We start from the raw sequence: 115,343 nt of genomic DNA on the forward strand, positions 1-115,343 counted from the left end.
CTCTCGCCCATAGGGGCAGAGTTTGCCAGAAAAGCCATGTCCCATCGATCATCCCTCGATCGGGGCCGGGCGCGGGGCCGGCAGTGGCGGCGGTCGCGGCTCACTGCTGCGGGCGCGCCGCTCCTTCACGGGCGAACATCGCCCGCCACGGCACTAGCCCCTGCTCAAGTCGGAGCCTGTCGCTCCGCACAGTGCGCCGGCAGTAGGTTCCAGGCCTCTTCCCGGTGGAGGGGGTGCGTCCCGGACCCGATCGAGGGATGATCGATGGGACATGGCTTTTCTGGCAAACTCTGCCCCTATGGGCGAGAGGACCGTTTCGACACAGGATGGCCGCGAACCGGCCGTTCCGAACACACTCGCGGCCGAAACGGAAAAGGGTTTTATACGCCGATCGCACACTCCACGCCGGCCCCGCCTCTGGTTCGAGATCCTGCTGATCGCGGTGAGCTACTGGACGTACTCACTGATCCGCAACGCGGTCCCGGAGCAGCGGGCCGAGGCGATGCGCAACGCCGACTGGATCTGGCGGGTCGAGCACGGCATGGGCACGGCCGTCGAGGAGTGGGTCAACCACACGGTGAACTCGGTGACCTGGCTCATCGTGGGGATGAACTACTACTACGCGACGCTGCACTTCGTGGTGACGCTCGGGGTACTGGTCTGGCTCTACCGCGGTCATCCCGGCCGCTACGCCGCGGCCCGTCTCGTGCTCTTCGCGACCACCGGGGTCGCCCTCGTCGGTTACTACCTGTATCCGCTGGCCCCGCCGCGCCTGATGAACGGCAGCCGGTTCGTCGACACCCTCATGGTCCACCAGACCTGGGGTTCGATGGCCTCCGGCGATCTGAAACACATGTCGAACCAGTACGCCGCGATGCCGTCGATGCACATCGGCTGGTCCGTGTGGTGCGGTCTGACGATCTTCGCGCTGGCGTCGGTGCCGTGGGTGCGGGTGCTGGGGCTGCTGTACCCGGCGGGCACGCTGGTGGTCATCGTCGCCACCGCCAACCACTTCTGGCTCGACGCGGTGGGCGGCATCCTCTGCCTGGCCTTCGGCTTCACGGTGGCGTGGCTCTGGTACGGCGCCCTGCCGTACGCGCTGCCGCGCCGGATCCCGCAGAGGCAGCCGGAAAAGGCGAAAGGGAAGGGAAACGGGAAGGAGTCGGACCGCCCCTTGCTGCCGACGAGAGTGTAGGCACCGCCCCGAGGGCGTCGGCTCAGCCGCCGTAGAACAGCTCCTCCACGACGCCCCGGGCCCGGCGTGCCGTCCGCCGGTAGTCGTCCAGCATGTCCCCGACGTGCCCCGGGCCGTACCCGAGGTATCGCCCCACGGCGGCCAGCTCTCGGGCCTCCGACGGGAACGTGTCGCCGGCCCGCCCCCGCACCAGCATCACCGCGTTGCGCACCCGGGTCGCCAGCACCCACGCCTCGTCGAGGGTCGCGGTGTCCTCCGCCGAGAGGAGGTCGGCGGTACGGGCGGCGGTGAGGGCGGCCCGGGTGCGGGGGGTCCGCAGTCCGGGCAGCTGTGCCCCGTGCCGCATCTGCAGCAGCTGCACGGTCCACTCGACGTCGGACAGCCCGCCGGGCCCGAGCTTGGTGTGCAGTTTGGGGTCGGCGCCGCGCGGCACCCGCTCCGACTCCATGCGTGCCTTCAGCCGCCGGATCTCGCGTACGGCGTCGTCGCCCAGCCCGGCCTCCGGGTACCGCAACGGATCGATCAGCTCGACGAACCGGCGCCCCAGCTCCGCGTCCCCGGCGACGTGCTCGGCCCGCAGCAGGGCCTGCGCCTCCCAGGCCAGGGCCCAGCGGCGGTAGTACGCCTCGTAGGACTTGAGCGTGCGGACCAGCGGCCCGGACTTGCCCTCCGGTCGCAGATCCGCGTCGATCAGCAACGGCGGGTCGGCGCTGGGCAGTTGCAGCAGCCGGCGCATCTCGGAGACGACCTTGTTGGCCGCGTCGGCGGCCTCGCGTTCCTCGACGCCCTCGCGGGGCTCGTGGACGAACAGCACGTCGGCGTCGGAGCCGTACCCCAGTTCGTGGCCGCCGAGGCGGCCCACGCCGATGATCGCGAACCGGGTGGGCAGGGCCTCCCCCCAGTTGTCCCGCACCACCGCGCGCAGGGTGCCCTCGAGAGTGGCCGCCGTCAGGTCGGACACCGCGCCGCCGACCCTGTCCACGAGGGCGCCCGGGTCGGCCTCGGCCTGCTGGGCCTCGGTGCCGTAGGAGCCGACGATGTCCGCGGCGGTCGTACGGAACAGCTCGCGGCGGCGGACCCCGCGGGCGGCCGTGACCGCCTGCACGGCCCCGTCCGCACGGCCGACCGCGGCGAGGATCTCCTGCTCCAAGTGGGCCCGCCCGCGCGGTTCGAGGCCGCCGCCGTCGCCGTCGCCGAGCAGGGCGACCGCCTCGGGCGCGCGCATCAGCAGGTCGGGGGCGAATCGGCCGGCGGACAACACGCGCGCCAGGTTCTCCGCCGCCGCGCCCTCGTCCCGCAGCAGCCGCAGATACCAGGGTGTCTTGCCCAACGCGTCCGACACCTTGCGGAAGTTGAGCAGTCCCGCGTCCGGGTCGGCGGAGTCGGCGAACCAACCCAGCATCACCGGCAGCAGAGTGCGCTGGATGGCGGCCTTCCGGGACACGCCGGAGGCCAGCGCCTCCAGGTGCCGCAGCGCCGCCGCCGGGTCCGCGTACCCGAGGGCGACCAGCCGCTCCCGGGCCGCCTCGGGGCTCAACCTGGCTTCTCCGGGGGCGAGTTGGGCGACCGCGTCGAGCAGTGGGCGGTAGAAGAGCTTCTCGTGCAGCCGGCGTACGACGCCGGTGTGCCGTTTCCACTCACGGGTCAGCTCGGTCACCGGGTCGGCGCGCAGGCCCAGGGAACGGCCCAGACGCCGCAGGTCGGCCTCGTCCTCGGGAACGAGGTGGGTGCGCCGCAGCCGGTAGAGCTGGATGCGGTGCTCCATGGAACGCAGGAAGCGGTAGGCGTCGTCGAGCTGTACGGCGTCGGAGCGGCCGACGTACCCTCCGGTCGCGAGCGCCTGGAGTGCCTTGAGGGTGGTGCCGCTGCGGACGGAGGCGTCGGCCCGTCCGTGCACCAACTGCAGGAGCTGCACGGCGAACTCGACGTCCCTGAGGCCGCCCGGACCGAGCTTCAGTTCGCGTTCGATCTCGGCGACGGGGATGTTCTCGACCACCCGTCGGCGCATCTTCTGCACGTCGGGGACGAAGTTCTCCCGCTCGGCGGCCTTCCAGACGAGGGGCTCGAGCGCGGCGACGTACTCCTCACCGAGCTCGATGTCACCGGCCACCGGGCGGGCCTTGAGCAGCGCCTGGAACTCCCAGGTCTTGGCCCAGCGCTGGTAGTAGGCGAGGTGGCTGGAGAGCGTGCGCACCAGCGGGCCGTTCCTGCCCTCGGGGCGGAGGTTGGCGTCGACGGGCCAGATGGATCCCTCGACGGTGGTCTCGGAGCAGATCCGCATCATGTGCGCGGCGAGCTTGGTGGCGGACCTGACGGCCTTGTCCTCGTCGGCGCCCTCGACCCCCTCGCCGACGAAGATGACGTCGACGTCGGAGACGTAGTTCAGCTCGTGGCCGCCGCACTTGCCCATCGCGATCACCGCGAGCCGGCACAGCGCGGCGTCCTCGGGCGCGGCGGCGCGGGCCAGGGCGAGGGCGGCGCGCAGGGTCGCGGTGGCCAGGTCGGCGAGCTCGGCCGCGGTCTCGGCGATGTCGGTGGTGCCGCAGACGTCCCGCGCGGCGATCGACAGCAGGCAGCGCCGGTAGGCGACGCGCAGGGCGACCGGGTCGGTGGCCTCGGCGAGACCGCGCTCGAAGTCCTCCACACCGGGGTGCAGGTCCCGCGGCTCGTACATGAAGAGGGCGTGCCAGTCGTTCGGATGCCGGGCCAGGTGGTCGGCGAGCGCGGCGGAGGCGCCGAGCACGCCGAGCAGCCGGTCGCGCAGCGGCTTGGCCGCTATCACCGTGTCGAGCAGTTCACGCCGGGCGGTGGGGTCGGGCTGGGCCTCCAGCAGTCGTGCGAGGCCGTGCAGCGCGAGATCGGGATCGGCGGTCGCGCCCAGCGCTTCCAGCAGCACCGGGTCGCGGCTGATGGGTGCGAGCTCGACGCTGTCGAGCATGCGTTCGGCGGCGGAGGGATCGGTGAAACCGTGCCGCAGCAGCCGCGTGAAGGTACTGCTCCTGCGCCCCGGCGCCGTCATCCCGGCCTCCTGTCCGATCAAGGTCGTACCCGCCCGAGCCTAACCGGAGAGGTCGCGAGAAGCGCCGGGGTGTGTGCCGACGACTTGTGACGGCTCGGCGGGTCTGTACCGGGGTGGCCGGGGAAGGCCTGAGGTGAGACATGTCTGGAGGGCCACTGATGACTGACAAGGACACGGCGACTGGTGCCGGTACCAGGACAGGGGCCGGCTCTGGCGCCGAGGCGGGTACGGGGGCGATTGCGGGCACAGGGACGGACGCCGGGCGGGCCCCCGCGTCCCGGCTCGATCCGCGCTACAGCGACGAGACGGCCGTCGCGATCCCCTGGCCGGACGCCGAGGCGCTGCTGGCCTCGGCCGAGCTGTTCTGGATCTCGACGGTACGACCGGACGGGCGGCCCCACGTGACCCCGCTGCCCGCGGTCTGGGCGCACGGCGCGCTGCACTTCTGCACCGGGCCGGACGAACGCAAGGCGAAGAACCTCGCGCACAACCCGAACGTCGTGCTGACGACCGGCACGAACATCTGGGACAAGGGCTACGACCTGGTGGTGGAGGGCGAGGCGGTACGGGTGTCGGACGACGGCCGGCTGCGGGAGCTGGCCGCCGCGTGGGAGACCAAGTACGGCGACTTCTGGCACTTCGAGGTACGGGAGGGGTATTTCCACCACGGTCCCGGACACGCCGTCGTCTATGCGGTGGCGCCCCACACGGTTTTCGGCTTCGGTAAGGGGGAGCCGTTCAGCCAGACGCGGTGGCGGTTCACCTGACCCATCGATCACCCCTTCCGTCTACGGCGACCTGGAGGACCCGCGATGGACTTCACGCTCGAAGTGATCCCGCTGCCCGTGACCGACATCGACCGAGCCCGGGACTTCTACCGGGACCGGGTCGGCTTCCACGTGGATATCGACCAGGAGGTCATGCCGGGGATGCGGATCGTCCAGCTGACCCCTCCGGGTTCCGGCTGTTCGATCGCCCTCGGTGACACCATCTGGGACATGGCGAAGGGCCCGAAGCCGGCGCCCGGCTCGTACCAGGGCCTCCAGCTGTGCGTGGCCGACATCAAGGCAGCCCGGGCCGAACTGGTCGAGCGCGGCCTGACTGTCTCCGAGCCGGTGCGGTACGCGCCCGACGACGGTGCCACGTTCATGTACTTCCAGGACCCGGACGGCAACGGCTGGGCGATCCAGGAGTACCGACGCCGGGAGAGCGAGCCGCTGCACAAGGTGCTGGCGGATCTACCCGCGCGGGGCGAGTGACGGCCGCCGGCATCAGACGCTCCCGCTCTGCGCGTACCGGCACCCTTCCAGCCTGCGGTACCACCAGATGTGAGGGCGCCACTCCCGGCGGACGGTGACGAACGGGTCCGGCAGGGTGCGGGCGAGATAGACGGCGTCCAACGCCGCGACCAGGCGCCCCAGCTCGGCACGGGCCCGCGGAGGCAGGTTCCGCAGCGCCGTGCCGAGCCGGTCGCGGGCGTGTCTGACGTCCCTGAGGGAGCAGCTCCGGCAGTCGCAGTCGTCCAGGTACGGATACCGGATCCCGCGCCCCGGCGGGCTCAGGAAGACCCGATAGCGCCGCAACGCGGCGTCGGTGATCCCGGGGAAGACGTAATAGTCGGCCGAGAGCGCCTCGTACCGGTGAATCGCGAGGCTGGTGCGGGCCGAGAGGCCATGGATGCGGTCCGGGGCAGGGACGTCCCAACCGCGTGGACGGTGTCGAAGCCGCTGCGTCCCGCGCAGCGCGCCGGGCCGGTTACGCGGCATCGGCCTTTCGGTACGGAGTCATGGGGTCATTGTGCCGGAGCCCAGTCCATGGCGGCGGCCTGAGGCGCTCTTCCACCTGGCCAAACGCCGGCGGCGCCTGGATCGGGGGCGGCCCTGGCCGCGCTGCGGGCCTCGGCGCGACATCGCCGGCCCTGGCCGGCGCGGCACCGGCGGCTCGGCCTGGCGGCGGCCGCCGCCCACGCGGTGGACCGGCGCCGCAAGACTCTGCCGGCCCCGCGCACCGCCCCGCCCGGCCCGCACCGCACCGCACCCGCCGAGCCGTCAGCCCTCCGACTCCGGCAGGTCGAAGCGGGCCAGGTCGCGTAGCCAGGCGTGGGCCGTGCTGTCGGACGGTGCGCGCCAGTCTCCGCGCGGGGAGAGCGAACCACCGGCCGAAACCTTCGGCCCGTTCGGCATGGCCGAGCGTTTGAACTGCGCGAACGCGAAGAAGCGACGGCAGAACACCTCCAGCCACTGCCGGATCTGAGGCAGGTCGTAGGCCACCCGCTTGTTCTCCGGGAAGCCGGGCGGCCAGGCGCCGGTCTCCGCGTCGTGCCAGGCGTGCCAGGCCAGGAAGGCGATCTTCGACGGCCTGAAGCCGTAGCGCAGCACGTGGAAGAGGGTGAAGTCGTGCAGCGCGTACGGGCCGATCTTGGACTCGGTGGACTGCATCTCCTCGCCCGGTACGAGTTCCGGGCTGATCTCGGTGTCGAGGATCGCGGCGAGCGTCTTCCCGGTGTCCTCGTCGAACTGGCCGCTGCCGATGACCCAGCGGATCAGATGCTGCATCAGGGTCTTCGGTACGCCCGAGTTGACGTTGTAGTGGCTCATCTGGTCGCCCACGCCGTACGTGGACCAGCCGAGCGCCAGCTCCGACAGGTCTCCCGTGCCGAGCACGATGCCGCCGCGCTGGTTGGCGAGCCGGAACAGGTAGTCGGTGCGCAGTCCGGCCTGCACGTTCTCGAAGGTGACGTCGTACACCGGCTCGCCGGAGGCGAACGGGTGGTCCATCTCCTTCAGCATCAGCCGTGCGGTCGGCGTGATGTCCAGCTCGGCCGCGGTGACGCCGAGGGAGCGCATCAGCTTGTGGGCGTTGTCCTTGGTGTGGTCGCTGGTGGCGAAGCCGGGCAGGGTGAAGGCCAGGATGTCGGTGCGCGGGCGGCCGGCGCGGTCCATCGCCTGGGCGGCGACGATCAGCGCGTGCGTGGAGTCGAGGCCGCCGGACACGCCGATGACCACCTTCGGGCCGCCGATCGCGGCGAGCCGCTGCTGCAGTCCGGCGACCTGGATGTTGTACGCCTCGTAGCAGTCCAGGGCGAGCCGGTCGGGGTCGGCGGGCACGAACGGGAACCGTTCCAGGCGGCGGCGCAGCCCCAGGTCCGTGGTCGGCGGGTCGATTTCGAAGGACACCGTCCGGAAGTCCCCGGTCCGCGCGGCGTGCGTACGGCGGTTGTCGTCGAACGTGCCCATCCGCATCCGCTCCTGCCGCAGCAGGTCGAGGTCCACGTCGGCCACCGCGTACTGGTCGCCCGTCGGGAAGCGGTCGGACTCCGCCAGCAGGGCCCCGTTCTCGTAGATCAAGGTCTGCCCGTCCCAGGACAGGTCGGTGGTCGACTCGCCGAGACCGGCCGCCGCGTAGACATACGCGGCGAGGCAGCGGGAGGACGCCGAGCGGCACAGCAGCTTGCGGTCCTCGGCCCGGCCGACCGTGATCGGGCTGCCGGAGAGATTGACGAGGACGGTCGCGCCGGCCAGGGCGGCCTCGGCGCTCGGCGGCACCGGGACCCACATGTCCTCGCAGACCTCCGCGTGCAGCACAAGGCCGGGGACGTCCGCCGCTTCGAAGAGCAGGTCCACGCCGAACGGCACGGTCTCACCGGCGACCCGGATCGTCCCGCCGCGCTCGTCGTCGCCCGCGGCGAGCTGCCGGCGCTCGTAGAACTCCCGGTAGTTCGGGGGGTACGACTTGGGCACGACGCCGAGGACCCGGCCGCGGTGCACGATCACCGCGCAGTTGTAGATCCGGTTGCGGTGGCGCAGCGGGGCGCCGACGACCAGGACCGGCAGCAGCTGGGCCGACCCCTCGACCACGGTTCGGACCGCCTGCTCGACCTCGTCCAGCAGCACGTCCTGCAGCAGCAGGTCCTCGATCGAGTAGCCGCACAGGCCCAGCTCGGGGAAGACGGCGACCGCGACCCCGTCCCGCGCGCACTCGCGCGCCTGGCGCAGGACCGCTTCGGCGTTGGCGGGCGGGTCCGCGATGACCGTGTGGCCCGTGCACGCGGCGATGCGGGCGAAGCCGTGCTGATAGACCGACCAGAAGTTCAAGGGTGCTTCCTCGGGAGAAGGGGACAGGCACGGAGGGCGGGCGCGGAGGATCTCGTCAGCACGAGTCCGGGTCGAGTCCAGGTCGAGACACACCGTCAGTGTAATCGTCAGAGCGACACGATGGGCTGGCGGCCCCCTCGCCCCCTCCGTATCGCCGGTACCACAGGCACACCCCGCCGTGGGCATATTCCGGGCGAATCAGAACAGGTGGCCCGCTTCTGCCCTACAACTGACGTACGACGCGATCGCGACGCACGTAGGACGCACGTAAGCCAGAGGTATGCAGGAGGAACTGTGGGCGACTGGCTGTTCGTCGCCGCCACCCTCACCGTCGGCGGCATCAGCAACGCCCTCTTCGCGCTCGCCCGCGCCCGCCGGTCGAGCGGGCGTACACGCGAACGCCCGCTTCCCGACGAACCCCGTCGGGAAGCGGGCGCCCAGGGCCCTGCCGCTGCCGTCAGCGGCGGCGGTACGACTCCACGTAACCGCCCGCGGGAGTGCCCACGCCGGTGACGTCGTCGTAGCCCTTCACGGCCTTGAGCGAGCTGTCCGCGCCCAGGGTGCGGACGGAGGTGAGCAGACCCTCCGACGCGTCGTAGCCGTTGGTGTAGTCGACGCGGGCCACCGCGAGGCCGGAGCCCGTGGGGTTGTCCGTGACGTCGTGGTACGCCTTCGTGCCGTACTTCGCGTAGATCGACGGGTTGGCGAAGCCGATCGCCTTGCCGCCGCGTGCCTGCTGGGCGAGCGCCTGAACCGCCGCGATCACCGGCGAGGCCAGCGAGGTGCCGCCGATGCGGTACTCGCTGTACTTCTCCGACCCGTCCGGGAAGGTCTGCGTCTGGCCCACCTTGAAGCCGGTGTTCGGGTCGGCGATCGCCGCGATGTCCGGGACGACGCGGTTGCCGGCGGCGCTGTTGGCCGTGGCGAGCGCGTTCGGGACGACACCCTTCTGGTAGAAGGGCTCGGCGACCGTCCTGCTGGTGCCGCCGCCCGCGCCCGAGGTGAACGCGCCGGGGAAGTCCGTCCAGCTCTTGCCGTCCGTGGACAGCGAGGCCTTCTCGGTGCCCCAGCCGGTCTCCCACAGGTACGTGTCGTTCTTGCCGACCGCCAGCGAGGTACCGCCGACCGCCGTCACCCACGCCGAGTTGGCCGGGGTGTCGACCTGCTTGGTCCCGGTGTTGGCGACCTCGTCGCCGTTGTCGCCTGAGGAGAAGTAGAAGCCGATGCCCTCGACCGCGCCCAGCTGGAAGACCTGGTCGTAGGCGGCCGCGAGGTCCGGCGTCTGGTTGGCCTCGATGTCGCCCCAGGAGTTGGTGACGATGTCGGCCAGGTGCTTGTCGACGACCTTGCCCAGCGAGTCGAGCAGGTCGTCGTCACCGCAGGAGGCGGCACCGACGTACGTGATGTTCGCGGCGGGCGCGACCGCGTGCACGGCCTCGACGTCGAGGGTCTCCTCGCCGTACCAGCCGGAGGCGTCGCAGGCCTCGGTGTTCGTGTACTTCTTGGGCAGGACCTGGCGCAGCTGTCCGCCGGCATAGGCCGCGTCGCCGTGCTTCTTCGCGTAGGTGGCCGCATCGTAGGCGATGGTCGGCGAGGCGTACGCGTCGGTGATGGCGACCCGCACCCCCTTGCCCGTGTATCCGCCCGCGCCGTACGCGGCGCGCAGCTGCTTGCCGGTGTAGCCCTGGACGGCGTAGGGGACCTTCCCGCCGTAGGCGTCCGGCAGGGTGCTCGCGGTGGTGGAGCCGTAGTACGAGGAGAACGGTCCGGCGTTCTTGAACACGGCGGCCGGTGACGGCAGTTGGTCCGAGTGCCGGACCACGTGCGGTGCGTTGTCCAGGCCGGTGACGGTGAGGACGGCGCCGTTCAGGCTGTCCGGCGCGGAGGCCGTCTTCGCGGGCGCGCGGTAGGTCTTGGAACCCTTGGCGTAGTTGTGCAGCTGGGTGCCGAAGGCCTTCTCGGCGGCGGCGACGTCACCGGAGACGGTGAGGTAGTGCCGGGTCGCCCCGGTGACCTTCAGACCGGCCGACGTCAGCCACGACCTGACCGCGGCGACCTGCGCCTCGGTCGCGCCGAAGAGGACCTGCGCCTGATGGGCGCTCAGGTACTTGCCGTACGACGCCGAGGTCGGGTCGGACACGGCCTTCGCGTACCTGGCGAGGCCGGCGGCGTTGCGGCCGGCGAGGTAGACCCGGGCGGTGACCTGGGAGGCGTCCACGGTGGCGCCCTTGTCGGCCTTGGCCGTGGCCCACGCGGGTCTGGTGCCCGCGAGCGTGTCCCGGCCCGAGTTGTCCGCGGCGTGCGCCGCGGGTATGCCGAGCGCCAGCGCACCGGCGAGCATGGGCAGTGTCGCTGCCATGCTCACCCCGGCGCGCACCTTGGCGCGGTTGGATCTCATGGAACCCCCTGTGCGGTTCGACGCGAGTGGATCACTCGACGCTGGCCACTCTCGCGATGAACCGTTCATGCCAGGGGAATGCGGGTGTCAAAAGGAGCCCAAGTAAGCTAATGACATGGCCATTTGAGGGTTAACACGGGACGAAGACCGAGGGTTAACCCGCTAGGAACGCGCTTTCGCGCCCCGCTCCTTCAACATGCCCGCCATCAGATCGATCTCCGACTGCTGCGCGTCCACCATGCCCTGCGCGAGTCGCTTCTCCACCCCGACCGCGCACTTGTCCGCGCAGCCCTCGGCCATGTGGATGCCGCCCTTGTGATGGTCCGTCATCAACTGGAGATAGAGCACCTCGGCCCGCTTGCCGCTCAGCGTGTTCAGCTTCTTCAGCTCGCTGTTGGTCGCCATGCCCGGCATCAGCGCCCCGTCCTTGCCGGTGGCCATGTCCCCCATGTCCATCCAGGTCATCGGCGGGTCCGCGGACACCTTCGGCAGCCCCCACAGGTCGAGCCAGCCCAGCAGCATGCCGCGCTGGTTGGCCTGCGTCTGCGCGATGTCGTACGCGAGACGGCGCACGTCCTCGTCGTCGGTGCGGTCGCGCACGATGTACGACATCTCGACGGCCTGCTGGTGGTGCACCGCCATGTCCCGGGCGAACCCGGCGTCGGCGGACTCGGCGGCGGGAGCGCCGTCCGAACTCCCGTCCTCGGCGACGGCGTAACTGATGGCGCCCGCCGCGACCAGCACCCCGGCCACGGCGACGGCCACTGAGGCGAGCCTCACTTGGCCAGACCCCCCGTGCACGCGGCACCCGGCTCCGGCGTCTGCTCGCCCTGCACGAACTTCTCGAAGAACTTGCCGACGTTCGGGTCGTCGGCGCTGGTCACCGTGCGCTGGTGCCCCCACGCGGTCAGCATGATCGGGTCCTTCTGCTCGTCGTCCGGGCTCATCAGCGTGTACGGCGTCTTCTTCACCTTCGCCGCCAGCGCGTCCACGTCCGCCTTCGAGGCCTTGCTGGTGTACGTCACCCACACCGATCCGTGCTCCAGGGAGTGCACGGCGTTCATGTTGTCGACTTCCTTGGTGTAGACGTCGCCGTTGCAGTTCATCCAGACCTGGTTGTGGTCGCCGCCGACCGGGGGCTCCGTCGGGTACTTCACCGTCTTGGTGACGTGGGTGCGGCCCAGCGTCCCCTTCCACGTCTTCACGCCGTCCGAGCCCGTGACGAAGTGGCCCTTGCTCTTTCCGTCGGCCGCCGTGCTGCCGCCGTCGTCGGACTGCGACTGCACGAGGACGACCGTCCCCACGACGAGACCGACGACGACCACCACGCTCGCCGCGATGGTCAGGACACGGTTGCGGCGCTCCCGGGACTGCTCGGTGCGCCGCATCTCCTCTATGCGCGCCTTGCGCGCCGTGCCACTGCCGTCTTTGGCGCTGCCGTCTTTGGCGCTGCTGTTCTTGGCGGAGCCCATGAGATGTCCTTCTGGGGGAAGAGGGGCCGGTCGGTCAGCTGATCGTAAGGGGGAGGGAAAGGGCTCTCGCAGCGAGGGCGCAGGATTGGCCGTGAGGGTGCGGGAATGGCCGAAGAAGGGTCTGCGGATCCCGGCATTACGGATGTGGGTGCGAGCAGGCAAGATGGGCAGCGGAGCAGTACACCTGCCGTATGGGAGGCGTACACACCGAGGTCGGTTTCTCGATCATGGTGCGCAATGCGCACGAAACGCGGTTGTGGTGGGATGCTCAGGTGCCCGACCGCCTCCCGTGGGACCGAAAACAGGCGGCCTGACCAGCAAGGATGGGGAAGCGGAAGATGGACAAGCAACAGGAGTTCGTGCTCCGGACGTTGGAGGAGCGGGACATCCGGTTCGTACGCCTGTGGTTCACGGACGTGCTGGGTTTCCTCAAGTCCGTCGCCGTGGCCCCGGCCGAACTCGAACAAGCCTTCGATGAGGGCATCGGTTTCGACGGCTCCGCGATCGAGGGCTTCGCCCGGGTCTACGAGTCCGACATGATCGCCAAGCCGGACCCCTCGTCCTTCCAGGTCCTGCCCTGGCGCGCGGAGGCCCCCGGCACCGCCCGGATGTTCTGCGACATCCTCATGCCGGACGGCTCCCCGTCCTTCGCGGATCCGCGGTACGTGCTCAAGCGCGCCCTGGCCCGCACCTCCGACCTGGGCTTCACCTTCTACACCCACCCGGAGATCGAGTTCTTCCTGCTGAAGGACCGCCCGCTGGACGGCTCGCGCCCGACACCGGCCGACAACTCGGGTTACTTCGACCACACCCCGCAGAACATCGGCATGGACTTCCGCCGTCAGGCGATCACCATGCTGGAGTCGATGGGCATCTCGGTCGAGTTCTCCCATCACGAGGGCGCCCCCGGCCAGCAGGAGATCGACCTCCGCTATGCCGACGCGCTCTCCACAGCCGACAACATCATGACGTTCCGCCTGGTCATGAAGCAGGTCGCGCTGGAGCAGGGGGTCCAGGCGACCTTCATGCCGAAGCCGTTCTCCGAGCACCCGGGCTCCGGCATGCACACGCACCTGTCGTTGTTCGAGGGTGACCGCAACGCGTTCTACGAGTCGGGCTCGGAGTACCAGCTCTCGAAGGTCGGGCGCTCCTTCATCGCCGGTCTGCTCCGGCACGCGGCGGAGATCTCGGCCGTCACCAACCAGTGGGTGAACTCCTACAAGCGCATCTGGGGCGGCACCGAGCGCACCGCGGGCGCCGGCGGCGAGGCCCCCTCGTACATCTGCTGGGGCCACAACAACCGCTCCGCCCTGGTCCGGGTCCCGATGTACAAGCCCGGCAAGACCGGCTCGGCCCGCATCGAGGTCCGCTCCATCGACTCCGGCGCCAACCCGTACCTGGCGTACGCGGTCCTCCTGGCCGCCGGCCTCAAGGGCGTCGAGGAGGGCTACGAGCTTCCCCCGGGCGCCGAGGACGACGTCTGGGCCCTCTCCGACGCCGAACGCCGCGCGATGGGCATCGAGCCGCTGCCCCAGAACCTGGGCGAGGCACTCTCCCTGATGGAACGCAGCGACCTGGTCGCCGAGACCCTCGGCGAGCACGTCTTCGACTTCTTCCTGCGCAACAAGCGGCAGGAGTGGGAGGAGTACCGGTCCGAGGTCACCGCGTTCGAGCTGCGGAAGAGCTTGCCGGTGCTGTAGGCGCAGGCCACGGCGGGTCTGCCGCTGACCACGGCGGGTCTGCCGCTGATCGCATGCGTCGCTGATCGAAACGCCTCGGGGCCGACAGTCGTTCGACTGTCGGCCCCGAGGCGTTTCACTGTCGGGTCGGCCGCCGTCGCGGCGCCGCCCGGCATGGATGGAACGTGCGGCTCAGTACCGCGCCGCCTCCAGGTCCTGCGGGACGTGGGAGGCGACCACGCGTTCCCGGCCGCTCACGGGGGTCCGGCGGCGGTCCACGGCGTACGCCGCGCCGGCCACCGCCAGTCCGAGCACGGCCAGGGCCGCGCCGGCCGTCGCCGGAGACGTCACGCCGAAGCCGGCGGCCAGTGCGACGCCGCCGATCCACGCGCCGCCGGCGTTCGCCATGTTGAACGCGGCCTGGTTGGCGGAGGACGCCAGGGACGGGGCCGCCGACGCCTTCTCCATGACCATCAGCTGGAGCGGGGAACCGGTGACGAACGCCGCCGAGCCGAGCAGCACGACCGCCACGGCCGCGCTCCACGCCGTGCTCATCAGCACCGGGAACACCGCCAGCACCACCACCAGCGACACCAGGCCTCCGAACAGCGTGCCCCGCAGCGAGTGGTCGGCCAGCCGGCCGCCCAGCAGGTTGCCCGCGGTCGCGCCGACACCGAACAGCGCCAGCAGCAGCGTCACGCTGGAGTCGGCGTACCCGGCGGCGTCGGTCAGCATCGGCGTGATGTAGCTGTACGCGGCGAAGAGGGCGCCGAAGCCGGCGACGGTCGTACCGAGCGCCAGCCAGACGGGGAGGGACTTCAGCGCCGCGAGTTCGCCGCGCAGGCCCGATTCGGCGGCCGCCGTCCGGTCGTGCGGGATCAGCAGGGCCAGCGAGGCTATCGCCACCAGACCGATCGAGCCGACCCCGAGGAACGTGGCCCGCCAGCCCAGGTGCTGCCCCATGAGCGTGGCCACGGGGACGCCCGCGACGTTGGCGACCGTCAGGCCCAGGAACATCAGGGACACCGAGCGGGCCTTGCGCTCCGGCGCCACCATGTTCGTGGCGACGACGGCGCCCACGCCGAAGAAGGCGCCGTGCGGAAGACCGCTGACGAAGCGCGCCGCCAGCAGCCAGTGGTAGTCGGGCGCGAACGCGGAGAGCACGCTGCCCGCCACGAACAGCGCCATCAGGCCGATCAGGACCTTGCGGCGGGGCATGCGCGAGGTGACCGCGGCCAGCAGCGGCGCGCCGATCACCACACCGAGCGCGTACGACGAGACCAGATGTCCGGCGACGGGGATCGAGATGTGCAGATCGTCCGCGACGTCGGGCAGCAGGCCCATCATCACGAACTCGGTCGTACCGATGCCGAAGGCGCCCACGGCAAGGGCGAGCAGGGCCAGGGGCATGAAGGGACCATTGCCTTTCAAAGGGAGAGCAGAGTTCCGTACGTCTTGCTGTTTCTTATGTTCAAGTACGGAACAAAGCCGCCCGGGCCCGCTATTCCAGTCGTCCCGGTCAGGACGACGTGTCGACGCTCACACGTGCCGCGACCGGCAGATGGTCGCTCCCGGTCGCCTGCAGCGTCCACGAGCTCTCGGGCTCGATCCCCTTGACCAGGATCTGGTCGATCCGCGCCATCGGGAACGAGGCCGGCCAGCTGAACCCGAACCCGCTGCCCGCCGCCCCCTGTGTGGAGCGCATCTGGGCGGTGACGCCGTTGAGCGCGCGGTCGTTCATCGTGCCGTTCAGGTCACCGAGCAGCACGACCTTCGCAAGCTTCTCGTGGGCGATGGCCTCGCCCAGCGCGTCCGCGCTCGTGTCCCGCTGCCGGGCCGTGAACCCGGCCTCGATCTTCACCCGCACCGACGGCATATGGGCGACGTACACCGCGACCTGCCCGTCGGGCGTTGTCACCGCGGCGCGCATGGCGCGCGTCCAGCCGAGCTTGATGTCGACGGCCCTGACACCGGTCATGGGGTACTTGCTCCACAGGCCCACCGTGCCCTGCACCGAGTGGTACCTGTACGTCGACGCCAGCGCCTTCTCGTACACCGGGACCGCCGAGGTCTTCAGCTCCTCCAGCGCCACCACGTCCGCGCCGGACGCGGCCACGTCACGGGCGGTGCCGGCGGGGTCCGGGTTGTCGGCGTTGACGTTGTGCGTGGCCACGGTGAGGTCGCCGCCGGTGCCCGCCTTGTCGCCGAGCAGCCCGCCGAAGAGGTTCAGCCAGACGATCGCCGGGAACAGCACGGCGATCAGCGCGATCACCGACCTGCGTACCACCGCGAGCACCAGCAGCACCGGGACGCACACGCCCAGCCAGGGCAGGAAGGTCTCGATGAGGCTGCCGAGGTTGCCGATCGCGTTCGGGATCTGCGCGTGCAGCAGCATGATCAGGGCGACCAGTATCGCGAGGGCGGTGAGCACCAGGCCCCGGCGCCAGATCCGCCGGTCGCCCCGCCAGCCGGCGAACAGACGGTTCACCAGCCGGTTCATCAGGCGCCGGATCCGGGTTCCCCGAGGCTCGGGCTCCGAGCCTTGGTTGTCCGTCTCCGTCATGTACGCCTGCTGCGCCATACCGTCGCCTCACTGCCCGCCGTGCACACCGTTCGCCCCTCGTGTCCTACGACCCTAGGGGATGATCGGCCCTTTCCCGTCCGTCCCCGGGACGGCCGTACGGGCACGATGACGTACAAGTCGGCAACGCCAGTTCCGGTCATGGGAGGGAAAGCGCGCTCTGTGACGAAACACGCACATGCGGACTACGTCGGCGAGGAACTGACGGGTGGTGAGCTCGTCGGCCGCAGTCCTTCGAGGAGCGTGTCGACGAGCTGCTCCGACAGGCCCTCCGGGAGGTCGGCGTCCGGGTGCATCACGGTACGCAGCAGCATGGGGCCGACGAACAGGTCGTTCATCAGCTCGACGTCCAGGTCGGCGCGCAGTTGGCCGCTCTCCTGCCCGCGGCGCAGGACCTCGACCTGGAGCCGGCGGCGCGGCTCGACGACCGTCGCGTGGTACGCGGCCCAGATCTTCGGGCTGCTCTTCATCTGGGCGTAGACGTTGTGCAGGACCGCGGACGAACGGGTCATCAGGCCACGCTGACGCAGTTGTTCCAGGAGGGCCACGAGGTCGTCGCGCATCGAGGTGCCGGGGAGTTCGAGGTCCGGCGGCTCGGCCGCGCGCATGACGTCGACGAAGAGCTCCTCCTTGCCGCTCCAGCGACGGTAGATGGTTGCCTTGCCCACACCCGCGGTACGGGCGATGCGCTCGATGGACAACTCCGCGAGCGGCACGCCTTCCTCCAGGAGCTTCACCACCCCTTCGAGGATGGCGCGCTCCACGGCCTCGCTCCGGGGGCGGCCCCGCGCCGGGCCCTCCTGCCGGTGTCGGCTGTCGGCGAGACCGCTCACGTCGCTCACGGGGCTCCATCCTTTCCTGGGCTGTGCTGATTCTCCCCGGTCGGCGCCGGCCCACCCGCCGGGCCGACCGGAACCGGCCGCGGTACCAGTGTCCTGCGCCGGACCTTCCTAGGCAGTTCCGGCTTAGCCGCGGACGGTCAACACGCCTGGTCGGCGGCGGGAATCCGACCGCCGAGACGAGACAGATCCACCGACGGATCTCAGGCGCAGGACACTAGTCCGCCGCCACCAACTCCTGCTCCTCCTCGCCCTTCTGAGGGGCGGGCGGCTTCCCTGGAAGGTATACGGCCACCACGATCGCGCCGACCACCGCGACCCCCGCTCCCCACAGCGCGGTGACGTGCATCGCGTGCAGGAACGCGTCGTTGGCCGGGTCGATGAGGGCCTGGCCCCGCGGGCCGAGCTTGGCGGCGACTCCCAGGGTCGCCTCGATGGACTCGCCCGCGGTGTGCCGCAGGTCCGCGGGCAGCGAGCCGAGCCTGTCCTCGATGCCGCCGCGGTACGCCGTGGACAGGACCGAACCGAGGACGGCGATACCGAGGGCGCCGCCGACCTGGCGGAAGGTGTTGCTGAGCGCGGAGGCGGAGCCGGCCTTCTCGCGAGGCAGCGCCTGCATGATGACGACGCTGACCGGGGTCATGATGTGCGCCATGCCGGTGCCCATGAAGAAGAAGACCACCTCCAGGAGCCAGATCGGCGTGTCCGCCTCCAGGGTGGCGAACGCGGCCAGCATCGCGGCGATGACCAGCATGCCGGCCGTGGTGGTGGCCCGGTATCCGAAGCGGTCCACCACCAGCCGGGCACGCGGCGCGAAGATCAGCTGGGCGGCGGCCAGCGGCAGCATCAGCAGACCGGTCTGCAGCGGGGAGTAGCCGCGCACGCTCTGGGTGTAGAAGACCGAGAAGAAGGTCACGCCCATCAGCGCGAAGAAGACCAGCGCGATCGCGGCGATCGCGGCCGAGAACACCTTGTCCTTGAAGTAGGTGACATCGATGGACGGGTGGTCGCTGCGCTTCTCGAACACGACGAAGGCGACGAGGACGGCCAGACCGGCGCCGATGGTCGCGAGGACGGTCGCGTCGGTGAAGTCGGCGAGCTGGCCGCCCTTGATGATGCCGTAGACGAGCAGGACCAGGCCGACGACGGACAGCACCACGCCGACGGGGTCGATCCGGCCCGGGTTCGGGTCGCGGGAGTCGGGCACCAGCCACAGCATCAGCGCGAGGGCGGCGATGACGATCGGCACGTTGATGAGGAAGACCGAGCCCCACCAGAAGTGGTCGAGCAGGACGCCGCCGGTGATCGGGCCGATGGCGATGGCCAGTCCGACCCCGCCCGCCCAGATGCCGATGGCCTTGGGCTGCTCCTCGCGCTCGAAGACGTTCATGAGGACGGCGAGGGTGGCGGGCATGACGAAGGCGGCGCCGAGACCCATCACCGCGCGGAAGGCGATCAGCTCGCCCGGCGAGCCGGAGGTGGCGGCGAGGGCGGAGCCGATGCCGAAGACGAGGAGGCCGCCGAGCAGGACCCGCTTGCGGCCGAGCCGGTCGCCGAGGAGGCCCGCACTGAAGAGGAGCCCCGCGAAGACCAGGGTGTAGGCGTTGATCGCCCACTCCAGCTCACTCTGGGTGGCGCCCAGGCCGGTGGGGGCGGGGGTCGAGATCGTCTTGATCGCGACGTTCAGGATCGAGTTGTCGAGCACCACGATCAACAGGCTCAGCATCAGCACACCGAGGATCGCCCAGCGGCGCCGGTGTACCGCTTCCGGTATGCGGGAGTCAGGGACTGCGGTTGTCATACGGTCGAGACTAAGGCAATTTCGATACGGAACCGTCTCGTATTGTAAATCTTTTACCCAGCTCTTACGTGCCGGAACGGTCACACCGACCCCCTCTGGCCCTCCCTGGCACGAGGTGCCACCATGGAGACGATCCGGGGACGCCGTCAGGGCGCCTCGAGATGACTGAAGGAGCCGTTGCCATGACGCAGCTCTCGGCTGCCCAGCCTGCCCCGAACAGCACCCCCGACAGCAGCGGCAAGACGCTGTACGGGGGCAAGGGCACCCGCCGCATCACCATTCGCGACCTCTCCGCCGCCAAGGAGCGGGGCGAGAAGTGGCCCATGCTCACCGCGTACGACGCGACGACCGCGTCCGTGTTCGACGAGGCCGGCATCCCGGTCATGCTGGTCGGCGACTCCGCGGGCAACTGTCACCTGGGGTACGAGACCACCGTGCCCGTCACCCTCGACGAGATGACCATGCTCTCCGCGGCGGTCGTACGGGGCACCCGGCGCGCCCTGATCGTCGGCGACCTGCCCTTCGGCTCCTACCAGGAGGGTCCGGTGCAGGCGCTGCGCTCGGCGACCCGGCTGGTCAAGGAGGCCGGGGTCGGGGCGGTCAAGCTGGAGGGCGGCGAGCGCTCGCACCGGCAGATCGAGCTGCTGGTGGAGTCCGGGATCCCGGTGATGGCCCACATCGGGCTCACCCCCCAGTCCGTCAACGCCATGGGCTACCGCGTCCAGGGGCGCGGCGAGGAGGCGGCCCAGCAGCTGCTGCGGGACGCGAAGGCCGTACAGGACGCCGGGGCGTTCGCGGTGGTCCTGGAGCTGGTTCCGGCGGAGCTGGCGGCCGAGGTGACCCGGGTGCTGCACATCCCGACGGTGGGCATCGGCGCCGGCCCCGAGACCGACGCCCAGGTACTGGTGTGGACGGACATGCTCGGGCTGACGGGTGGCCGGGTGCCGAAGTTCGTGAAGCAGTACGCGAACCTGCGTGAGGTCATGGGGAACGCGGTGAAGGCGTTCGCGGAGGACGTGGTCGGCGGAACGTTCCCGCTGGAGGAGCACTCCGTCCACTGAGCGTTGCGGCCTGAGGCCCGAGTTTTGAGGCCTGAGGCCCACTGAGCCACTGCGGCACCACGGCAGCCCGCCGATCTTCCCCCGTCGGCGGGCTGCCTGCTGTCGGCGGCCTGTAGGCGCCCGCACAGCCCTGTCGGTGGTCTGTCGGTGGTTTGTCGACGGTGCCTGACACCGTCCTTGGCATGACGCGAATCGACAAGAACCGCAGCGGCGGGAACAACGCCGTCACCGTGCGGGGGATGGTGAAGCACTACGGCGAGACCAAGGCGCTGGACGGCGTCGACCTGGACGTGCGCGAGGGCACCGTGATGGGTGTGCTCGGTCCGAACGGCGCCGGCAAGACCACCCTCGTACGCATCCTGTCCACCCTGCTCGCCCCCGACGCCGGCCGGGCGACCGTCGCCGGATACGACGTCGTGCGGCAGCCGAGGCAGCTGCGCCGGGTGATCGGGCTCACCGGGCAGTACGCCTCGGTCGACGAGAAGCTCCCCGGGTGGGAGAACCTCTACATGATCGGGCGGCTGCTCGACCTGCCCCGCAAGGACGCTCGCACGCGCGCCGACGAACTGCTGGAGCGGTTCTCGCTGACCGATGCCGCCAAGCGGCCCGCGAGCACGTACTCGGGCGGTATGCGGCGGCGGCTCGACCTCGCCGCCTCCATGATCGGGCGCCCGCAGGTGCTGTTCCTCGACGAACCGACCACCGGGCTCGACCCGCGTACCCGCAAAGAGGTGTGGACCGAGGTCAAGGCCATGGTCGGCGACGGGGTGACGGTCCTGCTGACCACGCAGTACATGGAGGAGGCCGAGCAGCTCGCCTCCGAGCTGACCGTCGTGGACCGCGGCAAGGTCATCGCGAACGGCGCCATCGACGAGCTGAAGGCGACGGTCGGCGGCCGGACGCTGCGGGTCCGGCCCGCCGATCCGGTACAACTGCGTCCGCTCGCCGCCGCGTTGGACGACCTCGGCATCACGGGCCTGGCGACCACCACCGTGGACGCCGACAGCGGGACCGTCCTGGTGCCGATCCTCAACGACGAGCAACTGACCGCCGTGGTCGGCGCGGTCACCGCGCGCGGTATCACCCTCTCCTCCATCAGCACCGAACTCCCCAGCCTGGACGAGGTGTTCCTGTCCCTCACCGGCCACCGCGCCAGTGCCCCGCAGGACACCATGCCCACCGAGACCCGCGAGGAGGTCGCCGTATGAGCGCCGCGACCGCCACCCCGACAACCGACGCCGACGCCCGTATCCCGCTGCGTGGCCACCTGCGCCACACGGGCGCGCTGATCCGCCGCAACCTGCTGTGGATCCGCCAGGATCCCGAGTCGATGTTCGACGCGCTGCTGATGCCCATCGTCTTCACCCTGCTGTTCGTGTACGTCTTCGGCGGCTCGATCGGGCAGGCCCTGGGCGGCGGACAGGACGGGTACGTGCAGTACGTGATCCCCGGCATGATCGCGATGATGAGCATGACGCTGTCCCAGGGCGTCGGCACCGGGTTCAGCCAGGACTTCAACTCCGGTGTCATGGACCGCTTCCGCTCCCTGCCGATCGGGCGCGGCTCGGTGCTGTTCGCGAAGATCTCGGTGGAGCTGACGCGGATGCTGTTCGCGACCGCCGTGCTGATGATCGTCGCCGTCCTGGTCGGTTTCGACATCAACCACTGGGGCGGTCTCCTGGCCGCCGTGGGCCTGTCCGCGGTGTTCGCCTCGTCGATCATGTGGGTGTTTCTCACCCTGGGCGTGATCCTGAAGAACGCGCAGTCCGTGCAGGCGATGGGCTTCCTGGTGCTGTTCCCGCTGCAGTTCGGCTCGTCGATCTTCGCGCCGACGCAGTCGATGCCGGGCTGGCTGCAGGCCTTCACCGACTACAACCCGCTGTCCACGCTCGCGGACGCGTCGCGCGGACTGATGGTGGGCGGCCCGGTCGCGCACGATCTGTGGGTGACGCTGGGCTGGTCGGTGGCGATCACGGCGGTGATGGCGCCGGTCGCGATCTACAAATTCCGCACCAAGAGCTGACCGCGGGCTCCGTGACCGGGGCGGGTCGGACCAGGGCGTCCCAGACCAGGACGCGTCAGACCAGAGCGTGTCAGACCAGGGCGGTGGCCTCCGCGGCGGAGAGGCCACCGCCTTCGGCGTATCCCGCGTCGTACGCCTCGTCGCCGAGTGCGGCGCGGGCCGCCTCGACAGCCCGCCGATACGCCTCGCGCTCCATGGACGAGGCGACATGGCGCGGCGGCAGCAGCGCGTCGGCGGCACCAAGACAACGGGCGGCGTCGCGGGCGCGGCGGCCGCCGTCGACGCCGGACAGGGCGGTCGCGGCGATGGTGAGGAACCCGGAGCGCATGGACGGGGCGATGGTCTCGGACAGCGGGTCGCCCGCCTGCTCCAGCGCCTTCCGCACCGCTTCCAGAGACTTGTCGTAACGGCCGTCGACCGCCTCCAGCCAGGCCTCCGCGCCGAGGAGGAAGGCGTCGAAGACGGCGAAGTGGGAGATGCTGAACTCCTCGCGCAGCAACCGTAGTTGTTCGCGCGCCTCGGGAACCCGGTCGGTCATGCCGAGCCTGCCCACGAGGAAGAGCCGGGCGGCGGGCATCGCCTCGTTGCCGGTGCCGTTCTTGAGTTCGATCACGTCACGCAGCAGGCGCTCGCCGCGCTCGAACTCGCCCCCCTCCACCAACGCACTGCCCAGCCGGGCGTTCAGCACCGCCACCTGGGCATGTGCGCCGAGCCCTTCGGCGTGCTCGATCGCCGCCTCGTAGTCGGCCGCGGCCCGCTGGTAATCGCCCTGCTTCTCGTGTGCCTCGCCGCGCGCGGCGAGCGCCTCGGCAATACCCCACACGTCACCGATGCCCCGGTAGATCTCCAGCGCCTCTTGGGCGTCGCGGGACGCCTCGCCCGCCATGTCGCTGCGGTTCGCGAGCAGGTTGGCGCGCATCTGCAGGGCGGCGGCGAGCTCCCACTCATAGCCGGGCGTCGCCCGGCAGGTGCGGACGGTGGCGTCAATGACCTCGAACAGCCGGTCCGTGTCACCGGAGAGCATGACGGCGAAGAACCAGAGGGAACCGGGACTGCGGCAGGTCTGCGGAAGTCCGGGCTCATAGGTCTGGGCGATGGCACGCAGCTTCGCCTGCGCCCGCGGGGTCTGCCAGGCGCCCAACTCGGTGTCCATACAGGCCAGATGGACGAGATGAATACCGCGCCGGGCCTCGGCGAGGACCTCGCCGGTCCACGGGGGCGGGGTGTCCGTGCAGCGTTCCCACAGCGGGGCGGCGGGGCGGACGGGCTCGGCGAAGGGGTCAGGGCCGAGGGTCTGCACCTCCCGGGACCAGTTGCGGGCCTCTATGCGCGCGTCGCGCATCTGCCAGTACCTGGCCAGCGACAGGATCAGACATATGCTCTCCTGCTCGTCACGGAGGGCGACGGCGTGGCGCAGGGCGGTGCGCAGGTTCTCGTACTCGAGCTCCAGCCGCTCGATGGCGGCGAGTTGACCGGGGCCGCGCAGCAACGGGTCGGTGGTGCGGGCGAGTTCGCGGTAGTAGGTCAGATGGACGTGCTCGGTCCGCTCCCGTGCGCCGGCCTCGTCGAGCCGTTCACCCGCGTACTCGGCGACGGTCTCCAGGAGCCGGTAGCGCATCTCGCCCGTGCCCGAAGGCGCCGCCACGACCAGGGACTTGTCGACGAGTGAGCCGAGCGCCTCGAAGGCGTCCGGGCCGCAGACCACCTCGGCGGCGGCGAGATCGCAGCCGCCCGCGAAGACGGACAGCCGGCACAGTACGTCCCGTTCGGCCTCGTCCAACAGGCCCCAGGACCAGTCGACGACGGCCCTGAGGGTCTGCTGGCGGGGCAGGACGGTGCGGCTGCCGGAGGTGAGCAGACGGAAGCGGTCGTCGAGCCGGTCGGCGATCTGACGTGGCGTCAACATGCGGAGGCGGGCAGCCGCGAGCTCGATGGCGAGGGGCAGTCCGTCCAGGCGCCGGCAGATCTCCGCGCCGGCGTCCGGATCGTCCTCGACACGGAAGCCGGGCCGGGCCGCAGCGCCCCGCTCGGCGAGCAGCCTCAGCGCGACCGGCTCGGGCAGGGGCTCCACCGGTCGCAGCAACTCCCCCGGTACGCCGAGGGGTTCACGGCTGGTGGCCAGGATCGTCAGGCCAGGGCAGCGCTCCAGCAGCTCTCCGGCGAGCCGGGCCGCCGCCTCGACGACGTGCTCACAGTTGTCGAGGATGATCAGCATGTGCCGCCTGCCGCAGTGCTCGGCCAGCCGGTCGACGGGGTCGTCGTGCCGCTCCGCCCCGGCCCGCATCGCCTCGGCGCCGGCGCCGTACAGCACGGTCTCGCGCGCTCCCACGGCGGTGAGTACGGCCTCCGGTACGGCGTCCGGGTCGTCCACGGGCGCCAGCTCGGCCAGCCACACCCCGTCCCGAGCCGCGTCCCGGACGGTCTCGGCGACCTCCTGCGACAGCCGCGTCTTCCCCGCCCCACCAGGCCCGAGCAGAGTGACGAGCCGGGCCCCCGCGAGGTCCCCCCGAACGTCCGCGATATCCCCCTCCCTGCCGACGAAGGAGGTGAGGCGGGCGCGGAGGTTACCGGGGGGCGGGGGCGCGGGGGCGCCGACGGCGGTGGCGTGAGGGCCGGGGCTGTGGCTACGACTGCCGGTGCCGGTGCCGCCGGCGGTGGTGGCGGCCGACCCGACTGAACCCGGCCCGGCGGGACCGGGGCCGCGAGGACCGGAGACTGGGGCTCCCGGGGCGTAGGAGGAGCTGTCCCCGTCGGCGGCGGGGGCCGTGGCGCCCGGCCACGGGCCAGCCGAACCATGCACGCCGGACGCTTGCTGACCCCGGTCGTGCGGGTCCTGGTCCGGCGAGCCCTGGTCATGCGGGTCACGGTCATGCGGGCCCTGGTCATGCGGGCCCTGGTCATGCGGGCCCTGGTCATGCGGGCCCTGGTCATGCGAGCCCTGCTCGTGCGGAGCCGACGCTGCGGTGCCCGGGGCGCGGGAGCCGAAGGCCCGGGCGGGTATGCCGGAGCCGGGCACGCTCCCGCCGTCTCCGCCGTGGCCGTCTCCGCCGTGGCCGTCTCCGCCGTGGCCGTCTCCGCCGTGGCCGTCTCCGTCGTGGCCGGGGCCACCGTGCGCGGAGCCATCTCCGCCATGCGCGGGCCGTCCCCCGACGTGCCCGGGATGCCCCCCGCCGCGCCCGGGCTCTCCACCGTGCATGGGGTCTCCTCCGCCGCGTCCCGATTCCCGCCCGTCGCGTCCGGGTTGGGCGCTCTCGTCGGAGCGGAGCAACTCGCCGTGCAGGGAGCGGAGTTCCGGTCCCGGGTCGGTCCCGAGTTGGTCGGCAAGGAGTTGTCGTACGTCCTCGTAGGCGGCCAGGGCCTCCGCCCTGCGGCCGGCGTCGCGCAGGGCGCGCAGGCGGAGGGTCTGGAGGGACTCGTCCAGGGGGTGGCTGTCGCACAGCGCGGTCAGTTCGGGCAGGGACTGGTCGGCGTGGCCGAGGGCGAGGGCGGCGGTGTGGCGGGCGCGCAGCACGTCGAGACGCCGGGTCTCCCAGCGGGCGGCCTCGGCGGTGCGGTCGGGGAGGTCGGCGAGGGCGGGGCCGCGCCACAGGGCGAGGGCGTCGTCGAGGACGACGGCCGCCTTGGCGGGGTCGTCGTCGGCCAGCGCCCGGGTGCCGTCGCCGGCCAGCCGCTCGAAACGGTGCAGGTCGATGTCGTCCGGTGGGGCGGTGAGTCGGTAGCCGCCGTCCACCGAGGCGACCGCCTCCGCGCCGATCGACCGGCGCAGCCGGCCCACCAGCGCCTGCAGCGCGCCGGTCGCGTCGGCGGGCGGGTCGCCGTCCCACACCTCGTCCACCAGAAGGCTCGCGGGTACGGTGCGGCCGGGCCGCAGGGCGAGAACGGTCAGCAGCGCGCGAAGCCGCGCCCCGCCGACCGGGACGGAGGTGCCGTCGGGGCGAAGTATCTGGGTGGTGCCGAGAATGCGGTAGCGCACGGGGTCCATTGTCTCCGGTGGCGTCGCGGCCGGTCACGGGGTTTCCGCGGCGCGGCGGGTACAGAGGTGGTCAAGCGGCAGGGGACGCGGCAGGCGTGGTCGGGCGGGAAGGGGTGGGACCGGGTGGGACCGGCTCTTCCGGAACCCCGGGGGGACTCCGAGACGTTCTCCCCGTACGCCCGGTACGGTCGGGCAGTCCCACTGCGTGCACGACTGTCCAGGGAGCCCCATGACCACCGCCACCACCCGCCACAGCGACCGGCGGATCAGCCCCGTCTTCCTCGGGATCCTAGCCGTCACGGCGGTGACCGGCTGGGCCACCTGGACCGGCTTCGCGGAGCAGCCTGGTGTGGCCGTGTTCCTGTTCGTGACAGCCGCGTGGATCGTTTCCCTGTGCCTGCACGAATACGCGCACGCCCGCACCGCCCTGCACAGCGGTGACATCTCAGTGGGCGCGAAGGGCTATCTCACGCTGAACCCACTGAAGTACACGCACGCCCTGCTCAGCATCGTGCTCCCGGTGATCTTCGTGATCATGGGCGGTATCGGGCTGCCCGGTGGTGCCGTCTTCATCGAGCGGGGGCGGATCCGGGGGCGCTGGCGGCACAGCCTGATCTCGGCGGCCGGTCCGCTGACCAACGTCCTGTTCGCGATCGTGTGCACGGCCCCGTTCTGGCTGGACGCGCTGGACGGGGTGCCGTCGGACTTCCGGTTCGCGCTGGCCTTCCTCGCCCTGCTCCAGGTCTCGGCCGCGCTCCTGAACTTCCTGCCGGTGCCGGGCCTGGACGGCTACGGGGTCATCGAGCCCTGGCTGTCGTACAAGATCAAGCGTCAGGTGGAGCCGTTCGCGCCGTTCGGCCTGCTGTTCGTGTTCGCGCTGCTGTGGCTGCCGGCGGTCAACAGCGCGTTCTTCGACGTGATCGACGCGATCCTGAAGAGCCTCGGGATCAGCGACCTGGACACGTACTGCGGGCAGGAGTCCTACCGCTTCTGGCAGGGCACGAACGAGTTCTGTTCGGTCAGCCGGTGACGGACTTCCGGTCCTTCTCACGCTTCAGGTAGTACCAGCACATGTTGGACGAGAGACCCGCGATCAGCACCCACACGATCCCGAGGAGGTTGCCCCGCGCGAAGGAGACGACCGCCGCGGCGACGGCGAGCACGCAGACGACAAGGGCGTAGAGGGCCAGGCGGGGCATGCGGGGATTCTCCTGTCGGGGGACACGGGCCGGGTTCGACCAGTGTCCCCCATCGCCTCACACGTCCGTGACCCGCAGCCCCGCGTGCGCCTTGTAGCGGCGGTTCACCGAGATCAGGTTCGCGACCAGCGACTCGACCTGGTGGGCGTTGCGCAGGCGGCCGGCGAAGACACCGCGCATGCCGGGGATCCGGCCGGCCAGTGCCTGGACGATCTCCACGTCGGCGCGCTCCTCGCCCAGGACCATGACGTCCGTGTCGATCTCGTCGATCTCCGGGTCCTGGAGGAGGACCGCCGACAGGTGGTGGAAGGCGGCGGCGACCCGGGAGTCGGGCAGCAGGGCGGCGGCCTGCTCGGCGGCGCTGCCCTCCTCCGGCTTGAGCGCGTAGGCGCCCTTCTTGTCGAAACCGAGCGGGTTGACACAGTCCACGACGAGCTTGCCGGCCAGTTCCTCGCGCAGGGACTCCAGGGTCTTGGCGTGGCCGTCCCAGGGCACGGCGACGATCACGATGTCGCTGCGGCGGGCGGTGTCGGCGTTGTCGGCGCCCTCGACGCCGTACCCGAGTTCCCCGGCGGCCGCCTCGGCGCGGTCGGCGGCGCGCGAGCCGATGATCACCTTCTGGCCGGCCCTGGCGAGCCGGTAGGCGAGGCCCTTGCCCTGCGGGCCGGTGCCGCCGAGCACGCCGACGACGAGCCCTGAGACGTCGGGAAGGTCCCAGGGGTCCTTGGCGGGGGCCTTCTGTGCACTGTCGGTGTCGGTAGAGGTCATGGCCCGACTTTACGTCCGCCCCGCTCGCCTCGATCGGTCAGGTGAGCCGCGTCACGGGGACCCGCCGGAGGACGCTCCTCACGGTCTTCCCCAAGGGGGCGAATTCGGGGTGAACCGGGGGTCACGAACGGTCGATTGCGGCAGGATGCGGTCGTATGGATGCCGTACGGGTCGCATTGCTGCGCGAAGTGCTCGCCGGGACCGAGTGGTTGGGGGCCACACGGCGGTTCGCGGGGGCGCTGCGCGGGTCCGTGGTGTCGCACGGCGGGGGGCTGCTGCTCGTGGGCGGTCCGGAGTACGAGCCGTGGCATCTCGCGGCCCATCTGGTCGACGAGGCGGCGTGGTCGGGGACGCCGGAGCTGGCCCCGACTCTCGTACGACATGACGCGCGCCCCTCGGATCCGGCCCATCTGGCGGTCGGGCCCGGGAGACTGGCCGCGGCACGGCGGGGTGAGACGCTGCTCGTGGTGTCCCCGACGGAACCGGGGGCTTCGCTGCTCGAGGGGATCAACGACGCCCGCCGGGCCGGTGCGACGGTACTGGCGCTGGGCGGCGGGGGCGAGGGTGGCGGCGCGGGCGAGCTGGCGGCGATGGCGCACGAGGCGCTGGCCGTGCCGGACGGGGCGGAGCTGGACCTGGACACCGTGCAGCACCTGGTGAGCGCGGCGGCCGGGGAGAACGCGGTGCCGTCTCCCGCACGGGGGCGCCGGCGTTTTAGGGACAGGTTGTCCCGGCTGGCGGACGAACTGACGGCACCACCTCCGGCCCGCTGGTGACCCGCGCCCGCCACCCCGAAGTGCGGTGCCGCGAAAAGCAGTTGCCCGTCCGTAGCCCGCGTCCGACCATGACCCCTCGTGACCGATGACTCCCCCACGCCTCCCGTTCCCGTCGACGCCCCGCCTTCCGGGCTCCGCGCCTTCCTCCCCGATCTCGCTCCCTGGCGGGCGTCCATCGACTTCCGGCGGCTGTGGTTCTCGGGGCTGATCTCGAACTTCGGGACGTTCCTGACGTTCGTCGCGCTTCCGGTGCAGCTGAAGGAGCTGACCGGGTCGGCCGCCGCGGTGGGGGCGATCGGGGCGGTGGAGTTGGTGCCGCTGGTGGTGTTCGGGCTGTACGGCGGGGCTCTCGCGGACGCCTGGGACAAGCGGAAGCTGATCGTGTGGACGGAGGCCGGGCAAGGCCTGCTCTCCGCCGTACTCCTGCTGAACGCCCTGATGCCGGCGCCCGCCGTCTGGCCGGTGTATGTCGTCGCCGCGCTGTCCTCCGCCCTCTTCTCCGTGCAGCGGCCCGCGCTCGACTCGCTGTGGCCGCGGATCGTGGCCCATGACCAGATGCCGGCGGCGGCCTCGCTGAACTCCCTGCGCTGGACGGTCGGCGGGGTCGCGGGTCCGGCCGTGGCGGGTGTGGTCGTCGCGTACGCGGGTCTCGGCTGGGCGTACGCGGCCGACGTCGCCACCTTCGTCGTCTCCGTGTTCCTGGTCGTGCGCATCGCCGCCTCCCCCGCCTCCCACGAGGCGGCGAAGCCCTCGCTCCGGGCCATCGCCGAGGGTGCCCGCTACGCGTGGGGCCGCAAGGAGCTGCTCGGCACCTATGCCGTCGACCTCGCGGCGATGTTCCTGGCGATGCCGCTCGCCGTACTGCCGTTCCTCGCCGACGAGTTGGACGCCGAGTGGTCGCTCGGCCTGATGTACGCGGCGGTCCCGGCCGGGGCGATGCTGGTGAGCCTGACCAGCGGCTGGACCTCGCGGATCCAGCGGCACGGGCGGATGGTGGTGTTGTCGGCCGCGCTGTGGGGCCTGGCGATCGCGGCCGCCGGGCTGGTCGGCAACGTATGGCTGGTGCTGCTGTTCCTGACCCTCGCCGGCGGCTGCGACATGGTCAGCGGCATCTTCCGCGCGGCCATGTGGAACCAGACGATCCCGGACGAGCTACGCGGCCGGCTCGCCGGTATCGAGCTGCTGTCGTACTCGGTGGGGCCGACGCTCGGCCAGGCGCGGACCGGTGGTTTCGCGGCCTGGCTGGGGGTGCGGTCGGCCATCTGGTCGGGCGGGCTGCTCTGTGTGGGCGCGGTCGGGCTGCTGGCCCTGTGCCTGCCGAAGCTGATGACGTACGACGTGCGGACGAACGAGCACGCGGTGCGGCTGCGTGAACAGCGCGGGGCAGCCGCACCGGCCGAGGCCGCCTAGCCGGAAGGGTCAGTCGTCGTCCCGGCCCGCCGCCGGGGCGTCGTGCCACTTGGGGTCGTTCTCCCACTCCAGGTTGCGCTCCCGGGCGGTCCGCATCGCGTGCTCGGCCTCCTGACGGGAGGCGTACGGCCCGAAACGGTCCTTGGCGGGGCACTCCGGCCCCTCCTCGACCTTCTGGTGCTCCAGGCAGTAGTACCACTCGCCGGGCTTTCCGACCGTGCGCTTCTTGAACAAGGGCATGACCTGCTCCTCTCGCCATCGACATGTTCCCCCATGCCCGCTGGTTAGACTCGCTGGCATGTCTGGCCAGTCGCTGCTCGTACCAGGGGAGCTGTCTCCCACCCGTTCCGTACCCGGAAACATCCGCCGGCCCGAGTACGTCGGCAAGCCGGCGCCGACGCCGTACACCGGACCGGAGGTGCAGACGCCCGAGACGATCGAGGCGATGCGCCTCGCGGGCCGGATCGCCGCCCGGGCGATGGCCGAGGCCGCGAAGCTGATCGCGCCGGGGGTCACCACCGACGAGCTGGACAAGGTGGCGCACGACTACATGTGCGACCACGGTGCCTACCCCTCCACGTTGGGCTACCGCGGCTTCCCGAAGTCCCTGTGCACCAGCGTCAACGAGGTGATCTGCCACGGCATCCCGGACTCGACGGTGCTGCGGGACGGCGACATCGTCAACCTGGACGTGACGGCGTACATCGGTGGGGTGCACGGCGACAACAACGCCACGTACCTGGTCGGTGATGTCGACGAGGAGAGCCGGCTGCTGGTGGAGCGGACCCGGGAGTCCCTCGACCGGGCGATCAAGGCGGTCCGGCCCGGCCGCCAGATCAACATCATCGGCCGGGTCATCGAGTCGTACGCGAAGCGGTTCGGGTACGGCGTGGTCCGGGACTTCACCGGCCACGGGATCAACTCGTCCTTCCACTCGGGCCTGATCGTCCCGCACTACGACAGCCCGCACGCGACGACCGTGATCCGCACCGGGATGACCTTCACGATCGAGCCGATGCTGACGCTCGGGACGCACGAGTACGACATGTGGGACGACGGCTGGACGGTCGTGACGAGGGACCGCCGGCGGACGGCCCAGTTCGAGCACACGCTGGTGGTGACGGAGTCAGGGGCGGAGATCCTCACACTGCCGTAGCCCTGCCGTAGCCCTGTCACGTCCTGCCGAGCCCGCTCTCTTCGGAGGGCGGGCTTCTTTTCCTGTCCGCCACCGCCCGCCGCCCCGGTCACCGCTCCAGGCGCACGCGACCGCCGACCTCCACCCATCCCCCGGGCTGCGGGGCGGTGAGGATCTGCGAACCCGCGCCCTGCGTGATGTTCAGGGCGCGGCCCAGCCGGTCGGTGAGGAGCAGGGCCGCCGCGCCGGTCGCCTCGTCCTCGTCGATGCCGTCGTCGCGGCCCGGGAAGCCACGGGCCCGGACCCTTCCGGCGGACTCGTCCTCCCAGGCCCAGGCGTACACCCACTCCCCCGGCGGCGGGACGGTCAGGTCGTCTACTTCGGCGGCCGTGGCGTACTGGCGCAGGGTGCGCGGCGGGGCCCACTCGGCCCGCGCCTCGATCCAGCTGAACTCACCGTCCAGGCGGGTGCCCACGACTCCGGCCGGGGTGACCAGTTCGGGCACGTCGAGCAGCCAGGCGGTGCCGACGCAGGGGTGGCCGGCGAACGGCAGGCGCAGGGTCGGCGTGTAGATGTCGATCACCCCGCGCTCGGGGTCGTCCACGAACACGGTCTCGCTGAAGCCGAGTTTCGCGGCGAGCTCCTGCCGCTCGGCCGGGTCGGGCAGGACGGAGCCCTCGCGGACGACACCGAGTTCGTTGCCGTATCCGCCGTTCGCTCCGCAGAAGACGCGGAGTACGTCGTAGTCAGTCACGCGGAAAATTGTGCCCTGAGCGGCGCGTGCGCGAGCACGCTTCCGCTGCCCGCGAAGCGGAATCTTTGAATCTCCTTTGACTTTCCCTTGACGTCTGTTTTGAGCCTCCGTGATCGAGTCGTGCCCTTACAGCGTCTATGAGAGCTGAATCACGGCACATGGGGGTATCACGCAGGTAAGGCTCGGTTAAGTTAGGTGAGCCTCACCAATCCTTGTGAGCCCCGTCACGTGATTTTTCAGCCAGACACCGGGAGCCCGAATGCGCGCCGCCAGACTCTCCGTCGTCACCGCCACCGCCGCCGTGGCGGCTCTGACCGCCGTCACGGGGTGCACCGAGAAGGGTAGCTCCGAGGGTGACCGCGTGATCAACGTGACCGCCACCGACAGCAAGTGCGAGGTCTCCAAGAAGGAGTTCCCGGCCGGGCACGTCGAGATCGCCATCGAGAACAAGGGCTCCAAGGTCACCGAGGTCTACGTCCTCTTCCCGGACGACCGGATCGTCACCGAGCGGGAGAACATCGGCCCCGGCACCAAGCAGAAGGTCACCGCGGAGGTGAAGGCGGGCGACTACCGGATCGCCTGCAAGCCCGGCATGAAGGGCACCGGCATCCGCCAGGACGTCAAGGCCACCGGCGGCAAGGCCGTCAAGCGCGACCCCCGCCTGGACAAGGCCGTCGCCGCCTACCGCACCTACGCGCAGGACCAGGCCGACGAGACCCTGCCCAAGGCCGAGGCGTTCGCCAAGGCGGTCAAGGACGGCGATGTCGAGGCCGCGAAGAAGGCCTACGCGCCCTCCCGGATCGGCTGGGAGCGCACCGAGCCGGTCGCGGAGTCCTTCGGCGACATCGACCCGAAGGTCGACGTCCGCGCGGACGGCCTGGAGGACGGCCAGAAGTGGACCGGCTGGCACCGGCTGGAGAAGGCCCTGTGGCAGGACAAGAAGATCGGCGCCACCGAGAAGACCCTCGCCGGCCAGCTCATCACCGACCTGACGGACTGGCAGAAGCGGGTCGGCAAGGCCGACATCACGCCGACCTCCATGGCCAACGGCGCCAAGGAACTCCTCGACGAGGTCGCCACCGGCAAGGTCACGGGCGAGGAGGAGCGCTACTCGCACACCGACCTCGTCGACTTCAAGGCCAACGTCGAGGGCGCCGAGAAGTCGTACGAGCTGCTGAAGCCGGTCGCCAAGGAGAACGACGCGACGCTGGTCACCTCGCTGGACAAGCAGTTCGCCGCGCTGAACACGCTGCTGGACAAGTACCGCGCGGACCCGTCGTCCTACGACTTCGTCTCGTACGACAAGGTCGCCGAGGCGGACCGCAAGAAGCTGTCGGACGCGGTGAACGCGCTCGCCGAGCCGCTGTCCAAGCTGGCCGCCGCCGTCGCGAAGTAGGGAGCAGGAACAGTGGAGCAGGGGACACCGGCATGACGGACGACACCCAGGAAACCGCCGCGCCCTCCCGGCGCGCGCTGATCGGCTGGGGTGGTGCCGGGCTCGCGCTCGGCGCCGTCACGGCCGGTGGCGCGGTGGCGATGACGCGCACCGGCGAGTCCACCGACGACGCGGACCCGGTCGGCGCCGAGACGGGCGCCGCGGTCCCCTTCCACGGCGCCCACCAGGCCGGCATCGCCACGCCGGTGCAGGACCGACTGCACTTCGCCGCGTTCGACGTGACCACCGAGGACCGCGCCGAGTTCGTCCAGATGCTGAAGGACTGGACCGAGGCCGCGCGGAGGATGACCGCCGGACACGCGGTCGGCGAGGGCGCGTACGGCGGGCTCGCCGAGGCTCCGCCGGACGACACCGGGGAGGCGCTGGGGCTGAAGCCGTCACGGCTGACCCTGACGATCGGCTTCGGGCCCAGCCTGTTCGACAGGTTCGACCTCGCTGACCGACGGCCGAAGGCCCTGGTGGACCTGCCCCAGTTCGCCGGCGACAACCTCGACAAGAACCGCAGCGGCGGCGACCTGTGCGTGCAGGCCTGCGCGGACGATCCGCAGGTCGCCGTGCACGCGATCCGCAACCTGGCCCGGATCGGCTTCGGCAAGGTCGTCATCCGCTGGTCGCAGCTCGGCTTCGGCAAGACGTCCTCGACCACGCCGGACGCGCAGACCCCGCGCAACCTGATGGGCTTCAAGGACGGCACCCGCAACATCGCGGGCACGGAGACCGACCGGCTGAAGAAGTTCGTGTGGGTGGACTCCGCCGACGGCCCCGAGTGGATGAACGGCGGCTCCTACCTGGTCGCCCGCCGTATCCGGATGCACATCGAGACATGGGACCGCACCTCGCTGCAGGAGCAGGAGGACATCTTCGGGCGCGACAAGGGCGAGGGTGCCCCGGTCGGCAAGGCCAAGGAGCGTGACAAGCCGTTCCTTAAGGCGATGATGCCCGACGCGCACGTCCGGCTCGCCCACCCCGAGTCCAACCACGGGGCGACGATCCTGCGCCGCGGCTACTCCTTCACCGACGGTACGGACGGTCTGGGCCGGCTGGATGCGGGGCTGTTCTTCCTCGCGTACCAGCGAGACGTCCGCGAGGGGTTCGTCCGGATTCAGCGCAACCTGGCCAAGGACGCGCTCAACGAGTACATCCAGCACGTGGGTTCGGCGCTGTTCGCCGTCCCGCCGGGCGTTCGCGGCGCGGACGACTGGTGGGGCAGCACGCTGTTCTCCAAGGAGGCGTAGCCCGTGTTCTCCAACTACCTGATCGGTCTGCGCGAGGGGCTGGAAGCCAGCCTCGTCGTCTGCATCCTCATCGCGTACCTGGTCAAGACGGGCCGCAGGGACGCCCTCAGGCCCATCTGGATGGGCATCGCGGTCGCGATCGTGCTCGCGCTCGGTTTCGGCTGCGCGCTCGAATTCGGCTCGCAGGAGCTGACGTTCGAGGCGCAGGAGGCGCTCGGTGGGTCGCTGTCGATCGTCGCGGTGGTCCTGGTGACGTGGATGGTCTTCTGGATGCGCCGCACCGCCCGGCATCTCAAGTCGGAGCTGCACGGCAAGCTGGACGCGGCCCTCGCGATGGGTACGGGCGCGCTGGTCGCCACCGCGTTCCTCGCGGTCGGCCGGGAGGGCCTGGAGACCGCTCTGTTCGTGTGGGCGTCGGTGCACGCGGCCAGCGACGGCACCCCGCGCCCGCTGGTCGGCGTGGCCCTCGGCATCGCGACGGCGGTGTTGCTCGGTTGGCTGTTCTACCGGGGCGCGTTGCGCATCAACCTCGCCAAGTTCTTCACCTGGACCGGCGGCATGCTGGTCGTGGTGGCCGCGGGCGTGCTGGCGTACGGCTTCCACGACCTCCAGGAGGCGGACTGGCTGCCGGGCCTGAACGACAGGGCCTTCGACATCAGCGACACCATCCCTCCGGACAGCTGGTACGGCACCCTCCTCAAGGGAGTCCTCAACTTCCAGCCCGACCCGACGGTCCTCCAGGTCACGGTGTGGCTGCTGTACCTGGTCCCGACGCTCGCGCTGTTCCTGGTCCCGGTAGGGTTCGCCTCCGGGAAGGGGAAGGTGAAGGAACCTGATGAGCAGGGATCGCGGCCCTCAAAGGCTCCGCAGGCTTGACCGGAGCGCACTGATAGCGGCCTCACTGACCGCTTTGTCGTTGACAGCGAGCGGCTGTGTGGTGGTCCACGGGGAACGGGAGGTACTTCCCGGGGCGACCCGCGCGGAGGCCGCCAAGGCTCTGCGGCAGTTCACAACCGCGTACAACGCGGCCGACAAGGCGTACGACAGTTCGCTGGACGCCGACCATGTGACCGGCGCCCTCTCCGACATCGACAAGGCCCGGTTGAAGGCCGGCGCGACGACCAACCCGGACGGCAACCCGGCGCACACGCCGCTGAAGCTGTCGGACGCGAAGTACACGATCCCGAAGAAGGCGGGCTGGCCACGCTGGTTCGTCGCGGACGCGGCCGGCAACAAGGGCGGCAGCGCGCGCTGGCTGATCGTGTTCACCCGGGGCGGCCTGGACGAACCGTGGCAGGCCGCCTATCTGACGCTGGTCGCGCCGGACAAGGTGCCGGAGTTCAAGAAGGACGCGGACGGCTGGGCCGAGGCGGTGCCCGTGAACTCGGCCGAACTCGCCGTCGCGCCCAAGGACTTGAGCAAGGACTACACGACGTATCTGAAGAGCGGCGGGACGTCCTTCGCGGCCGGTCCGCACACCGACCAGTGGCGTGCGCAGCGCGCGAAGAACGCAAAGCGGCCCGGCCTGGCCACCCAGTACATCGACGAGCCGCTGACCCGTGGCGACTACGCGCCGCTCGCACTGCGCACGTCCGACGGCGGTTCGCTGGTGTTCTTCACCACGCACCACTACGAGAAGCAGACGGCCGCCCCGAACGCCTCGGTGCCCAGCCCGGGCGAGGCCGTACTGGCCCTGACGACCGGTGAGATCAAGCAGTCGCTCACCATGGAGTTCGTCTCCAACGAGGTGGCTCTGGACCCGGCGAAGGGCGCGGGCGACCCGCGGGTGACCCTGTTGGGTCGGATCCAGGGTCTGACCTCGGGGCAGGGGTCGTAGCGGATCCGACGCCGGCTCAACGGCGGGAGGGCCAGGCCGCGTTCGCGTGGTCGGACTCCTCGCCGACGTGGCGGGCGCAGGCGTCGGTGAGGACTTCCAGGAGGGTCAGCGGGTCCGGCAGCGGGTGTTCGAGACCGCGGACCCAGCCCACGCCCTGGCCGCCGGGGAGCCGGGCGGGCGGGACGAGGACGTAGGAGCCGCGGCAGTGCCAGCGCAGGCCCGGGTGTTCGTCCATCGTCTCGGGGTGGCAGTCCAGTTCGCAGGGCCACCACTCGTCCTCGACCTCGGGGGTGCCGCGGGTGAGGGTGAAGAAGAGCAGCCGTCCGTCGTCGCTCTCGGCCACCGGGCCGACGTCGATACCGGCGTCGAGCAACCGCTCCAGGGCCTCAGCACCGGCATCCAGCGGCACGTCGAGGACGTCGTGCACCATGCCGGTCGCGGTGATGAAGTTGGCCTGCGGCTGATGGCGGGCCCAGCGCTCGATCTGCCCGCGGTCGGTGGTCGACTGGGTCTGCCAGGCGAACGACACCGGGTGCCGGGCGGGGGTGGGACAGCCGACGCGGTCGCAGGAACATCGGTAGCCGGGGGCGGGATACGCGGCGGGAGCGAGCGGCAGGCCCGCTCCGGCGGCGGCGAGCAGCAGAGCCTCACGGTCGCCCTCGTCGGCGGCGACCTCCTTCGGGCGGCGTCCGCGCAGCCATTGGGAGAGTTTGCCCTGCCGGTTGGTACGGCCACCGAACTCCGCGCTCATCTATCCCCTTCGCCTCGCTGTCGTGCGAACCACCATGCCCTATGGTCCCACCTTCCTCTGCTCCGGGGGGCCGGGAACTGACATGAGGGGTAGGGACTGCCTCACACCGCGATCATGTGTCATCACAGGCTTTGTCAGGACTTTCCCGCCTGCCCGTCGACCCTGCCCGTCGACAAGGGGGTCAGCGGGGCCCGATGCCGTGGAGGGCGTAGTCGACGAGGGTGTCGGTGTACTCGTAGGAGATCGGGCCCGTGTACTGGAGCCAGCGCTGGGCGAGGGGTGAGACCCAGAGTTCGAGGGCGATGCGCGGGTCGATGTCCTGACGGACCTGGCCGGCCTCCTGCGCGGCGCGCACCCGGTCGACGTACAGCTGGAGCGACGGGGCGAGGAGCTTGGCCATGAAGATCCGCCCGAGCTCCTCGTTGACGACCCCCTCGGCGGCCAGCGCGCGGGAGGGGACCTCGAACCGGGGGTCCTTGAGCTGATCGACGGTGAGCCGCAGCACGGCCTTGAGGTCGGCGGCGAGGTCACCGGTGTCCGGGATCGTGAACTCGTACTCGGGCCCCGCCTCACGCGAAGCCTGTTCGGAGAGGTCGAGGAAGGCCTCCAGCAGGACGTCGGCCTTCGACGACCACCACCGATAGATCGTCTGTTTGCCGACGCCGGCGCGAGCGGCGATGCCCTCGATCGTCGTCCTGGGATAGCCGACCTCCCCGACGAGGGCGAGGGCGGCGTCGTAGATCGCGCGACGGGACCGCTCGCTGCGACGGGTGCTGTCGGGCACGGGCTGGGCGGACTTCTTGACGGCCATGGGGCGAATTTATCACTTGACAAGACGGACCGTCTCGCCAGACTCTAAGTAAGAAGCCAACCGAGACGATACGTATCGTCACTACCAAAAGGGAACCAGGAGGAGACCTCATGTCCCGTGGTGGATCAGGAAACATGCTGGGAGTCGGCGGCACACGAAGCAACCTCGGCCGCAGGGCCCTGCGGGGCGGTGGGCGCGGCGGGGGTATCGGCGGCGGCCTGGACCCTCAGGCCCAGAAGCGGGAGCTGCTGCGCAGGCTCCAGGAGAAGCGCCAGGAGGAGGCCGAGAGCAAAAAGACGTCGTGACCGGAGTCACGACTACCGGTCCGCGGGGGGCCAGGCGTCGCCCCAGTCCGCATCGCGGGCCGCTTTGTAGAGGTCGCCGTGGCGCTTGGTGACCGTGCGGCGGCTCAGCCGCTCGTCGGTCTCACACAGGTCGAGCAGGACCTGGCCCTTGCGGATCTGGGGGCGCCGGACCACCCGGGAGGGGGCCGGCGCCACCGGGAAGCGAGCGGCGGCGACATAGGCGAACTTCTCGTCCTCGTAAGCAAGTGAACCGCCCTTGACCTGGCGGTGCAGGGAGGAACGGCTGACCCGGGCCGAGAAGTGACACCAGTCCTGGCCGGGGACGATCGGACAGGCGGCGCTGTGCGGACAGGGCGCGGCGATCTGGAACCCGGCGGCGACGAGTCGGTCCCGGGCCTCGATCACGCGGGCGTAGCCGTCGGGGGTACCTGGTTCGACGATCACCACGGCCCGCGCGGCGGTAGCGGCGGCGTCGACGAGGGCGGCGCGATCGGGGCCGGTGAGTTCGTTGAGGACGTAGGAGACAGTGACGAGATCGGTCGCCTCAAGAGTGAGCGCCGTTCCGATCCGGGAGCGCTGCCAACGGGTGTTCCGCAGGCCCGGGTTGGCGGCGGCGACCTCGCGACCGAGGGCGAGGGCGGGCTCGGACCAGTCGATCACGGTGACGGGTCGCTCGCCGTCCCAGGTGGCGCTGACCGCCCAGGTAGCCGCGCCGGTGCCGCCGCCGACGTCGACATGGTCCCCGGGAGCCCACTCGGGGACGGCCGCCGCGAACGCGTCCAGAGCCGACCGTACGGCCTCGAAGGTGGCGGGCATGCGATACGCGGCGTAAGCGGCGACGTCCGCGCGGTCACGAAGAATCGGAGTGTCAGTCGGAGTGGTGCCCCGATAGTTGGCGATCAGTCGCTCCACCGCCTGACCGGCCTGCCGGGCCGGAAGCCCATCAAGCAGAGCGGCAAGAGCGGCACGCAGGGTCTCGGCCGGAGCTACAGGGGCATTCACCCGGCGATTCTACGGCCGCCCACCCGCAGACAAGTACGGCGCCAGGGGGCTGCCCGCAGACGAGTACGGCGCCAAGGGGACGCGTCGGGGGGTGTCCGCCCGCAGCGGTTGGCGCGTCAACACGGGCCCCTTTCCAAGTAACCGATTCCGCGCCGTTCCGAGGACGGACACCCCCCGACGCGGCCCCGACCCCCCACCCGCACAAGCCGCCGCAGACACCCGCCCCCCACGCCCCACGCCCCCCCCCACACGCCCTACGCCCCCCGCACAGCCCGAGCCATCCAAGTCCCCACAGCCGCCCTGGGCCCACTGTCCGGCGACCGTCTCCGCGGATGGACCGTGTTCGCGAGCAGAACCAGAAACGTGTCCGTAGCCCGGTCCAGCACCAGCGAGGTACCCGTGAAGCCGGTGTGCCCGGCCGCTCCCCGACCCGCCAGTTCGCCCATGAACCAAGGCTGGTCGAGGGCGAAGCCCAGCCCCGGCGGGGTGAGCAGCAGTTCGACGAAGTCCGGGCCGAGGATGCGGGCCGGCCCGTACGAGCCGCCCGCGAGCAGAGTGCGGCAGAACACCGCAAGGTCCCGGCCGGTAGAGAACAGGCCCGCGTGACCGGCCACCCCGCCCAGCGCCCAGGCGTTCTCGTCGTGGACCTCGCCCCGCACCATCCCCCGGTCGGTCTTGGCCCAGGGCCGCCGCTGGTCCTCCGTGGCCGCCGCGCCGGGACAGGGCCCGAAGCGGGTCGCCGTCATGCCCAACGGGCGGGTGATGCCGGCGTGGACGAGGTCGTCGAGGGTGCGGCCGGTGACACGTTCGAGGACGTGCTGAAGCAGGAGCGGATTCAGGTCGGAGTAGGTGTACGTGCCGGACTCCCCCACCGGACGCTCCGCGCGCAGCAGCGCCAGGCGTTCCCCGGCGTCCACGCAGGCGTACAGCGGGAGTTCGGGACGCAGCCCGGAGGTGTGGGTGAGCAGTTCCCGCACGGTGATGCCATATGAGGCGGCGGCACGGAAGTCCGGCAGGAACGCCCCGACCCGCGTGTCGATGCCCAGTGTGCCCCGCTCGATCTGCTGAACGGCGGCGACGGCGGTGAACAGCTTGGTGAGGGACGCCAGGTCGAAGGGAGTGTCGACGGTCATCGGGACGCGGCCGTCGACCGGGAGCTCCACGCCGGTGTCCGACTCGGGATCGTAGGACGCGTACCGGACGGCCCAGCCCGCCGCCTCCTCCACGGCGATCACGGGGCCGCGCCCGGCGACCACCACGGCGCCGGGCGCCCAGGGGCGCTCGCCGGTGGTGAGTTCGTGGACGTCCTCGACGAGGTGACGCAGTTGCCGCGGGTCGAGTCCGGCCCGTTCAGGTGTGTCGTGGCGCAGTCTCGGTGCGCTCAGCTCTCCTCCCCCACTTTCGGCTCCGGTCGAGCAGGAGGAGCACCCTCCGCGACCGCACGCGTCTGCCAGGGACGGCACATTCCCACGAAGCAGGCACCCGCCACCAGTACGGCGGCCAGTTGGACGACCGCCATCGGTACGGCGGTGTCCTCGCCGGCGATCCCGACGAGGGGCGCGGCGAGCGCGCCGACGAGGAAGGACGAGGTGCCCAGCAGCGCGGAGGCCGCACCGGCGGAGTGCTCGACCCGCATCAGGGCGAGCGCTTGGGCGTTGGGCATGGTCGCGGCGATCGCGGACATCACCACGAACAGCCCGACCGCGATCGGAGCGAGCCCCACCTTCCCGAAGACGCCCGTCGTCATCAGCAGCAGCGCGACCGCGGCGAGCCCGAGGACGACGAGGCCGGCGGCGAGCACCTTGTCCAGGCTGACCCGGCCGACCAGCAGCTTGCCGTTGATCTGGCCCATGAGCACCAGCCCGACGGAGTTGGCGCCGAACAGCAGGCTGAAGGTCTGCGGGGAGGCACCGTAGATCTCCTGGATGACGAACGGGGACGCGGAGATGTAGGCGAAGACGACGACGAAGGCGAAGCTGCCGGTGAGGACGTAGCCGCTGAAGACGCGGTCGGCGAGCAGCGCGCGCATGGAGCGCAGGGCTTCTCCGACGCCGCCGCCGTGCCGGTCGGCCGGGGCGAGGGTCTCGGGCAGCCGGGTCCACACGAGGGCGGTGAGCGCGATCCCGACGACGGTCAGGACGACGAACACGCCCCGCCAGTCGGTCACCCGCAGGATCTGCCCGCCGACGAGCGGCGCGAGGATCGGGGCGACCCCGGAGATCAGCATGAGGTTGGAGAAGAAGCGGGCCATGGCCACGCCTTGGTAGAGGTCGCGTACGACGGCCCGTGCGATCACTATCCCGGCGGCGCCCGCGAGGCCCTGTGCCAGCCGGAAGACGACGAGGAGTTCGACGGTGGGCGCGAGGGCGCACACGGCGGTGGCGATGACGTAGATCATGAGGCCGATGAGCAGGGGGCGCCGACGGCCCCATCTGTCGCTCATCGGGCCGACCACGATCTGCCCGAGGGCCATGCCGACCAGGCAGGCGGTGAGGGTGAGCTGGACGGTCGCGGCGGGCGCGGCGAGGGACTCGGTGACCGCCGGGAGCGACGGGAGGTACATGTCCATCGCCAGCGGGGGCGTGGCGGTGAGGCCGCCGAGGACGAGGGTGACGAGGAAGCCGGTGCGGCGGAGGCCGGGCGGCGGACCGGCGGGGGCTGTCGCGCCGGGTAGGGCCGACGGGTTCGGGTCCGGGCCGGAGTGCGCCACGGTCGACTGCGATTCGTGCGGTGTCGACGCCCCACGCTCGGGCATGTGCCCCTCCCTCTCCCTGTGATCCGCCACCTATGCTCTCAGCTCGTACGGAGTGCCGAGGGTCACGTGAGCGAAGGTGGGGCCGGGATGACGGAGCGGAGCGTGCGCTGGGGGATCCTGGCGACGGGCGGAATCGCGGCGGCGTTCACCGCGGACCTGGTGGATCTGCCGGACGCGGAGGTCGTGGCGGTGGCCTCGCGGACCGAGGAGTCGGCGAAGGCGTTCGCGGAGCGGTTCGGGGTCCCGCGGGCCTACGGCGGCTGGGAGGAACTCGCGCAGGACGAGGACGTCGACGTCGTGTACGTCGCCACCCCGCACTCGGCGCACCGGGCGGCGGCCGGGATGTGTCTTTCGGCCGGGCGGAACGTGCTGTGCGAGAAGACGTTCACGCTGAACGCGCGGGAGGCCGAGGAGCTGGTCGCGCTGGCGAAGGAGCGCGGGAGCTTCCTGATGGAGGCCATGTGGATGTACTGCAACCCGCTGATCCGGCGTCTCAGCGACCTGGTGCGGGACGGCGCGATCGGCGAAGTGCGCAGTGTGCAGGCCGACTTCGGCCTGGTGGGGCCCTTCCCGCCCACGCACCGGCTGCGCGACCCGGCGCAGGGCGGCGGCGCGCTACTCGACCTCGGGGTGTACCCGGTGTCGTTCGCACAGCTGCTGCTCGGTGAGCCGGCGGACGTCTCGGCGCGGGCGGTGCTCTCCGAGGAGGGCGTCGACCTCCAGACGGCCGCGCTGCTGTCCTGGGAGAGCGGCGCGCTCGCCTCGGTGCACTGCTCCATCGTCGGCGGTACGGCCACCACCGCCTCGGTCACCGGCTCGCAGGGCCGTATCGACATCCCGTACGGCTTCTTCCACACCGACCGTTTCGTGCTGCACCGGGACGGCCGTGACCCGGAGGAGTTCGTGGCGGGCCCGGCGGGCCTGCGACACGAGGCGGTCGAGGTGATGCGGGCGCTGCGGGCGGGCGAGACCGAGTCCCCGCTGGTGCCGCTCGACGGCACGCTCGCGGTGATGCGGACGCTCGACGCGATCCGGGACCGGGTCGGCGTCCGCTACCCGAGCGAGACGGGTGAGCCGGAACTCACCCCGGCCTGATCCGTACGCTGCTGGCCCATGAATGCCATGCGAACGAATTCCACGCGAACCATGAAGAACTCGAAGATCGCGGTGGTGACCGGCGCGGGTTCCGGCATCGGCCGCGCGGTCGCACTCGAACTGCTGGGAGCAGGCTGGTCGGTGGCGCTGGCGGGCCGTCGCCCGCAGCCCCTGGAGGAGACGTCAAGGCTGGCCCCCCAAGCCCCTGAGGGCTCCGCCGACTCGCAGGGGACGGGCGCCTCGATCGCCGTCCCCACGGACGTGTCACAGCCGGACGAGGTGGCCGCACTGTTCGCCGCCACCGTGGCCCGCTTCGGGCGGGTGGACCTGCTGTTCAACAACGCGGGGACGTTCGGTCCGGGTGGAGTGCCGGTCGAGGAGCTGCCCTACGACGCCTGGCGGCACGTGGTGGACACCAACCTGAACGGGGCGTTCCTGTGCGCGCAGGCCGCGTACCGGCAGATGAAGGAGCAGGACCCGCGGGGCGGCCGGATCATCAACAACGGGTCGGTCTCGGCGCACGCGCCCCGGCCGCACTCGGTGGCCTACACGGCGACCAAACACGCGCTGACCGGCCTGACCAAATCGCTGTCCTTGGACGGGCGGCCGTACAACATCGCGGTCGGGCAGATCGACATCGGCAACGCGGCCACCGACATGACCGAGCGGATGCGGACCGGGGCCCTCCAGGCGAGCGGGGAGCTCGTGCCGGAGCCCGTGATGGACGTGGCCGACGTGGCGCGCACGGTGCGGCACATGGCCGAGCTGCCGCTGGAGGCGAATGTGCAGTTCGCGACGGTGTTGGCGACGGCGATGCCGTACGTGGGACGCGGCTGAGCCAAACACTCAGGTCGTCGCGGGCTCAACTTCCACAAATGGAATTGAGCATTCCACACCCATTCCGGCCGGTCGTGCGCATATGCTCTCCATGTCCTCCACGAGAGCTTCACACTTGGAGGACGCGGCTTCCGTTGACCGCACCCGAGGGGGGACGCGGCAGCCGTTCCACCGCACCGGGTGGGGGTGGACCTCGCGTGGGACCGCGAGGTGCGCACCGGTGCGGAGGAACGGCTGCCGCATTCATTCAACTCTTCGGTGTTTCTTATCCCCTACACATCCCGTACCCAGCGTGACGCAAAGGTTCCTCCCTAGCTTGTGGCAGCGCCCACAGCGGGCGCCAAGAACCTGCGAGGAACGGGATGTTTGGCATCTATCTCAAGCGCGAGCTGAGCCGGCGCAAGAAAGCGGCTCTGGTCGTCGCCCTGGGTCTGGCGCTCGGTATCGCACTGGTCATCACCGTCAACTCGGTGTCGGCGGGCATGCAGCAGGCGCAGGACAAAGTCCTGCAGTCGCTGTACGGCCTCGGCACCGACATGACGGTGGCCAAGGCCAGAACGGCGCCCACCGGCAACAGTTCGGGCAGACCGAACTTCGAGTTCGACGCCAAGTCGGACGACGACGAGGAGCAGAGCTCCGACCGGGTGACGACACAGGGGGGTCAGGCCCTGAAGTCCTCGCTCGTCGCGAAGGTCTCCGCGCAGCAGGGCGTGGCGAGCGCGGTCGGCGCGCTCACCCTGAACGTCACCAAGGTCGACGGCTCCTTCACCCAGGGCAAGGCGCAGAGCACGACCGGCGACAGCCAGTCCCAGGGGCAGGGCCAGGGCGGCCCCGGCGGCGGCAACAGCGGCAGCACCGCCGCGCCACGGGTGCAGGGCGGCGGCGCCTCCTTCGACGTGAACTCCTACTCCGTCGCCGGCGTCGACGTCACCGACCAGACCCTCGGCCCGCTGGCGAGCTCGAAGATCACCTCGGGCAAGACGTTCACCGCGTCGCAGACCAGTGCGAAGGTCGCGGTGCTCAGCAAGTCGTACGCCAAGGAGAACAAGTACAAGGTCGGCTCGACCTTCAAGATCTCCGGCACCAAGTACACGGTCATCGGCATCGCGACCCCCGACAGCAGCGAGGCCACCACGGACGTCTACCTGCCGCTGAAGCAGGCACAGACGCTGGCCGACGCGAAGAACCAGGTCACCACGATCTATGTGAAGGCGACCGACTCGAAGCAGATCGCGACCGTCAAGTCGACGATCCAGAAGAACATCTCCGGTACGACGGTGACGACCTCCGCCGATCTCGCCGACACCGTCTCCGGGTCCCTGTCCACGGCCTCGAACCTGGCGGCCGGTGTCGGCAAGTGGCTGTCGGTCGCGGTGCTGATCGCCGCCTTCCTGGTGGCCGCGCTGCTGACCTCCTCCGCGGTGTCCCGGCGGGTGCGTGAGTTCGGCACGCTGAAGGCGCTCGGTTGGCCGAGCCGCCGGGTCACCCGGCAGGTGGTCGGCGAGTCGATCGTGAACGGCCTGCTCGGCGGCGCCCTCGGGATCGCGCTGGGCCTGGGGGCCGCGTACACGGTCACCGCGATCAGCCCGAAGCTCACCGCCCAGCTCGGCAACACCGGCGGTGGCGGCGGTGGCGGTATGGGCGGCGGCCCCGGAGGCGGTGGCGGCCCGGGTCAGCAGGCCACGCAGAACACCCTGGAGATCGCCCTGACCGCACCGGTCTCGCTGACCACCATCGCGCTCGCGGTGGGCCTGGCGGTCGCCGGCGGTCTGATCGCCGGTGCCATGGGCGGCTGGCGCGCCTCGCGGATGCGGCCCGCGGACGCCCTGCGCAGCGTCTCGTAACCGCCCCTTCTCCTCCGCTCTTCCTCTCTCCAAGCTACGGAGCATCCATGTACAGACTCACCGGCGTCACCAAGCGCTATACGCGCGGCAAGGAGACGGTGGAGGCACTGCGTGGCGTCGACCTCACCATCGAGGACGGCGACCAGCTCGTCATCCAGGGCCCCACCGGCGGCGGCAAGTCGACGCTGCTGCAGATGATCGGCGGCCTGGACCGTCCGTCCGAGGGCAGCGTCGAGCTGGACGGCGTCGACCTCGGCACGATCAGCGAGGCCAAGCTGACCCGGCTGCGCGCCGAGAAGATCGGGATCATCTTCCAGGCGTTCAACCTGATCCCGACGCTGACCGCGCAGGAGAACGTCGAGACCGCGCTCGTCCCGCTCGGCGTGAAGCCGGCCGAGCGGCGCGAGCGGTCCGCGGAGGCACTGCGGTCCGTGGGCCTCGGCGAGCGCCTCAGCCATGTCCCGACCGAACTGTCCGGCGGTCAGCAGCAGCGTGTCGCGATCGCCCGCGCGCTGGTCAAGCAGCCGCGGGTGCTGCTCGCCGACGAGCCCACGGGCAACCTCGACGAGGGCACCCGGGACGACATCATGGCCCTGCTCGAAGGGCTGTGGCGGGAGCACGGGCTGACGTTCGTCCTGGTGACCCATGACTCGTCGATCGCCCGCCGGGCACCGCGCGTGGCCACCATCAAGGCCGGGCAGATCAGCCTGACCGAACAGGCCGTCCGCATCTGATGCCCACCCAGGGGCCGCTCACCACCCTCACCGCCCGAGGACCCGGTCGACCTCGGCCAGTTGCTCCGCGGTGAGCGGCCCCTTCTCCAGCGCGCCCGCGTTCTGTTCGGCCTGCGCGACCGAACGGAAGCCGGGAATCGGGACCGTGCGCGGGCTGCGCGCCCACAACCAGGCAAGGGAGCCCTGGGCGAGCGTACGGCCGTCGCTGGTGAGGATCTCCCGGAGCGCGTCGACACGGGCGAGCCAGTCGGGGGCCGCACCGGAGCCCTCGTCGAAGCCCTGGAGCCAGACCGGCGGACGGCTGCGGATGTCCCCGGCCTCCAGCGCGCCCTGGCGTTTCCCGGCCAGCAGCCCCATCGCGAGCGGACTGCGGTTGATGCTCGCCAGGTTCGACTGCTCGCACAGGGCGAGCATTTCGGGCGCGTCCTGCAACACGTTGATCGCGTGCTGTACGGCCGTACAGTGCTCGCCCGTCGCGAAGACGGCGGCGCGGGCCGGGTCGTCGGTGCTCCAGGCGTAGCCGCGGATCAGGCCCTCGCGTACGAACTCCTCGCAGGTATCGCGGAGTTCGGCGGCCCGCTCGGGGTCGGCGTCGGAGAGGTGCAGTTGGTAGAGGTCGACGTGGTCGGTGCCGAGGCGGGTGAGGGATGCCGTCAGGGCGCGGCGGGCGTGGGCGGGGGTGTCGTCGGCGCCGGTGCGGGTGCGGGTCTCCTCGTCGAAGACGTTGCCCCACTTGGTGGCGACGACCACGTCGTCCCGGCGCTTGCCGAGGGCCCGGCCGAGGACGCGTTCGCTGTGGCCGGCGCCGTAGGTGTCCGCCGTGTCGAAGAACGTGACGCCCAGGTCGAGGGCGCGCCGGACCGCCCGTACGGACTCCTCGTCGTCGACCTTGCCCCAGCCCAGCGGCTGTCCGTCAGGCGACTGCCATTCGCCGCCGATCGCCCAGCAGCCGAAGCCGAGGGCGCTGACCTCGATGCCGCCGCGTCCCAGTGTCCTGGTGGTCCCCGTGGTCCCCGTGGTCCTGGTGGTCCCGTTGGTCTCCATACCCGCGCACGCTAGAAGTTGGAGTGCACACCAACGCAAGCCCCGTGCCGCGGTTTTTCAGGCCTGCCCGGTCTCGAAGCGGGAGATCCTGCCGTCGTCCGCCACCGTGAACGTCCACTTGGTGCGCATCTCGCCCCAGGTGTCGTTGCTGTAGCGGGCGAGGAGGGCGCGGCCGCCCTGGGACTCGTTGTCGACCTCGAGGTGGCCGTGGGAGGAGAAGATCTCCCGGTCGGTCCAGTCGTCGAGGTCGCGGTCGGAGCCGTCGTCCGCCATGGTCGCGCCGGGGGCGAGGAGCGCCTGGAAGGCGTCGCGGTCATGGGCGTTGACGGCGGCGACGAAGGCCCGGACGGCCGGGTCCCTCAGTCTGGCGGTCTGAATCGTCATGCCAGTCAGACTCACACCGCTCCCCCGGCCCCGCCACCCGAACGGCAACCCGGGCACACCCGGGAGGTGTGAGGGGTGGGACGGTGGACACGCGGAGGGGACTGACCCTGCTGTCTGTTCCAGGAGACATCGTGACCTCATACGACCGACGTGATCTGGGCCTGCTGCTGCTCCGGCTGGGGACCGGCGGGGTGCTGGCCGCGCACGGCGCGCAGAAGCTGTTCGGGTGGTTCGGCGGACACGGGCTGGAGGGGACCGGCCAGTTCTTCGAGTCCGTCGGATACGAGCCGGGCAAGGAGAGCGCGGCGGCCGCGGGACTGGCCGAGGCCGGCGGCGGCACACTGCTGGCGCTGGGCCTCGCGACCCCGGCGGCCGGCGCGGCGGCGGCCGGCGCCATGACGGGCGCGGCCGCGGTGCACAAGCCGAACGGGTTCTTCAACCAGGGCGGCGGCTACGAGTACGCGGCGTCCCTGGGGCTGATGGCCGCCGGTCTCGCCGTCACCGGGCCCGGCCGGCTCTCCCTGGACCACGCGCTCGGCCATGCCGTCAACCGGAACTGGATGGTCCCGGCGGCGTTCGGGGCGACCGGGCTGGTGACGGCGCTGGTGGTGGGCGCACGCAACCGGCGGCTGCGGAAGCGGGAGGACGGCGAGCAGGAGGCGTTGTTCGAGGAGACGTTCGACGAGTAGCGGCGACGGGTGAAGGCGGCCGGGCGGCGGGTGAGAACCGCTGTCGTGGCGGCCGGGCCGCGTGACAAGCTGCCCGCATGACTGATCAGGCCGCCCCGCCGGACGTCCCCGCCGACCTCTGGTCCACCATCGACGACCTGTACGCCTGGCTCGAGACCAACCGTCCGGTCGACGGTCAGTCGGGCCTGCTGCTGCGCCTGCTGAAGCTGTCGGAGGAGGTCGGAGAGGTCTCCGAGGCGGTGATCGGGACACTCGGCCAGAACCCGCGCAAGGGCGTCTCGCATACCTGGGAGGACGTCCAGGGAGAGCTGTGCGACGTGGTGGTCACCGCCTTGGTGGCTCTGCGCACGCTCACCCCGGACACCCGTGATGTCTTCACCCGGCACTTGGCCGGGGTGCGGGAACGCTCGCTGGGCTCCGCGTCCGCAGCCTGAGCACCGTGCCCTCGCCGTTGGCCGACAGCAGCAGGGAGCCGTCCCGGTCGGCGGCGAGGCCGGCGAAGCGGCGGGCCCAGCCTGGCATACCGCCCGCGAACAGGGCGGGCTCGGTGATGGGGACGACTCCCGGGGGCGGGCCGACCGGCAGGTCCTCGGCCTCGGTCCGGCGCTCCCCCGTGGCCAGGGAGACGGACGTCAGCCTGCGGTGCGCGGTCTCCACCGTGAACAGCTCCCCGTCCAGGACCGCGAGTCCCTGCGGTGCGCCGAGCCCGTCCGCGAGGACCGTCGTCGTTCCGTCCTCCTCGATCCGCAGCACCGCCCCGCGCCGCTCGTCGCTCACATAGCAGCGCCCCTCCGCGTCGAAGGCCACGTCCACGGGGTGGTCGAGCCCGTCGGCCCGCACGGTGAGGGTGTCGGTGTCGTCGAGGGCCACCACGCGGCCGGCGTCCGCCTCGGCGACGACGAGGGCTCCGTCCGGCGCCACCGCGATACCGAGGGGCCGGCGCAGCCCCCGGGCCCGTTGCCGGGTGGTTCCGGTGGCGGGGTCGTGGGTGCGGACCTCGCCGTACTGCGAGGTGTGGTGCAACAGGCCGCCGTCGGCGGCGACACCGTGGGCGAAGGGCAGCAGGGAGAGGGTGGTCACGCCGGCCGGTTCGGTGCCGTCGGTGCCGCTGCTCGGTTCGCCCTCGTGGGAGAGCGCCGGGCTCGCCAGCCGGTAGTGGTCGGCGGCGCACACCGTCCCGCCGAGGTCGACCGTGACACCGTAGGGGCCGTCGAAGCCGCGGGGGACGATCTCGCGGGTGCGGCCGTCGGGGTGCAGTTCGGTGATGCCGCCGCCCGCGTAGCTGGAGACGAACATGCGGTTCTCGGTGTCGAAGGCCGCGTTGTCCAGGCCCTTCAGGCCGCTGGTGACGAGGCTGCGGGTTCCGGAGCCGTGCAGGTCGACACGGGTGACGATGCCCTCCACGCCCCGGGACAGGACGTGCAGGACACCGCCCTGGTCGAAGCGGACGGCGACCGGCTGGTGCACGTCCTCGGCGACCACCTCGGGCGCGCCGCCGTCCGGGGGGATCCGCCAGACCTGGCCGGTGAGCATGTGCGGGTAGTACAGGTGGCCGTCCGGGCCGCGCTGCATCGCGTTGCCGAGAGCGAGGCCCTCGGTGAGGACGACCGGATCGCCGCCGTCCGGGAAGAGCTCGAGGAGCCGTCCGTCGGGCTTCATCTCGTTGACGAAGAGCCGGTCGCCCACGCAGGTGATGCCGTTGGGGTTGATGACGTCGTCGCTGACGAGGGTGTACGTCCCGGCAGGGGTGCGGCGCCACACCCGGCCGGGGACCAGGTCGGCGATGTACATCGAGCCGTCCGCGCCGAAGGCGAGGTCGTCCGGCGACTGGACCGGGCCGTCCATCGGTACGATCACGTCGAGGTCCCCGGTGGCGAGGTCGAGGACGCTGATCCGTCCGGCCAGGAACTCGGCGACGTACAGGCGCCCGTCGGGGCCGAAGGCGACGCCGTTGGAACCCCACAGCCGGTTCGGCGGGCCGAGCCGGCTCGCCCGCCAACGGGCGCTGGTGGGGCGGTGGGTGCCGGTGTCGTCGAAGCGGCTGGGGTGCGCGGCCGGGGCGCTCATTCGGTGCCGGCCAGGACGTCGTCCATGCCGCCGTCCCGGCGCCAGCGGGCCAGCAGTTCGTGGAAGACGACCGGTCCGTCGCCGAACTGCTCGCTGCGCTCCCGGGGCCGGCCCTCGTTGTTGTAGTAGCCGGGGGTGCACTCGGCGTGGAACCGGTAGAGGTCCGGCGCCTTTTGACGGATCGTCGCCACCCACTCGCCCTCGGCCTCGGCGCTCGGTTCGACGTACCCGGCTCCCCGTTCCTGTGCCTCGGCGACGACCGCGGCGACGTGCGTGGCCTGTTCGTCGAGAATGTGGACGTAGTTGACGGCGGACGCGTTCTGCATCGGGCCGAGCTGGAAGAGGTTGGGGAAGCCGTGGGTGTAGAGGCCGTGCAGGGTGCGCGGGCCGCCCTGCCGCCAGGCGTCCCGCAGCGCGAGTCCGCCGCGGCCGTACGCGGGCAGCTGTCCGGAGATCAGGCCCGAGACGCCGACCTCGAACCCGGTCGCGAAGATGACGCAGTCCACCTCGTACTCCACCCCGCCCACCACGACGGCGGTCTCGGTGATCCGCTCGACGCCGTGAGTGTCGGCGGTGTCGACGAGGGTGACGTCGGGCCGGTTGAAGGTCTGGAGGTAGTGGTCGCTGAAGGCGGGCCGCTTGCACATGTAGCGGTACCAGGGCTTCAGCTTCTCGGCGGTCTCCGGGTCCTCGACGACGTCCGCCACGCGGTCGCGGATCTCGTTCATCTTCTGGAAGTCGGCGATCTCGTAGGCGCGTTCGCGTTCCTCGGCCGGGACGTCGGCGTAGGCGTTGGTCGGGATGAGCTTCTCCTGGAGCCGGGAGCTGCTGGTCCAGGAGTCGTTCACCAGGTCCTGGTCCGTGCGGACTCCGGTGACCACCTTGAGGAAGTTGTCGCGGCGCTCACGCTGCCAGCCCGGTTTCAGGGAGCCGGCCCACTCCGGGTCGGTGGGGCGGTTGTCGCGTACGTCGACGGAGGAGGGCGTGCGCTGGAACACGTACAGGTGCCGGGAGTCGGCGGCGAGGTGGGGCACCACCTGGATGGCGGTGGCGCCGGTCCCGATGAGGGCGACGCGCTTGTCGGCGAGCCCGGTCAGTCCGCCGTCGGCGTCGCCGCCGGTGTAGGCGTAGTCCCAGCGGCTGGTGTGGAAGGTGTGGCCCTTGAAGGTCTCGATCCCGGGGATGCCGGGCAGCTTGGGCTGGCTGAGGGTGCCGCTGGAGACCACGACATAGCGGGCCCGGATCCGGTCGCCGCGGTCGGTGGCGACCAGCCACTCCGACTCGGCCTCGTCCCAGCGCAGTTCGGTCGCGCGGGTCTGGAAGCATGCCTCCTCGTAGAGCCCGAAGTGACGGCCGATCGCCCGCGCGTGCTGCCGGATCTCCTCCCCCGGCGCGTAGCGCCACTTCGGGACGTAGCCGACCTCCTCCAGGAGAGGCAGGTAGATGTACGACTCGATGTCGCAGTGGATGCCCGGGTAGCGGTTCCAGTACCAAGTGCCGCCGAAGTCGCCGCCCTTGTCGATCACCCGGATCGACTCCACACCGGCCTGGCGCAGCCGGGCGGCGGCGAGCAGACCACCGAAACCGCCGCCGACGATCACCGCTTCCACCCGGTCGTGCCGGGGCTCGCGGGTGAACTCCCGGTCGGCGTGGGGGTCTTCGTCGTAGGACTCGAACTCGTCGGCGAAGCCCTGGTATTGGGTGCTGCCGTCGGGGCGGATACGACGGTCGCGTTCGGCGCGGTACCTGGCGCGCAGGGTGTCGGGGTCGAAGCCCAGGCCACTCGGGTCGGGGAGGGAGGGGGGTGGGGGAACCGGCATGTCTCTCCTCGGTCGTGGGAGTCTCCACTCTACTTACTGCTTGCCTGACTCAAGTAACCGTATTTTCCGCCGTGTTGGGCCGGAATCGACTCGTCCGGCCCATGCGGCCCGCCCTGTTCGTGCGGCTCGACCGGCTCGACCGGCTCGTGCGGCGGCTTCGCGGGGTCAAGCCGGTGTCCAGCGGGCGTTGCCAGACTCGGGGCGGCGCGGCGGCTGCGGATGCCGTCGGCGATCCGGAGTGATGCAGATGTCTCCGTCACCGGACGCGGCGACCGAAGCCGAGACGCCGACGCGGGCGGCCCGGCGCTGGCCGCTCACCGTGCTGCGGACGTCCACCTGCGTCCTGCTGCTGCTGACGCTGGCGCAGCCCGTGCTGGCCGGGATGTTCATCACCGGCGACACCGATCTGCTGGACCTGCACGCGCTCAACGCCACCCTCGTCTCCGTCATGAGCTGGCTCACGGTCGCCGCGGCCGTGACGCTGTGGCGCCCCGGTGGCGGCCCCGCGTGGCCGATCGGGCTGACGCTGCTGATCGCCGGACTCGTCGAGGCGCAGAGCGGGTTCGGCTACGCCCGGCAGCTGTACCTGCACATTCCGCTGGGCGTCGCGCTGGTCGCCGGACTGACCGCGCAGACGTACTGGGTGTTCGCCCACCGGCCCAGGGCCCTTCTGATGGATCAGAGGGGCCCTGACAGCCGTACGGAGCACGGGAGTCGATGACCATGCGGCCGAGCCGACGGACCCTGTTGAAGGCGGCCACCGCCACCGGGCTGGCCGCGGCGGGCCTCGGCACCGCGGGGTGCGGGGCGCTGACCCGGGAGGTGTCGGGAGAGCAACTGCGCAGCCGGGCGCGGCTGCCCGCCCCGTTCCGGGTGCCGCTGCCGGTGCCGGTGCCGGCGACCCCCACCCGGGGGCCGGACGGCGGCGACCACTACGAACTGGTGCAGCGTGCGGCCCGGACGGAGATCCTGCCGGGCCTGCGGACCGAGGTGTGGGGCTACGACGGCCGGTTCCCGGGGACCACCCTGGTGGGCCGGTCGGGGCGTACGACGACGGTACGGGTGCGCAACGAGCTTCCCGTGCCGACCTCCACCCATCTGCACGGCGGAGTGCAGGCTCCGGAATCGGACGGCTCCCCGCTGGACCTCGTCCTCCCGCCGGGGTACGCCTCGGGCGCGGGCGCTTCGGCGCACGGTGGGCACGGTTCTCACGAGGCGCACGCCGGGCACATGCGGACGCGGCCGGGTGACTGGACGTACACGTCGGGAGCCAAGACGTACACGTATCCGCTGGAGCAGCCGGCCGCGACGCTCTGGTACCACGACCACCGGATGGACTTCAGCGCGCCGCAGGTGTGGCGCGGGCTGGCCGGGATGTTCCTCGTGCACGACGACGTGGAGGACGCCCTGCCGCTCCCCCGGGGCGAGAAGGACATCCCGCTGATGATCTGCGACCGGGCCTTCGAGGAGGACGGCGCGCTGCTCTACCCCTCCCTGGACCCCTCGCTCACCGGTGAACCGGGGGTCGAGGACGCGTACATGGAGGGTGTGACGGGGGACGTGGTGCTCGTCAACGGGGCGCCCTGGCCCGAGTTGGAGGTCTCCGGCTGCCGGTACCGGTTCCGGATCCTCAACGCCTCCAACGCCCGCCGCTACCGGCTGGCCCTGGAGCCCGGTCCGCGCGAGGGCACCGCGTTCGTGCAAGTGGGCAGCGACGCGGGGCTGTTGCGGCGGCCGGTCACGCACGACACGCTGCCGGTGGCGCCCGGGGAACGCTTCGACGTGGTCGTCGACTTCGCCGCGTATCCGGTCGGCTCGACCGTCACCCTGGTCAACACCCTGGGGGCGGGAGGCACGCGATCGGTGATGCGGTTCCGGATCGTCCGCCGGGAGCGGGAGGCCAGCCGGGTTCCGGAGCGGCTCGCCGGCGTGGCGGCGGCCCGGGCCGAACGGGCGGTGGCCGAGCGGCGGTTCGACTTCCGGCTCACGTCCGGAAGCGGCGGGGAGCTGTGGACCATCAACGGCCGGCCCTTCGACAGTGCGCGGATGCTCGCGCGGCCCCGGCTCGGCACCGTCGAGCGGTGGCGGTTCAGCAGCGACTTCCACCATCCGGTCCATCTGCACCTGGCGCACTTCCTGGTGGTCGCCCGGGGCGGCGGGGCCCCACTGCCGAGTGACGCGGGCTGGAAGGACACGGTGGACGTGCGGCCGTACGAAGTGGTGGATGTGCTGGTGCGGTTCCGCGGGCACCGGGGGCGGTACATGGTGCACTGCCACAACCTGGAGCACGAGGACATGGCGATGATGGCGAACTTCGAGGTCGTCTGACCCGACCGAGCTGGTCGAGCGGTTCCGGCCGACCGAGCCGACCGAGCCGACCGGTGGCGGGGGCGACGGCTCGTGGCGAAGTCCGGGTGGGGCCGGACCTCCCACGGCCGTCGGCTCACGCGGCGAACATGTCCAGCACCCTGCGGCCCGGCCCGCGCTGCGGGTGGTCGAGCAGCAGGTCCCCGCCGAGGATGGCCCGCTGGAGCCGCTGGAGCCGGGGCGAGGGATCCAGGCCCAGGTCCTCCACCAGGCGGTGGCGCAGCTTGGTGAAGGTCGCGAGCGCCTCGGAGGGGCGTCCGGAGCGGTAGAGGGCGATCATGTGCTGGGCGTGCAGACCCTCGTGGAGGGGCTGACGAGCCGTCAGTACCACTAATTCGGTGAGGAGTTCGGCGTGCCGGCCCAGGTACAGCTCGGCGTCGATTCGGCGCTCCAGCACACCGAGCCGGCTCTCCTCCAGGCGCACCCGCTCGATCTCCAGCACGGCGCCGCAGCGGATGTCCGCGAGGGCCGGGCCGCGCCACAGGTCGAGCGCCTCGGTGTACACCTTGACCGCGGCCTCGTCCTCGCCGGTGTCGAAGAGACGCTGGCCGTTGGCCGCGAGGCGGTCGTACTCCAGTACGTCCACGCAGTCGGTGGGCGCGATGAGGCAGTAGCCGCCGTGCCGGTAGACCAGGATCTCCTTGGCGTTGCAGCGCCCGCGGACCGAGGCGTCGATCAGCCGGCGCAGTCGCAGGATGTAGGTCTGGAGGGTGGTGGACCCGGTGCGCGGAGGGTTGTAGCCCCAGAGCTCCTCCATGATCATCGACACCGGAACCACTCGGTTGGCGTGCAAGGCCAACAGGGCCAGGATCTGGCGCATCTTGGCTGCGGACGGCAGGACCGGGGCGCCGTCCTTGTCCGCGTTGAGCGGCCCCAGCAGGGTGATATCCATCTGGTCCCCAGGTGGCTAGGAAGGGACGTACGAGCGCTCGGTGCCCCCGTACTTTGCGTAGTACATCGACAGTCCCATGGGCGGGACCTCGGCCAACAGTGCAGGCATCCCCGGTCCGCGGTGACCCCGTCAGGGGGCCGACTATGAAGGATTCACGGCTGGTTCCGGAGACAGGACGGGCGAGTCGGCACGGATGCGGTGACCGTTCGAATACCATGCGTGCGGGTACGTGCGCGGCATCACGGCCGTCGGGCGGGGGAGGTCTGGCTTGATCCGCATCGTTATCGCTGAGGACATGCACATGGTGCGCGGTGCACTGGTGGCACTGCTGGAGATGGAACCCGATCTCAAGGTGGTCGCGCAGTTCGATTCCGGGGACCGGTTGGTGCCGACCGCCTTGGAGTTGCTGCCGGACGTCGCGATCGTGGACATCGACCTGCCGGGGCTGGACGGGCTCAGTGCGGCCGACCAGTTGCGTACGGCGGTGCCGACGTGCCGGGTGCTGATCCTGACGAGTCTCGGGCGTCCGGGTACCTTCCGGCGGGCCATGGCGGCGAAGGTGTCCGGGTTCCTGCTGAAGGACGCGCCGCCGGACCAACTGGCGGACGCGGTACGGAGGGTGGCGGCGGGGGGCCGGGTGATCGACCCCCAACTGGCGCTGGCCGCCTGGGAGGTGGAGGAGAACCCACTGACGCGGCGCGAGGTCGAGGTGATGAAACTGGCCGCCGACGGAGCGGAGGCGATGGAGATCGCCACCCGTCTCTTCCTCTCCATCGGCACCGTCCGCAACTACCTCACCAGCGCGGTCACCAAGCTCAACGCCCGCAACAGAGTGGACGCGATCAGAATCGCCGAGGACAACGGGTGGCTGACGTGAGGGGGGTGGGCGGCGCGGACGTCTGATCCGTCGCCGACCCGAACAGCGGGCAGCTGCCGTGTGAGCTACGACGGGTTCCGACACCGGTGCGCTGCGGCGGCTGCGGGCTGCGGGCTGCGGGCTGCGGGCTGCGGGCTGCGGGCTGCGGGCTGCGGGCTGCGGGCTGCGGGCTGCGGGCTGCGGGCTGCGGGGGCGCGTGAACCAGCCGGGGCGACCGAAACCAGCCTGTGCGACCGGGCGTGGGGGGGGCCGCGCCGCCCGGACCGACCGGGCTCCAGGGCGGCCGAGCCGCCAACGCACCTCTCCAACCGCCAGCCCACCAACGGCCGTTCGGACCCGATGGTCCATCAGCCCCAGCGGGTCAAGCCGGGCCGTGCGGCCGGGGCACGCGGCCGTGCGGCCGGGGCACGCGGCCGAGCCGTGCGGCTTGCCGCTGGGTGACGCGCGTCGACCTGGTCGGGTTCAGGAGTGTGAGGGGTTCGGCTGGGGGGCGGACGCCGGGGTGCGGGGGACCTCGGCGGTCAGGCGGAACCAGCCGGCGTCATCCGCTCCCGCCGTGAGCCGGCCGCCTATCTCCTCGACGCGGGTGCGGAGGTTGCCGAGGCCGCTGCCGCCGTCCTGGGAACCGGTGCGGCGGGTTTCGTCGGCGCCGTCGTTGGCCACGACCAGACGGACCAGGGGGCCGTCCGGGCCGCTGGCCGGGTGGGCCTCGATGACGCAGTTCTGGGCCTTGCTGTGCCGCAGGACGTTGGTGACGCCCTCACGGATCACCGTGGCCAGCACCGTCCCGGCCCGCGCGGACACCGGACCGCAGTCCAGGTCGATGCGGGCCTCGATCTCGGCCGCGGTCAGCACGTCCTCCGCGGAGGCGGCCTCGGCGTCCAGGGACATCTCGCGGTAGCCGCGGGCCACCGACCGCACATCGGCGAGAGCCTGCCGGGAGATCTGCAGGATGGCGACCAGTTCCTCGCGGGCGCGCTCGGGCCGGGTGGCCACCAGACGGAACGTCAGCTCGCTCTTGAGAGTGATCGCGGACAGCCCGAAGCCCAGCAGGTCGTGCAGGTCCCGGGCGAAGCGGAGGCGCTCGCGGGCCACCGCCATCTCCGCCAACTCCTCGCGCGCGCGGTGCACTTCGGCCACCAGGTTGGACAGCCGGGTGAGCCCGTAGACGATGAGACCGGTGAGCACGGTGGAGACGACGAGGTAGGAGGAGTCCACCCACCCGGTGCCCTCCGCCACCGCGGCCAGCCCCGTCACCGCCACGATCACACCGAACGCCACCCAGCAGGCCGGCGCCGTGATGATCAGCAGGGACGATCCTGCAAGGAACCCGCCCATACCGCCCCAGGTGACGCTGAAGAACAGCATGGGGACGTACGTCAGGACGGCCTGGCCGAGCAGCGTCCAGAGGCCGTACCGCTCACGGAACCGCTCGGTGCCCGGGTAACTGTGCACGGTCTGGATGGCGAACAGCGCGACGCTGGAGAAGAGACAGGCCGCCAGCAGCCAGGGCCCCGGATCACTGCCGATCACATTGAGCACGGCGATCAGCACGAACCCGCACAGCACCACCAGGACTATGGCGAAGGCCAGTTGCGGAGGGAGGGTGTCGCGCTGCTGTCTATCGGAACGCAGAAATCCGCGCGGCATCCACACACTCCCCCGTTGATGCTCACAACCGTGCCGTCATAGTAGACGGCCCCGGGCCGCGGTGGTGGTCCCGGCCCGGTCCTTCTCCTGCCGTTCAGCCGCGGCTCGCCGCAGCGGAACGTTCCGGCCAGTCGGAGCCGTTGACGGGGACCCGCTCGTCGAGATGGTGAGCGTGGCACCGCCGCTGCTCGTCGGGCAGCGGCCCGAGGACGAAGGACCCGACCGGCGACTCGGTCCGCCAGTCCAGCCCGAGCGCCCCGGCGCCCACGGTGACGTCCTCGCTGCACACCGCGCAGCAGGCCAGCCCCATCGCGGAACCGACCAGGTAGAACGTCTGGATGAGCGCCCCCACGTGCTTGAGCACCAGCGCGTACGCCAGCCCGCTGTACTTCCACGACAGCCGCTGGAAGCGCGAGGTCATGGTGATCAGCACGGGCGGCGGCGTGGCCAGCGCCGCGGCCGCCATCGCTCCCGCGGACAGTTCGCCGGCCGCCGCCGGGTCCTCGTTGACCAGCACCAGACAATGGTCCTGCGGGTCGTAGTAGTGGATGCCCGAAGGTACTTCAGGGCAGTCCCGGACGGTGAGATAGAGCTCCAGGTCGTAGGCGGCGCCCCCGGTCGGGTACGGGCGGTCGCTGGCCGGGTAGGCGGTCTCGCCCTCGCCGGCCACGCCGATCGAGCGGACCCGTGCCGTCCGGTACAGGAACTCGCCGAGGGTGCGCAGGCTCAGGGCGGACGTCCCGTACGCGCGCACCGAACGCCGTCCCTCCAGCGCGGCCGTGAACGGCGGGTCCCGGTCCAGGAGTTCGTCGAGGTCGGGCCTCGGCAGCACGGTCACCGGGCCGCTCGGCGGGTTCTTGACGGCGGGCTGCGGTTTGATCTGCGCGGCGTGCGCGAAGGTCGCCCCGTAGTCGCCGTCGTCGCGGCCCATGACCGAGCGGGTGTGGAAGAGCATGTCGTGGGCGGACCAGGTGCGCAGTACCGGGTCCTGGTCCTCCTCGAAGTCCCCGTCGGCGGTCGGGGACACCAGCACCATCCCGGTGCCGATGAGGTAGCCGAGGATCTCCCGCACCACCGCACGGGCCAGCGGGATGTCATCGCCGGCCTTCGCCGCCGAGACGGGCCGGCCGAGCGCCGCGACCACCCACTGGGCCTCGGGCCGGTGCAGCAGCACCCGGTGCAGCGACAGCGGGGACTCCAGCTGGAACAGGTCCCCCTCGCGGCGCATCACCGCGAACCGGGACAGCTTCAACAGGGCGCCCTCGGGCGGGGGTTCGGGGCTGAAGCGGGCGGCGTGGGTGAGGGGGACGGCGGACAGCAGCACCTGACCGTTGTCGGCGAAGGCGAGGGAGCGTACGACCAGGTCCTGGAGCCGCAGCAGGGCGCGCTGCCAGGACAGGTGGCCGGCGCCGGGGGCGACGTTGTCCAGGCTGACCGGCCCCAGGCTCATCCGGCGCAGGGTCTCCACCAGGCCGGGTTCCGGGTCGCGGACCCGCAGGTCCGACCAGCGGCCGTGGAGTTCCACCGCGTTGCCGTCCTCGGCCGTTTCGACACGGACGTCCTCGCGCAGGGACCACAGCGTCGTGATCGTCTCCGGATGGTCGTGGTCGTCGATGCGGGGTGACTGCAGCACGGTCGGCTCCTGGGGGGGGAAGAGGGGCGGATCAGACGAACAGCGGCACAGGGTTCAGGTCGGCGCGGGCGACGGGCTCCGGCAGCCGTCCCAGGCTGACGGGGACGTCGTAGAGCCTGCCGGGGGCGAACCGGGTCCAGAACGAACGCAGTCCGGGGACCAGGACCTTGACGACGGGCAGCCCGACGTCGGGGCGGGTCTGGTCGAGGACGAGCAGGTCGAGTCCGCGTGCCCGCACCGCCTCGGTGACGGCGGTGAGGTCGTCGCGCAGATCGGTGCCCGTGGGGAAGGAGAAGTCGGCGAGGGTGCTCGCGGCCGTGGCGGCCGGCCGGAGGTAGGGCTGGTTGCGCGTCGTCGCGCCCCGCCACCAGTGCAGCAGTTCGGGGTCGTCCAGGGCGTAGCCGCCGCCGTCCGCGCGGGCGTCGACGGCGGCCGGGAGCAGCTGGTTGAGCTCGGTCAGGGCCCGCCGCAGGGCGATCCTCGCGTCGAGGTGCGCGCCGAAGCCGAAGACGATGTCCTCGGCCGCCTTGTCGGTACGGCGGGACAGCGCGGCGAACACGGGGATGCCGAAGTCCGAGGTGAGGTCGAGCGCCCACACCTCACGGCCGAGACCGCGGTGGACGTCGATGAGTTCCTCGGTCCACAGGTCGGCTCCGGCACGCAGGTCCAGGGCGGGCCGGGGGGTGCGGTTGTACCACCACAGGGCGACGGCGTCGCGCTCGACGAGTTCCAGGAAGCCCTGCAGGACGGCGTCCTCCAGGCTGCTGCCGGCCGCGTTGCCGTTGGAGTCGGCGTGCACGAACCGGCGGCCCGCGACGGGGTCGTGGCGTTCGGCGGCGGTGGTGAAGTAGAGCAGTGCGGTGGGCAGCAGCCGGTGGCGCTGCCCGGTGAGCGACCAGACGGGGGTCCAGTCGACCGCCGCGTCCTCGTCGAAGCGTTCGGGGACGTGGTGGAACCCGGAGTGGGTGGCGTTCCACGCGTCGCGGCCGGCGTACTGCTCGTCGGCGTACAGCTGGCAGGTGTCCGGGTGTACGGCGAGACCGTCGAGGTCCCGGTAGCTGGCCCGGATGCGGTACTCGTCGCCGTGCAGACAGCCGGAGTAGCGCTCGACGGCTTCGCACAACGCGCTGACCTCCGCGTCCAGCGCGGTGACGCCCTTGCCGCCGTTGACCTGTCTCAGGCCGCCCAGCAGCCCGGTCAGGCCGGGGGCGCCGGAGACCGGGTTGGGGCCGGAGTTGAAGCTGTTGAGGAACGACGGGCCGCCCTCGATCCGGGTGATGTCGGCGACGACACCGGTGACCGGGCTGACGAGGTGGCCGTATGTGTCGAGCATCTGCTGCGCCGAACGGGAGCGGTGGCCCCCGCCGCCGCCCGGCGCCTTGGGCCTGGAGCGCGGGACGACGGGGGCCAGGGCGCGCTGGGCGGCGAGGCCCGGGTCGCCGCAGTCGGGGCACTGCGGCCGACGGCGTACCACGTGGTGGCGGGAGCCCAGGGTCAGGGTGTCGAAGGTGAGCAGCCGGTCCTGGGCGGAGTGGTGGCCTGCCAGCCACTTGGCGGCCTCGATCGCGGCGAGGTGCAGACCGGCGCCGAGGGTGCAGGGGATGCCCGCGGCGGGGCCGGGCACCGGGCCGGTGCGGCCGAGGGCGGCCCCGACCTGGGACTCGACGCCGCGGTGCAGACGTACCGGGTGGGCCAGGCAGGACCAGCAGGCGCCGGTGCCCGGGCGGAAGACGGGGCCGACCCAGATGGTGGTGCCGCTGGGCTTGACCAGCAGCCACGGCCGGCCGCTCGCACGGTGTTCGGCGTCCAGGACGGCCAGTTCAGGGGCGAGGTAGTCGTCGCAGATGACGACGGTGAGGGCGGCGCCGGGCGCCGGCTCGGTGGTGACGGCGAGACCGGAGGCCCGGAGCGCGCGGACGGCGTGCGCGGCGTCGAAGTCACCGACGGTGCGCAGTTCCACGACGGTGGACGCGGTCCGCAGTCGGGTCCGGTGTCCTTCGAGGCCCGCGAGTTCCCAGTAGGCCTCGGCGCTGTGGTCGGCCGGCTCGGAGCAGTGGTGCTCCCGGTACTCGATGAAGCCGGCGTCGGCGAGTTGGGCGAGAAGGGCGGTGAGCCGCTCGGCGGGCAGCGGTTCCGGGCTGTCCCGCAGCAGTGCGGGCAGGTCCCGGCTGCCGTCGAGGAGCGGCACGACCGCTTCCAGATGGGGTGCCCTGAGGGCGGTGATCCCGTGTTCGGAAATCAGATAGGTGGCGTCGTCCGGCACCACCTCCGCACGGAGGTGGCGCCGGAACCCGATCAACGTCCGGTTCATGAGGCGTTGTTGCTCGCATAGCAGAGGGTGAACAGGGCGGGCCTGGTATTGGGTGCCGTCAGCACTTCGATCACCAGGTCCATGGGCTCGTCCTGCCCGGCATACGGGAGGAACGTCTCCTGGTGCTGCTGCGGGGTGACCGTGGAGCGGCTTTCCTGCGTGACGACCTGACTGATGTGCGTCATGGGGAAGCTCCTGTTTAGAAGGTGTGGTGCCCGGTGCGGACAACAACCAGCATGCGGGGCGGGCGAATCCGGGCACAGTCAAGGCATCACCGGCCCCTTGTGAGGAATTCACACGTCCTCACGACCACTGTTCGGTCCACCGACGGTCCACCCGCCTGCCAGGCCCTGCCTGCATGGTCGTCGCAAAGGCTCCAGCCCCAGGACGGCTTCAGCCCCGAGAACCGCAGAAGGAGGGAGGACCCATGGTGGCCGCGGACCTGAGAAACGATGCGGAACGGTCTCTCGACCAGCTATTCGACTGGTGCTGCGCGGGTACGGGGGCCCGGCCGCCCGGCCGGCCCGGTGTGTTCCGCTTCGTCGTGGAGACCCCGACCGGCACCCGTACCCGCTATGTGACCAGCACGGACGAGGGCACGTCGGTGCTGAGGAGCGCGCCGTACCCGCCCAACTCCACCGTGACGGTGAGCCAGGAGGACCTGACCCGGCTGGTGCTCGGTGACCTGCGCGGCTCGCTGGCTTTCGCCACCGGCGCCCTGCAGATCGAGGGGGACGTGTTCCTCGCGATGACCTGGATCGACCAGCTGAGGAGGGGACTGTGACCGTCCTGTCCCAGGAGAGCGTCCCGGGCACGGGCGAGGCGGGGGCGGCTCAAGTCCCCGCGGAGCCCGCCCAGTTGACCAACGGTAGCGGACGGCTGGCGGAGCTGCGGCATGTGCGGCAGCAGGCGCTGGCCGGTCCCGACCCCAAGGCCACCGAGCGGCAGCACGCCCGCGGCAAACTGACCGCGCGCGAGCGCATCGGGCTGCTGCTGGACGAGGGCTCGTTCACCGAGATCGAGGGACTGCGCCGGCACCGCGCGACCGGCTTCGGCCTGGAGGCGAAGAAGCCGTACTCGGACGGTGTGATCACCGGCTGGGGCACGGTCCACGGCCGTACGGTCTTCGTCTACGCGCATGACTTCCGCATCTTCGGCGGCGCGCTCGGCGAGGCGCACGCCCAGAAGATCCACAAGGTGATGGACCTCGCCGCCTCCGCCGGCGCCCCGCTGGTCAGCCTCAACGACGGGGCGGGCGCCCGGATCCAGGAGGGGGTGACGGCGCTGGCCGGATACGGCGGCATCTTCAGCCGCAACACCCGCTCCTCCGGCGTCATCCCGCAGATCAGCGTGATGCTCGGCCCGTGCGCGGGCGGCGCGGCCTACTCCCCCGCCCTGACCGACTACGTGTTCATGGTCCGTGAGACCTCGCAGATGTTCATCACGGGCCCGGACGTGGTCCGCGCGGTGACGGGGGAGGAGATCAGCCAGAACGGGCTCGGCGGTGCCGACACCCACGCCACGATCTCGGGCGTGGCGCACTTCGTGTACGACGACGAGCCCTCGTGTCTCGAAGAGGTGCGCTATCTGCTGTCGTTGCTGCCGCAGAACAACCGGGAGCTGCCGCCCGTCGACGCGGGCGACGACCCCGACGACCGGGTCTGCGAGGCGCTGCTCGACCTGGTCCCGGAGGACCCGTCGCGGCCGTACGACATCCGGAAGGTGATCGAGGAGATCACCGACAACGGTGAGCATTTCGAGGTGCAGGCCGGGTGGGCCGGCAGCGTGGTGTGCACGCTGGCCCGGCTCGGCGGGCAGGTCGTGGGCATCGTCGGAAACCAGCCGCAGGCCCAGGCCGGGGTGCTGGACATCCACTCCTCGGAGAAGGCCGCGCGGTTCGTGCAGACCTGCGACGCCTTCAACATCCCGCTGGTGACGCTGCTGGACGTGCCGGGCTTCCTGCCCGGGGTCGACCAGGAGCACGGCGGCATCATCCGGCACGGCGCCAAGCTGCTGTACGCGTACTGCAACGCCACGGTGCCGCGGATCCAGGTGATCCTGCGCAAGGCGTACGGCGGCGCGTACATCGTCATGGACTCCCGGTCGATCGGCTCAGACCTGTCGTTCGCGTGGCCCACCAACGAGATCGCGGTGATGGGCGCGGAGGGCGCGGCCAACGTGGTCTTCCGTCGGGAGATAGCCGCCGCGGACGACCCGGAGGCGGAGCGGGCCCGCCTGATCGCGTCCTACAAGGACGAGCTGATGCACCCGTACTACGCGGCCGAACGGGGCCTGGTGGACGACGTGATCGACCCCCGGGACACCCGCCGGCTGCTGATCACCTCCCTGCGGATGCTGCGCGCGAAGCACGCCGAGGTACCGGCCCGTAAGCACGGAAACCCGCCGATGTAGGGGCGGTTCGGGTGGGCGGCGCACCGGATGGGTAGGTCCGGTGCGCTGTCCGTTCGGCACCACGTCCTCCGTATCACCACACTCGATCCACACGCGAAGAGGAGTTCCGATGAGTCACACCCTCCCCTGGTCCAACGGGCCGGCGGCCGGGGCCGGAGGCGGTCAGGTCGTCGTCATGGCATCCCGGTTGAAACTGAAGTCGCTCCTGCGTGTGCCGCGTTTCTTCGTCCTGTCCGGGGGCGTCTACAAGCAGGCGCAGAGGTCCCCCGGGAACGTGGGGGTCTCGCTGCGGGCCGACCCCTGGCACAAGACGTTCTGGACGCTCTCGTCCTGGGAGAGCCGGGAGGCGCTGCAGTCGTACATCGGCACCGAACCGCACCTGTCGGTGATGTCGAAGCTGAAACCGGCCATGCGCGATTCGCTGTTCACCTCCTGGAAGCAGGACGCCGCGTTACCGCCGAGCTGGGAGGAGGCCGACCGGCGACTGGCCGAGCAGGAGGCGCGCCGCGCCGCCGCCGATCCGCAGCGCGGCTGACGCGGCGCACCCGCCGGCCCGCACGCCGGCCCGCGCACATGGAGGTACGGGTACGACGGCAGGGGACGCCGTCGTACCCGTACCTCTGTGCTCACACGTACCGCGGTCGGGGCGCCGGCCCGAACAGGTGGCCCACGATGTCGGCCAGCCGGCCCGCGCCGATGCCGTGCCGCTGGGTGCGCAGGGCGAACCTCAGGTGCGGCCGGGCCGGATCGAACTCGTCGGTCAGCAGCGGCGGCAGCAGCGCGGCCGGGGTCCTGCGCACCAACTCGGCGCCGGTGCGCAGGAATTCGACGCCGGGGCGGCGCAACGTGCCGGGCAGCCAGTCGAGGACCGGGATACGGACGTCGACGGGCTCGTCCGGGTAGGGGGCGAGCCCGGGCACCGACGGGTCGGGGGCGCGCACCAGCCGGCGTACGGACGGGGGCGCCGCGGCTAGTTCCTCGGCCAGCAGACTGACGGTGTGTTCCGCCCCGTCGAGGACGACCAGCACGTTGCGCCGGGCGGCGAGATGGGCGGTGAGTGCGGCGGCGTCGGCGGCCTGGGGCCAGATGCCCACGGGACGCCAACGGCCGGGTCCGGGCCTGGTCCACAGCATGCGGCGGCTGCCCTCGAAGACGACCAGGGTGCCGCCGTGGCGTTCGGTGGCGACGGTCTGCACCAGCTGTGCCGCCTGCTCGGTGTGTGCCAACTCCCGGACATCTTCGGTCTGTTCGGTCTGTTCGGTCTGTTCGGTCTGTTCGATCTGTGCGGCCGTCATGGTCACACCGACTTCGCGACGAGGGCGAGCGGCAGATGCCGCAGCACGGCGCCGGCCGGCGCCCACGGCCACGCGGGCACATAGGCCTTGGCCGGTTCGCGTTCCATCGCGCGCACCAGGAGTGCGCAGCCCTTGTCGGTGTCCATGATGAACGGCGTCTTCTCCAGGTGCTCGTTCATCTCGGTGCGGATGTAGCCGGGGAACAGCGCGGTGACCTTCAGCGGGGTGCCGAGGACATCGGCGCGGATACCGTCGGCGAGGATGGCGAGGCCGGCCTTCGAGGCGGCGTACGCCGTCAGGTGCCGGGGCATACCGCGGGCCGCGCTGACCGAGGACACCACCACGAGGTGGCCGGACCCCTGGTCCCGGAAGGTCTCCATGGCGGCCTCGCACTGGGCCAGGCCCGCGAGGAAGTTGGTCTCGGCGGTGGCCCGGTTGACCTCGAACCGCCCGGTGCCGACGGAGGCGCCCGAGCCGAGGCCGGCGTTGACGACGATCCGGTCCAGGCTGCCGAACTCCCGCCGTACGGAACGGAAGGCGGCCGCGGTGGCCTCGTAGTCGCGTACGTCGAGTTGACGCACCGTCACCTGGATGCCCGGGTAGGCGCGGGTGAGTTCCTCGCGCACCTCCTCCAGCTTGTCCGCGCGGCGGGCGCACAGGGCCAGGTTCCGTCCCCGCGCCGCCAGTTGGCGGGCCATGCCGCGGCCGAGACCCGAACTCGCCCCGGTGATCAGGATGTTCTTGCGCATGTCTCCTCGTTCCTCGGGCCGGGATCAGCCCGTCGCTGCGGCGGGTGCGGGTGCGGGAGCGTCGAGGGCCGGCTGCGGGCGGAGGGCGGCCGAGGCCCGGGCGAGGCTGTGCAGGACGGCGATCCGGCGCCGTTCGGTGCGGTCGAGGCCATGTCCTCGTACGCAGGCCGCGACGGCGATCTCGTCGGCGCGGCGCCGGATGAGGCGGGCGCTCTCCTCGTCGGGGCGGCCGTAGGTCCGGCGGGCCCGTTCGCCGAGCTGCTCCATGCGGGCCCGGGCCCGGCCGCGCAGGTCGGCGATCTGGGCGCTGCGGGCGCGTCCGCCGGGCGCGCTGGTCAGCCGGGCGCCGAACACCAGGCGCGCGGTGGCCCGGTGGGGCACGACCTCGCCCTTGGGCAGGATCCGGTCGGCGCCGTGGATCATCACGGGGACGACCGGGATGCCGGTGCGGACGGCGAAGTAGAACGGGCCGTCGTTGAACGGGGCCAGGCCGCCGCCGGTCCAGCGGGTGCCCTCCGGGTACATGCACAGCACGTCGCCGCCGTCGAGGACCTCCGTCATGGCGGCCAGGGCGTTGCGGTCCGGCTTGTCGCTGTCGAGCGGGATGCAGCCGACGCTGAGCCGGACCAGCCGTTTGACGGGGTGGTTGAAGTTCGCGGCCTTGGCCGGGAAGTAGACGTGTTCGCCGCGGGCGCCGTAGAGAACGGTCTCCAGCAGGTAGTGGTCGAAGAAGCTCAGATGGTTGGAGACCACGATGAACGGTCCCTCGGCGGGGATGTGGCCGATGCCCTCCACCCCGTCGACGTGGTTTCTGGCGACCCAGTGGCGGAACGACGTGGACAGCGTGTCGTTGATCTTGAAGCTTCCCTTGTGCGGGTCCATCGACGGGTCATCCCTTCCCTCGGGCCCCTGGGGCGATCGCTCCGTGCGGGGCCTGTTCCTGCTGGAGGGCGCGGCTCATCCGGATCGCGGACTGGCGGCGCCGCTGGGTGCGCGGGTGGTCGGCGGGGGCCTCGATGACGCGTTCCAGGGCGGACAGCGCGGCGGTGGGCCGGTCGGCGGCCAGCAGGGCTTCCGCGTGGCCGAGGACATAGCGGGTGTCGCCCCGGCCGAGCCGGTCGGCGGCCTCCAGGTGGGCGACGGCGAGCTCGCGGCGGCCGCCCAGCACGCCGGGTGCGGACAGATGCCAGCGGCCGAGGAGGTAGTTGGCCATGAGGTGGTCCGGGTCCCGGCGCAGCGCCTCCTCGGTGCCGGCCCGCAGCCGCCACAGCGCGGCGACTTTCACGGGCAGCGGACGGGTCTCGTTGCGCAGCGCGGTCAGCCGCAGCCGTCCGACCCGCAGGTCGATGTTGTGCGGGTCGCCGAGCCGCCCCAGGTCGAGCAGCAGCGCGGCCTGCGCGTACAGGGTGCCATCGGGCAGCGGGTCGGTGCGGCTGAGGAGCGCCTCGAAGACCCGGTCGAGATGGCGGGCGGCGGCCCGTGCGGAGCAGGGTCCGGCGGACCACTCGGGGTTCCTGGCCCGCCCGACGAGGGTGGTGAGGGCGGCGTGCCCGGCCCTGACCCGGTCCCGGACCGAGTGCTCGATCGGGTCCTGGGGCAGCACGGGCCCGAAGACGACCCGGGTGCGGCGGCCGTCCGGCCACAGCGCGACGGGCAGGACGGGCGCCCCGGCCCGGTCCCCCGCCGCCACGGCCTGGGCCACACCCCGGACCACCACGGTCTCGTCGTAGGCGAGGGCGTTCAGCGCGTCGGTGCCGTCGAGCCGGCGGGTGGGCTTGCCGCGCACCGCGAACAGAGCGGTGTCCAGCGGGCGTTCGCCGTCGCCGCCGGCCAGCACCACGAGGGGGCCGTGCGCGGGGACGTGCTCGAGGCCCTCGACGGCCGCCGGTAAGCCTCGTACAGCGTGCTTGTTCTGCTTGAGCATGGCCGACCTCCCTGGTCCGCGCGGTCCTACGGATTGAAGTGCGGGTGGGTGTGGTGCGGTGCGTCGGCCGCCGGGGCCTGCTCCGGGCCCCGGCGGCCGGGCCGTCAGGCGCGTGCGGGCTCCTCCTCACGCGCCTTCCGCTCCGCCTCAAGCGCCTCCGGCAGCGCCATGTAGCGGCCCGTGAGGCCGGCCACCAGCAGGCCGACCAGCACGACGATGTAGACCCAGGTGAGCGCGTTGCCCCAGCGGACGTCGTCGGCGTACAGGCCGAGCGCGGCCATCGACAGGATGCTGAGCGTGACGTCCGTCATGAAGCCGGCCCGCATGCGGTGCAGGTCGTGCTCCCACAGGGCCTGCCAGGCGCCGGCGCCGAAGGCGAAGAACCAGGCGCCGAGCATCCGGGCGTCCAGCGGCTCCAGCTGCCAGGCCCAGGCGTCGCCGACGGCCTCGGGGGCGATCCACAGGGCGAACGCGAGGCCCCACAGGACGGCGCCCATGATCGCCGTCGGGATGCTGACGTCGGCCCTCATCGGGGCCGGGCCGCGCGGGTCGGCGACCTTGGGGCCGGTGTTGTGGACCTTGTAGACGAGGAAGCAGGTCACCTGGAACACCGCGAGGGAGGCCAGCCACAGCCAGGCGAAGGCACGGGCGAGTGCCGGGCCCTCGGTGAAGTGGAACTGGTCGGCGTACACGCCGGCCAGCACCAGGGCCGACAGCAGCAGGGTGATCGGGGCGAAGACGGTGCCGCGGGCGCTCGTCCAGTCCTTCTCCGGCAGGGTCAGCAGGAACATCGTGCAGGCTCCCGCGTAGCCGGCGCCCAGTGCGGCGGCGCTCAGCGAGGAGCCCGTCTCCCAGGCGAAGAAGTCACCGGTGCGGGAGCTGAGGAAGTACAGCGGGACGAAGGAGAGCGCGCAGTGGATGAGGACCGGCCAGAAGAACAGGCTGCGCAGCCAGGGGTGGACGGGCCGGGCGATCCGCTCCTCGGAGCGGACCGGCTCGATGATGGTTGCCATGGGAAAGGTCACCTCGTGACGGTGGGAGGGGTGGACGGGGTGGCGGAGCTGTCGGGACGGAGCAGACGCAGGGTCAGCTGGGCCTTGCGCGCGAGGTCGACCCACGACGCGTAGCTGAACCCGAGCCGGTAGCCGTCCGACATCGGGGAGTTGATGCGGTCGAGCGGGACGAGTTCGCCTCGCGCGAGCTGCTCCAGCTGGGCCAGCAGCCGCTCGTAGGTGGGGGCGGTGAGGAAGCCGGTGCCGGGGTCGTCGGGCGACGCGGCGACGGGCTGCGCGGTCTGCTCGTGCTCCTCGGGTACGGCGGGCTCGTCGTCGTCGACGACCGAGTCGTCCCGGCGGATACGCAGCGAGTAGCCCCAACCGCTCTCGATCTGCGGGAGCTTGACCCGGACCAGGTCCAGCCGGGCGGCGGCCTCGTTCTCCTGCTCCGCGGCCTCGGCCCGCATCCGGGCGATCACCTCGACGGAGCGGATCGCGCCGTCTGCGCCGTAGAAGAAGGGGACGCCGGGCCGGGCGACCGGGATGTCGGCGTCGGCGCAGCCGACCCCGTCGATCACCGCGAGGACCTTCTCGTCCTCGGTGACCTTGTCGAGCGGCTTGACGACCAGGAAGGCGGCGCCCTCCGCGGGTGTCAGACCGTCGACCTCGTGGCCGGCCTCCTTGAGCCTGCGCTCGAAGAGATGGGTGAACTCGGGGGTGAGGTTGGCGTGGACGCCGCCGACGAGGGCGACATCGCACTCCCCCTGTTCGAGGTTGCGCTTGGCGAGACCGAGGGCGGTGCCGAAGGAGCACAGGTCGTCGTCGATGACGACACCCGGGCCGCGCAGGTCGAAGATGTTCTGGATGCGGCCCGCGGTGATGTTGTCCATGTACCCGGGCAGCGCGTTCTCCCGGGTGAGCGGGATGTAGCGGTGCACCTCGCGGGTGTAGCTCTCGACCAGCTCGGCGCGGGTCTTCTCGTCGAGCGCCCGGTACTCCGGTACGTCCTCCAGGGCCCGCTCGAACTCCACCAGCCGGATCCGGAAGTTGCGGGTCAGGCCGGATTCGAGGCCGCAGGTCGCGCCGACGAAGACGCCCGCGTTGACCCGGTCGGCGGCGGGCGCCCCGTACTCCTCCAGGGCCTGTCCCGCCGCCATCACCGACAGCAGCTGCGCCCGGTCCAGGTCCTCCAGGACGTTGGGCGGGATGCGGTACGTCTTCCACGGGAAGTCCAGGTCGGTGACGACTCCGCCGCGCCAGGTGCCCTCGGGGTCGTAGATCTCGGCGGCGTCCGGGTGCCAGCGGTCCTCGGGGAAGCCGGTGACGCCGGCGCCCGGCGCCCGGTCGCCGACCAGGCCCTCGGTGTCCCGGGAGAACGGGGCGACGCAGCCGATGCCGAGCACCGCGAGCGGGGCGTTGGCCGTGCTGCGGCTGCTGTCGGTGTGGCCCTGCTGCTCCAGGGCGGCGTCGGCGTGGTGCACGGGGTCGTACTGCTCCACAATGACGCTGGTGTTGACGCCGCCGAACCCGAAGGCGTTGGTCAGCGCCCGGCGCGGCCGGCACTCCTCGGGCGCCTGCCACGACTCGGAGGCGACCGGCACCCGGAACGGCGAGCCATCCAGTTTCATCGCCTCGGGTGCCCGGGTGAAGGCGTGCGTGGGCGGCACGGTCTCGTGCTGGAAGGCGAGCAGGATCTTCAGCAGGTTGGCCATGCCGGCCGCCGAGAAGGTGTGCCCGATCTGGGCCTTGACCGAGCCGAGCCGGATCGAGCCGGGCTCCGCCCCGCTGTCCGCGTACAGCTGCTGGAGGGAGCTGACCTCGACGAGGTCGCCGGTGGAGGTGGCGGTGGCGTGGGTCTCGATGTAGTCGAGCTCCCCCGGCTGCGCGTCGGCGAGTTCGAGGGCGCGGCGCATCGCGGCGACCTGGCCGCGCGAGGACGGCGCGTAGATCGCCTTGCCCTTGCCGTCGCAGCGGGTGGCGACGCCGCGGATCACTCCGGCGATGGTGTCGCCGTCACGGACCGCGTCGCTGAGGCGCTTCAGCAGGACGGTGCCGGAGCCCTCGCCGTTGATCAGGCCGCTGGCGCCCTCGTCGAGCGGGGTGCTGCGGGTGGCGGACAGGCCGCCGATCTTGGCGAAGCAGACGTTGCCGGTGATGTTCATGTTGCCCTGCACACCGGTCGCCAGGACCATGTCGTGGCTGCCGTCCTGGAGGTACTTGACGGCGGTGTCGATCACGGTGAGGCCGGAGGCGCAGGCCGCGTCGCCGATCGCCGCCGGGCCGGGCAGCCCGATCACCCGGGCGACCGCCTTGGCGACGCTGACCTGGAAGACATGGGCGGCGGGCCCGGAGTCGGCGTCGTAGAGCCGGTTCTTCACCGCGGCCGGGAAGCCGCTCTCCAGGGCCGTCCGCTGCCCGCTCTCCAGCGCCTGGAACGCCTCGCTGTTGCGCAGGTGGTGCAGCACCTCGGTGGCGCGGAAGGTGAGCGAGGACTCCATGACCTGTTCGTCGCCCAGCATGTTGCCGACGAACAGCGCGGTGTCGGTGGTGCTCAGCCGGCTCGGGCTGTACCCGGACATCCTGAGGGTCTGCAGGACGGTGTCGAGCACCATCAGCTGGGTGCGGTTGAGTTCGCCGACGGCCTCCCGGCCGATCCGGGTCAGTTCCTCCAGGCCCGAGGGGCCCGCGTAGTCGTCGAGGAAGCCGCCCCAGCGGCAGTACGTCTTGTCGACGACGCCCTTGTCCTCGTTGTGGTAGTCCTCCCAGTCCCAGCGGTTTTTCGGCGGCGAGTCGATGCCGATCCGGCCGCCCAGGATGTTCTGCCAGAACGTGTCGGCGTCGTACGAGTTCGGTGGGAAGACGCAGCCGTATCCCACCACGGCGATCGGGTCGAAGCCCTCGAAGTCAGTCCCAGGCACGGAGCTGCCCTTTCTGCTGGTGGCCGTCCGGCGGCCGGGGGGCCACGGAGGCGATGGCGAAGATGTGGTCGGTGACCCGGCCGTAGCGGACGGCGACCCGGTCGCCCGGATCCGCCCCCTCGGGGAGGGTGATGTCGAACACTCCGGCGGCGGTGTCGGCCGCGCGCAGCCGGGCGGTTCCCCAGCCGTACGCGAAGCCGATGCCGTACGCCTTGAGCAGTGCTTCCTTGACCACCCACAGCGCGGTGCCGCGGTGGCCGGTGTCGAAGGCCTGGAACGCGGTCTCGGCCAGGGCGACCTCGTGGTCGGTGAAGACCGTGCGCCGCAGCGCGGGGCTGAAGCTGCGCAGCGGTTCCACGTCGACGCCGACCCGGCCCCCGTGGGCCAGGGCGCACACCGCGAACCGGAGGGTGTGCGCGAGCGAGATGTCCGTGACGTGCCGGCCGACGGTGCCGGCCAACTCGGGGGTACGGGAGGACAGTTCGGGTTTTCCCGCCCGGCCTCCCGGCTTGTTGCCGAGGACGGCGAGTTCGCTGGGCGTGACGGGCAGTCCGGCCCGTTCCAGGACCAGGCACACCAGGCGCTTGGCCGCGACCCTCCCGGCCAGCCACTCCACCCGCCGTTTCGGTACGGCGATGCGGGTGAGGACCGGGAGTTCGGCCGGAGCCAGGTAGTGCGCCTGGTAGGCCGCGGGGGCCGCCGCGTAGTCCCCGCGGACCTGTGCGATGGGGAGCCACTCGATGGTCACGGCGCCGCCCCCGGGCAGCGGGGTTCCGCTGCCCGGCAGGGCGGTCTCAGTCCAGGAGACGCGTATCGCCCTCATCACGTCCCACCTGTGTCACGACTAGGTCCTGGATCTCGCAGAGCGGGTGGCCCGCCGCGTCGAGGATCCGGGTGCTGATGCGCAGGTCTGAGGGTTTTCCTCCTTGATCGGGTCCGACGGGTCCGACGGTCGAATCGGTGTGCACGGTCTCGCCGGGCAGCGGGACGCGGTGGAAGCGCATCGCCGCGATGGAGACCGGCACCACATGGCTGCCGAGGTGGTGGTAGGCCCACAGCAGGGTGGAGCGCCAGGCGTTGTCGATGACGATGGGCAGGGTCCGCAGCCGGGGCGTCGGGGCGGCGGAGAACAGTCCGCGGCCGGCGTCGACCACGATCTCGCTCACCATCCGCCCGTCCTCGATGTCCCCGACGAACCCGATCCGCCGCACCTGGCGGAAGCGCGGGCCGAAGGTGATCTGCCGGGCGGCCCGCTCGTAGAACCGGTCGATGTCCAACTCGGTGGATTTCTCGACGAGTTCGGCGAGTTCCGGGTCGGGTGCGGGCGTGCTGCCCGGTTGCCGTGCTTGCTGTGCTTGCTGTGCGAAGACGTACGTGCCGCGCGAGTGCACCCGGTCAGCCTCCAGGACCCGGCCGTCGGCGGTGACCAGGTCGGAGCGGATCTCGGCGCGGACCCGGCGGGTCCCGTCCGCCCGCTGTCCGTCCGCCCGGTCCCCGTCTGCCTCGACCTCCGCCTCGGCCTCGAATCGCAGGTCGAGGGGGAAGTTCGGCAGGTGTTTGACGAACTTCAGGAACTCGATGTTCTCCGCCGCGACGACCGTGTGTCCGGGGACCAGGAGCCCGGACGCCTGCACCTGGCCCTCGATGTGCAGCACTCCGGGGAAGGTGCCCGCTCCCTTGACCCGGTGGTCGTCGAGGTAGCGGTCGGCTCGGGGATCGAGCCGTTTGACGGCCCGCACCCTCGTGTCGGTCACCTCCAACACCCGGTCGAGCAGGGGCAGTTCGAAGCGGTCCCGGACGCTGCCGTCGGGGCCGACGGGGACGGCGACCTGGGTGTGCGTGGCGTCCATCGAGGCGTCCTGGCCGCCGTAGCTGTTCTTGCCGATCTCGCCGAAGACCAGTACCTCGGGGTCGTCGCCGCCCTGGAAGACCTCCCGGGCGAAGTGCTGCACACCCTCCTCGACACCCAGGTAGCGCAGTCCGCGCACCTCCTCCTGGACCCGCCGTACCGCCTCGGTGGCGGCCATGCCGACGTCGGACCAGCCGGTCCAGCACAGGGTGAAGACCCGCATGGCGGGGTTGCGGCGGGCGAGCAGCGCGGACAGCTTGGACACGAGGTCGGCGCCGGCGGTGTAGTCGACCTGGCCGTCCATGCCGAACCGGCCGAGGAAGGAGCCGAAGAAGCCGAAGAACTTCAGCTGGTCCTGCTTGACGGCGTGCCACAGGTGGTGGGAGCCGTCGGCCTTGACGCGGACCACGTGCCGGGCGTGGTCCAGGGACTTCTTCGGCACGGTGGCGACCGAGTCCAGACCGGCGGCGTGCACGACCCCGTCGATCCGCCCGTACCGCTGCCGTACCGCGTCGATCGCCGCGGTGACCTGCTCGCCGTCCGAGACGTCACAGACCTCGTAGACCGACAGCGGGTTGATGGCGTGCAGTTCCTCGATGTTCCGGTACAGCTCACGGGCGTTGGCGAGGGCCGCGAACTGCTTCTTCGCCTCGACCGGGGTGATGGCCGGGTTCTTCTTCTTGGCCTGCGGGAACCAGCCCTTGCCCAGGCGGGCGAAGGCCTCGTCGTCCAGCGCCATCCAGTCCTCGGTGCCCTTGGCCGGGCGGGTGCGGCCGAGGATGACCACGCGCACGCCCTCCAGCCGGGCGAGTTCCTTCGCGCATTCGTACGTGATCCCGCGCGATCCCCCGGAGAAGACGACGACGCTGCCCGGGTCGAGTTGGAGGGGCTGTTGCCGCTCGTTGGTGGTGATCTCGTGCGGGACCACCTGGACGATCTTGCGCAGTCCCCGGAGGTGGCCCACCTCGACGGTGCGTTCCGCGTCGGTGGTGATCTCCGCGAGCAGGATGTCCGCCGCGCCGGCCGCGTCGCCCTCGGTGAAGTCGACGACCTTGACGCGGGTGTCCGGGAGTTCGAGGTCGAGGCTCTTGGCGAAGCCCGCGGTGAGGCCGCCCAGGGGGTCCATCGCGCCGTCGGACTCCAGGCCGAACACCCCGCCGACCGCGGTGGCCGCGAAGTAGGCGCCGTCACCGCCGGCCTGGGTGAGGTCGGCGAAGTAGGCCTTGGCGGCAAGGAGGTTGACGGTGAAGTGCTGGTCGGCAGCGGAGCTCCAGTCGGCCGCGGGCCGGTCGAAGGAGGTGGTCGCGGCGGCCGGGTCGGGACCGGTGCCGTAGGGGTGCAGATTGACGACGACCTGGACTCCGCTGTCCGTACGGGCGGTCGCGAGTGCCCGGGCCAGCGATTCGGGGTCGGTGAAGTCGGCGCGGGCCGTGGGCCATTCGTCCAGACCGGTGCTCGCGGAGCTTCTGATGGGCCCGGCGCCGTCCGGTGCGACGACGTACGGCCGTGCGCCGCGCTCGGTGAGGCGCGGGAGCACCTCACGGGCGAGGGCCGTGTCCTGTCCGGTGATCACCACGACCGCCTTGCCGTCCAGGGAGAACGGTGTGGCGTCGGGGTGATCGAGAGGGCTCTCGACCGCGAGGGGGACGTACCGTCCGGCGATGCGGTCGATCGTGCGCTCCAGGACAGGCGGCAGCACCGGCCGGGCGGGTGCCGCCTCGGGTATGTGGCTGTCGTCGGAGCCGTCGCCGCCCGTGCCGGAGGTGCCGCCGCCGCGCGGGCTGCGTCCGCTGGCGGCCTGGAGGCCGGCCACGAACTCGGCGATCCGGTTGAGGGTGTTCAGCGACGACGAGTCGATGTCCTCCACCACCGGAAGCCCCAACACCTCCCGCACCTCACCGAGGATCTCGGCCTGCTTCACCGAGTCGATCCCCAGATCCGCCTCCAGATCCAGATCCGCCTCCAACAGATCAGCCGGATAACCCGTCTTGGCCTCCGCCACCTCCCACACCACACGCTCCGCCTCAGCCAACTCCTCAGCCGTCGCCTCGGCGGGCTCTTCCGATGCGGAGGCTTCTTGTACGGGGGTTTCCTGAGCCGGTGCCGTTTGCGCGGGTGCCGCCGGTGCGGGTGCCGTCGGTGCGGGCCGGGTGGCGGCCTGGAGGCCGGCGACGAACTCGGCGATCCGGTTGAGGGTGTTCAGCGACGAGGAGTCGATGTCCTCCACCACCGGAAGCCCCAACACCTCCCGCACCTCACCGAGGATCTCGGCCTGCTTCACCGAGTCGATCCCCAGATCAGCCTCCAGATCCAGATCCGCCTCCAACAGATCAGCCGGATACCCCGTCTTGGCCTCCGCCACCTCCCACACCACACGCTCCGCCTCAGCCAGCTCCTGGGCCGTCGCCTCGGCGGGCTCGGTCGGCTGCGCGGCCTCCGGGGCCGTGCCGGGCTCGGGCCCCGCGGCGGTCTCCCGTGCCGTCGCGGCAGCGGTGCCGGTGCCGGTGTCGGTGTCGGTGCCACGGGAGGCGTCCACGAGCTGGTCGAGCAGGTGGCCGAGCGGGGCGTCCGACTCGGTGGAGACGGTCGTGTCCGTCAGGCCCAGGTGCGCGGCGAGCGCGGCCGCCAGCTCCTCGCGGACCCGGGTGCTCAGTCCGAGGCCCGCGCCCATCAGCTGGGCGGGGTCGAGGAGTCGTACCGGATAACCGGTGTAGCGGGCGGCGACCTTGAGGAGGTCCTCGCGCAGTTGTGCGGTGGTCGGGGCGCTTTCGGCGGCCGGCTCCTGCGCGGCGGCGGGCTGCTCCTCCGGCTCGACGCCGGTCAGTCCGTGCACCTCGGCGAAGGCGGTGAAGCGGCGCATGCTCTCCACCGCGCCCAGCGACTGGATGTTGGTCGGGGTGACCAGCGCTTCCTTGTCGGAGTCGGCGAGGATCCGCTCGGTCAGCCCGGACAGGATCGACTTGGGGCCGACCTCGACAAAGCTGTTGTGGCCGTCCGCGTGCAGCCGGCCGACCAGCTGCTGGAAGCTGAACGGTGTGACCAGCTGGCGGGCCAGCAGCAGCGGCAGGTCCTGGACGTCCTGCTCGGTGTAGTAGTCGCCGATCACCGTGGACAGGACGGGAACCTTCGGGGCGTGCCAGTCGAGCGCGGCGAGGGTGCGCTCCAGATGCGGTACGGCCTCCTCCAGGAGGTCGGAGTGGAATCCGTGCGAGACCCTGAGCCGGGTGGCCTTGATACCGCGTTCGAGGCACAGCGCGGCGGCCCTGTCGATGGCGTCGGAGTCACCCGAAAGCACCGTCTGGTCAGGCGAGTTGACCAGACTCTGGACGAGGTAGCCGCCCTGACCCCCGCGCAGCAACAGCAGCAGTCGGGAGAGCTGTTCACGGCTGCGGTCGCTGTCGGTCTGCAGGCTCAGCATGCCGCCGCGCCGGGCCTCGGGGATGACCTTGACGGCCATGCCCCGCCCGTACACCGCGCGGACACCGTCCTCCAGCGAGAGCGCCCCGGCCGCGACGAGGGCGCTGATCTCGCCCAGGCTGTGCCCGATGTGGGTCTCGGCGGTGATGCCCCGGCTCTCCAGCAGCCGGTGCGCGACCATGCTGCCGGCGAAGATCGCGGGCTGCATGACGACCGGGTCCTGGAGTTCCTTCGCCGGGTCGTTGCCGCCGGAGCTGAACATCCGGCTGGTCAGGGTGTGCCCGGCCAGCGAGCGGTAGGTCTCGTCGATCCGCTCGAACGTCTCCGCGGCGACCGGGTTCTCGGCGGCGAGGTCGGCGAACATGTCGGGGTACTGCGCCCCGTGGCCGGGGAACAGGAAGGCGGTGCGCAGGTCGACACCCGTGGTGCCCAGATAGACACCCTGGGCCTGAAGGGCCCGTCGGCTGGCGGCGGAGACCTTCTCCCCGTTGCGGGCTTCGGTCTGTGTGATGGTCACTTTTCTCTACGTCCCCTCAGGCCAGTACGTTGTGCCGCCGGGCGGCGTCAGCCAGCAGTTCGACGGCGCGGTCCACGTCCTCGGTGGTCATGGCGGCGGTGACGGTCGCCCGGAAGCGGGCCCGGCCCTTGGGCACGGCCGGGAAGATCGCGCCGGAGATGTAGAGACCCTCCGCCACCAGTTCCTTGGACATGCGCAGCGCGGCGATGTCGTCACCGACGAGGATCGGGATGACGGGCGTGACACTGCCCAGCACCTCGAAGCCGGCGCGGATGAGCCCGGAGCGGAAGCGCATGGTGTTCTCCCAGAGCTTCTCGGTGCGCCACGGCTCGCGGCGCATCAGCTCCAGGGCCTTGAGCACGCCGGCCACCGTCGGCGCGGGCAGGCTCGCGTTGAACATGTAGGCGTGCGACGAGTGGCGCAGGAACTCGACGATGTCGTGGCTGGCGGTGACGAATCCGCCCACCCCGCCGAGGGTCTTACTGAAGGTGCCCATGGTGATGTCGGGGATGATCCCGTAGTGCTCCCCGGCACCCCGGCCCCTCTCGCCGAGGAAGCCGGTGCCGTGCGCCTCGTCGACCATCAGCATCGCGCCGTACTGCTCGGTGAGCCGGTGGATGTCGTCCAGCGGCGCGATCTCGCCGTCCATGGAGTAGACGCCGTCGACGACGACGAACTTCTTCTTGGCGTCGGCGTTGCGCTTGAGGACGTACTCCAGTTTCTCCATGGAGTTGTGGGCGAAGATCTTCACGGCGCCCTCGGCCAGCCGGCAGCCGTCGAGGATGCTCATGTGGTTGATCTGGTCCGTGATGACGATCGTGTCGCTGTCGCACAGCGCGGAGATCGTGCCGAGGTTGGCCATGTATCCCGAGCTGTAGGTGATGGCCGCCTCGGTGCCCATCCACTCGGCGAGCTTCTCCTCCAGCTCCAGGTGGAGCACGGTGGTGCCGTTGTTGAGGCGGGCACCGCAGGCTCCGGAACCGTAGGTGTCCAGGGCGTCCTTGACCGCCTTGTTGATCTCCGGGTGTCCGGCCAGACCGAGGTAGTTGCCGCTGGTCAGCATGATGACCTCGCGGTGGTCTATCTCCGACCGGCCGCCGGGAGCGGCGGTGAAGGGCATTTCGAAGGTGTAGAAGCCGCTGTCCTTGAGGTCCCGGATCCGGTCGTTGACGGACGCGAGGGTCCGGGCGTACTCATCCGTGATCATTAGTGATTCCCCTCTCGGTGCGTCGCGCGCCACCTCCGGCCGAGCCGGACGGGCGGGGCGACCGTCACCCGACAGAGGGCCAAAAACGGCGTGCGGATACCGGCCATACGCGCCGGTTCACTCCCACCCGCCGGGCCGCTACCCCGGATGCAGAGCCCGGCGACCAGGGGTCCAGTGGCCTGCGACTCAGGTGTGGGACAAGAGAGTTCAACAGGTCCCTAGGCCCTGTCGTCACCTTCCCGTCGTCCGCCCGCAGGGCGGGCCGTGCGGCGTCTGGTGCGTGCGATCGCAAGGCGCCGGAGCGCTCTCGTGGCGGAGCCACGTGGGCGGTTCGGCAACGCGGCGAGCGTGCGTGCCAGGCGTCGCACGGCAGGCGGGAAGGTGACGACAGGGCCTGTGGGGGAGGACCGAAGGAGGTTTCGACGTGGCCGGTACGACCGTCCGGGCCCAAGTGCCCGAGTCCGCCGTTCAGTTGGTGGAAGCCTGCCGCGCGGGCGACCAGGCGGCCTGGGGGCGCCTCATCCAGAGGTACCGCCCGATCGTCTGGACGGTCGCCCGTTCGCACGGACTGCGCCCCGCCGACTGCGAGGACGTCTGCCAGGTCACCTGGCTGCGCGTCATCGAGAACATCGGCGCGCTCAACGACCCGGCCAGGCTCGGCGCCTGGATCGTCACCACGGCCCGCCGTGAGGCGCTCAAGGTGTCGGGCAACGGCGTCAAGTACCACCTGGTCGACGACCTCTCGGAGTTCACCCATGAGACCGGGCACCACCAGGCCACTCCGGAGGAGACCGTCCTCAGCAGGGCGGAGGGCGATCTCGCCCGGAAGGCCATCCGGCACCTGCCGGCGCAGCACCAGGCACTGCTGGGATTGCTGCTCCGCGATCCCCCCATGAGCTACGACGCGATCAGCGCGGCTCTCGCGATGCCGCGCGGCTCCATAGGCCCCACCCGCAACCGCATTCTCCGGCAAGCCAGGGATTTCCTGCGCGACATGTGAGAGGACGAACCATGAGTGCCCAGACACAGGGCCATCCCGTCCGTACGTTCGTCATCGCCGCCGTGGCGATGTTCATCACCTCCCTCGACAACCTCGTCGTCACCACCGCGCTGCCCGCGATCCGTGACGACCTGAACGCCGGGCTCGACGAACTGGAGTGGACGGTCAACGCGTTCACCCTGACGTTCGCCGTCTTCCTGATGACGGGCTCCGCACTGGGCGACCGCTTCGGCCGTCGCCGACTGTTCATGATCGGTACCGCGATCTTCACCCTGGCCTCGGCCGGGGCCGCCATGTCGGACACCGCGAACGAGCTGATCCTCGCCCGTGCCGTGCAGGGCATCGGCGGCGCGATCGTGGTTCCGCTGACCCTCACGCTGCTGTCCGCCGCCGTGCCGCCCGCCAAGCGCGGTGCGGCGCTGGGCGCCTGGGGCGCGGTCGCCGGTCTCGCGATCGCGCTCGGCCCGGTGGTCGGCGGTGCGATCGTGGAGGGCGCGTCCTGGCAGTGGATCTTCTGGGTCAACGTGCCGCTCGGCCTCGTCCTGCTCCCCCTGTCCAAGGTCTGGCTCGCCGAGAGCCGGGGTGCCAGCACCAAGCTCGACCTGGTCGGCACGGCCCTGCTCAGCGTCGGTCTGTTCGGTGTGGTGCTCGGCCTGGTCCGAGGTGGCGCCATCGGCTGGACCTCGGGCGAGGTGCTGGCCGGCTTCATCGCGGGCGGCGCGCTGATCCTGGCCTTCCTGGCCTGGGAGAACCGCGTCGAGCACCCGATGATGCCGCTGGGCCTGTTCCGCGGGCGGGCGTTCTCGATGACCAACCTGGCCTCGGTACTGATGTACTTCGGCATGTTCGGCGCGATCTTCCTGGTGGCCCAGTTCCTGCAGACCGCCCAGGGTTACTCGCCGCTGGAGGCGGGCCTGCGGACCCTGCCGTGGACCGCGATGCCGATGCTGGTGGCCCCGGTGGCGGGCGTGCTGTCGGACCGCCTCGGCGGCCGCAACATCCTCGCGATCGGCTTCGTCATCCAGTCCGTCGGCCTCGGCTGGTTCGCCCTGGTCGCCACCCCGACGGTCGGCTACGGGTCGCTTGTGGCCCCGTTCGCCATCCTCGGCGTAGGCATGTCGCTCTTCTACGCCCCGGTCGTCAACATGGTCTTCTCCTCGGTCCGCCGTGACCAGGAGGGCATCGCGTCCGGCGTGAACAACGCGGGCCGCGAACTGGGCGGCGTACTGGGCGTAGCGGTCCTGGCGGCGGTGTTCGCGGCGCAGGGCGGCTACGAGACCCCGCAGCACTTCGTGGACGGCATGATCCCGGCGGTGTGGGTCGGCGCGGCGGTGGTCCTGGCCGCGGCGGTCGCTTCGATGCTGATCCCGAGCGGGCTTCGGCCGGTGGGTGCGGCGGCGGAGGCGGAGGAAGCCGCGACGGCAGCGGCACCGACCGACACCCAGCCGACCGGCAAGGCGTCCCACGTCACGGTGGCGTCCTGAGCCACTCCTGACGGCGAGGTCGGCTTCTCCTGAGCCCCGCGCCCACCCGAGCCGGGCGGCCGGTCCACTTCCCCCGGGACCGGCCGCCCACGCACACCCCGTGTTCCAGCCCCAGCCCCGTCACTTTTTCGATCGGAGACTCCAGTGTCAGCAGACTCGATGTCCGTCGAAGAGAGCCTGTGGAAAGTCGTCTCGGGCTCACCGACCCCGGAGGAACTGGCGGCCGTGACCGTGGTCCTCTCCATGCTGTTCCGACAGTCCGAGACCGACTCGGCCCCCGCTCCCGTCATTCCGCTCGCCCACTGGAGGCACGCCACCTCCCCGCGCACGGCGGGTTCCTGGCGCGCGCCGGAGGGAATCGCTTCGTAGCGGGCGTAGTTGGAAACTGGCCGGTTCCGGCCCGGGTCGCTCCCCCGGGCCGGCCGGGACTTCAGCGAACTTCAGCTACGACGCGCTCGGGGTCGGGGTCCCCGGACCCAAGCCGCGCGTCGACTGAACTGTCCCGCCGATCTTGGCACGAAGCTTCTCCAGCACCTCCGTCTTGGCACCCACGGCCCACTGCGGGCCGACCAGGTACGTGCCCCCGTACACGGAGGCGGCCTCGAGCCAGGTCAGCTTGTACTTCTCGGCGGGGAAAGTGGTGATGCGATAGTTCCCCTGCTTCGTCTTGCACTGCCCCTCGCGCAGTTCGTCCGCCTCGATGCGGATCTCGGCCGTGCACCCGGTCAGAGCGGCGATCACCTCGACCTTCGCGGGCGCCACGACACCGGCCACGGGAGCGGAGGACGTTTCAGACGCCTTGGCATCCGCCGCCCCGCCCCCTTCGGCGCCCCCGCACGCCGCGAGCAGCGGCAGCAGAGCCAGACTCCCGACCAGCGCGGCACTCCGCGTCAGCAGACGGGCACGGGGCACCGCGAGGCCGACACACCCTCGCTGCGACTGCTGTGGCACGTCCCTCTCCGTATCCGGTCGACAACTGTCCCGACCCGCAAGGGCGGGCGGGCGTACGGCTACGGAGGGGTACGGGCGGACGGGGGCGAGTGTTCACTCGCCTCGTACGTCAGTGTGTTCACCTCACGACGTACGTCAGTGTCCGGCCGCGAAGGCCATGAAGACCACGAAGGCCACGAACGCGGTCCAGTTCGCCCGACGGGTGCCACACGCGTCGCGACAACGGCGAGTACGGCGAACGACGCGGCCACCGGCAACGGGTGTTCGACCAGCCATGTCTGGACCCCTTCGAACGGGTCGGAGGAGGTCAGGGTCGTGCGCTCCAGCATCCAGGACACCGAGAACAGCAGGCCGACGGAGGCCATGGTGAGCCGGAGAGCCGGGTAGAGGGCCGTGCGGGCCAGGGCGAGCAGGGACGGCATCATCAGGGCGACGACGAGCAACTGGGTCAGTTCGATGCCCAGGTTGAAGCCCAGCAGTGTGGTGACGAGGGATCCCCGGTCCAGGCCGAGGTCGCCGATCAGCGACGCGAACGCCAGCCCGTGGACGAGCCCGAAGCCACTGGCGATGAACACCTCGCCCCTGGCCACGAGAGGGCGTATCGCGTGGATCGCGGACACGGCGATGGAGAAGGCGATCAGCGTCTCCACCGGCCGGGACGGTACGTGGATCAGTCCGGCCGCCGCCAGCACCAGCGTGAGGGAGTGGCCCGCGGCGAACGCGGAGACCACATGGACGACACGGATGACGCTGCGCCGCCTCGACGGGCCGGCGGCGTGCCATCGGCCCCCGGCCGCCACGAGAGGGGCCGGGACGAGCAGCATGAGCAGGAACAGCAGGTGATCGGCTCCCTCGCCGACGTGTTCCGTGCCCAGGCCCACGGTCGTGACGAAGCCTCGCAGCCATGACCCTTCCCCGGCGGGGACGTCGATGCTCCCGGTGTCCCAGTCGAGGACTCCGAGTGTCTCGGCGTCGTCCGTCTTGAGGATGCCCCGGTCGAAGTCGTACCGGACGGTCACGATGACCCGGTGGGTGAGGAGTTCCTCGACGATGACGTCGTAGCGGAGGTCGAAGTCGGTGACACGGCCGTCCGGCGGACGGATCTCGAGGGGGTAGACGAGATGTGCCGTCGCGTCGATCGTGCGGACCTTCGGAGTGCCGAGCGCCACTGCCCAGGCGGTGCCGTCGGCGCCTACGGCGGTGATGTGTTCGGCGGTGTAGTCCCCGAGGAAGGTCCGGTCGGCGCCGAGGACGCTCGCGGGGGTGAGATCGCGGTGCACGGCGATGGCCAGGCGGTCGATGGGCAGCTGCACTTCGCCCTCGACGTCGTCGTCACCGACGTCGAGGAGTACGGCGGAGGTGCTCATCGGATGGGCGCCGGCCGGCGACGCGAGGCCGCCGACCAGCATCAGGGCCGCGAACACCAGTCCGCCGAGGATGCTGCGGATACGGCGGAGGCGGCGGATACGGCGGTCACGTCGCACGGTGGGCGTCCCTCACTCCCTCATTCCCAGCCGTAGTCGGCGGTCTCGTCCCGGAAGATCGTGTGCTGGTGGATCCCGTCGGTGGACGCGCCCGGCTGGTTGGAGAACTCCACCCATGCTGACGGACCGTCAAGTCGCACGTAGGTCTGGCTGTTGTCCAGCGTGGTGCCGCCGCTCCAGCCGATGTACGTCCGGTCGTACTCGGAGACGTACTTGGCCAGCAGACGCGCCGCCGCCTTCTCGTCCAGGTCGTCGACCCAGGCCCTGAGCATCGCGGTGACCTTCGCCTGCTGCTTCTTGGTGAGGCTGCCGACGAGGACGCCCTCCGGCTCGGTGGGGAAGGGGCCGTCGTGGCCGGGACCGAGGTACAGGTCGTCGAAGCTCCCGTCGATCTCGGCGGCCGTCAACTCGTCGGCGGTGAGGGACTGGATGGCGCCGATGCTGGAGGTGCGCTTGTCCGCCAGCGGGGTGTAGTACAGGTTCTCCCAGTCGAACTCCATCGGCTCCACGGCCGTGAGGGTGGGGGACATGCTGACGCTGCCGCCGGCGTAGGTGAGGTTGTAGGCGGCGTGGTGGCCGCCGTACTGCACGGTGAACTCGCCATTCTTGCTGGGGGCGCCGAAGAAGGAGATGTAGTACCACTCGGAGCCGAAGTTGGCGCCGCCGCCTCCGCCCGGGGGCCGGCTCCCGCCACCGGTCGGCGTCGCGGTCGGAGCCGTGGTGGGGGTGTCGGTCGGAGTCGCGGTCGGGGTGTCGGTCGGAGTCGTGGTGGGGGTGCCCGTCGGGGTGGGGCGGCCCGGTCCGCCGGTGTCCGGGAGCGCGGCGAGGTAGTCGTCGGCCTTGCGGATCTCGACGAGTTCCTCGTAGCCCTTCTTGCTGAGTGCGGCTTCCATGACCTTCAGGGCCGCGGCCTCCTGCGCGTCGGTGAGGTCGCCCAGCTTCAGGCCGTTGCGCTCGACGACGGGCGTCGGGAAGTTGGACCAGCCGGTCTTCTTCGCCGGGTCGTCGAAGTCGTAGAGGGCGGTGTCCTTCTGCTCGTCGGACAGCGTGGCGAGAAACGCGTTCGCGGCGGCCGCGACACGTGCGGAGTCCGCGCCGCCGGCGCCGGTGCGCAGGGCGGACGCCGGAACCTGCTTCGGTTTCGTCATGATCGCCGACGAGGACGCCGAGTCGATCCCGGCGCAGCCCGCGACACCGAGACCGAGGCACGCGACCAGGGCCACCACGGGCACGGGGCGTACGCGCGACCGCCGGCGATCCGGACTGAGCGACGGCGGCACGGGGGTGGACTTCGCGGCCATCGGGTGGGGAACGGACGACATGGGGGCTCCGGTGGGGGTGGGTGTGAGTGAAGGCGCGGGGGTGTGTGAAGGCGCGGGTGTGGGTGAAGGCGCCGGTGTGGGTGAAGGCGCCGTCCCATGCTCGGCGAGCGATCTCAGACCCGGTCGGGAGCCAGTCCGGAATTTCATGAGAACCGGGCTCACGACGGTGTGCCATCATGCCCGCGTGTCTGATCGTGTCCTCATAGCCGACGACGATCGCGCGGTCCGTGAATCTCTCGCGCGAGCCCTGGAGTTGGAGGGGTACGACGTCGTCACCGCCGCCGACGGGGTGGAGACGCTGACCCTGGCCCGCCGGGAATCCTTCGACGTGCTGGTCGTCGACATCACGATGCCCCATGTCGACGGCATGGCCGTGTGCCGTGTGCTGCGCGCCGACGGTGACCGCACACCGGTCCTGATGCTCACCGCCCGCTCCGGGACACCGGACCGGGCCGCCGGACTCGACGCCGGCGCCGACGACTACCTGCCCAAGCCCTTCGCGGTCTCCGAACTGCTGGCCCGCCTCAGGGCGTTGCTGCGCAGGTCCGCCCTGACACCGCCGTCCGTGCGGGAGACCGAGGAGACGGACAACCACGACGCCGTCCTGCGGATGGCGTTGCTGCGCATCGCTCCGTCCGCCCGCCGGGTGTGGTGGGGCGAGGAGGAAGTACGGCTCACCAGAACCGAGTTCGACCTTCTCGAACTCCTGGTACGCAACGAGGGGATCGTCCTGGACCACCGGACGATCTACGGCGAGGTCTGGGGTCCCGACGTCGGCGTGGACGCCAAGAACCTGGCGGGCTACGTCGGGTATCTGCGGCGCAAGCTCGGCACCGCCGGGGCGCCCGATCTGATCCACACCGTGCGTGGCGTGGGTTACGCGGCCCGGCCATGACGCTGACGCTGCGCACGCGCTTCGCGCTCGCCTTCGCCGTCGTCGGTGCCACGGTCGCGGTCCTGGTCGGAGCGCTGAGCTATCGCGCCGCCTCCGACCGTGTCCTCGCCGAGATCGACCGGACCCTGCGATCGGCCACGGTGGCCCTGGCCCAGGCCGAGGAGCGGGGACAGGAACCGGCGCCCTCCGAGGTGATCGCTCAGGCGCCGGACCTCTTTCCCGGGCCCGACCTCCCCGGTCCCGGAGACGAGGAGGAGCGGCGGCTGATCCTCCAGGCCGTGGCCGGTGACGGAACATCCGCCCACATCGGCGGCCCGGACGTGCCCCTGCCGGTGTCCGGCACCACACGGGCCCTGGCCGCCTCCGGAAAGGCCGGCGAGTCGGACGTCACCGAGGTCGTCGTGGCGGGCCGTACCTACCGTCGGCTGACCACCGCCCTCGGCGGCGACCGAGGCGCCTTGCAGGTGGCGGCCCAGGTCGACCAGACGCACTATGTGCTGGGCGGCATGGCCAGGGAGATCGCCATGGTCAGCTTCGTGGTCATGCTGGTCGCGGCCGGCGCGGGCCGACTGGTCGCGGGGCGCATCACCCGTCGCCTGGTACGGCTGATCGAGGTCGCCGAAAGGGTCAGCGCCGACGGCCGTGTCGTGTCCGAAGACCCGGGCCTGGTGGGCGGCCGGGACGAAGTGGGCCGGCTGTCCACGTCGTTCAGCAGGATGCTCGGCCGTATCGCGACCGCCCGCGACGCCCAGGAACGACTTGTGCACGACGCCGCCCACGAGCTGCGGACCCCCCTCACCAGCCTGCGTACCAACGCCACCGTGCTGCGCCGGGTCGCCGAGCTCTCCCCGCAGGCCCGCGACCGGCTCCTCGACGACGTCGAGGGCGAGACGGCCGAACTCGCCGCTCTCGTGGACGAGTTGGTCGAGCTGGCGCTGGCCGGCGGCCACGACGAGACCGAGGAGGCCGTGCAACTGGCCGCCGTGGCCCGCCGCGTCGCCCGACGCGGGTACCGGCGAACCGGCCGTCTGGTCCACATCGACGCCGACGACTCCGTCGTCCACGGCCGCCCGCAGGGCCTCGAACGCGCGCTGGCCAACCTGCTGGAGAACGCCGCCAAGTTCGACCCCTCCGGCGACAGCCCCATCGAGGTCCGCATCCACCGCGGAACGGTCACCGTCTCCGACCGCGGACCGGGCATCGCCCCCGACGACCTCCCCCACGTCTTCGACCGTTTCTACCGGTCCGACACCGCCCGCGCCCTACCCGGCTCCGGACTCGGCCTCGCCATCGTCCGCGACATCGCCGAATCCCACGGAGGCACCGTGACCGCGGGACCCCGTCCCGGGGGCGGGGCGCGGATCGGCTTCACTGTGGACGAGTCACGCCTCCTGTCCGGGGGCGCAGGCTGATGACGCGGAGATTCACCTGGGCACCCCCGCCCTGTCCGGTCACCCGGAACACGGGGGTCTCCGGTGTTCCGGGTACACGGTCCCGAACGGCCCGGCCGCCGCCCTCACTCCGCGTCCGCGACGACCGACCCCACCCGTTCGGCAAGGCCCGGGTCGCGTCGGACCAGGAGGGTCGCGTAGCAGACGGCGGCGAGGAGGGTGGCCAGTGCCGCGTACGGGAACCAGCTGTACGGGGCCGGCTGGCCGGGCTTGGCGAGGTAGTAGAGGGGGATCAGGACGGCGAGGGCGCCGACCGCGGGCAGCACCAGGTGCCGCGTGATCCGGAACTCCTGCGGACGGTATCTGCGGTAGTACAGCGGCAGCGCGATGTTGGACGCGAGGTAGACCAGCAGGATCAGGATGGCGCCCAGGCTGGAGGACTCGGCGAAGAAGACCACCGGGTTCATCTGACCGCCGTCCCCGAGCAGATGCCCGAGGCCCCAACCGGCGATGATCAGCAGCGCGGTGGCGGTGAAGGTGACGATCGCGTTGTTCGGCGTACGGCGCGTGGGGTGGACGTATCCGAAGAAGGACGGGAGCAGCCCCTCGCGTCCGGCGTTGAACACCAGCCTCGCCTGGGAGTTGATGCCCGCGATCAGCACGCCGAGGGTGGAGGTCAGGCCGCCGACGTAGGCGAGGATCGCCAGCGCCCCGAGGGTGTGCTGGGCGACGTCGACGAAGGGGATCCGGGAGTCGCCGAGCCGCTGTACGTCGTAGCCGAAGCCGGTGACCGTGGCGTAAGAGAAGAGGATGTAGCTCACGGTCATGATCGCGACGGAGGAGAACACGGCACGGCCGACGTTGCGCCGCGGGTTCTCCGTCTCCTCGGCCAGGGCCGCCGAGTTCTCCCAGCCGATGAACAGGTACACCGCCAGCGGGAAGCCCGCCGCGAGGCCCTTGATGCCGTGGGTGAGGTGGGAGGGCAGGAACGGAGCCACGGAGAGGTCGCCCCGGTGCTCGACGATCGCCGCGACCGAGACCACGACCAGCACGAGCATCTCCACGCCGAAGAAGTAGCCGGCCCACTTGGTGGACACCACGATCCCGCGCAGCATCAGCACCACCGCCAGCCCGGTCAGCAGCAGCGTCCAGATGATCCACGGCAGGTCGACGCCGGTGTAGCGGTGCAGGGTGATCTGCATGAACCCGCCCGAGATCGCGATGACGGAGGCCATCGCGATGATGTAGCCGAGTCCGGCGAGCAGAGCCGTGGTCACCGCGCTGACCGGCCCGAAGGTCTTGCCCACGAAGGTGGTGAAGCTGCCCGCCGAGGGGTGCGCCCGGGAGAACTCGGCCAGCGTGTTGCCGAACAGCGCGACCGCCACCCCCGCCGCCACGATGGTCAGCGGGGACGCGACGCCCGCGGTGGTGGCCAGGAAGGCGAAGCCGAAGAAGAAGCTCATGGCCGGGCCGACGTTGGCCATCGTGGCGGCGGCGATGTCCGCCATGCCGAGAACGCCGCCGCGCAGCCGCTGGGGCGTGCCACCGACGGGGCCCGACGTCGACGACGACGGCGACGGTCGTCCGACAGGTCCGGGGTCAGGCATGGCGACAGCTCCTTCTGATCCGTCTGAGAGGTGGCGACCTTGAGGGGAAGGGGAGGGGGGACGGAAGGGGGCGGGGACGGAAGGGGGCGGGGGCGGGGACGGGAGGGGGCGTCAGTCCGGCGTCCCGGCGTGCCGGTGTGCCTTCACCGCTCGTACCGCCGGGTCCATCGCGCCACGGGTGAGTTCGTCGAGCAGCTCGGCGTGGCAGCGGTTGCGGGCCCGTACGACCGCGGGGTCCGGCGCGGGCCGCAGCAGGCACTGCTTGCCGAGCACGTCGGCGGCGAACTCCCGGATTCCGGCGCCGCCGAGCGCCTGAGCGAGGTCGAGGTGGAAGCGGGTCTCCAGTTCGAGCAGCCGTGCCGGGTCGTCGGCCAAATCCATCTCCTCGACCAGTGCCCGCAGCCCGTCGAGCCGGCCCTCCGGGAGCTCACCCGCGGTGTGCGCCACGAGCCCGCACTCAAGAAGCAGATGGAAGGCGTCCAGTGAGGCCGCCTCGTCGGTGTCGTGCAGCACGGCGACGACCGCGTCCCAGTCCGCCGCGACGAAGGTCCCGCCCGCCCGGCCCCGACGGCGGTCGAGCAGGCCGTCCTGGCACATGGCCTCCAGCGCGCGGCGTACGGTGATCTCGCTGATCCCGAGCTCCTCGGCGAGGACACCCGCGTCCGGCAGCCGGTCCCCCGGCGACACGGACCTCAGACGCACCCGCAGGGCGATCCGGGACCGGACGAGCTCCGCTCCCGTGGGACCCCGGCCGGCCAGGACCCGCGTGTCCCAGGGCCCGCCGACCGGCGCGGGCCGCGCGGGAACGGGCTGGCTGTAGGGACCGAACTTGCCCGCTGCATTCACCACGACGCCACCCTAACGGCCTGCGAAAAGAGGGCAGGGTCCACGGCGACGGCGTCCGCACGGAGGGTTTTCGCGACCGTGGGGCGGGGGTGTGGCGCATGGGGCTCCCCAGGGAACTGGGACCGGAACACGGGGGACGACGTGGTGACCGGACCCCGCTCGGCGACCGTCAGCGGCCACGGAACGTCCGGCTCCGCGCTGCACGAAAAATAGAGCAAGATGAACAATTAAACAAGACTTGTTCTTTTAGATCGTACTGAACTAATTTCCAGGCGTCCCTGGTCCGCCCTCCCGCTACTCCCGCTATGGATGTCGAGATGACCACACGTCCCCCTGCTCCCGCTCCCTCCGAAACGGATCCGCAGACCACCCCCGCGGCCGACTCCGGCCTCCAGGCCGGACTGAAGAACCGCCACCTGTCGATGATCGCGATCGGCGGTGTCATCGGCGCCGGCCTGTTCGTCGGCTCCGGCTCCGGCATCGCCGCCGCCGGCCCCGGCATCCTCGTCTCGTACGGACTCGTCGGCGTCCTCGTCGTCCTCGTGATGCGGATGCTCGGCGAGATGGCCGCGGCCAACCCCACCTCCGGTTCGTTCTCCGCCTACGCGGACCGCGCGCTCGGCAGCTGGGCCGGCTTCACCATCGGCTGGCTGTACTGGTTCTTCTGGGTCGTGGTGCTCGCCGTAGAGGCGACCGCCGGCGCCAAGATCCTCGAGGGCTGGATCCCTGCCGTCCCCCAATGGGGCTGGGCGCTGATCGTCATGATCGTCCTCACCGCCACCAACCTGGTCTCGGTCAGCTCCTACGGCGAGTTCGAGTTCTGGTTCGCCGGCATCAAGGTCGTCGCCATCGCCGCGTTCATCGTGATCGGCGGTCTCGCGATCTTCGGGCTGCTCCCGGGCTCCGACCACCCGGCGAGCGGCTTCACCAACCTCACCGCACACGGCGGCTTCCTGCCGAACGGGCCCGGCGCCATCCTCACCGGCGTCCTGATGGTCGTCTTCTCCTTCATGGGCAGCGAGATCGTCACCCTGGCGGCGGGCGAGACCGCCAACCCGCGGGCCGCCGTCACCAAGGCCACCAACAGCGTGATCTGGCGGATCGCGGTGTTCTACCTGGGCTCGATCCTGATCGTGGTGTCACTGGTGCGCTGGGACGACCCGGCGATCCTCAAGGACGGCTCGTACGTCGCCGCCCTCAGCTCCATCGGCATCCCGCACGCCGCGCAGATCATGAACACCATCGTGCTGACCTCGGTGCTGTCCTGTCTCAACTCCGGCCTGTACACGGCCTCGCGCATGGCCTTCTCCCTCGGCCGCCGCAGCGACGCCCCCGCCGCCTTCGGCAAGACCACGGACCGCGGCGTGCCCCTCGCGGCCATCCTCGCCTCGGTGGTCTTCGGCTTCGTCGCCGTCGCCTTCAACTACCTGTGGCCGGACACCGTCTTCCAGTTCCTCCTCAACGCCTCCGGCGCGATCGCCCTGTTCGTCTGGCTGGTGATCTGCTTCTCCCAACTGCGGATGCGCAAGATCATCGAGCGGGAGTCACCGGACAAGCTGGTCGTGAGGATGTGGCTCTACCCCTACCTCACCTGGGCGACCATCGCCCTGATCACCTTCGTCCTGGGCTACATGCTGACGGACACGGCGGACGGGGGCGGGCGCGATCAGGTGGTGCTGTCCACGTTGGCGGCGGCGGGTGTGGTGGTCTTCGCGCTGGTTCGCGAACGGGTGTCGGGCAGGAAGGGGACGCGGGACTCGGCCTCCTTGTCCTGACGATTCCGAGGGGTGCAGGGCGGTCCGGGCCGGCGTCGGCTCGGACCGCCCTGCGGGAACTCCCGTGGCACTACTCCCCCTCGCAGCCGGGGTCGAACTCGTCGCCTACCGCACGGCGGCCCACGACACGGCCGGCTCCTTCGCAGCCGACGGCCACTGGTACGAACCCCAGGCGGCCACCGAGGCGAACACCGCGCTGACCAAGTGGTTCCACGCGGATGTTCGCTCACGATGTGGCGAGGAGAAGAGTCCTGAGCTCGACGGCGTGGCGGGACATCGCCACCTTCCAAGGCACGGGATCCTCCTTGGCGATCTCCCGCCACAGCCGGGCCACGGCGACAGCGAACGCTCCGAGCGCCTTCGGATCGGCCTGACGCCACGACGGAACACGCCGCACCAACGAGACCGCACGCACGGCAGGTGCCCCAGCCTCCATGATCCGCAGCGTGAGCATGAACGGGTCGATCCAGGCCGCACCCCGTGTCGGCCACGCCCAGTCGATCAAGCGTGCCCTTCCCCTGTCGATAAGGACGTTGTCCGGGGCGAAGTCCGTGTGCAACAGCGCGTCCTCGGCGAACAGCCCCGCCTGCCCCTCCTCCGCGTACTTCCCCCACCGCTCCTCCGCCGTCTTCAGGTCGACGTCGTCAGGCGCGGTGACCTCCTGCAACTCGGCGAGCGCGGCCAGGACCAACGTGAGGTCGTCCATGGTGGTGTAGTCGGCATGGCGGCCGTCGACTGCCTCATAGCCGAGAAGCACCCAGCCGCCTGCGTTCACGTGCCACAACAGCCCCGGGCAGGCGGCAGGCAAGTAAGGACTGATCGCGATCTCCCGCTTCTGTGAGGCGACCTGCGGGTTGTCAGCGCGGATGCCCTTGACGAAGACGGGACCGGTCTCGGTGTCCAGGAGGGCGGCGATGGCACTGTTGATGCCGCCGCCGGTGGTGTGGGCCGCAGCGATCTGGCCGGTCTGGACGGTGACCGCCTGGCGGGCAGCGGCGGGCAGCTCGTCGAAGGCGACACGAGGCATGGACACGGGGCGCGGTTCCTCAGGGAGTGAGCGGGCGAACAGGACGCTGCCCCGGCCAGCGTAGGCCGGGACAGCGCTGGGCGGAGACCCGGCCTAGTACGGGTTGTCGTCACCGGCCGAGCAGTTGCATCCGGCTACCTGGGCGACATCACCGTCCACGTCACCGATGATCCGGATCTCGCCCTCGCTGATCTCGGGGACCTTTACGGGTACGGGCAGGGTGTCGCTCGCGGCGACGGCCGGGCGGCGACCGATGGTGACCGTCACCGGCTCAGGCCGGGTCAGCGTCGTGGCGGGTGGAGTCATGATCCATAACCTCCGTGTTGGCAGTAGAGCGATCGGTTGTCCCCCGCCTCCTGGTAGAGCTTCGCCAGCGGTCGGCACGTCCTGCATGTGACGGCCTTCGTGCAGCCGGAGCATCCACCGGTGCGGAGCTGTAGGGACTCGGCGATGGCGCCGAGCCGGGGAAGGCCATCGAGGCCTTCCGTCATGAGGTTCACGCTCGGGTCGCGGCCGACTTTGCAAATGGACGCGATGCCATGGGGATTGACGTGGAAGAAGGTGTGGCCGGCGTTGCAGCCCTTGAAGACGCTGCGCGGCCGCAGGTGATCGGAGGCCTGCGCGGCGAGCGGGTTCGCTTCGCCGTCGATCGTCGGCGACATGCTCGAATACACCTGGTGCGGGAAGCCCCATCGGCCCTCTGCGAGCCGCACCATGCCGTCCAATTCGTGCGCGTTGGAGTCGGACACGATCACGTTGAGCCTTACGGGCAGGCCGGCCTCGCGCGCCGCGTCGAGACCACGGGTAAACCGGGTCCACGCGCCGCGATTACGGGTCACGGCCTCGTATGTCCCCTCGGTCGCGCCGTACAGGCTGACCGTGAGCCGGTACGGCCGGTAGCGGGAGAACAGGTCGCGGATGGCCGTCTTGTGGAGCTGGGACCCGTTCGTCGACACCTGCACCATCAGGCCCAGCTCGTGCGCGTACTCGTACGCGGTGGCGAACTGCGGGTCGATCAGCGCCTCGCCACCAGTGATCTGGAGCCACAGCACCCCGGCATCACGCAGCATCTCCAGCAGTCGCTGCTTGTCTTCCCATGACAGCCCGGCGAACCGCTTCTCGCCGAGGTAGCAGAAGCCACAGTCGTAGTCACAGCCGAGGTTGATCTCCCATGACGCCTTCACGAAGCCGTACGGCGACGGCTCGCGAACGAGCACCACGGCGGACAGGTTGCCTTCCGGGAGAGTCATCCCCCACGCCCAGGAGGCCGCGTCGTGCAACCAGGCCGGTGCCGCCCGACCTTCGCGGGCCGCGTTACGCAACTCCTCGTAGCTCGACGGGTGGATCTGGACGCCCTGGGCGTGACCAGGGCGCAGGACGAGGTACTGCCCGAGGAACGGGCTGGCGAGCAGGCTGTGCATCGAGTTCCTTCATGGGTCGGGCGGGTGGGAGCCGAGGGTGGCGGCCCCGGTGCCTGCAAGGCTCGGGGAGCTAACCGTTCAGGACAGGCGCGGAGAGCTGCTGACGGCACAGCGTGGCCAGGGCCCGGCAAGTCAGGGCGAGGTCTTCGACGTGGACAGCGGCCGTGCGGTGGTCCGGGCCCGGCCCGTCGTCGAGAGCCTTGCGGGTGCGGACGAGGAGCCAGCGCGCGGTCTCGCGGTCGGTGGTGTCCTCCGACTGTCCTTGGATCGCCGCTTCCAGTGCTGCGGCCAGCAACTCCACGTGCTGGCGCAAATGGCCGGTCAGTCGGTCTACCTCGGACCGGTCTGGGACCTTGGCGGGCAGCCCGTCGGTCAGCTCCAGGGCTTCCGTCCAGGCCTGACGGAACATGCCGAAGTCGAGTGGCCGACCGTCAGTCACTGTCGGTCTCCTTCGCCGCGGCCAGGAGAAAACGGCCCACGTTCACCAACTGCGCAACCGCGTCGGCCTGACAGACGGCTTCGGGTCGCTCCGGCGGCACACACCAGGAGGAGCGGACCAGGCACCGGCTTGAGTCGATGCTCGGGTGCGGCACGCCGAGGAAGCTGTTCGCGATGAGGCAGACAGTGTCGGGCACGCGCCAGGTTGCGCATGTGCTGGCCGGGACCAGGAGGTAGTACCGGTCTGAGTACCGGTCGACGAACACCGGTCCGCCGTGCAGCGCATTGGCCAGGTACTCGTCGACCTGTACGCGATCCTCGCTACGAGCAGCGGCGTACACGACGTCGGCCGAGACCCGGATGGCGGAGAAGGAAACACCGCAGCGCAGGAGGGCGACGTCCATGGCCTGCCACTCGGCGCGCGCCCGGGCCGGGTTGTCGGCAGCCCGCAAGAGCCACTCGGCGACATCCAGTTCGTCGTCGACGCGCGTGTGCACCAACGTCCCGGCCTCCGGGTCCTGCGTTGTGGTGCAGCCGGCTACCTCCGGCGGGACGACCGTGATGGCCGTGGTGTCGATGGTGGTCACCGTGTCTCCGTCTCTGATCGGCCGGGTCTGGGCACAGCAATGCCCGAACCCGGTGTGGGGGTACGGAACTTCAGGAGCCGCCCGACCAAAGGGGAGCCTGGTCACGGTGTCGGACCGGGGGCCGGGCGGCTTGATGATTAGTGAACACTCCGTCACGCACAGTGGGTACGGTGAGAGGCAGTTGTAGAGGTATACGCGGTTTACAGCCCCGGACAGGAGGCGGTCTTGGCGGCGTCGAGAGATCCCAACTCCCGCCTACGCGACACCATTGACGCAGTCGGCTGCACGTACGAGGCCCTGGCGAGGGACGTGCGGCGTATAGCCGCTGAGAACGGCGAGATTCTCCAGACCAACAAGTCGGCCGTTTCCCACTGGGTGAACGGCACGCGCCAGCCCACCGGACGGACCGGCCAGTACCTCGCCGAAGCCCTGTCCCGCAGGGCGAGTCGGACCATCACCCAGAGCGAGATCGGCCTACGTGCACCAGACGCCGACGGGCCGGACGAGGGAGATCCAGTCCTGGCCGCCACCGACCTGGGCCGTGCCGATGTCGAACGCCGCCGCTTCCTCGCGGTGGCCGCCTTCACCACGGCCGGCGTCGCCATGCCGCTCGCCCACGACCACGAGGCCACCGCCCGCATGCTCCGAGCTCGCACCGGCACGTCCGCGGTCGGGACAGAGGACGTGGATGTCGTACGCCAGATCACCGCGGCCTTCAGCGCGGCCGACGAACGCCTCGGCGGCGGCCACGGTCTGACCACGGTCCGCCTACCTGGCCGACACCGCCGCCCCGATACTCCGGGGCCGCTACCCGAGCGAAGCCTTACGACGGACAGCCTTCGGCGCCGTGGCCGAACTCGCCTACCTGGCCGGCTGGAAGCACCACGACCTCGGCCAGGAAGGCGCCGCCCAGCGCTACTACCAGGTCGGCTACCAACTCGCGTGCGAAGCCGACCCGCACGGCCACGCCGCCTGGATGATGAGAGCCCTCGCCCACCAAGCCCTCAGCCTCAAACAACCCCACCACTGCGTCGACCTCGTCGAAGGCGCTCTGACTCGCGGCCTCGGCCACATCGACAGTCAGACCGAAGCCCTGCTCCACATCACCCACGCCCGCGCCTATGCCGCCACAGGCGGGAAGCCAGCAGCAGCCCGCGCCCTGCTCGCCGCGGAAGATGCCCTCCAACGCGATGACGGCCCCCAGCCCAGCTACTCCCGCGTCAGCGGCCCCGCCGCCGGCACCGTCGCCAGCCACACCGCCCGCACCCTCACCGACCTCGCGACCACATCGGCACCGAGCAACAGCACCGCGACGCCCTGATCCGTTGGAACCCCGAAAAGTACAAGCGCGTCCACGCCCTCACCTACGCCGACCTCGGCGACAGCCTCGCCGCCCAGGCCCGCGCCGACGAGGCCGTATCCGCATGGTCCCAGGCCCTGAATCTCACGGAGGGCATGACGTCCGACCGCACCCGCAAGGCGATCACCTCACTCCGCTCGACCCTCTCCGTCTACCAGCGCCGCAAAGTTCCCGGAGCCGCCGAACTCGCCCGCCGCGCAAGCGAAGCACTCGCCTAAGCTGCCCACCAACCGGCCGACGAAGGGACGCAACCGTGGCTCAGCCGCAGACCGACGACCAGCCCAAAGCCCTGCCGCCCGCCCTCGAATCCATGACCTTGTTGGTCGCCGCCGTCATCGTCCACGACAAGACCACCAACCGAGTCGTCCTCCTCCAGCGCAGCCAGAACGCCAAGTTCGCCCAGGGCATGTTTGACCTCCCCGTCGGCAAGAGCGAGCCCGGCGAGCCCATCACCGAAACGGCCGTACGCGAGCTGTACGAAGAGACCGGCCTGACCGTGAAGCCGGAGTCCTTGAAGGTCGCCCACATCATCCACGGCGCCTGGGGCGTCGAAGCCCCCAACGGCTTCCTCACCGTCGTATTCACCGCACACGAATGGTCCGGTGAACCGGAAAACCGGGAACCACGCAAGCACGCCCAGGTCTGCTGGGTCGATGCCGACTCCATCCCCGAGGAGTTCGTGGATACCACCGCCAGCGCCCTCCATCGCTACCTCAGCGACGGGCCCCAGGTATCGCTCGACGGCTGGTAAGAGGGGCGACCAATACATCATGCAGCGCATCGGTGCACTGCTACGTCGCCAACCACCGGATTCCAGCCCGGGTGGCAGCAGACGGAGTGGAGGCGATGCCGACGACCTCGACCTGAACACCCCACGCTTTCCGCCTTGGTGGTGTGCCGCCTTATGCTATTTGGCCGCTGGGGGCCGAAGGGGCCACGCGCTCTAAAGCGGATGTCGCAGGTTCCAATCCTGCCAAGCCACAGAGAAACACCAGGCCAAAGTCCCTTTCGCCCAGACTGCGGAGGGGCCTGTGCGCTTATACAACCCGTGCACCGCACGCAGAGGCGTAGGAGCTGTCACAGGCCGTGGGCGCACGCACCCTAAGGCCCTCTCGACGGTGGGTGACGTTGCGCTTACCGTGTGTCGAGTTGGATACCGGGACAGTGCTGGCCTCTGGGGGCGGGATGCAGCGCAGGGACGGGTTTCGGCGGATCGTCAGCGAGTTTGGTGCGACGTGCAAGCAGGCATTGCTGCATGGGCAGAAGGAAGCCGCGATACGTCGCGCCGTGGAGACGCTTCTCGTCGACGCGGCGAGCGCGTTGGGGCTGCAGGCCGTCCTGCATGCCGAGGTAGCGATCGCCACGCACCGAATCCGCCCTGACCTGGCAGTGCGGATCGGAAAGTCACCGCGCAACATCGTCGGCTACGTCGAGCTGAAGAGCCCGGATAAAAACGTGATCCATCCCGGCGGGCTGAACCAACGCGACCGCCGACAGTGGGAGGGCATGGCGAAGCTCCCCAACTTGATCTACACCAATGGACAAACCTGGATCATGTACCGCTCAGGTCGACAACACGGCGACACCATTCATTTTGAAGGCGATCTGCGTACCGCCGGCTCTCGCTTGCGACTACCGACAGGCAGCGAGGCCGCTTTCGAAGCGATGCTGACCGCGTTCTTCAGCTGGCAACCGTATCCGCTGACGTCGATGCGGGAGGTGGTCGCCCATGTGGCCCCCCTGTGCACTCTCCTGCGTGATGCCGTCCATGACCGGCTCGACGCCGAGGCCAGTCTCCCACGCCACCGGCGTCCATTCACCGACCTAGCCTCCACCCTTGAAGTCGATCTGTTTCCCACGACCGATGACCGTGACAAACGTGCGGCCTTCGCCGACCGCTACGCCCAATCCGTCACCTTCGCCCTCCTGCTCGCCAGTTCAGACACCGCCGATGGCCACGACAGCGCGCTGGCCAAGCTGAGCCTGCATGAGGTCGGTCGGCGTCTGGGGGCGGAGCACTCCGTCATGGGGCGCGCGCTGCAGATCCTCACCGACCAGGTCGAGGGAGATTTTCGCGACAGCCTCGACATGCTCGTTCGCGTCATAGATGCCATCGACTGGCGGAATGCCCTGGCCGACGAACCCGGGTTCCACATCCACCTTTACGAACACTTCCTGCAGGAGTACGACGCCGACCTCCGCAAGGACTCCGGCACCTACTACACCCCAGCACCGCTGATGGAGGAGATGATCCGCCTTGTTGACGAGGTGTTGATCACCACGCTGGGTTGCACGGACGGCTTCGCCGACCCCGGTGTGTCCATTATCGACCCGGCCATGGGCACCGGCACCTTCCTCACGGGCATCATCGACCTCGTCGCCCGCAAGCAATCAGAGGGCGGCAACGATGGATTCCGCGCCGAATCCGTGCAAGAACTCGCAGGCCGGCTGATCGGCTTCGAAAAGCAGATGGGCGCCTTCGCCGTAGCTCAAATGCGCGTCGGGCAGATGCTGCGTTCCCTCAATGCACGGGTCCGGCTGCGCGACATGCGCCTACATCTAGCCGACACTCTCGCCGACCCTTGGCGGCCAAGTGAGCTCTTCACCCGCTACGGCGCCCTGTGGGGTCCCTTACGTGACGACGCAGAAGCCGCCAGCACCATTCAGCGCGACGAACGCATCACCGTCGTCATCGGCAACCCTCCCCACCGCGAACAGGCAGAGGGCCAGGGTGGATGGATCGAGAACGGCTCACCAGACCGAGGCGCCCCGCCCCTGGACGCCTTCCGGTTACGCGGTGCGGCAGGCGTGTACGAGAACAAGCTGAAGAGCCTGTGCACCTACTTCTGGCGCTGGGCCACCCACAAAGTCTTCGACCAGCACGACGGCCACCGTCACGGCGTCGTGTGCTTCGTCAGCACCGGCGGCTTCATCCGCGGCGCAGGCTTCCAGGGTATGCGCTCCTACTTGCGGCGCACCTGCACCGAGGGCTGGGTCATCGACCTCACACCCGAGACCAAAAGGCCCCCACTCAACAGCCGCTTCTTCCCTGGAGTCCAGCAGGAGTTAGCCATCGCCATCTTCGTCCGCCAGCAAGGTGAGCGACAAGACGAACTGGCCCCCGTCCACTACGCGGCCGTCCACGGCACCCGCCAGAACAAAGAAGAGCAACTGCACGACCTGCACATCAACGGTCCCGGCTGGCGCACTTCACGGCCTGTCGAGGCTGTCCCTTTCACGCCCGCCTCCCATAGTGGTTGGGACACCTTCCCCGCCCTCACCGACCTCATGCCCTGGTGCAAACCTGGCATCAAGCCCAACCGGAACTGGGTCATCAGCCCCTCAAAAACTATCCTGCGCCGACGTTGGAACCGCCTCATCCAAGAACGCGACCCTGCTACGAAGCGGGAATTGTTCAAAGAAACCCGCGACCGCGCCCTGGACAAACAAGCCCTCCAGATCCCCGGTCACCCCCACCCGCCGACTCTCCTCCGCGTCGAGCAAGGCTGCTGTCCTGCCCCGATACGCATCGCCCGTCGAGCACTGGATCGCCAGTGGCTCATACCCGACGGCCGTGTCATCGACTTCTCCCGACCCGAGCTGTGGCATGCCGTCATCGACGGCCAGGTCTTCGTCGTCGAACAGCACACTCAGCGTCTGCAGACCGGCCCAGCACTGCTTTTCACCGCCCTGGTTCCTGACAACGACTACTTCAAGGGAAACGGCGGCCGTGTCCTGCCACTCATGCACGCCGATCGCACCCCCAACATCACCCCAGGGCTGTTACACCATCTCGCCAACTCCTACGGACTCCAAGAAGTCCTCCCCGAGGACCTGATCGCCTACATCGCCGCCGTCACCGCCCACCCCGCCTTCACCGAGCGCTACGCGGAAGACCTCAACTCCCTTGGTGTACGCATACCCTTGACCGCAGATGGTGCCTTTTGGCAGGAGGCCATCGGCCTGGGGCGCCACATCCTGTGGGCCTCCACCTTCGGCACACACTGCATCAACCCTGACGACGGTCGCCCGGCAGGGACAACAAACTGGTTCAGACGTATACACCCCGAAATCATGTACGCCCGTGAAGTCGCGCCTGACACGCTCCCTTCCACCATCACCTACGACAGCCCCAACGAGCACCTAGTCATTGAGGGCGGCATTTTCACCGGTGTCACGCCACGGATGCGCAGCTACACGACCGGCGGCCGCAACGTACTCGACAGCTGGCTCGCCTACCGCAGCAACCGCGCCGCCGGCAAAATCACCAGCGAACTGGACCGCGAGCGTCCTGAGCACTGGGAGCACGACTGGAGCCGGGAACTCGTCGAAATCCTCGCCGTACTCAGCCACCTCACTGCCCTGGAACCGCAGCAGGCGGAGCTACTCAACCGCATCGTCGTCGCCCCCCTGATCGATGTCGCTGAACTCACCCGCCGCCGCATCCTCCCCGTACCCGAGCACGCCAAGGGCGCTCACATCGGCCCGGACAACGCATTCCTCCCCGGCATGGAAACTATCGATGGCCAACCGCCAGGGCCTGTCGACCCCCTGACGCTCCCCAGCGACTCCCCAGGCGCCGCACTACCAGAGCCGCACTCATCCGTGCGTCCTAGACCACGTGCTCGACGGCGCCGCGGCCCGGCCTGATCAGCGCCTGATGCTGTTCGGCAGGATGCCGATGGCCGGGACGTCGAGCTTCACGGCTCGACGGTGGCGCTGGAAGTGGAGCTGCAGCGCCGAGTCGAGGAACTGCCGGCGCAGGATCAGAATCCGGAGAGTCAGCGATGTGGTGTGGCTGGATGCCCGCACAGTTCATGCCGGGCGGCCGGACTGACGCAGGGCTCGATCGGCCTGGTCGCCTCGCCCTGAACCACGACGGCGATGACAGCCGCGGGTGCGCCGCCCCGAGCGGGCAGCGCGTCCGTGCGGCCGGTCCAGGTGTCCGGGCCCTGGCCGCGGATGCCGCGCAGGGCGACCTCACCAGTGGGTTCGAAGAGAAGGTCGACATCTCGGGCGCCGCGGGACAGGCCGCGGCCCGTCGCCTTGACCGCCGCCTCCAGGAGCGTCCACGCGGGGAGGAACGACTTGGGGTCGGCGGCGGTCGGAAGATGGGGATAGACGGTGGCGAGAACGTCCAGGGGACTCGGCACCGGACGCTGCCTCTCGATGTCCACGCCGAGGGGCCCGCTGTCGGACGCTCCGAGCAGCAGCAGGCCCTCCGAACGCGACCAGCTGATGTGCAGCCCCGCGTGGTCCGGCAGATACGGCTTGCCGCCCGGCAGATACGCGATGCGCAGCCCAGCCGGCGGAACGCGCAGCCGCTCCCCCAGAAGATGGCGCACGGCCAGCCGGGAACGCAGGAAACGGCGTGCCGGGAGCGGGTGCGCGAACTGGGCGCCGCGCCGCCGCTCCGCCTCCGTGAGGGCACCCTCATCTGCCCAGTCCGGTTCGTTCGCGTCCAGGTCCACCAGCCACGTCCGCACGCGACCGCTCCCTCCCTACAGGCTGAAGACCTGTGTCCGTGACAGCGCCGGATCCCCGGGGCGTACGTGCAGCTCACCGCGATCGGGCAGCAGAACGACGGCGGCGACGGTGCGTTCGGCGCGGATGTCTCCCCGGTCCGGTACGCGGATCGGGGACTGTGACAACAGGGCGAAGTGCTCCTCCGGGCCTGCGCCGGGGGGCAGTTCGCCGAGTCCGGCCGTGGCCGCCTTCAGCCTGCGGACCGACGAATTGCGGGCGAAGACGTTGATCTCGTCACCCGGTACGAAATCGGGGTGCAGGAAGTGGTTCGTGTGGGCCACCTCCGTGTCCTCGATGGTCCTGAGCTCGTCCCCGAGGACCTCCACGCAGACGGCGCGGTCCCGGTCGCACAGCACGAGCGTGCGGGAGCTGGCGAGCGGCAGGGTGCGCAGGATCTCCAGGGCCTCGGTGACGTCCCGTGCCGTGTCCAGGAGATGACGGATCGCGAGGTAGGGCGGCACCCCTGGGCGCCACTCGCCGCCCAGGACCAGGTTGAGGCCGACCGCGAGGCCGTCGCTGTTGAGGCCCAGATAGCCGAGCAGGCCACCGAAGCTGAGGACGAGCGAGCGGCGTGCCGAGTCACCGCGGGCGATCTCCAGGACGCCGATGTAGTCGTCGAGGTCGCCGTTGAGGTCGATGGTCTGCGCGAGCACCGGAGAGCTGCGGGCAGTACGGGCGTACGTCGTGCAGTCGCCCGCGGTCGGCACCTTGCGATAGCCCATGATCTCCCGGCGCAACTGGAGCAGCCACGCCTCGTCCTCGGTGATCCGGGCGCCGGACGCGAGGCCCGCGATCTCCTCCGCCTGGTCCGGCAGGGCCGCCGCGACCGCCGCCCGGTAGGCGGCGATCGACGGCAGCAGTGCGTCCTGGGTGACCGGCTCCGGCATGACCTTGTTCAGGCGGCACAGCGAGTCGTCGAGGAACGTACGCAGCGGACCGGCGAGGGCCTCGCCATGAGCGCGTCCGACAGCGAAGGGGTCACCGGACGCGCGGATGAAGGGTATGCCCCCGCCGGCGGTCATCCGACGGTGTCCAGCTGGGAGACCTTCGGCTTGGTGGCGAGCTCCTGCTGCACGCGCGGCCATTCGGCGCGCAGCACGCTGTAGAAGATCGCGTCGCGGCGGCGGCCGCCGGGCATGTAGTTGAAGCTGCGCAGGGTGCCTTCCTCGACAGCCCCGATGTTGCGCAGGCCGCGACGGGCCTGGGTGTTGAGGATGTCGGTCTTGAACTCGACCCGCTCGGCACCGAGCGTGTCGAAGGCGTGTTCCAGCAGCAGGTATTTGGCCCAGCGGTTGATGCCGCGGCCTCGGAAGTCACGGCCCAGCCAGGACCAGCCGATCTCCAGGCGGGCGTCGGCCTCGGCCATGTTGCCGTAGCTCATGCTGCCCGCGACGCGGCCGCTCGCCTTGTCGGTGATGACGTAGACGACGCGGCGGCCGGCCGCCTGGTCGGCGAGGCAGGTGTCGAAGAACGTCTCGAAGTCGGCGTCGGTCTCCACGGCGGAGACGAAGTAGCGCCAGATGTCGGGGTCCATGGCCACGGCCCGTACGTTCTCACGGTCCGCCTCGGTGACCGGTCGCAGCAGGACGTGTTCGTTCTCCAGGACCGCTGCCGCGTTCTGTGCCCAGGTCATGGTCAGGCCACCTTGTTCGTGTGTCGGGTCAGCGCCTCGGCGACGCTGCGCAGGGTGTTCATCTCGGCGAGATCGTGTTCGGTGAAGTTGGCGAGGTCGACGTCGGTCGCCTCGCACACCTCGGTCAGGAAGAGGACCTTGTTGAGGGAGGTGAGGCCGTAGGTGCCGGCCATGTCCGCGTCGAGGTCGAGGTCGTCGGCGCCGACGGGCGGGTTGAGCACCGCGGAGAGATTGTCCCTGGCCGCGCTTTCGATGTCAGACCGCATGGATGCCTTCCTTGCTGTTGTGGATCTCGGCCCGGTAGGCCTCAAGGATCTGCTTGCGTTTCGGCTTGTACTGGGAGGTGAGCAGGCCGCCTTCGATGCTGAACGGAGTCTCGGTGACGACCACCCTGCTGATCTGTTCGTCCTTGGTCAACGAGGCGTTGGTCAGGGCGAGTTGGGCCGTGATGGCGTCGCGGTCGGCGGGTACGTCGGCCGGGGAGACGACGGCGACCAGGTCGGTCTGCGTGGGGCAGAACAGGACGCACTCGGTGATGGCCGGGCTGGTGCGCATGCTCTCCTCGATCGGCCGGACGACGACCTTCTTGCCGTTGTCCAGGACGATGACGTCGTCGGCCCGGCCACGGATGAAGAGGAAGCCGTCGTCGTCGACGTACCCGAGGTCACCGGTGCGTACGGTGCCGTCGGGGCCGAAGACCCGCTCGGAGTCGCCGGGGGCGGCGTACGTGTAGCCGTAGCCCACGGGGTGATCGCTGCGGACGCTGATGACGCCGTCCTCTCCGACCAGCACCTCCTTGCCCCGCAGAACCTGGCCGACGCTGCCCGCACGGCTGGCGCCCGGGTGGTTCTTGGTGACGATGCAGGTTTCGTTGAGCCCGTAGCCCTCGTAGATGGGCAGCCCGGCCTCGGTGAAGAAGTTCAGCGTCGTCGCGGCGGCGGGCGCGGAGCCGGTCCACAGGTAGCGGATGCGGTCGCCGAACATGCGGGCGGCGGCCTGTTCGAGGGTCTGGGTGCCGTCCGAGCGGCGCAGCCGTGCCTCGATCTGGCGCTTGGCCGTCTCGTAGAAGGCGGGTACGCCCATGACGACGGTGGGCCGGGTGCGGCGCAGCGCCGCGAAGGCCGCCTCGTAGGTGCTGATGGTGACGTCGTGGCCGTGGACGAGCGCGGAGTAGATCCAGTAGCGCTGCTGGAGCAGTGACAGCGGCAGGAAGACGAACAGGTCGTCCCCCGGCTTGTGTTCGAAGAGCTCCTGCACCGCGGACAGTGAGCTGTCGATGCTGCCGACGGTCGCGGCCAGGCCCTTGGGGGCACCGGTGCTGCCCGAGGTGAACTTGATGGTCGTCACGTCGCGCGGTGCCCAGGTGACCGCGGGCAGCGGCTCGGTGTCCGCGTCGTCCGGTTCCTCGGCGAGAGCGCGGACCTCGCTGATCGGCACGGTTTTGGGGGCGTGCGTCTCCCGGTCGGTGAACAGCAGCGTGACGCCGTAGCGCTCGGTGAGCCGGTCGTCGGGGTCGAACTTTCCGGGTTCAAAACCTGCCGTCTCGGCCTTCAGGAGCAGTGCGGCGAGGTCGAGCAGCACCCACTCCAGGCTGTTGGCGGCCAGGATGCCGATCCGGTCGCCCGGTCCGATACCGCGGGCCCGCAGCCGTCGGGCCAGCCGGCCGGCCATCGCGTACAGCTCCGGCAGGTCGACGCTGTGCGTGCCGTCGAGCCGGGCGAAGGCGATGCGGCCGCCGACCGGTGCGTGGGTGACGACGTGTTGGATCGTCGAGTGGTCGGTCACTGGTCCTCCTGTCGGGGGGTGAGGGCGGTGGCCATCGCCCTGACGGTGTCCATGTCGGCGAACATGTCGAGCGGGATGGTGACGCCGAACCGCTTGCGGACGGCGGTGAGGATGCGGGCGGCCGCGATGGAGTCGCCGCCGAGAGCGCCCAGGCTGTCGTGGACGCCGACCTGTGCGCCGCGCAGCACCTGGGACCAGATCTCGACGAGGGCCTTCTCGGTGTCCGTCGCGGGTTCGCCGCCGCCCGGCGCGTCGGCGGCACGCGCCGTGTCCTCGACCGGGACGTCGGCGAGCTTGCCCCTGTCGACCTTGCCGTTCTTGGTCAGCGGCAGTTCCTCGTGCCAGATCACGGCTGTGGGGACCATGTAGTCGGGCAGGTCGCGGCGCAGGGCGTCGCGCAGTTCGGCGACGCCGGGCCGCCGCTCGCCGGCCGGCACCAGGTGGGCCACCAGGCGGTCGCCCTGGGCGCCGGGGCGACCGGCGACGACGGCCTTGGCCACGGCGTCGACGGCGACCAGCCGGGTCTCGACCTCGCCGGCCTCGATGCGGTAGCCGTTGACCTTGATCTGGAAGTCACTGCGGCCCAGGATCGCGATACTGCCGTCGGGCAGATAGCGGCCCAGGTCTCCGGTGCGGTAGAGGCGTTCGCCGCGGCGGCCGTCGTGGCGGAACCGCTCGGAGGTGCGCGCCTCGTCGCCCCAGTAGCCGCGGGCCAGGCCGGCACCAGCCGCGCAGATCTCGCCGGTCACCCAGTCGGGACAGTCCAGCCCGTCCCGGTCGACCACATAGGCGCGGTTGTTGGCGTTCGGGCGGCCGTAGGGAATGGACTCGCTGCCGTCCTCGTCCTTGCCGACGGGGTGCAGGATGTTCCAGATCGTCGTCTCGGTGGGCCCGCCGAGCGAGATCACATCCACGTCGGGCTTGAGCCGGCGCAGCGCGGCCGGCAGGGCCGGCGGGACGCGGTCGCCGCTCATCATCACCAGGCGCAGCGCGGGCGGGACGGTGCCGTCGGCGACCGCCTGGTCGTGCAGCAGGGAGACGATGGCGGGCACCGAGTTCCAGACGGTGACCCCGGCGCTCTCGCACAGTTCCAGCCAGTGGGCGGGGTCGACGGCTCGGTCCCGGTCGGGCATCACCAGGGCCGCGCCGGCCGACAGCGCGCCGAAGACGTCCCACACCGACAGGTCGAAGTTGAACGCGCTGATGGCGAAGAACCGGTCTTCGGGCGCGATACCGAATCGCTGGTGGCAGTCGGCCACGACGTTGGTGACATTGCGGTGGCTGACCATGACGCCCTTGGGCTCACCCGTGGTGCCGGAGGTGTAGAGCACATAGGCGAGGTCGTCGGGGCCGGCCCCCGGCAGCGGGCCCGGCAGGTCCGCCGTCCCGTCGGTGACCTCGGCGGCGTCGGTGATGTCGAGGTGCAGTACCCGCCGTTCGCCCTCGGTGTCCTGCCAGCCGGTGTTGGTGAGCACGTGGCGTACCCGGCCGTCGCGCAGCATGTAGTTCTGCCGCTCGGCGGGCAGCGCCGCGTCGACGGGCAGATAGGCGGCGCCTGCCAGCGCGGTGGCGAGGATGCCGACGATCTGCTCGGGCCCCCGGCTCATCACCAGGCCGACCAGCTCGTTGCGGCCGACGTTCCCCGCGCGCAGCCGGGCTGCCGCCGCGGTGGCGCGACGCAGCAGTTCGCCGTAGCTGACCTGCCGTCCTGAGGTGATGACGGCGGGCGCGTCCGGGGTGCGTTCGGCCTGGGCTCGGATCGCGTCGCCCAGCATGGTCTCGGGCAGGGGCGCGGCGGTGTCGTTGGCCTCGCGGCGCCGCTCACGCTGGGCCTCGGGCAGCAGGTCGAAGGTGTTGCGCTGCCAGGCGGCCTCGTCGATGAGCGTGTCGAGGAGCGTGCGGTAGCCCTGGGCGAGGTCGTCGAGCAGGCCCTCGGGGAACAGCTCGTCGACGCCGTCGAGTTGGACGACGAGCCCGCCGTGCTGTTCCATCGCGAACGCGTTGAGCCACACCTGGGGGGTCTGGCTGACGGTGAACACCTCCGGCCCGAACAGCTCCAGCGCGGAGCCGTCGATGTCGCCGCCCACATGACCGATCGCGCTGTTGAACGTGAACGGCATCCGGGCGCCGGCCACGCCGCCGCGCCGCCGCGCCAGTTCCTGCATGACGTCGCTGCCGGAGAAGTGCCGGTGGTCGAGGTCGCGCCGCAGCCGGGTCTGCAGGGCGCGGGCCCGCTCCTCGAAGGTGCGGGCCCGGTCGACCTCGATCTCGACGAGCATGGTGTCGGAGAAACTGCCGATGGCCTGGAAGACCCGGGGGTGTATGGGCGGGCGGTTGGCCACCGTGGTGTTGATGGTGAACCGCGGGCCGCCGCCCCAGGTGGCCAGCGTCTCGGCGTAGGCGGCGAGCAGCAGCGCCGAGGGGGTGAGTCCCGCGTGGGAGGCCCGCTCCTTCAGCGCGGTCCACGCCCGTTCGTCCAGGCGTACCTGTCGCTGGGAGAAGCGGGTGTGGGTCAGCGCGGACGGGCTGGTGCGCAGCGGCAGGTCCGGGTGCGGGGCGAGGTCGTCGACCCGCCCGAGCCAGTACTGGCGCGAGCGGTGGGCGGGGGCCCGGTCGCGGGCGGACTCCAGCGCCGCGACGTACTCCGCGTACGGCAGCTCGTTGGGCGCGCCCTCGTCGGTGCCGTCGCGGTAGCGCTGCCACCATGCGTGGAAGAACAGGAACATGCTGATGCCATCCATGATCAGCCCGTCGTGGCTGACGTGGAGGACCATGCGGTCGTCGGCGAGGATGGTCACCTCGGCGGCGATCAGCGGCACCTGGTCGGCGGCGAGCACCCGGTGAGAGCGTTGCTCGCGCAGTTCGCGGCGGATCCGGCGCTGTTCCTCGGGGCTCTCCCGGCGCAGGTCGAGACGGGGGATCCGGGGTCGGTACTGGCGGAACTCGGTGATCTGACGGTCGTCGCCGACGAAGCGGGAGCGCAGGCCGCTGTGCGCGTCCACGACCGCTTCCAGCGCTGACTCCAGGCGATCGACGTCCCACACGCCTTCGATCTCGTGATAGACGTGGCTGGCCACGTCGCCGATCTCGAAGATGCCGCTGCGGCCCAGCAGATAGGCGCGCTGGAGATTGGTGAGCGGGAAGCCCGGCCCGTGTCGCTCCTCCTCGGCGAGGTGGGCGATCAGTTCGTCCTTCACGCTCTTGATCCGGGCGATGAACGCGGGGTCCATGCGCTCGCGGCCGCCCTGGAGCCGCAGGTCGTTGCCGGACAGGGCGACGGACAGGCCGCGGGTTTCGATCTCGTGCAACACCTCGCGGTAGCTCATCGGACGTTCGCCTCCGCGAGCGGTTCCACGGCTGCGGGCTCGGCGCGCTCCTCGATGATCGTGGCGAGGGTGTCGATGTCGTGGCTGCCGAGGAGTTCCTCGACGCTGACGTCCACGTCGAGGGCTTCGAGGACCTGGTACTGGAGGGTGACTGCCTGCAGGGAGCTGGTGTTCAGCTGGCTGAGGCTGCGGTCGCGGACCACCTCGTCGTCAGGGAGCTGGAGCACGGCCCGCACGAGGCCGCTCAGCCACGGCGCCAGCCGCGGGCCGGTCGGGCTGGCGGCCGCCGGGATCGGCGTCGGGCGGAAGAAGACGGCGTCCGCGAGGCTGATCCCGCTGCCGGGGGCGACGAGTTCGACGGTGCGCGGCCAGGTGCCCGGCTCGGGCATGCCGAGCGTGTCGGCAAGGTGCGCGGCGAAGCGCGGCATGACGGGGGCCGCGGCGTGGGCGAGGAGGCGGGCGGCGGCCAGTTCCAGGGCTATGGCGGTACGGGCCTCGTTCTCCCAGCCCGCGGTGTCGGCGAGGAGCGACTCCTGGCGGGTGAAGCGCAGGGTGTCTCTCACGATGCCGTCGAGTTCGGCGGCGGCCTGGTTGAGGGAGAAGCCGTCGGAGCTCAGGGCGCCGGTGACCGCGGCGAGGCGGGCGCCGAGCCGCCCGAGGAAGGCGGAGTGCTCGGGTGTCCAGTTGCCGGCGTCCGGGGCCGTGCCTCCGTAGTGCTTGGCGATCCGCGAGCCGAGGTCGTTCAGCCAGGTCTGCCAGGTGCCGATGAGGGTGTCGGTCAGGGCCGACTCGTAGGCCGCGCGCTGGAAGTTGGTGCGCGTCCCCTCGGGACGGGTGGCGGCGAGGAAGTACCGGACGGAGTCGACGGATTCGGGGCTGAGGATGTCCTTGCCCCAGACGGCGTGCCGCCGGCTGGTGGAGAACTTGCTGCCTTCCAGCAGGTAGAACTCGTTGACGTGGTAGTCGATGTCCGGTGTCCAGCCCGGGAACGCGAGCCGGTACAGGGCCGGGTAGAGCACCGAGTGGTAGAAGCTGTTGTCGTAGCCGAAGAAGTGGACGATCTTCCAGTCCTGACGGGGCTCGGCCGCATGCCAGTTCTCGCCCAGGCGGGAGCCGAGAGCCTGGATGCCGTGCAGGAAGCCGTACGACATCTCCGGCCACACCCAGATGACCTGGCCGTCCACGTCCTTCTCAGCCGGGGGGACGCCCCAGGAGGAGGGGTGGGTGAGGGGGATGTTCAAACTCGGGCGGCTGAAGAGCCGGTCGGCGAGTTCCCGCAGTCGCGCCGGGACCCGGCCGAGGTGGTGGTGGGCGGCGATGTCGCCCTGAAAGGTGTGCAGGGGCAGCATCCACCGGGCCATCGGGCCGCGACGGGGGGCCGCGGCCGAAGCGGTGGAGGCGGGCTCGGCGAGATCCGTGACGGTGTTGGGCTCGCCGCACTCCTCGCAGATATTGCCGCTGGTGCCCGAACCGCAGCCGGGGCAGCGGCCCTTGACGTCGACCTCGTAGAGGTACTGGCCGCTCTCCGCGTCGAAGAGCGCGTCGGCCTCGGTGACCTCGACCGTGCCGGAGGAGACGACACGGGAGAAGAAGTCCTTCAGCCCGCCCCGGTAGTCGGGGTCGTCGTTGGTGACGGTGTACTGGTCGGGCGTGATGTCCATCAGCGCGAGGGTCGCGGCTATCTCGGCGCTGTAGTGAGCCGCGGTCTCGGCGGGTTCGCGGCCCTCGGCGCGGGCGGCGGCCGGCACATAGCTCTGGTAGTCGTCGCTGCCGGTCAGGTGCCAGGCGTTGGTGCCGTTCATCCGCTGGTGCCGGACGAAGACGTCGGCACCGAGGTAGGGGCCGGAGAGGTGGCCGAGGTGGAGATCGCCGTTGGGGGTGGGCGGGGTGGAGAAGACGAAGACCGGCCGCTCGCCGAAGGACTTGCGCTCGGTGTTGTGCGCGGAGGCCAGGGCGCGTCCGGCGTCGCGCCAGTACTGGGTGAGGAAGACGAGATCCTCGTCGCCGGTGTTCTCCAGGACGTGGGACTCGAAGGGCTCGAAGAGCGCCACCGTGCCGGGGGCGGCCGGGTGGCGCCGCCCGTCGACGATGAACTCGCCACGGCCCGCGACGATCACGAAGAACTCGGTCTCGTCGTGCTGATGGCTGTCGGAGGCCCGGCCGGGGGCGACACGTCCCCAGCCGGCGCCCGTGCCGAGGCCCTCGATGCTGCTCATGTCGATGCCGAAGGCCTCGGAGAGTGCGGTGTCGTCGTACGTGTTGATGATCACGCCGCGTCCTTTCGCTGGGACGGAAGCTTCAGTGGGACTTCAGGGGACTTCAGGGGACTTCAGGAGGACTTCACTGGGACGGAAGAGGGAGCAGCTCGGCGGTCTCCGCCGCGATGGCGGGGCCCAGTCGGTAGCCGGAGCCGTTGGCGGCGCCCGCGAAGACCACACGCCCGTCATCGGTGAGCGCGCGGACCAGCGGCTCGAAGTCGGGCCCGTACGCGTCGCAGAAGACGCGGCCGGAGGCGCAGTGCTCCACCAGGTGGGGGGCGTACCGGCGCAGTGTGGCGAGGGCCTCGCCACGATCGGCGGGCGACAGGCTGGCCGGCAGCGTGTCGGGGTCGACGTCCCACTCCTGGCAGGTGTAGCTGAACAGCCAGTGGCCGCGCTCGTGGTACGGCAGCAGGAAGGCGTCCTCGTCCTGGAAGACGATGGCCTCGTCGTCGGCGGTCGGCGGAGTCTCGATGTGCAGGGCCACGACCTTCTTCACCCGGGCTCCGAGCGGGGATACGAGTTCCTTCCAGGCGGGGGCCGCCAGCCAGGGGCCGGGGGCGAGGACGACGTGCCCGGCGGTGAGCGCGTCACCGGTGCCGAGGTCCAGGCGTACCCCGTCCGCCACCGGGGTCACGCCGGTGACCTGAGTGCCTTCACGGAACTTGGCGTTCGGGCGCAGCTCGCGGGCCAGGATCTGGCTGAGGGCGTGGACGTCCGCGTACTGGCAGCCGTCGCCCTCCCAGGCGCTCATGCCGTCGGGCAGCGCGGCGACGGCCGCAGGGAGTGCGGCCGCGGGCCGGAGGTTCGCCTCGGGCAGGTAGGTGCCGCGCAGCCGGGTCTCGTCCGTGGTGGGGGCGACGACCGTCATCCGCAGACTGTGCACGGGCAGTTCCGGGCGGGCGCCCTTGAGTGCCGCGTACCACTGCTGGCTGTACGAGGCCATGCGGCGGACGCGTGGTGTGGAGCCGCGCGGGAAGTGCAGGCCGGCCGAGCGGCGGGTGGCGCCGCTGCCGATGGCGTCCCGCTCCAGCAGGGCCACGGAGGCGTGCGGGTCGCGGGCGAGGATCTCCCGGGTGATCAGGCAGCCGAGCACTCCGCCGCCGACCACCGCGTAGTCATGGTCGGACTGCCGCGCCGTCATCATGCCCCCCACGGGGTCTTGGCGCCGGTCTTGGTCGACCATTCGATGAAGGACGCCAGCTGCTCGTCGCTGCGCACGCCGGACAGCCGGTCGGCGATGCGCTGGCTGCGCCAGGCGTTGAGGCTGAGGTTGGGGTCGGCGAGGCCGCGCTGGCCCCGGGCGGCGTTCTGCACGAAGACGCTGCGGTCGGCCGGGCCGTCCCAGCGCACCGCGTAGTCCTCGTCGATGCGCAGTTCGTCGCCGTCGCGTTCGAGGCGGTCGGCGATCGGAGCGAGGAAGTCCATGGCGGCCGGCCGGAATCCGGTGGCCCATACGACGACGTCCGCCTCGAAGTGCTCCCGGGCTCCGGGCTCGTCGTTGTGCCGGACGGTGATGTCCCAGCCGCCCGCCGCATCGGCCTCGACGCCGACGACCTCGCGGTTGGGATGCAGCCCGACCAGGTCGGGGTTGCCCTCCACGAAGCGGTGGACGTAGATGCGCTGGTAGATGTCGCGCAGGGTGGACTCGGAGATGCCGTCGCTGGTGAGGATGTGCTGGGCGTTGAACGCGGCGCGGACGTCGGTACCCAGGTTGTAGAAGTAGTCGGAGTGGTCGGGCATGTAGTAGTCGTTGGTGAACGGCGAGTCGTCGATGGGGAAGTAGTTGCGGCGTCGCGATATCCAGGAGACCCGGCGCGGCAGTTCGGCGCCGGAGCGGGCGATCAGGTCCGAGAACGCCTCGGCGCCGGACTGGCCGCCGCCGACCACCACGACCCGCTTGCCGCCCAGGTTCTGTGCCGAGGTCATGAAGTCGTTGACGTGGAACTGGGTGGCGCCGAGGTGGCCGCGTCCCTGCTCCGGCACCCAGGGCTGGTTTCCCACACCGACCACGACGTTGTCGGCGGTGACGGTGCGGCGGTCGGTGCGGACGGTGAAGACACCGTCGAAGCCGACCTCCTTGACCGTCTCGCCGAAGACGATGTTCTCGTTGCGCTGGCTCGCCCAGGCGAGGTAGTTGCGGAACTCCAGGCGCGGCACGTCGTCGAACTGGGCGTTGAGGAAGTGGTAGACCCGGCCCTGCTCGTGCAGATAGGACAGGAAGGAGAACGGGGACTTGGGGTCGGAGAGCGAGACCAGGTCCTTGAACATGGAGACCTGCAGGGTCGTGCCGGGTATCTGCTGGCCGTCGTGCCAGCCGAAGGACGGCTTGCGGTCGATGAAGAGGTTGCGCACCTCTGTACGGCTGTGCAGCAGTGACGCGAGGCTCAGGTTGGCGGGTCCTACGCCGATTCCCAAGCAGCGGTAGTGCGTGGAGTCAGGCGTGGTTTTCTCGTACCCCATGGTCGGATCTCTCCTTCGGACAGGTGCCGGCGGCATGCCGACTCAGGACGTACTGAATATTGGGCGTAAAACATGACGAATCGATCGGCAAAGGGCATGCCTGACTGCTGTTGAGGGTGTGGGCCAAGACCCCTGACGGGCGGGGTGTCGAAGGTGAGCCGGGCGATTCAGGCCCTTGTCGTCTCGGTCAGGACCGAGGGCCGCCGCGGTCCTGACCGGCACCAGCGGTGGCTACGACCACGGACTGGAAGCCGGCGACGCGGCGGGATCTCAGGTTTTCCGCGCCCACGCCCGCCCGGCGGTCGAACACCGCCGGGCCGCCGGGTTTCCCGCGGTCACTCCTCCTCTCCGCCGGGGGCGACGGCGCCGTCGGTGAATGCGCAGTGCAGCCCGGCTCCGTCCAGGAACTCCAGCCAGTGGGCGGCCTCGTCTGCGGACTCCGCGGCGCGGTTCAGGCCGGCGGGCAACGCCCCGGCCAGCATCCGCGTGACACCGAAGGCGAGCGGCAGGGACACGCAGCGCGCCATGGCGCTCTCGGCCTCGTCGCCGGTCAGGTCCAGCAGGCAGGAACCCTGCCAGCGCACGCCGCCGGTGGCACGGACGTCGAGCGCGACGGACAGCACGACGCGGTCGCGGTCGGCGTCGGTGGTGGGATAGCGGGCGGCCAGCTCCTTCGCCAGGGAGCGGATCTGCTCCTGGTCGCCGGTGCTCACGGTGGTGAAGACGTCGCTCCAGGCCTTGCGCCAGCCCGCGTTGCGCAGGGTGCCGCGGACGAAGGTGCGCAGTCGCCAGCCTTCCGGCACGCCGTACTGGGCCACGAACGGCAGGCTGTCGCGGTTGGGGTAGACCTCGAAGTCCTCGCCACCGAGGCGGTGATTGCGAGAGGCCTCCCAGGGGCGGGCCACGGT

General features: G+C 70.7%; 93 protein-coding genes and 2 pseudogenes (1 of these 95 running past the window's edge). 37 read left to right on the forward strand and 58 right to left on the reverse strand.

Going from position 1 to position 115,343, the window contains the following annotated elements; all coding sequences use genetic code 11:
* Nucleotides 1-298 precede the first annotated feature (298 nt).
* Nucleotides 299-1,195, forward strand: coding sequence for a phosphatase PAP2 family protein (locus AB0H86_RS24450; RefSeq protein WP_362442510.1), 897 nt, complete (start codon nt 299-301; stop codon nt 1,193-1,195).
* A gap of 22 nt (nt 1,196-1,217) precedes the next feature.
* Here the strand turns inward: AB0H86_RS24450 and AB0H86_RS24455 are convergent, their stop codons facing one another.
* Nucleotides 1,218-4,214 (reverse strand): bifunctional [glutamine synthetase] adenylyltransferase/[glutamine synthetase]-adenylyl-L-tyrosine phosphorylase, encoded by a 2,997-nt coding sequence (locus AB0H86_RS24455; RefSeq protein WP_362442513.1) that lies wholly within the window; start codon nt 4,212-4,214, stop codon nt 1,218-1,220.
* 158 nt (nt 4,215-4,372) lie between these two features.
* Here AB0H86_RS24455 and AB0H86_RS24460 point away from each other — a divergent pair, with 158 nt between their 5' ends.
* Entirely contained in the window at nt 4,373-4,981 is a 609-nt protein-coding gene (locus AB0H86_RS24460) for a pyridoxamine 5'-phosphate oxidase family protein (RefSeq protein WP_362442515.1), read from the forward strand.
* A 45-nt stretch (nt 4,982-5,026) separates the two neighbouring features.
* Entirely contained in the window at nt 5,027-5,473 is a 447-nt protein-coding gene (locus AB0H86_RS24465; protein ID WP_362442518.1) for a VOC family protein, read from the forward strand.
* A 12-nt stretch (nt 5,474-5,485) separates the two neighbouring features.
* On the opposite strand, the gene AB0H86_RS24470 is transcribed toward AB0H86_RS24465, so the two are convergent.
* From AB0H86_RS24470 to AB0H86_RS24490, 5 genes are all read right to left on the reverse strand, one after another.
* Nucleotides 5,486-5,980 (reverse strand): hypothetical protein, encoded by a 495-nt coding sequence (locus tag AB0H86_RS24470; RefSeq protein WP_362442521.1) that lies wholly within the window; start codon nt 5,978-5,980, stop codon nt 5,486-5,488.
* A 282-nt stretch (nt 5,981-6,262) separates the two neighbouring features.
* Nucleotides 6,263-8,308: an NAD(+) synthase gene (locus AB0H86_RS24475; RefSeq protein WP_362442524.1), complete on the reverse strand. Its 2,046-nt coding sequence runs from the start codon at nt 8,306-8,308 to the stop codon at nt 6,263-6,265.
* Nucleotides 8,309-8,765: 457 nt separating this feature from the next.
* Nucleotides 8,766-10,706, reverse strand: a complete 1,941-nt coding sequence (locus tag AB0H86_RS24480) for a S53 family peptidase (RefSeq protein ID WP_362442526.1) — start codon at nt 10,704-10,706, stop codon at nt 8,766-8,768.
* 162 nt (nt 10,707-10,868) lie between these two features.
* On the reverse strand, nt 10,869-11,471 hold the full coding sequence (locus AB0H86_RS24485; protein WP_362442529.1) for a DUF305 domain-containing protein: 603 nt from the start codon (nt 11,469-11,471) through the stop codon (nt 10,869-10,871).
* Nucleotides 11,472-11,482: 11 nt separating this feature from the next.
* The gene (locus tag AB0H86_RS24490; RefSeq protein ID WP_362442532.1) at nt 11,483-12,178 is read right to left on the reverse strand and encodes a DUF3105 domain-containing protein; all 696 of its coding nucleotides are present in this window, start codon (nt 12,176-12,178) and stop codon (nt 11,483-11,485) included.
* A 338-nt stretch (nt 12,179-12,516) separates the two neighbouring features.
* Between AB0H86_RS24490 and glnA the strand changes: the two genes are divergently transcribed.
* Nucleotides 12,517-13,878, forward strand: a complete 1,362-nt coding sequence (gene glnA, locus AB0H86_RS24495) for a type I glutamate--ammonia ligase (protein WP_362442534.1) — start codon at nt 12,517-12,519, stop codon at nt 13,876-13,878.
* A 171-nt stretch (nt 13,879-14,049) separates the two neighbouring features.
* Here the strand turns inward: glnA and AB0H86_RS24500 are convergent, their stop codons facing one another.
* The 4 genes from AB0H86_RS24500 to AB0H86_RS24515 all read right to left on the reverse strand — a co-directional run bounded on the left by AB0H86_RS24500 (nt 14,050) and on the right by AB0H86_RS24515 (nt 19,078).
* Nucleotides 14,050-15,267, reverse strand: coding sequence for an MFS transporter (locus AB0H86_RS24500; RefSeq protein WP_362442537.1), 1,218 nt, complete (start codon nt 15,265-15,267; stop codon nt 14,050-14,052).
* 109 nt (nt 15,268-15,376) lie between these two features.
* On the reverse strand, nt 15,377-16,438 hold the full coding sequence (locus AB0H86_RS24505; protein WP_362442539.1) for an endonuclease/exonuclease/phosphatase family protein: 1,062 nt from the start codon (nt 16,436-16,438) through the stop codon (nt 15,377-15,379).
* A gap of 185 nt (nt 16,439-16,623) precedes the next feature.
* A complete protein-coding gene (locus AB0H86_RS24510) occupies nt 16,624-17,271 on the reverse strand; it encodes a TetR/AcrR family transcriptional regulator (RefSeq protein WP_362443198.1) in 648 nt (215 codons plus the stop codon).
* Between the two features lie 223 nt (nt 17,272-17,494).
* Nucleotides 17,495-19,078 (reverse strand): MFS transporter, encoded by a 1,584-nt coding sequence (locus tag AB0H86_RS24515; RefSeq protein WP_362442542.1) that lies wholly within the window; start codon nt 19,076-19,078, stop codon nt 17,495-17,497.
* Between the two features lie 182 nt (nt 19,079-19,260).
* Between AB0H86_RS24515 and panB the strand changes: the two genes are divergently transcribed.
* From panB to AB0H86_RS24530, 3 genes are all read left to right on the forward strand, one after another.
* Nucleotides 19,261-20,139: a 3-methyl-2-oxobutanoate hydroxymethyltransferase gene (gene panB, locus AB0H86_RS24520; RefSeq protein ID WP_362442545.1), complete on the forward strand. Its 879-nt coding sequence runs from the start codon at nt 19,261-19,263 to the stop codon at nt 20,137-20,139.
* 182 nt (nt 20,140-20,321) lie between these two features.
* Nucleotides 20,322-21,347, forward strand: a complete 1,026-nt coding sequence (locus tag AB0H86_RS24525; RefSeq protein WP_362442548.1) for an ATP-binding cassette domain-containing protein — start codon at nt 20,322-20,324, stop codon at nt 21,345-21,347.
* Nucleotides 21,344-22,162 carry an ABC transporter permease gene (locus tag AB0H86_RS24530; RefSeq protein ID WP_362442551.1) on the forward strand — a complete coding sequence of 273 codons (819 nt, stop codon included), beginning with the start codon at nt 21,344-21,346 and terminating at the stop codon, nt 22,160-22,162. Before AB0H86_RS24525 ends, AB0H86_RS24530 begins: the two co-directional genes overlap by 4 nt.
* Before the next feature lie 70 nt (nt 22,163-22,232).
* On the opposite strand, the gene AB0H86_RS24535 is transcribed toward AB0H86_RS24530, so the two are convergent.
* Complete coding sequence (locus AB0H86_RS24535; RefSeq protein WP_362442554.1) at nt 22,233-26,144, reverse strand: BTAD domain-containing putative transcriptional regulator; 3,912 nt, start codon at nt 26,142-26,144, stop codon at nt 22,233-22,235.
* Nucleotides 26,145-26,364: 220 nt separating this feature from the next.
* Here AB0H86_RS24535 and AB0H86_RS24540 point away from each other — a divergent pair, with 220 nt between their 5' ends.
* The gene (locus AB0H86_RS24540) at nt 26,365-27,165 is read left to right on the forward strand and encodes a site-2 protease family protein (RefSeq protein ID WP_362442557.1); all 801 of its coding nucleotides are present in this window, start codon (nt 26,365-26,367) and stop codon (nt 27,163-27,165) included.
* On the opposite strand, the pseudogene AB0H86_RS24545 reads toward AB0H86_RS24540, so the two are convergent.
* A pseudogene (locus tag AB0H86_RS24545) lies at nt 27,155-27,387 on the reverse strand (hypothetical protein). The gene AB0H86_RS24540 and the pseudogene AB0H86_RS24545 sit on opposite strands and share 11 nt — an antisense overlap.
* A gap of 4 nt (nt 27,388-27,391) precedes the next feature.
* Nucleotides 27,392-28,102 (reverse strand): NADPH-dependent F420 reductase, encoded by a 711-nt coding sequence (gene npdG / locus AB0H86_RS24550; protein WP_362442560.1) that lies wholly within the window; start codon nt 28,100-28,102, stop codon nt 27,392-27,394.
* Nucleotides 28,103-28,257: 155 nt separating this feature from the next.
* Here npdG and AB0H86_RS24555 point away from each other — a divergent pair, with 155 nt between their 5' ends.
* Nucleotides 28,258-28,878 (forward strand): hypothetical protein, encoded by a 621-nt coding sequence (locus tag AB0H86_RS24555; RefSeq protein ID WP_362442563.1) that lies wholly within the window; start codon nt 28,258-28,260, stop codon nt 28,876-28,878.
* 78 nt (nt 28,879-28,956) lie between these two features.
* Nucleotides 28,957-30,288: an MFS transporter gene (locus AB0H86_RS24560; RefSeq protein ID WP_362442566.1), complete on the forward strand. Its 1,332-nt coding sequence runs from the start codon at nt 28,957-28,959 to the stop codon at nt 30,286-30,288.
* A gap of 9 nt (nt 30,289-30,297) precedes the next feature.
* On the opposite strand, the gene AB0H86_RS24565 is transcribed toward AB0H86_RS24560, so the two are convergent.
* A complete protein-coding gene (locus tag AB0H86_RS24565; RefSeq protein WP_362442569.1) occupies nt 30,298-30,528 on the reverse strand; it encodes a hypothetical protein in 231 nt (76 codons plus the stop codon).
* Between the two features lie 58 nt (nt 30,529-30,586).
* Between AB0H86_RS24565 and map the strand changes: the two genes are divergently transcribed.
* Complete coding sequence (gene map / locus AB0H86_RS24570; protein ID WP_362442571.1) at nt 30,587-31,444, forward strand: type I methionyl aminopeptidase; 858 nt, start codon at nt 30,587-30,589, stop codon at nt 31,442-31,444.
* An 88-nt stretch (nt 31,445-31,532) separates the two neighbouring features.
* On the opposite strand, the gene AB0H86_RS24575 is transcribed toward map, so the two are convergent.
* Complete coding sequence (locus AB0H86_RS24575) at nt 31,533-32,177, reverse strand: PhzF family phenazine biosynthesis protein (protein ID WP_362442574.1); 645 nt, start codon at nt 32,175-32,177, stop codon at nt 31,533-31,535.
* A 259-nt stretch (nt 32,178-32,436) separates the two neighbouring features.
* Here AB0H86_RS24575 and efeO point away from each other — a divergent pair, with 259 nt between their 5' ends.
* The 4 genes from efeO to AB0H86_RS24595 are packed head-to-tail and all read left to right on the forward strand — an operon-like array spanning nt 32,437 to nt 36,705.
* Nucleotides 32,437-33,573, forward strand: a complete 1,137-nt coding sequence (gene efeO / locus AB0H86_RS24580; protein ID WP_362442577.1) for an iron uptake system protein EfeO — start codon at nt 32,437-32,439, stop codon at nt 33,571-33,573.
* 32 nt (nt 33,574-33,605) lie between these two features.
* Nucleotides 33,606-34,868, forward strand: coding sequence for an iron uptake transporter deferrochelatase/peroxidase subunit (gene efeB / locus AB0H86_RS24585; protein ID WP_362442579.1), 1,263 nt, complete (start codon nt 33,606-33,608; stop codon nt 34,866-34,868).
* 3 nt (nt 34,869-34,871) lie between these two features.
* Nucleotides 34,872-35,744, forward strand: a complete 873-nt coding sequence (gene efeU, locus AB0H86_RS24590; protein ID WP_362442582.1) for an iron uptake transporter permease EfeU — start codon at nt 34,872-34,874, stop codon at nt 35,742-35,744.
* Nucleotides 35,704-36,705, forward strand: coding sequence for a hypothetical protein (locus tag AB0H86_RS24595; protein ID WP_362442585.1), 1,002 nt, complete (start codon nt 35,704-35,706; stop codon nt 36,703-36,705). The genes efeU and AB0H86_RS24595 overlap by 41 nt, the downstream gene beginning before the upstream one ends.
* Nucleotides 36,706-36,721: 16 nt before the next feature.
* On the opposite strand, the gene AB0H86_RS24600 is transcribed toward AB0H86_RS24595, so the two are convergent.
* Complete coding sequence (locus AB0H86_RS24600) at nt 36,722-37,456, reverse strand: bifunctional DNA primase/polymerase (RefSeq protein ID WP_362442588.1); 735 nt, start codon at nt 37,454-37,456, stop codon at nt 36,722-36,724.
* A 181-nt stretch (nt 37,457-37,637) separates the two neighbouring features.
* Complete coding sequence (locus AB0H86_RS24605) at nt 37,638-38,267, reverse strand: TetR/AcrR family transcriptional regulator (RefSeq protein ID WP_362442591.1); 630 nt, start codon at nt 38,265-38,267, stop codon at nt 37,638-37,640.
* Between the two features lie 110 nt (nt 38,268-38,377).
* Here AB0H86_RS24605 and AB0H86_RS24610 point away from each other — a divergent pair, with 110 nt between their 5' ends.
* Nucleotides 38,378-38,572, forward strand: a complete 195-nt coding sequence (locus AB0H86_RS24610; RefSeq protein WP_362442594.1) for a DUF6243 family protein — start codon at nt 38,378-38,380, stop codon at nt 38,570-38,572.
* 12 nt (nt 38,573-38,584) lie between these two features.
* Here AB0H86_RS24610 and AB0H86_RS24615 read toward each other — a convergent pair whose 3' ends face one another.
* From AB0H86_RS24615 to AB0H86_RS24625, 3 genes are all read right to left on the reverse strand, one after another.
* The gene (locus AB0H86_RS24615) at nt 38,585-39,574 is read right to left on the reverse strand and encodes a small ribosomal subunit Rsm22 family protein (RefSeq protein ID WP_362442597.1); all 990 of its coding nucleotides are present in this window, start codon (nt 39,572-39,574) and stop codon (nt 38,585-38,587) included.
* Nucleotides 39,575-39,828: 254 nt separating this feature from the next.
* Nucleotides 39,829-40,944: a serine hydrolase domain-containing protein gene (locus AB0H86_RS24620; RefSeq protein ID WP_362443201.1), complete on the reverse strand. Its 1,116-nt coding sequence runs from the start codon at nt 40,942-40,944 to the stop codon at nt 39,829-39,831.
* Nucleotides 40,945-40,955: 11 nt separating this feature from the next.
* Entirely contained in the window at nt 40,956-42,329 is a 1,374-nt protein-coding gene (locus tag AB0H86_RS24625) for a multidrug effflux MFS transporter (RefSeq protein WP_362442600.1), read from the reverse strand.
* An 87-nt stretch (nt 42,330-42,416) separates the two neighbouring features.
* On the opposite strand from AB0H86_RS24625, the gene AB0H86_RS24630 reads away from it, so the two are divergent.
* From AB0H86_RS24630 to AB0H86_RS24645, 4 genes are all read left to right on the forward strand, one after another.
* Nucleotides 42,417-43,424 carry a Gfo/Idh/MocA family oxidoreductase gene (locus AB0H86_RS24630; RefSeq protein ID WP_362442602.1) on the forward strand — a complete coding sequence of 336 codons (1,008 nt, stop codon included), beginning with the start codon at nt 42,417-42,419 and terminating at the stop codon, nt 43,422-43,424.
* A gap of 51 nt (nt 43,425-43,475) precedes the next feature.
* The gene (locus tag AB0H86_RS24635) at nt 43,476-44,261 is read left to right on the forward strand and encodes an SDR family oxidoreductase (RefSeq protein WP_362442605.1); all 786 of its coding nucleotides are present in this window, start codon (nt 43,476-43,478) and stop codon (nt 44,259-44,261) included.
* 362 nt (nt 44,262-44,623) lie between these two features.
* Complete coding sequence (locus tag AB0H86_RS24640; RefSeq protein WP_362442608.1) at nt 44,624-46,105, forward strand: ABC transporter permease; 1,482 nt, start codon at nt 44,624-44,626, stop codon at nt 46,103-46,105.
* A gap of 47 nt (nt 46,106-46,152) precedes the next feature.
* Nucleotides 46,153-46,839: an ABC transporter ATP-binding protein gene (locus tag AB0H86_RS24645; RefSeq protein ID WP_362442611.1), complete on the forward strand. Its 687-nt coding sequence runs from the start codon at nt 46,153-46,155 to the stop codon at nt 46,837-46,839.
* A gap of 27 nt (nt 46,840-46,866) precedes the next feature.
* On the opposite strand, the gene AB0H86_RS24650 is transcribed toward AB0H86_RS24645, so the two are convergent.
* Entirely contained in the window at nt 46,867-47,883 is a 1,017-nt protein-coding gene (locus tag AB0H86_RS24650; protein ID WP_362442614.1) for an aldo/keto reductase, read from the reverse strand.
* 57 nt (nt 47,884-47,940) lie between these two features.
* Complete coding sequence (locus AB0H86_RS24655; protein WP_362442617.1) at nt 47,941-48,267, reverse strand: nuclear transport factor 2 family protein; 327 nt, start codon at nt 48,265-48,267, stop codon at nt 47,941-47,943.
* Between the two features lie 131 nt (nt 48,268-48,398).
* On the opposite strand from AB0H86_RS24655, the gene AB0H86_RS24660 reads away from it, so the two are divergent.
* Together AB0H86_RS24660 and AB0H86_RS24665 are read left to right on the forward strand one after the other, a co-directional pair.
* Nucleotides 48,399-48,956: a DoxX family membrane protein gene (locus tag AB0H86_RS24660; protein ID WP_362442620.1), complete on the forward strand. Its 558-nt coding sequence runs from the start codon at nt 48,399-48,401 to the stop codon at nt 48,954-48,956.
* Nucleotides 48,957-49,033: 77 nt separating this feature from the next.
* Nucleotides 49,034-49,390, forward strand: a complete 357-nt coding sequence (locus AB0H86_RS24665; RefSeq protein ID WP_362442623.1) for a MazG-like family protein — start codon at nt 49,034-49,036, stop codon at nt 49,388-49,390.
* Here AB0H86_RS24665 and AB0H86_RS24670 read toward each other — a convergent pair.
* A complete protein-coding gene (locus AB0H86_RS24670) occupies nt 49,332-51,023 on the reverse strand; it encodes a PQQ-binding-like beta-propeller repeat protein (RefSeq protein ID WP_362442626.1) in 1,692 nt (563 codons plus the stop codon). The genes AB0H86_RS24665 and AB0H86_RS24670 overlap by 59 nt on opposite strands.
* Nucleotides 51,020-52,843 (reverse strand): NAD(P)/FAD-dependent oxidoreductase, encoded by a 1,824-nt coding sequence (locus AB0H86_RS24675; protein WP_362442629.1) that lies wholly within the window; start codon nt 52,841-52,843, stop codon nt 51,020-51,022. Before AB0H86_RS24675 ends, AB0H86_RS24670 begins: the two co-directional genes overlap by 4 nt.
* Nucleotides 52,844-53,090: 247 nt before the next feature.
* On the opposite strand from AB0H86_RS24675, the gene AB0H86_RS24680 reads away from it, so the two are divergent.
* A complete protein-coding gene (locus AB0H86_RS24680) occupies nt 53,091-53,564 on the forward strand; it encodes a hypothetical protein (RefSeq protein ID WP_362442632.1) in 474 nt (157 codons plus the stop codon).
* Complete coding sequence (locus tag AB0H86_RS24685; protein ID WP_362442635.1) at nt 53,561-55,171, forward strand: multicopper oxidase family protein; 1,611 nt, start codon at nt 53,561-53,563, stop codon at nt 55,169-55,171. Before AB0H86_RS24680 ends, AB0H86_RS24685 begins: the two co-directional genes overlap by 4 nt.
* A gap of 115 nt (nt 55,172-55,286) precedes the next feature.
* Here AB0H86_RS24685 and AB0H86_RS24690 read toward each other — a convergent pair whose 3' ends face one another.
* Entirely contained in the window at nt 55,287-56,102 is an 816-nt protein-coding gene (locus tag AB0H86_RS24690; protein WP_362442638.1) for an AfsR/SARP family transcriptional regulator, read from the reverse strand.
* 268 nt (nt 56,103-56,370) lie between these two features.
* Here AB0H86_RS24690 and AB0H86_RS24695 point away from each other — a divergent pair, with 268 nt between their 5' ends.
* On the forward strand, nt 56,371-56,979 hold the full coding sequence (locus AB0H86_RS24695) for a response regulator transcription factor (RefSeq protein WP_356765135.1): 609 nt from the start codon (nt 56,371-56,373) through the stop codon (nt 56,977-56,979).
* 462 nt (nt 56,980-57,441) lie between these two features.
* Here AB0H86_RS24695 and AB0H86_RS24700 read toward each other — a convergent pair whose 3' ends face one another.
* From AB0H86_RS24700 to AB0H86_RS24715, 4 genes are all read right to left on the reverse strand, one after another.
* Nucleotides 57,442-58,629: a histidine kinase gene (locus AB0H86_RS24700; RefSeq protein ID WP_362442643.1), complete on the reverse strand. Its 1,188-nt coding sequence runs from the start codon at nt 58,627-58,629 to the stop codon at nt 57,442-57,444.
* A gap of 94 nt (nt 58,630-58,723) precedes the next feature.
* Nucleotides 58,724-60,262: a SagB family peptide dehydrogenase gene (locus tag AB0H86_RS24705; protein ID WP_362442646.1), complete on the reverse strand. Its 1,539-nt coding sequence runs from the start codon at nt 60,260-60,262 to the stop codon at nt 58,724-58,726.
* Between the two features lie 31 nt (nt 60,263-60,293).
* A complete protein-coding gene (locus AB0H86_RS24710) occupies nt 60,294-62,573 on the reverse strand; it encodes a TOMM precursor leader peptide-binding protein (RefSeq protein WP_362442649.1) in 2,280 nt (759 codons plus the stop codon).
* Nucleotides 62,570-62,758, reverse strand: a complete 189-nt coding sequence (locus AB0H86_RS24715; RefSeq protein ID WP_362442652.1) for a hypothetical protein — start codon at nt 62,756-62,758, stop codon at nt 62,570-62,572. The genes AB0H86_RS24710 and AB0H86_RS24715 overlap by 4 nt, the downstream gene beginning before the upstream one ends.
* Nucleotides 62,759-63,000: 242 nt before the next feature.
* Between AB0H86_RS24715 and AB0H86_RS24720 the strand changes: the two genes are divergently transcribed.
* From AB0H86_RS24720 to AB0H86_RS24730, 3 genes are all read left to right on the forward strand, one after another.
* The gene (locus tag AB0H86_RS24720; protein ID WP_362442655.1) at nt 63,001-63,357 is read left to right on the forward strand and encodes an SCP2 sterol-binding domain-containing protein; all 357 of its coding nucleotides are present in this window, start codon (nt 63,001-63,003) and stop codon (nt 63,355-63,357) included.
* Nucleotides 63,358-63,431: 74 nt separating this feature from the next.
* Nucleotides 63,432-64,985, forward strand: a complete 1,554-nt coding sequence (locus tag AB0H86_RS24725) for an acyl-CoA carboxylase subunit beta (protein WP_362443204.1) — start codon at nt 63,432-63,434, stop codon at nt 64,983-64,985.
* A 109-nt stretch (nt 64,986-65,094) separates the two neighbouring features.
* On the forward strand, nt 65,095-65,520 hold the full coding sequence (locus tag AB0H86_RS24730) for a DUF3291 domain-containing protein (protein WP_362442657.1): 426 nt from the start codon (nt 65,095-65,097) through the stop codon (nt 65,518-65,520).
* 91 nt (nt 65,521-65,611) lie between these two features.
* Here AB0H86_RS24730 and AB0H86_RS24735 read toward each other — a convergent pair whose 3' ends face one another.
* The 9 genes from AB0H86_RS24735 to AB0H86_RS24775 all read right to left on the reverse strand — a co-directional run bounded on the left by AB0H86_RS24735 (nt 65,612) and on the right by AB0H86_RS24775 (nt 79,856).
* Nucleotides 65,612-66,280, reverse strand: coding sequence for a hypothetical protein (locus AB0H86_RS24735; protein WP_362442660.1), 669 nt, complete (start codon nt 66,278-66,280; stop codon nt 65,612-65,614).
* 2 nt (nt 66,281-66,282) lie between these two features.
* Nucleotides 66,283-67,029: an SDR family oxidoreductase gene (locus AB0H86_RS24740; RefSeq protein ID WP_362442663.1), complete on the reverse strand. Its 747-nt coding sequence runs from the start codon at nt 67,027-67,029 to the stop codon at nt 66,283-66,285.
* A 24-nt stretch (nt 67,030-67,053) separates the two neighbouring features.
* Complete coding sequence (locus tag AB0H86_RS24745) at nt 67,054-67,911, reverse strand: lysophospholipid acyltransferase family protein (protein WP_362442666.1); 858 nt, start codon at nt 67,909-67,911, stop codon at nt 67,054-67,056.
* Between the two features lie 7 nt (nt 67,912-67,918).
* Nucleotides 67,919-68,953: a hypothetical protein gene (locus AB0H86_RS24750; RefSeq protein WP_362442668.1), complete on the reverse strand. Its 1,035-nt coding sequence runs from the start codon at nt 68,951-68,953 to the stop codon at nt 67,919-67,921.
* Between the two features lie 104 nt (nt 68,954-69,057).
* A complete protein-coding gene (locus AB0H86_RS24755; RefSeq protein WP_362442670.1) occupies nt 69,058-69,966 on the reverse strand; it encodes a hypothetical protein in 909 nt (302 codons plus the stop codon).
* Nucleotides 69,967-69,974: 8 nt separating this feature from the next.
* A complete protein-coding gene (locus tag AB0H86_RS24760; protein ID WP_362442672.1) occupies nt 69,975-72,866 on the reverse strand; it encodes a beta-ketoacyl synthase N-terminal-like domain-containing protein in 2,892 nt (963 codons plus the stop codon).
* On the reverse strand, nt 72,853-73,689 hold the full coding sequence (locus AB0H86_RS24765; protein WP_362442675.1) for a 4'-phosphopantetheinyl transferase superfamily protein: 837 nt from the start codon (nt 73,687-73,689) through the stop codon (nt 72,853-72,855). The genes AB0H86_RS24760 and AB0H86_RS24765 overlap by 14 nt, the downstream gene beginning before the upstream one ends.
* Nucleotides 73,661-78,649 carry an SDR family NAD(P)-dependent oxidoreductase gene (locus tag AB0H86_RS24770; protein WP_362442678.1) on the reverse strand — a complete coding sequence of 1,663 codons (4,989 nt, stop codon included), beginning with the start codon at nt 78,647-78,649 and terminating at the stop codon, nt 73,661-73,663. Before AB0H86_RS24770 ends, AB0H86_RS24765 begins: the two co-directional genes overlap by 29 nt.
* 16 nt (nt 78,650-78,665) lie before the next feature.
* The gene (locus AB0H86_RS24775; RefSeq protein WP_362442680.1) at nt 78,666-79,856 is read right to left on the reverse strand and encodes a pyridoxal phosphate-dependent aminotransferase family protein; all 1,191 of its coding nucleotides are present in this window, start codon (nt 79,854-79,856) and stop codon (nt 78,666-78,668) included.
* Between the two features lie 424 nt (nt 79,857-80,280).
* Here AB0H86_RS24775 and AB0H86_RS24780 point away from each other — a divergent pair, with 424 nt between their 5' ends.
* From AB0H86_RS24780 to AB0H86_RS24790, 3 genes are all read left to right on the forward strand, one after another.
* Nucleotides 80,281-80,856, forward strand: coding sequence for a sigma-70 family RNA polymerase sigma factor (locus tag AB0H86_RS24780; protein ID WP_362442683.1), 576 nt, complete (start codon nt 80,281-80,283; stop codon nt 80,854-80,856).
* Nucleotides 80,857-80,867: 11 nt separating this feature from the next.
* The gene (locus AB0H86_RS24785; RefSeq protein ID WP_362442686.1) at nt 80,868-82,340 is read left to right on the forward strand and encodes a DHA2 family efflux MFS transporter permease subunit; all 1,473 of its coding nucleotides are present in this window, start codon (nt 80,868-80,870) and stop codon (nt 82,338-82,340) included.
* A 159-nt stretch (nt 82,341-82,499) separates the two neighbouring features.
* Complete coding sequence (locus tag AB0H86_RS24790; RefSeq protein ID WP_362442689.1) at nt 82,500-82,709, forward strand: acyl-CoA carboxylase subunit epsilon; 210 nt, start codon at nt 82,500-82,502, stop codon at nt 82,707-82,709.
* Nucleotides 82,710-82,784: 75 nt separating this feature from the next.
* Here AB0H86_RS24790 and AB0H86_RS24795 read toward each other — a convergent pair whose 3' ends face one another.
* From AB0H86_RS24795 to AB0H86_RS24805, 3 genes are all read right to left on the reverse strand, one after another.
* Complete coding sequence (locus AB0H86_RS24795) at nt 82,785-83,252, reverse strand: hypothetical protein (RefSeq protein WP_362443207.1); 468 nt, start codon at nt 83,250-83,252, stop codon at nt 82,785-82,787.
* 98 nt (nt 83,253-83,350) lie between these two features.
* The gene (locus AB0H86_RS24800; RefSeq protein WP_362442692.1) at nt 83,351-84,775 is read right to left on the reverse strand and encodes a HupE/UreJ family protein; all 1,425 of its coding nucleotides are present in this window, start codon (nt 84,773-84,775) and stop codon (nt 83,351-83,353) included.
* A 20-nt stretch (nt 84,776-84,795) separates the two neighbouring features.
* Nucleotides 84,796-86,097, reverse strand: a complete 1,302-nt coding sequence (locus AB0H86_RS24805; protein ID WP_362442695.1) for a DUF3500 domain-containing protein — start codon at nt 86,095-86,097, stop codon at nt 84,796-84,798.
* 184 nt (nt 86,098-86,281) lie between these two features.
* Here AB0H86_RS24805 and AB0H86_RS24810 point away from each other — a divergent pair, with 184 nt between their 5' ends.
* Both AB0H86_RS24810 and AB0H86_RS24815 read left to right on the forward strand, forming a co-directional pair.
* Nucleotides 86,282-86,992 (forward strand): response regulator transcription factor, encoded by a 711-nt coding sequence (locus tag AB0H86_RS24810; protein ID WP_362442698.1) that lies wholly within the window; start codon nt 86,282-86,284, stop codon nt 86,990-86,992.
* Nucleotides 86,989-88,404 (forward strand): ATP-binding protein, encoded by a 1,416-nt coding sequence (locus AB0H86_RS24815; RefSeq protein WP_362442701.1) that lies wholly within the window; start codon nt 86,989-86,991, stop codon nt 88,402-88,404. Before AB0H86_RS24810 ends, AB0H86_RS24815 begins: the two co-directional genes overlap by 4 nt.
* Nucleotides 88,405-88,508: 104 nt before the next feature.
* Here the strand turns inward: AB0H86_RS24815 and AB0H86_RS24820 are convergent, their stop codons facing one another.
* On the reverse strand, nt 88,509-89,990 hold the full coding sequence (locus AB0H86_RS24820; RefSeq protein WP_362442704.1) for an APC family permease: 1,482 nt from the start codon (nt 89,988-89,990) through the stop codon (nt 88,509-88,511).
* Between the two features lie 111 nt (nt 89,991-90,101).
* A complete protein-coding gene (locus tag AB0H86_RS24825) occupies nt 90,102-90,839 on the reverse strand; it encodes an FCD domain-containing protein (RefSeq protein WP_362442707.1) in 738 nt (245 codons plus the stop codon).
* A 314-nt stretch (nt 90,840-91,153) separates the two neighbouring features.
* Here AB0H86_RS24825 and AB0H86_RS24830 point away from each other — a divergent pair, with 314 nt between their 5' ends.
* Nucleotides 91,154-92,611, forward strand: a complete 1,458-nt coding sequence (locus AB0H86_RS24830; protein WP_362442710.1) for an amino acid permease — start codon at nt 91,154-91,156, stop codon at nt 92,609-92,611.
* 226 nt (nt 92,612-92,837) lie between these two features.
* Here the strand turns inward: AB0H86_RS24830 and AB0H86_RS24835 are convergent, their stop codons facing one another.
* From AB0H86_RS24835 to AB0H86_RS24855, 5 genes are all read right to left on the reverse strand, one after another.
* Nucleotides 92,838-93,638, reverse strand: a complete 801-nt coding sequence (locus tag AB0H86_RS24835; protein ID WP_362443210.1) for an aminoglycoside phosphotransferase — start codon at nt 93,636-93,638, stop codon at nt 92,838-92,840.
* A 93-nt stretch (nt 93,639-93,731) separates the two neighbouring features.
* Nucleotides 93,732-93,944, reverse strand: coding sequence for a hypothetical protein (locus tag AB0H86_RS24840; protein ID WP_362442712.1), 213 nt, complete (start codon nt 93,942-93,944; stop codon nt 93,732-93,734).
* Nucleotides 93,941-95,059 carry a radical SAM protein gene (locus AB0H86_RS24845; protein WP_362442715.1) on the reverse strand — a complete coding sequence of 373 codons (1,119 nt, stop codon included), beginning with the start codon at nt 95,057-95,059 and terminating at the stop codon, nt 93,941-93,943. Before AB0H86_RS24845 ends, AB0H86_RS24840 begins: the two co-directional genes overlap by 4 nt.
* Before the next feature lie 70 nt (nt 95,060-95,129).
* Nucleotides 95,130-95,498, reverse strand: coding sequence for a DUF6415 family natural product biosynthesis protein (locus AB0H86_RS24850; RefSeq protein ID WP_362442718.1), 369 nt, complete (start codon nt 95,496-95,498; stop codon nt 95,130-95,132).
* The gene (locus AB0H86_RS24855; protein WP_362442721.1) at nt 95,491-96,084 is read right to left on the reverse strand and encodes a hypothetical protein; all 594 of its coding nucleotides are present in this window, start codon (nt 96,082-96,084) and stop codon (nt 95,491-95,493) included. The genes AB0H86_RS24850 and AB0H86_RS24855 overlap by 8 nt, the downstream gene beginning before the upstream one ends.
* Nucleotides 96,085-96,309: 225 nt before the next feature.
* On the opposite strand from AB0H86_RS24855, the pseudogene AB0H86_RS24860 reads away from it, so the two are divergent.
* From AB0H86_RS24860 to AB0H86_RS24870, 3 genes and pseudogenes are all read left to right on the forward strand, one after another.
* A pseudogene (locus AB0H86_RS24860) lies at nt 96,310-97,662 on the forward strand (tetratricopeptide repeat protein).
* A gap of 35 nt (nt 97,663-97,697) precedes the next feature.
* A complete protein-coding gene (locus AB0H86_RS24865; protein WP_362442724.1) occupies nt 97,698-98,195 on the forward strand; it encodes an NUDIX domain-containing protein in 498 nt (165 codons plus the stop codon).
* Nucleotides 98,196-98,629: 434 nt separating this feature from the next.
* Nucleotides 98,630-102,094, forward strand: a complete 3,465-nt coding sequence (locus tag AB0H86_RS24870) for a type ISP restriction/modification enzyme (protein ID WP_362442727.1) — start codon at nt 98,630-98,632, stop codon at nt 102,092-102,094.
* Nucleotides 102,095-102,225: 131 nt separating this feature from the next.
* Here the strand turns inward: AB0H86_RS24870 and AB0H86_RS24875 are convergent, their stop codons facing one another.
* The 10 genes from AB0H86_RS24875 to AB0H86_RS24920 all read right to left on the reverse strand — a co-directional run.
* On the reverse strand, nt 102,226-102,930 hold the full coding sequence (locus tag AB0H86_RS24875) for a 4'-phosphopantetheinyl transferase superfamily protein (protein ID WP_362442730.1): 705 nt from the start codon (nt 102,928-102,930) through the stop codon (nt 102,226-102,228).
* A 15-nt stretch (nt 102,931-102,945) separates the two neighbouring features.
* Nucleotides 102,946-103,992: a C45 family peptidase gene (locus tag AB0H86_RS24880; protein WP_362442733.1), complete on the reverse strand. Its 1,047-nt coding sequence runs from the start codon at nt 103,990-103,992 to the stop codon at nt 102,946-102,948.
* Nucleotides 103,989-104,603, reverse strand: a complete 615-nt coding sequence (locus AB0H86_RS24885; RefSeq protein WP_362442736.1) for a GNAT family N-acetyltransferase — start codon at nt 104,601-104,603, stop codon at nt 103,989-103,991. Before AB0H86_RS24885 ends, AB0H86_RS24880 begins: the two co-directional genes overlap by 4 nt.
* 2 nt (nt 104,604-104,605) lie before the next feature.
* Nucleotides 104,606-104,869 carry an acyl carrier protein gene (locus tag AB0H86_RS24890; RefSeq protein WP_362442739.1) on the reverse strand — a complete coding sequence of 88 codons (264 nt, stop codon included), beginning with the start codon at nt 104,867-104,869 and terminating at the stop codon, nt 104,606-104,608.
* Nucleotides 104,859-106,388 carry an AMP-binding protein gene (locus tag AB0H86_RS24895; RefSeq protein ID WP_362442742.1) on the reverse strand — a complete coding sequence of 510 codons (1,530 nt, stop codon included), beginning with the start codon at nt 106,386-106,388 and terminating at the stop codon, nt 104,859-104,861. Before AB0H86_RS24895 ends, AB0H86_RS24890 begins: the two co-directional genes overlap by 11 nt.
* Nucleotides 106,385-109,714 (reverse strand): amino acid adenylation domain-containing protein, encoded by a 3,330-nt coding sequence (locus AB0H86_RS24900; RefSeq protein WP_362442745.1) that lies wholly within the window; start codon nt 109,712-109,714, stop codon nt 106,385-106,387. Before AB0H86_RS24900 ends, AB0H86_RS24895 begins: the two co-directional genes overlap by 4 nt.
* On the reverse strand, nt 109,711-111,984 hold the full coding sequence (locus AB0H86_RS24905) for a class I tRNA ligase family protein (protein ID WP_362442748.1): 2,274 nt from the start codon (nt 111,982-111,984) through the stop codon (nt 109,711-109,713). The genes AB0H86_RS24900 and AB0H86_RS24905 overlap by 4 nt, the downstream gene beginning before the upstream one ends.
* A gap of 70 nt (nt 111,985-112,054) precedes the next feature.
* Nucleotides 112,055-113,119 carry an FAD-dependent oxidoreductase gene (locus AB0H86_RS24910; protein ID WP_362442751.1) on the reverse strand — a complete coding sequence of 355 codons (1,065 nt, stop codon included), beginning with the start codon at nt 113,117-113,119 and terminating at the stop codon, nt 112,055-112,057.
* Entirely contained in the window at nt 113,116-114,435 is a 1,320-nt protein-coding gene (locus tag AB0H86_RS24915; protein ID WP_362442755.1) for a SidA/IucD/PvdA family monooxygenase, read from the reverse strand. Before AB0H86_RS24915 ends, AB0H86_RS24910 begins: the two co-directional genes overlap by 4 nt.
* A gap of 335 nt (nt 114,436-114,770) precedes the next feature.
* Nucleotides 114,771-115,343 carry the final stretch of a saccharopine dehydrogenase C-terminal domain-containing protein gene (locus AB0H86_RS24920; RefSeq protein ID WP_362442758.1) on the reverse strand. It continues 633 nt past the right edge of the window, so only the last 573 of its 1,206 coding nucleotides appear in the window; its start codon lies beyond the right edge, outside the window — the gene reads right to left on this strand; the stop codon is at nt 114,771-114,773.

The organism is Streptomyces sp. NPDC050997 (assembly GCF_040660135.1).
Taxonomy (GTDB): domain Bacteria; phylum Actinomycetota; class Actinomycetes; order Streptomycetales; family Streptomycetaceae; genus Streptomyces.

Coding starts and splice junctions, on each gene's coding strand:
- AB0H86_RS24685 (WP_362442635.1), top strand. CDS start 53,561: ATGACCATGCGGCCGAGCCGACGGACCCTGTTGAAGGCGGCCACCGCC.
- AB0H86_RS24460 (WP_362442515.1), top strand. CDS start 4,373: ATGACTGACAAGGACACGGCGACTGGTGCCGGTACCAGGACAGGGGCC.
- AB0H86_RS24600 (WP_362442588.1), bottom strand. CDS start 37,456: ATGAGCGCGGAGTTCGGTGGCCGTACCAACCGGCAGGGCAAACTCTCC.
- AB0H86_RS24910 (WP_362442751.1), bottom strand. CDS start 113,119: ATGATGACGGCGCGGCAGTCCGACCATGACTACGCGGTGGTCGGCGGC.
- glnA (WP_362442534.1), top strand. CDS start 12,517: ATGGACAAGCAACAGGAGTTCGTGCTCCGGACGTTGGAGGAGCGGGAC.
- AB0H86_RS24835 (WP_362443210.1), bottom strand. CDS start 93,638: ATGCCTCGTGTCGCCTTCGACGAGCTGCCCGCCGCTGCCCGCCAGGCG.
- AB0H86_RS24535 (WP_362442554.1), bottom strand. CDS start 26,144: ATGGACCCCGTGCGCTACCGCATTCTCGGCACCACCCAGATACTTCGC.
- AB0H86_RS24735 (WP_362442660.1), bottom strand. CDS start 66,280: ATGACGGCCGCACAGATCGAACAGACCGAACAGACCGAACAGACCGAA.
- efeB (WP_362442579.1), top strand. CDS start 33,606: ATGACGGACGACACCCAGGAAACCGCCGCGCCCTCCCGGCGCGCGCTG.
- AB0H86_RS24885 (WP_362442736.1), bottom strand. CDS start 104,603: ATGACCTGGGCACAGAACGCGGCAGCGGTCCTGGAGAACGAACACGTC.
- AB0H86_RS24515 (WP_362442542.1), bottom strand. CDS start 19,078: ATGACAACCGCAGTCCCTGACTCCCGCATACCGGAAGCGGTACACCGG.
- AB0H86_RS24740 (WP_362442663.1), bottom strand. CDS start 67,029: ATGCGCAAGAACATCCTGATCACCGGGGCGAGTTCGGGTCTCGGCCGC.
- AB0H86_RS24640 (WP_362442608.1), top strand. CDS start 44,624: ATGTTTGGCATCTATCTCAAGCGCGAGCTGAGCCGGCGCAAGAAAGCG.
- AB0H86_RS24565 (WP_362442569.1), bottom strand. CDS start 30,528: ATGCCCTTGTTCAAGAAGCGCACGGTCGGAAAGCCCGGCGAGTGGTAC.
- AB0H86_RS24480 (WP_362442526.1), bottom strand. CDS start 10,706: ATGAGATCCAACCGCGCCAAGGTGCGCGCCGGGGTGAGCATGGCAGCG.
- map (WP_362442571.1), top strand. CDS start 30,587: ATGTCTGGCCAGTCGCTGCTCGTACCAGGGGAGCTGTCTCCCACCCGT.
- AB0H86_RS24645 (WP_362442611.1), top strand. CDS start 46,153: ATGTACAGACTCACCGGCGTCACCAAGCGCTATACGCGCGGCAAGGAG.
- AB0H86_RS24450 (WP_362442510.1), top strand. CDS start 299: ATGGGCGAGAGGACCGTTTCGACACAGGATGGCCGCGAACCGGCCGTT.
- AB0H86_RS24775 (WP_362442680.1), bottom strand. CDS start 79,856: ATGATCACGGATGAGTACGCCCGGACCCTCGCGTCCGTCAACGACCGG.
- AB0H86_RS24500 (WP_362442537.1), bottom strand. CDS start 15,267: ATGCCCCTGGCCCTGCTCGCCCTTGCCGTGGGCGCCTTCGGCATCGGT.
- AB0H86_RS24540 (WP_362442557.1), top strand. CDS start 26,365: ATGACCACCGCCACCACCCGCCACAGCGACCGGCGGATCAGCCCCGTC.
- AB0H86_RS24595 (WP_362442585.1), top strand. CDS start 35,704: ATGAGCAGGGATCGCGGCCCTCAAAGGCTCCGCAGGCTTGACCGGAGC.
- AB0H86_RS24525 (WP_362442548.1), top strand. CDS start 20,322: ATGACGCGAATCGACAAGAACCGCAGCGGCGGGAACAACGCCGTCACC.
- AB0H86_RS24650 (WP_362442614.1), bottom strand. CDS start 47,883: ATGGAGACCAACGGGACCACCAGGACCACGGGGACCACGGGGACCACC.
- AB0H86_RS24690 (WP_362442638.1), bottom strand. CDS start 56,102: ATGGATATCACCCTGCTGGGGCCGCTCAACGCGGACAAGGACGGCGCC.
- AB0H86_RS24635 (WP_362442605.1), top strand. CDS start 43,476: ATGAAGAACTCGAAGATCGCGGTGGTGACCGGCGCGGGTTCCGGCATC.
- AB0H86_RS24715 (WP_362442652.1), bottom strand. CDS start 62,758: ATGACGCACATCAGTCAGGTCGTCACGCAGGAAAGCCGCTCCACGGTC.
- AB0H86_RS24675 (WP_362442629.1), bottom strand. CDS start 52,843: ATGCCGGTTCCCCCACCCCCCTCCCTCCCCGACCCGAGTGGCCTGGGC.
- AB0H86_RS24610 (WP_362442594.1), top strand. CDS start 38,378: ATGTCCCGTGGTGGATCAGGAAACATGCTGGGAGTCGGCGGCACACGA.
- AB0H86_RS24465 (WP_362442518.1), top strand. CDS start 5,027: ATGGACTTCACGCTCGAAGTGATCCCGCTGCCCGTGACCGACATCGAC.
- AB0H86_RS24880 (WP_362442733.1), bottom strand. CDS start 103,992: ATGACCGCCGGCGGGGGCATACCCTTCATCCGCGCGTCCGGTGACCCC.
- AB0H86_RS24765 (WP_362442675.1), bottom strand. CDS start 73,689: ATGAGGGCGATACGCGTCTCCTGGACTGAGACCGCCCTGCCGGGCAGC.
- AB0H86_RS24815 (WP_362442701.1), top strand. CDS start 86,989: ATGACGCTGACGCTGCGCACGCGCTTCGCGCTCGCCTTCGCCGTCGTC.
- AB0H86_RS24605 (WP_362442591.1), bottom strand. CDS start 38,267: ATGGCCGTCAAGAAGTCCGCCCAGCCCGTGCCCGACAGCACCCGTCGC.
- AB0H86_RS24785 (WP_362442686.1), top strand. CDS start 80,868: ATGAGTGCCCAGACACAGGGCCATCCCGTCCGTACGTTCGTCATCGCC.
- AB0H86_RS24755 (WP_362442670.1), bottom strand. CDS start 69,966: ATGGCAACCATCATCGAGCCGGTCCGCTCCGAGGAGCGGATCGCCCGG.
- AB0H86_RS24790 (WP_362442689.1), top strand. CDS start 82,500: ATGTCCGTCGAAGAGAGCCTGTGGAAAGTCGTCTCGGGCTCACCGACC.
- AB0H86_RS24915 (WP_362442755.1), bottom strand. CDS start 114,435: ATGGGGTACGAGAAAACCACGCCTGACTCCACGCACTACCGCTGCTTG.
- AB0H86_RS24555 (WP_362442563.1), top strand. CDS start 28,258: ATGGATGCCGTACGGGTCGCATTGCTGCGCGAAGTGCTCGCCGGGACC.
- AB0H86_RS24455 (WP_362442513.1), bottom strand. CDS start 4,214: ATGACGGCGCCGGGGCGCAGGAGCAGTACCTTCACGCGGCTGCTGCGG.
- AB0H86_RS24870 (WP_362442727.1), top strand. CDS start 98,630: ATGCAGCGCAGGGACGGGTTTCGGCGGATCGTCAGCGAGTTTGGTGCG.
- AB0H86_RS24820 (WP_362442704.1), bottom strand. CDS start 89,990: ATGCCTGACCCCGGACCTGTCGGACGACCGTCGCCGTCGTCGTCGACG.
- AB0H86_RS24490 (WP_362442532.1), bottom strand. CDS start 12,178: ATGGGCTCCGCCAAGAACAGCAGCGCCAAAGACGGCAGCGCCAAAGAC.
- AB0H86_RS24655 (WP_362442617.1), bottom strand. CDS start 48,267: ATGACGATTCAGACCGCCAGACTGAGGGACCCGGCCGTCCGGGCCTTC.
- AB0H86_RS24710 (WP_362442649.1), bottom strand. CDS start 62,573: ATGAACCGGACGTTGATCGGGTTCCGGCGCCACCTCCGTGCGGAGGTG.
- AB0H86_RS24700 (WP_362442643.1), bottom strand. CDS start 58,629: ATGCCGCGCGGATTTCTGCGTTCCGATAGACAGCAGCGCGACACCCTC.
- AB0H86_RS24665 (WP_362442623.1), top strand. CDS start 49,034: ATGACTGATCAGGCCGCCCCGCCGGACGTCCCCGCCGACCTCTGGTCC.
- AB0H86_RS24470 (WP_362442521.1), bottom strand. CDS start 5,980: ATGCCGCGTAACCGGCCCGGCGCGCTGCGCGGGACGCAGCGGCTTCGA.
- efeO (WP_362442577.1), top strand. CDS start 32,437: ATGCGCGCCGCCAGACTCTCCGTCGTCACCGCCACCGCCGCCGTGGCG.
- AB0H86_RS24505 (WP_362442539.1), bottom strand. CDS start 16,438: ATGGCGCAGCAGGCGTACATGACGGAGACGGACAACCAAGGCTCGGAG.
- AB0H86_RS24745 (WP_362442666.1), bottom strand. CDS start 67,911: ATGGACCCGCACAAGGGAAGCTTCAAGATCAACGACACGCTGTCCACG.
- AB0H86_RS24530 (WP_362442551.1), top strand. CDS start 21,344: ATGAGCGCCGCGACCGCCACCCCGACAACCGACGCCGACGCCCGTATC.
- AB0H86_RS24670 (WP_362442626.1), bottom strand. CDS start 51,023: ATGAGCGCCCCGGCCGCGCACCCCAGCCGCTTCGACGACACCGGCACC.
- AB0H86_RS24830 (WP_362442710.1), top strand. CDS start 91,154: ATGACCACACGTCCCCCTGCTCCCGCTCCCTCCGAAACGGATCCGCAG.
- AB0H86_RS24630 (WP_362442602.1), top strand. CDS start 42,417: ATGACGGAGCGGAGCGTGCGCTGGGGGATCCTGGCGACGGGCGGAATC.
- AB0H86_RS24805 (WP_362442695.1), bottom strand. CDS start 86,097: ATGTCGTCCGTTCCCCACCCGATGGCCGCGAAGTCCACCCCCGTGCCG.
- npdG (WP_362442560.1), bottom strand. CDS start 28,102: ATGACCTCTACCGACACCGACAGTGCACAGAAGGCCCCCGCCAAGGAC.
- AB0H86_RS24840 (WP_362442712.1), bottom strand. CDS start 93,944: ATGACTCCACCCGCCACGACGCTGACCCGGCCTGAGCCGGTGACGGTC.
- AB0H86_RS24750 (WP_362442668.1), bottom strand. CDS start 68,953: ATGCTCAAGCAGAACAAGCACGCTGTACGAGGCTTACCGGCGGCCGTC.
- AB0H86_RS24720 (WP_362442655.1), top strand. CDS start 63,001: ATGGTGGCCGCGGACCTGAGAAACGATGCGGAACGGTCTCTCGACCAG.
- AB0H86_RS24890 (WP_362442739.1), bottom strand. CDS start 104,869: ATGCGGTCTGACATCGAAAGCGCGGCCAGGGACAATCTCTCCGCGGTG.
- AB0H86_RS24900 (WP_362442745.1), bottom strand. CDS start 109,714: ATGAGCTACCGCGAGGTGTTGCACGAGATCGAAACCCGCGGCCTGTCC.
- panB (WP_362442545.1), top strand. CDS start 19,261: ATGACGCAGCTCTCGGCTGCCCAGCCTGCCCCGAACAGCACCCCCGAC.
- AB0H86_RS24680 (WP_362442632.1), top strand. CDS start 53,091: ATGTCTCCGTCACCGGACGCGGCGACCGAAGCCGAGACGCCGACGCGG.
- AB0H86_RS24730 (WP_362442657.1), top strand. CDS start 65,095: ATGAGTCACACCCTCCCCTGGTCCAACGGGCCGGCGGCCGGGGCCGGA.
- AB0H86_RS24625 (WP_362442600.1), bottom strand. CDS start 42,329: ATGCCCGAGCGTGGGGCGTCGACACCGCACGAATCGCAGTCGACCGTG.
- AB0H86_RS24845 (WP_362442715.1), bottom strand. CDS start 95,059: ATGCACAGCCTGCTCGCCAGCCCGTTCCTCGGGCAGTACCTCGTCCTG.